At 39.6% G+C, this 90,910-nt stretch carries 59 protein-coding genes, 1 tRNA gene and 2 pseudogenes; 40 read left to right on the top strand and 22 right to left on the bottom strand.

Going from position 1 to position 90,910, the window contains the following annotated elements:
- Window positions 1-35 precede the first annotated feature (35 nt).
- The 4 genes from B3317_RS18205 to B3317_RS03285 all read right to left on the bottom strand — a co-directional run bounded on the left by B3317_RS18205 (window position 36) and on the right by B3317_RS03285 (window position 4,247).
- Entirely contained in the window at window positions 36-473 is a 438-nt protein-coding gene (locus B3317_RS18205; RefSeq protein ID WP_414647432.1) for a phage integrase SAM-like domain-containing protein, read from the bottom strand.
- 424 nt (window positions 474-897) lie between these two features.
- Entirely contained in the window at window positions 898-2,250 is a 1,353-nt protein-coding gene (locus B3317_RS03295) for a Fic family protein (protein WP_291108607.1), read from the bottom strand.
- 414 nt (window positions 2,251-2,664) lie between these two features.
- A complete protein-coding gene (locus B3317_RS03290) occupies window positions 2,665-3,681 on the bottom strand; it encodes a hypothetical protein (protein WP_291108606.1) in 1,017 nt (338 codons plus the stop codon).
- 188 nt (window positions 3,682-3,869) lie between these two features.
- Complete coding sequence (locus B3317_RS03285) at window positions 3,870-4,247, bottom strand: DUF5712 family protein (protein WP_291108604.1); 378 nt, start codon at window positions 4,245-4,247, stop codon at window positions 3,870-3,872.
- A gap of 225 nt (window positions 4,248-4,472) precedes the next feature.
- Here B3317_RS03285 and B3317_RS03280 point away from each other — a divergent pair, with 225 nt between their 5' ends.
- Window positions 4,473-8,909 (top strand): AAA domain-containing protein, encoded by a 4,437-nt coding sequence (locus tag B3317_RS03280; RefSeq protein ID WP_291108602.1) that lies wholly within the window; start codon window positions 4,473-4,475, stop codon window positions 8,907-8,909.
- Between the two features lie 25 nt (window positions 8,910-8,934).
- On the opposite strand, the gene B3317_RS18200 is transcribed toward B3317_RS03280, so the two are convergent.
- Genes B3317_RS18200 through B3317_RS03265 form a run of 4 tightly spaced genes read right to left on the bottom strand, consistent with a single transcriptional unit; the run spans window position 8,935 to window position 11,811 of the window.
- Window positions 8,935-9,576: an SEC-C domain-containing protein gene (locus B3317_RS18200; RefSeq protein WP_414647429.1), complete on the bottom strand. Its 642-nt coding sequence runs from the start codon at window positions 9,574-9,576 to the stop codon at window positions 8,935-8,937.
- Entirely contained in the window at window positions 9,569-10,510 is a 942-nt protein-coding gene (locus B3317_RS03275) for a cyclic GMP-AMP synthase DncV-like nucleotidyltransferase (protein WP_291108600.1), read from the bottom strand. The genes B3317_RS18200 and B3317_RS03275 overlap by 8 nt, the downstream gene beginning before the upstream one ends.
- Window positions 10,511-10,514: 4 nt before the next feature.
- The gene (locus B3317_RS03270) at window positions 10,515-11,531 is read right to left on the bottom strand and encodes a CBASS cGAMP-activated phospholipase (RefSeq protein WP_291108598.1); all 1,017 of its coding nucleotides are present in this window, start codon (window positions 11,529-11,531) and stop codon (window positions 10,515-10,517) included.
- A gap of 7 nt (window positions 11,532-11,538) precedes the next feature.
- Window positions 11,539-11,811, bottom strand: coding sequence for a hypothetical protein (locus B3317_RS03265; protein ID WP_291108596.1), 273 nt, complete (start codon window positions 11,809-11,811; stop codon window positions 11,539-11,541).
- 307 nt (window positions 11,812-12,118) lie between these two features.
- On the opposite strand from B3317_RS03265, the gene B3317_RS03260 reads away from it, so the two are divergent.
- Window positions 12,119-13,579, top strand: a complete 1,461-nt coding sequence (locus B3317_RS03260; RefSeq protein WP_291108594.1) for an RNA repair transcriptional activator RtcR family protein — start codon at window positions 12,119-12,121, stop codon at window positions 13,577-13,579.
- Window positions 13,580-13,895: 316 nt separating this feature from the next.
- Here B3317_RS03260 and B3317_RS03255 read toward each other — a convergent pair whose 3' ends face one another.
- The 5 genes from B3317_RS03255 to B3317_RS03235 form a co-directional block, all read right to left on the bottom strand.
- Window positions 13,896-14,738, bottom strand: coding sequence for a DUF5712 family protein (locus tag B3317_RS03255; protein WP_291108592.1), 843 nt, complete (start codon window positions 14,736-14,738; stop codon window positions 13,896-13,898).
- Between the two features lie 7 nt (window positions 14,739-14,745).
- Complete coding sequence (locus B3317_RS03250; protein ID WP_291108589.1) at window positions 14,746-15,333, bottom strand: BfmA/BtgA family mobilization protein; 588 nt, start codon at window positions 15,331-15,333, stop codon at window positions 14,746-14,748.
- A gap of 304 nt (window positions 15,334-15,637) precedes the next feature.
- On the bottom strand, window positions 15,638-15,973 hold the full coding sequence (locus B3317_RS03245) for a helix-turn-helix domain-containing protein (RefSeq protein ID WP_291108587.1): 336 nt from the start codon (window positions 15,971-15,973) through the stop codon (window positions 15,638-15,640).
- Window positions 15,974-16,131: 158 nt separating this feature from the next.
- Window positions 16,132-16,506, bottom strand: coding sequence for an RteC domain-containing protein (locus B3317_RS03240; RefSeq protein ID WP_291108585.1), 375 nt, complete (start codon window positions 16,504-16,506; stop codon window positions 16,132-16,134).
- On the bottom strand, window positions 16,481-16,750 hold the full coding sequence (locus B3317_RS03235; RefSeq protein WP_324354306.1) for a hypothetical protein: 270 nt from the start codon (window positions 16,748-16,750) through the stop codon (window positions 16,481-16,483). Before B3317_RS03235 ends, B3317_RS03240 begins: the two co-directional genes overlap by 26 nt.
- A 343-nt stretch (window positions 16,751-17,093) precedes the next feature.
- On the opposite strand from B3317_RS03235, the gene B3317_RS03230 reads away from it, so the two are divergent.
- A complete protein-coding gene (locus B3317_RS03230) occupies window positions 17,094-17,666 on the top strand; it encodes a Crp/Fnr family transcriptional regulator (protein WP_291108581.1) in 573 nt (190 codons plus the stop codon).
- Between the two features lie 50 nt (window positions 17,667-17,716).
- Here B3317_RS03230 and B3317_RS03225 read toward each other — a convergent pair whose 3' ends face one another.
- The 6 genes from B3317_RS03225 to B3317_RS03200 form a co-directional block, all read right to left on the bottom strand.
- Complete coding sequence (locus tag B3317_RS03225; protein ID WP_291108579.1) at window positions 17,717-18,448, bottom strand: SDR family oxidoreductase; 732 nt, start codon at window positions 18,446-18,448, stop codon at window positions 17,717-17,719.
- A 47-nt stretch (window positions 18,449-18,495) separates the two neighbouring features.
- On the bottom strand, window positions 18,496-18,879 hold the full coding sequence (locus tag B3317_RS03220) for a nuclear transport factor 2 family protein (RefSeq protein ID WP_291108577.1): 384 nt from the start codon (window positions 18,877-18,879) through the stop codon (window positions 18,496-18,498).
- A gap of 612 nt (window positions 18,880-19,491) precedes the next feature.
- The gene (locus B3317_RS03215) at window positions 19,492-20,406 is read right to left on the bottom strand and encodes a helix-turn-helix domain-containing protein (RefSeq protein WP_291108575.1); all 915 of its coding nucleotides are present in this window, start codon (window positions 20,404-20,406) and stop codon (window positions 19,492-19,494) included.
- A 62-nt stretch (window positions 20,407-20,468) separates the two neighbouring features.
- The gene (locus tag B3317_RS03210) at window positions 20,469-21,305 is read right to left on the bottom strand and encodes an SDR family NAD(P)-dependent oxidoreductase (RefSeq protein ID WP_291108573.1); all 837 of its coding nucleotides are present in this window, start codon (window positions 21,303-21,305) and stop codon (window positions 20,469-20,471) included.
- Between the two features lie 293 nt (window positions 21,306-21,598).
- Window positions 21,599-22,816 carry a site-specific integrase gene (locus B3317_RS03205; protein ID WP_291108571.1) on the bottom strand — a complete coding sequence of 406 codons (1,218 nt, stop codon included), beginning with the start codon at window positions 22,814-22,816 and terminating at the stop codon, window positions 21,599-21,601.
- 240 nt (window positions 22,817-23,056) lie between these two features.
- Window positions 23,057-23,129: transfer RNA gene (locus tag B3317_RS03200), tRNA-Lys, on the bottom strand.
- 600 nt (window positions 23,130-23,729) lie between these two features.
- Between B3317_RS03200 and B3317_RS03195 the strand changes: the two genes are divergently transcribed.
- The 11 genes from B3317_RS03195 to B3317_RS03145 all read left to right on the top strand — a co-directional run bounded on the left by B3317_RS03195 (window position 23,730) and on the right by B3317_RS03145 (window position 42,964).
- Window positions 23,730-25,277, top strand: a complete 1,548-nt coding sequence (locus B3317_RS03195) for a DUF6377 domain-containing protein (RefSeq protein ID WP_291108569.1) — start codon at window positions 23,730-23,732, stop codon at window positions 25,275-25,277.
- A gap of 220 nt (window positions 25,278-25,497) precedes the next feature.
- A complete protein-coding gene (locus B3317_RS03190) occupies window positions 25,498-28,524 on the top strand; it encodes a SusC/RagA family TonB-linked outer membrane protein (protein WP_291108567.1) in 3,027 nt (1,008 codons plus the stop codon).
- Between the two features lie 33 nt (window positions 28,525-28,557).
- Window positions 28,558-30,045 (top strand): RagB/SusD family nutrient uptake outer membrane protein, encoded by a 1,488-nt coding sequence (locus tag B3317_RS03185; RefSeq protein WP_291108566.1) that lies wholly within the window; start codon window positions 28,558-28,560, stop codon window positions 30,043-30,045.
- A gap of 19 nt (window positions 30,046-30,064) precedes the next feature.
- Window positions 30,065-31,501 (top strand): SusF/SusE family outer membrane protein, encoded by a 1,437-nt coding sequence (locus B3317_RS03180; protein WP_291108563.1) that lies wholly within the window; start codon window positions 30,065-30,067, stop codon window positions 31,499-31,501.
- A 53-nt stretch (window positions 31,502-31,554) separates the two neighbouring features.
- Window positions 31,555-33,312 carry a glycoside hydrolase family 66 protein gene (locus B3317_RS03175; RefSeq protein WP_291108561.1) on the top strand — a complete coding sequence of 586 codons (1,758 nt, stop codon included), beginning with the start codon at window positions 31,555-31,557 and terminating at the stop codon, window positions 33,310-33,312.
- A 25-nt stretch (window positions 33,313-33,337) separates the two neighbouring features.
- Entirely contained in the window at window positions 33,338-35,821 is a 2,484-nt protein-coding gene (locus tag B3317_RS03170) for a glycoside hydrolase family 31 protein (RefSeq protein ID WP_291108559.1), read from the top strand.
- A 10-nt stretch (window positions 35,822-35,831) separates the two neighbouring features.
- Window positions 35,832-38,033, top strand: a complete 2,202-nt coding sequence (locus B3317_RS03165) for a glycoside hydrolase family 97 protein (protein ID WP_291108557.1) — start codon at window positions 35,832-35,834, stop codon at window positions 38,031-38,033.
- A gap of 920 nt (window positions 38,034-38,953) precedes the next feature.
- Window positions 38,954-39,280, top strand: a complete 327-nt coding sequence (locus tag B3317_RS03160) for a cupin domain-containing protein (RefSeq protein WP_194225912.1) — start codon at window positions 38,954-38,956, stop codon at window positions 39,278-39,280.
- Window positions 39,281-39,282: 2 nt separating this feature from the next.
- On the top strand, window positions 39,283-40,515 hold the full coding sequence (locus tag B3317_RS03155) for a DUF438 domain-containing protein (RefSeq protein ID WP_291108555.1): 1,233 nt from the start codon (window positions 39,283-39,285) through the stop codon (window positions 40,513-40,515).
- Between the two features lie 2 nt (window positions 40,516-40,517).
- A complete protein-coding gene (locus tag B3317_RS03150) occupies window positions 40,518-41,021 on the top strand; it encodes a DUF1858 domain-containing protein (RefSeq protein ID WP_291108553.1) in 504 nt (167 codons plus the stop codon).
- A gap of 656 nt (window positions 41,022-41,677) precedes the next feature.
- Window positions 41,678-42,964 (top strand): UDP-N-acetylmuramoyl-tripeptide--D-alanyl-D-alanine ligase, encoded by a 1,287-nt coding sequence (locus B3317_RS03145; protein ID WP_291108551.1) that lies wholly within the window; start codon window positions 41,678-41,680, stop codon window positions 42,962-42,964.
- 89 nt (window positions 42,965-43,053) lie between these two features.
- Here B3317_RS03145 and B3317_RS03140 read toward each other — a convergent pair whose 3' ends face one another.
- Window positions 43,054-43,227, bottom strand: coding sequence for a histone H1 (locus B3317_RS03140; protein ID WP_006799072.1), 174 nt, complete (start codon window positions 43,225-43,227; stop codon window positions 43,054-43,056).
- A 380-nt stretch (window positions 43,228-43,607) separates the two neighbouring features.
- Window positions 43,608-47,732 (bottom strand): hybrid sensor histidine kinase/response regulator transcription factor, encoded by a 4,125-nt coding sequence (locus B3317_RS03135; protein WP_291108547.1) that lies wholly within the window; start codon window positions 47,730-47,732, stop codon window positions 43,608-43,610.
- 323 nt (window positions 47,733-48,055) lie between these two features.
- Between B3317_RS03135 and B3317_RS03130 the strand changes: the two genes are divergently transcribed.
- The 18 genes and pseudogenes from B3317_RS03130 (at window position 48,056) to rpiA (ending at window position 78,052) form a co-directional block, all read left to right on the top strand.
- Window positions 48,056-51,151 (top strand): SusC/RagA family TonB-linked outer membrane protein, encoded by a 3,096-nt coding sequence (locus B3317_RS03130; protein ID WP_291108545.1) that lies wholly within the window; start codon window positions 48,056-48,058, stop codon window positions 51,149-51,151.
- Between the two features lie 24 nt (window positions 51,152-51,175).
- Window positions 51,176-53,119: a RagB/SusD family nutrient uptake outer membrane protein gene (locus B3317_RS03125; RefSeq protein ID WP_291108543.1), complete on the top strand. Its 1,944-nt coding sequence runs from the start codon at window positions 51,176-51,178 to the stop codon at window positions 53,117-53,119.
- 70 nt (window positions 53,120-53,189) lie between these two features.
- Window positions 53,190-54,788, top strand: coding sequence for a glycoside hydrolase 43 family protein (locus B3317_RS03120; RefSeq protein WP_291108541.1), 1,599 nt, complete (start codon window positions 53,190-53,192; stop codon window positions 54,786-54,788).
- Window positions 54,789-54,854: 66 nt separating this feature from the next.
- Window positions 54,855-57,554, top strand: a complete 2,700-nt coding sequence (galB, locus tag B3317_RS03115; RefSeq protein WP_291108539.1) for a beta-galactosidase GalB — start codon at window positions 54,855-54,857, stop codon at window positions 57,552-57,554.
- Window positions 57,555-57,858: 304 nt separating this feature from the next.
- The gene (locus B3317_RS03110; RefSeq protein ID WP_291108537.1) at window positions 57,859-59,352 is read left to right on the top strand and encodes a C10 family peptidase; all 1,494 of its coding nucleotides are present in this window, start codon (window positions 57,859-57,861) and stop codon (window positions 59,350-59,352) included.
- Between the two features lie 11 nt (window positions 59,353-59,363).
- Window positions 59,364-59,981, top strand: a complete 618-nt coding sequence (locus B3317_RS03105) for a hypothetical protein (RefSeq protein ID WP_194225899.1) — start codon at window positions 59,364-59,366, stop codon at window positions 59,979-59,981.
- A 102-nt stretch (window positions 59,982-60,083) separates the two neighbouring features.
- A pseudogene (locus B3317_RS18195) lies at window positions 60,084-61,757 on the top strand (glycoside hydrolase family 43 protein); the annotation flags it as partial.
- 48 nt (window positions 61,758-61,805) lie between these two features.
- Window positions 61,806-64,241, top strand: a complete 2,436-nt coding sequence (locus tag B3317_RS18190) for a glycosyl hydrolase 115 family protein (protein ID WP_414647431.1) — start codon at window positions 61,806-61,808, stop codon at window positions 64,239-64,241.
- A 13-nt stretch (window positions 64,242-64,254) separates the two neighbouring features.
- Window positions 64,255-66,954 (top strand): glycoside hydrolase family 11 protein, encoded by a 2,700-nt coding sequence (locus B3317_RS03090; protein ID WP_291108534.1) that lies wholly within the window; start codon window positions 64,255-64,257, stop codon window positions 66,952-66,954.
- A gap of 31 nt (window positions 66,955-66,985) precedes the next feature.
- Window positions 66,986-68,395 (top strand): MFS transporter, encoded by a 1,410-nt coding sequence (locus tag B3317_RS03085; protein WP_291108532.1) that lies wholly within the window; start codon window positions 66,986-66,988, stop codon window positions 68,393-68,395.
- Window positions 68,396-68,429: 34 nt separating this feature from the next.
- Window positions 68,430-69,575, top strand: coding sequence for an endo-1,4-beta-xylanase (locus B3317_RS03080; RefSeq protein ID WP_291108530.1), 1,146 nt, complete (start codon window positions 68,430-68,432; stop codon window positions 69,573-69,575).
- A 52-nt stretch (window positions 69,576-69,627) separates the two neighbouring features.
- Window positions 69,628-70,596 carry a glycoside hydrolase family 43 protein gene (locus tag B3317_RS03075; protein ID WP_291108528.1) on the top strand — a complete coding sequence of 323 codons (969 nt, stop codon included), beginning with the start codon at window positions 69,628-69,630 and terminating at the stop codon, window positions 70,594-70,596.
- A gap of 315 nt (window positions 70,597-70,911) precedes the next feature.
- Window positions 70,912-73,047: an alpha-glucuronidase family glycosyl hydrolase gene (locus B3317_RS03070; RefSeq protein WP_291108526.1), complete on the top strand. Its 2,136-nt coding sequence runs from the start codon at window positions 70,912-70,914 to the stop codon at window positions 73,045-73,047.
- Between the two features lie 102 nt (window positions 73,048-73,149).
- Window positions 73,150-74,370 (top strand): mannonate dehydratase, encoded by a 1,221-nt coding sequence (gene uxuA / locus B3317_RS03065; RefSeq protein ID WP_291108524.1) that lies wholly within the window; start codon window positions 73,150-73,152, stop codon window positions 74,368-74,370.
- Complete coding sequence (locus tag B3317_RS03060) at window positions 74,354-75,169, top strand: SDR family oxidoreductase (protein ID WP_291108522.1); 816 nt, start codon at window positions 74,354-74,356, stop codon at window positions 75,167-75,169. Before uxuA ends, B3317_RS03060 begins: the two co-directional genes overlap by 17 nt.
- Before the next feature lie 178 nt (window positions 75,170-75,347).
- Window positions 75,348-76,472, top strand: a complete 1,125-nt coding sequence (gene dnaN, locus B3317_RS03055; protein WP_291108520.1) for a DNA polymerase III subunit beta — start codon at window positions 75,348-75,350, stop codon at window positions 76,470-76,472.
- A gap of 89 nt (window positions 76,473-76,561) precedes the next feature.
- Window positions 76,562-77,332 carry a 3'-5' exonuclease gene (locus B3317_RS03050; RefSeq protein ID WP_291108518.1) on the top strand — a complete coding sequence of 257 codons (771 nt, stop codon included), beginning with the start codon at window positions 76,562-76,564 and terminating at the stop codon, window positions 77,330-77,332.
- A 21-nt stretch (window positions 77,333-77,353) separates the two neighbouring features.
- Window positions 77,354-78,052 carry a ribose 5-phosphate isomerase A gene (rpiA, locus tag B3317_RS03045; protein ID WP_291108516.1) on the top strand — a complete coding sequence of 233 codons (699 nt, stop codon included), beginning with the start codon at window positions 77,354-77,356 and terminating at the stop codon, window positions 78,050-78,052.
- On the opposite strand, the gene B3317_RS03040 is transcribed toward rpiA, so the two are convergent.
- The gene (locus B3317_RS03040; protein WP_291108514.1) at window positions 78,049-78,921 is read right to left on the bottom strand and encodes an AraC family transcriptional regulator; all 873 of its coding nucleotides are present in this window, start codon (window positions 78,919-78,921) and stop codon (window positions 78,049-78,051) included. The genes rpiA and B3317_RS03040 overlap by 4 nt on opposite strands.
- A gap of 261 nt (window positions 78,922-79,182) precedes the next feature.
- On the opposite strand from B3317_RS03040, the gene B3317_RS03035 reads away from it, so the two are divergent.
- The 8 genes and pseudogenes from B3317_RS03035 to B3317_RS03000 form a co-directional block, all read left to right on the top strand.
- Window positions 79,183-82,209 carry a SusC/RagA family TonB-linked outer membrane protein gene (locus B3317_RS03035; RefSeq protein WP_291108512.1) on the top strand — a complete coding sequence of 1,009 codons (3,027 nt, stop codon included), beginning with the start codon at window positions 79,183-79,185 and terminating at the stop codon, window positions 82,207-82,209.
- A 12-nt stretch (window positions 82,210-82,221) separates the two neighbouring features.
- Entirely contained in the window at window positions 82,222-83,868 is a 1,647-nt protein-coding gene (locus B3317_RS03030; RefSeq protein ID WP_291108510.1) for a RagB/SusD family nutrient uptake outer membrane protein, read from the top strand.
- 12 nt (window positions 83,869-83,880) lie between these two features.
- Window positions 83,881-84,747, top strand: coding sequence for an alpha/beta hydrolase (locus tag B3317_RS03025; RefSeq protein WP_291108508.1), 867 nt, complete (start codon window positions 83,881-83,883; stop codon window positions 84,745-84,747).
- A 26-nt stretch (window positions 84,748-84,773) separates the two neighbouring features.
- Entirely contained in the window at window positions 84,774-85,691 is a 918-nt protein-coding gene (locus tag B3317_RS03020; protein ID WP_291108506.1) for an alpha/beta hydrolase, read from the top strand.
- 20 nt (window positions 85,692-85,711) lie between these two features.
- The gene (locus B3317_RS03015; protein ID WP_291108504.1) at window positions 85,712-87,772 is read left to right on the top strand and encodes a right-handed parallel beta-helix repeat-containing protein; all 2,061 of its coding nucleotides are present in this window, start codon (window positions 85,712-85,714) and stop codon (window positions 87,770-87,772) included.
- Between the two features lie 105 nt (window positions 87,773-87,877).
- Window positions 87,878-89,389: a right-handed parallel beta-helix repeat-containing protein gene (locus B3317_RS03010; protein WP_291108503.1), complete on the top strand. Its 1,512-nt coding sequence runs from the start codon at window positions 87,878-87,880 to the stop codon at window positions 89,387-89,389.
- An 11-nt stretch (window positions 89,390-89,400) separates the two neighbouring features.
- Entirely contained in the window at window positions 89,401-90,642 is a 1,242-nt protein-coding gene (locus B3317_RS03005) for a serine hydrolase domain-containing protein (RefSeq protein ID WP_291108501.1), read from the top strand.
- Between the two features lie 113 nt (window positions 90,643-90,755).
- Window positions 90,756-90,910, top strand: a pseudogene (locus B3317_RS03000) (glycosidase); the annotation flags it as partial.

Genomic DNA, 90,910 nt, shown 5'->3' with positions numbered 1-90,910 from the left:
TTAAGTTTTAATTACCGTCATTTTATCTCCCTTTTCTAAATGACTGCTGTTTCCTTCAGATATTCATTCATTTTCTGATTACTGTTTATAGGAAATATTGGTTCATCATTATATTGCCGTTTATATTTCTCTAAAATTTGAAGCGGGATCTTCAATAATGAGATATATGCTGGCTGGTGAGTCTTAGCAGCATAATTTACAACAGAACGAAACCTCTGGATAAATATTGTTGCAGTATTGTAACTACATAGATGCTTCTCTTTTAGGAAAGAGAAAAAAAGTTCAATGAATTCAAGAGTGACTTTACTTAGTTGAATGTCAGATATCCCATATTGGGATTGCATAAATTCTATTAATCTGCTTAGGGTTAGTTTATACCTGCTATAGGTCTTAACTGTAATTACACTAGGAACCAATTTACTGTAATGAGCATTGTGTCTTTCAAACTGATATACTAATTTAGTTACAACTATTTATAAAAGCAGAGATTTTAATTAAAATAACACGTTGATATACAGGCAAATATGTTTATTAAAGATCCAGGGTTCGGATCTAAAAAAAGCTTTGTAAATGATTTATTTACAAAGCTTTACATTCTCAGTGATCCCGCTGGGACGGGTCGTATATATTCAACTCGGCTATACAAGCGAGTTTGCATGATGTCTAAAAAGTAGTCCTTGAGTCAGGCTACGATTGTATTTCACTATTTTTCTGCTTACTTCACAACTTCTTGTGGCGGTAGTGTAAAGGTAGGAAATTGTTTTGAAAGTTCAATTTCTGTCTTTCTAATTTATACTTAACTATACCCTATATGGTACAACTTCAAGCTTAAAACATAACTTTATACCCTAATGGGTATAGATATGAAAAAGGATCATACTTTATTAGTTGGCAATATCAAAGCTTTCCTTTTAGTTGTTTCCCCAGTATTGTTAAGCGATATTTTTGTAAGCTGCTATTTGGCTTATCTGGTATAGTCATCTCAACAAAACCAAGATCTAATGCAGGTTTTAGATAATTAGATCTGAAATTTTCCCTATGAGAAAGGCCTAATTTGTTTTGTATTTCTTGCCTATCCATTTCTCTATCCAAAATTTTAACAAGTTCCTTGACTTGCTCGGTCACTTGCTCGGTCACTTGCTCGGTCACTTGCTCGGTCACTTGCTCGGTCACCTGCTCCGAAACAGGGAATGTCATTCGCAAGAAATTTTCAGTAAATTTAAAACACTCTTTACCATAAGTTCTCAAAATACGAGGAACTCCAGAGCCTAAATGTTCTACTAAATCTAAATCTCTAAACACTCGCATCAGCTCTTTGTTGCGAGGAACAGAATAGCCTTCAAAAAACTCTTTTTCAGTCATACCTTGGGGTAAACTTCCGAATGAAGTAATTTCGATTCTATCATCAAAAAATTCAAATTTGGGTGGAACTTCTGAGGTATAATCATTATGAACCATTGCATTAATTATTGCTTCACGCAATGCAACAGGATTCCACAACCTTTTTTCTTCACGTTCTTTAGGTGTAATTCTGGCTAAGGTTTTATTTTCTATATCAATCTTATCAAGAACTTGTTTTGTCGCTTTAACTAATGAACAATAACCATATTCGTTATTCTCTTTTAAATCAACCCTATCAAGTCCATCATATTTTGCAACCTTTATTGATGTTCCATTTGTATCAGCTAATAAATAAGCCACATAATTATATTTATCATCCTCTGTGAGTAATTCTAAATTGGATGCAAATTGCTGGTTCAGCGTTTTGTTCGCACTTTCATAGTAAATTTTTAGTTGTTCAAATGTAAGACTTTGATTAGGAGATTTGATTTTACCAATAGAATTGCGAGTGCGTTTAGAGAACAGAGATTCAATCATTCTGACAGGCATCGGTTCGGCAGCTGTTCCAATACGCATGAATGTACCTTTTTCTGACATTCCAAGCTTTTTGATATAATATGGTTTTTCTGTGCCACTAGCAAAAGTAATTTTTATTACATCTACTGAATCAATATTCTCAACTGTAACATCAAATAATCCCATACAAGAAGGCATGATATTATTCTTCAAGCGATCTTTGATTTTTAGCATATCGCCATCAGTATCATTAACACCGATGGCTTTACCTGCCTTGTCTATACCGATGTAAATAATCCCACCTTCCTGATAATTGAGAAAAGCAATCGCCTCTTTTTCTAAATCATCAGTGAGTTGCTGTTTGTATTCTATGCGGTTGGTTTCGGTAGCCATAATTATTTTATTTTTACTTCTTTAATATAGCGATTTGTCACAATAATAAGCATAATAAAAGTATAAATTAATGAAAGTATACATAGTAATGATAAAACTATATTGACTCCATTAAAGAACTCTGTAGATAAAAGGCAATTACCAGATGCCAGAAATGAGAAGAAACTGACAATGAAAGTATAAAAAACAAGAATTAACAAGTATATATTTATTTTCTTTGTACTTGATATATATTTTTCTGCAAATATTATCTTTTGATCTAATATAGTTTTACTAGATTTCTTCTGCTTTCTTTTTAATTCTGTATAGATTGATAGGTCACTTTTTTTATTCAAAACAAAAGTATACAAAACTGTAAAAACAGTGATGCCAATTCCAAACAGACTTAGTTCTATCGTTAATATAGTTTCAAAATCAAACATTATAACTTGCTATATAATTAATAATTATAGGCAGCATTCTTTCCAAAATAAAATCCTTGTCTTGCAATTTCTTGTTCTTTTCTTCAGTTTCAAGTAGTTCAAAACTATCTGTAAATGTTAGTTCTGCGGTTTCCTCAAAAAGAGTTTGGGCTTCCTTTTTTAATGTGTCAAATTCATCATATTCAGCCTCAGTCATCCCTTGATACCTTCTTACTAATTTAAATTTTTTCTTACCCTGAGTGAATTCGGCTTCACGAATCTGATACTCATCGTGATTGAAATCTTCTTCCAACAATTTTTCTACAGAGTTAAAAGGAATGTCTTTATATGTTTTCTTTTTATCCTTCTTTATCTTTGATTCTACTAAGTAAGTAATATATTTCTCATTAGCATCTGATATGTCTTTTTCAACACCAATATATCTCAATTGGAAAACGGGTATTGATACCTGTTGTACTTTATCTAAAAGATCTTTGGGTTTGATACTCGTAAAACTCCAATGTAGCACTCTATTTATGACCAACTTTGCAGTATTTACAATATCTGTGTCATTTTTATTTGTATCTCCACAAACAAATACTAACCAATTAACTTTTTGGTTTGGTTCATAACCAACAAAGTTGGGATAAAATAACATATAATTATGTTCACTAACTAATTTAGTTGTATCAGATAGAACTCGAATCGTACCATCTGAATCCTCTGTATATGCATCATGTATATTTGTATTGAATGTTGTTGTTTTCAATAACAAGGTCGGTATTTCGTTGGGATCTTCTCCATATGGGCAGTCAAAATAATCTACTTTTTGAATTACTTTACGCTGAGTCTTATTACTTCGATTAAATGCAACTCTACCAATATCTGCATTATTATTATAATTGTTTAATTCCTCTTTAAGTCTAGTAATTACACTTTCATATGTAAAACTTCCTTCTTTTACTTCTGTAGCATATACTGGTACTTTTACTACAAATGGTTTCTTTTCCTCAACTTTTCTTTTAGCCATAAGGTAACATGTTTTGAAGATTACTTATCTGATTCATATACAAATATACCGATTAAATATTAATTAACAGTGTCTAATAAAAGCTTAAATACATTGTTCGTATTGTATAAATGTTACCATGGTTGAAGATTATTCCTGGCTAAAAGATGGCCTTATGAATTTTTCGTCAAAACGATCTCCTCATTCCCCTATTCCGTTTCTTCCTCTTTATCTCTTCGACTTTTTTCAAGTCCTCTACATCCTCTCCCATGAATCTTGGGCGAAAAAATTTTCAAAACAGAAGTTAATCCTAAGTCTGTTGATGAACTTATATTCAGATCTGCATTTCTGGATCTATCCTTCCCTATCTGTACATCTGCATACAAGCCTATTTCCTTTTTCACGAGTAAGCTGATCTGCTCGGATATAGACCTATTCTTCATCGTATTACAATATTCAAAAGTTTCAGATAATTGTCTATCATAATTGAATAGCTTATCTAACCTTTTTTTTGCGTTGTGAAACAAAGTCTTTCTGTCAACCCCTCTCTTAATAACCCTTTTCTTCGTCTCCCGATGACTCGTCAATGGGTGTTAAAGCTTCTTCCTATTTGAAACGTTTGAAATGTATTTCTTCAATAAATTAAGGTCGCACGCTTTCCATGTGTTTTGCATATCATTGTTAATATTACCCATTTTGTCATAACTCAATCCCAACCCCTGTGTTATTTCTATTTTTACTTTCAACGAAGTTTTATTTCAATATATTTGTGTAGATTTAAACATTTATTATTTAACATAGTCCGATTGTTAATGACTAAAAAAATTATAGCCTTAGAGTTTCTAGAAGAGTTAGAAAGTATTCATAAGAATGAAGTTCTGTCTCTGTCAATAAAGTATCCTCAACTAAGAAGCTTGCTAGAAAAGGTTTGTAGAGATCTTACATCAATAACCCCCGTTCAATTCTCGAATTTTTTTTCTAGACTAAGTTTTGTTTGTCGTACATATAATATTAATGGATCTATTCACGGACTACGAATTACAGCAAACAAAGTGTTACATGAAAGTCTTGTCCCTTTGGAAGACGATTATAGATATCACGTTTCTCTTTTCGCTGAATTTCTTAAAGTCGCTTATTCTATCAATATTCCACAAAATTTATTATTGAACGAAAAGCGTGGAAAAGAATTTTCTGTCATTAAGAACATCCGATTAAGTGAAGCTAAAGTTTGTATAGTTGAAATGAGAGCGAATCATTTGATTTGCCATATTGATACTTTAAGTGTAAAAGAACCCGCTTATGAGTTTGCTCCAGAGAAGCTCGTAACAGTTCAGATATTGGAAACGGGTGTGAATGAAATCATTACCTCATGTAAAGATTTTTGGGAAGGAGCTGTTTTATATCTTATCGATATCGTCATTGATGCTAACGAAGTCTTTCATCCTAACATTATTGTACTAGAACCTGATTATCTTCTGGATGTTTCCTCTATTGCAGAATGTGTTCAAGATTATGGAGAAACGGAATTATTATTTTTCAAGTCTAAGTTTGAAACAGTGCCTAACTCTAAACATATACTGCTGGGTAATTTTGCAAACTTGGTAGTTGATGAGATTTTTTCAAATCCTTTAACTCCTGTGGAGTTTGGAAGTGCTTTTGTCAAGCATTTTAAAAAAAGTCCGTTTGAGTATACTACCTGTGTAGATATTTCAGATCAACAGGATTTTAGCAAGTATCATCAGGAAAGCCAGAAACAGTTTCTGAAAATTAAGCAAACTATTGAGAATGATTTTACACAATTAGGTATTGATCTGGAAAATATATCTTTGGAACCTTCTTTTTTGTCCGAAAGGTTTGGATTACAGGGAAGGATGGATATGCTTGATTGGAGAAAAACTGGGGGCGTCTCTAAAATTATAGAGTTAAAGTCGGGCAGCACACCATTTCCTGATGACGGCGTTAGTATAAAGAACAATCATCAGGCTCAGCTATTTATGTATTATCTTCTCTATTCTCAGGTAGGGAAACTGAGTATGGGGCAGATAAATAATAAAGTGCAGGGGTTTATTTTGTATTCGAAGCCTGATCACGGCAATCTGAGGAATATTGGGGCTTATCTGAATAGATTTCAAGTAGTGATTAATCTGAGAAATAAGATTATTACAAGAGAACATCTTCTAGCAAAAGATGATGAAAAATCTACTGAAACTCTTTTAGCAATGATCAATGCTCAAAATCTCATCAATAGGGATATTCATCCTAATTTCAGACGTATCATAGAGCCTCAATTGGATGATTTTCTTAAACCGATAGCTTCGGCCTCAGATCTAGAGAAGAGTTATTTTATTTCATTTGTGAATTATGTTTCTTACGAACATTTTCTAAGTAAGGTGGGCAGTGCTGAACGCGATAGAGAAAATGGTTCGAATGGTTTAGCTAGACTTTGGCTGGATAGTTTTGAGGAGAAGAAAGATAAATTTCAGATCTTATATGATTTAGAAATTGAGAGTAATAAAATCGATCAGGAAGAACAAATTATTGAGTTCAAGAGGACAAATACTGATAATAAACATGTGAATTTCAGAGCTGGGGATATTTGTGTGCTATATCCCCGCAATGGTGAATCGGAAACCGTTTCTCATAGTCAGATTTTTAAATGTACGATCAAGGAAATCACGGCTGATTCTGTTACCGTATATTTTAGATACAAACAACGTAATAAGGCATTTTTTACTTCTTTTGGTTCTAACGGAAAATGGGCTCTGGAAAGTGACTTTATGGAGATTTCCTTTAATTCTATGTATCGGAATCTTTATAATTTTCTGAAAGAAAGTTCCTCATTTAAAAAATTAATTTTAACGCAGGAATATTCCGGTAAAGGAAAGGATTATGGCTATAAGAACTCTTCTATCAGCTATGAGCAGCAAATGGTTATTAATAAGGCTTTATCTGCAGATCATTATTTTTTACTGAATGGCCCTCCTGGTACAGGGAAAACTTCGATTATTATTAAAAATATGGTTAAAGAGCTTATTGCTAATAAGAAAAGTATTCTTGTGCTGGCTTATACTAATCGTGCAGTTGATGAACTTTGCGAGGCAATTAACCATGCCTGCGAAGGGGGAAGTGAACGAAATTTTATTCGCTTTGGGTCTCGGTTATCTACTGGTATTGAATATCAGGGAAATCTGCTGGATGTAGTAATGGAAGAGAGAGAGAAAGAGTTGTTAGCATCAGGTAAAAGATTTGGACGTGCTGAGGTGGCCAGTATTCTCAAAGAAAATAATGTGTATGTTTCTACTGTAGCTTCAATAGGTAGCAAGGAGCATATTTTCCAAGTGAAAAACTTTGATTACATAATAGTTGATGAAGCTTCTCAGATTCTGGAACCCCAATTGGTGGGTATTTTGGGGAAAGCATCAACATTTGTACTTATTGGGGATCATAAGCAATTGCCTGCAATTTCTTTGCAGTCTGTTAAGAGGTCTAAAACTAATAATCGATTGCTAGAGTCTATCGGCTTGTATAACAGAAAGAATTCTCTATTTGAACGTCTTTACAAATTTTGTGAAGACAATAAACATGTGGATTCTTATGATACCTTAACATATCAAGGGCGTATGCATAAAGATATTTCTCTATTCCCTAATTTTGCATTTTATAAAGGGCTATTGCGTGAAGCTTATGATGCACCGGGTATTGATGTGGCAACTAGGACAGCATTATACCGACAGGTAACGGATTTGCAGTTTTCAGAATCTGGAGCACATAGTGTCAGAAAGTTGCTAAGCCAAAAGAGGTTGGTTTTTTTTAATAATAAAAAGGTCGATAATTTTTATGCAAAAAGTAATACTTCTGAGGCTGATTTTGTTGTTTATATCATTAAGGAAATCATAGCCTTGTATGATAGTAATAATAAAGAGTTCGATCCGCTTACAACAGTAGGTATTATTGCACCTTTTCGAAATCAGATAGCGCTTATCAAGCATAAACTGGAAGAGGAAGGCATCCCCAATTATGATAAGATTACTGTCGATTCCGTAGAGCGATTCCAGGGAAGCCAACGAGATATTATTATTTATTCTTTTTCTGTCAATAATCCCTTCCAATTAGAAGGAATGATTAGTTTAAATGATGAAGGAGATGTCGATCGCAAATTAAATGTGGCTCTTACACGGGCTCGTGAGCAGATGGTATTGATAGGCAATGATAATATATTATCTGACAACCTTATATATCTGAGTCTGATAGAGTATTGCAAATCAAAAGGAGGCTACATTAATACATCTTTGTCTGATATATTGGCAGGACAGCCGATCTATTTTCCTGACGGAATCAATACCGCTGAGATGATAGCACCATCCGTGATTAGCGAGCCTTTTAAAAGTGTGTTTGAGAATAAGGTAGAGGTGGTGATCAAAAATGATAGACGTACAAAATGGCCCAATGAAATATTAGGGTTAAACACGGATTTTATGCGTAATAACCTTACGCAGTATGGAATGGCTGATTTTGATAAACAAATTGATTTGAATTATCTGCAAAATGTAGGCGGGTATATGGATCGTCAACAAAGTTTGTTGGCTTATTATACACCCAAAGAAAATGTTTTGCTGTATTGTTATTGGAATATGAGAAAATATTTTATTTCAATGCAGCATATTTTTCTTAGCCATAAGACGTTCTTTTTGTCAAAATTTCAGAATACGGAAGAGCGAATAGTATTTATAGATTATGGCTGCGGACCACTAACTGCTTCTCTGGCTTTTAATAATGTTTTTAAAACAGAGACTAGTCGTAAGGTGCATTATTTAGCGGTAGACGTTTCAAAGTCGATGCTTGACAAGGCAAGGCAATTTAGCGAATCAGGGGCTTTTAAAGTTATAGATACATTTGATTTGTGTGAGGGGCTGGATAAAAGTAATCCTGCTTATTATAGAGATGAGTTTGCATTACCTCATACAGTTGTTTTGGCATGTGCTAATTCTTTGTCTAATTTGGATCTTGATGAAGTTAATAAATTAGCCTGTTTTCTGAATAATCTGATGAATCAATATCCTCTAAATAGTTATATTTTGGTATATCAGAACCCAATCAATCGCGACCAAAACCTAAGGAGATTATTGGAAAAAACTCCTAAATTTAATAAGATATTTATAGCTAAAGATGAGATAGTGTATTATGATAGCCAGTATCAGGATTGGTATGCGACACATGAATATTTTAGCTATGAGGTAATTACTAACTAAGCTGATCTTTATGTGTATGTGGTTATTAGTTATTTAGGATTGAGATTAGTGTAAGCAATTGATCTTGCCCTATGCTTTTTATCGAATGGTATGCTTCTCTATGACAGTGTCTGTACTTTTTGCCACTTCCGCAAAAACATTTTGAGGTGCGTGAGGGGGGATTACTTTTATAGATATACGTTAATAAAGAATAGATTTTGATTAAATCTTTGGTGTTTAGAATATCATATAGAGACTCTAAGATGCCCTTTAAGCCATGAGATCTTTCATGAAGAAAGTAGCCTTCTTTCTCTCTAAAACTCTGATTGTGTAAATAAGGGACAACCTGATTTTGAATAAAAGTTGTAAGAGTGACTCCTTTTGCACAGTGAATATACTCCTCTATGGGTGTACACAGACAGAAATGTCCATCGCTATACACATGCCAATCTATATTATGCGGCAATCTTCCTTGTGTTTCATATACAAGCGGGAAACTCTTAGGATAATTGGGAGCGCATTCTATGCGTATGGAGTAGGCGTCATACGCTACGCTGTTTTTATCGAACAGATTGATTGTGCCTTCCAGGAATGGAAGAGCATCTTCCCGACTATGTATGTGCAAGTCGGGAAAATGGCTTATAGCTTCTGCGGCTTCTTCTATAAATAGGATGTATGTGTTATTCATAGCCAAATGGATAGGATCCTGCCGCTCCTGCCGCTGCTGCCGCTGAACTGCGTGAATTATTTTCTTGTTTATCTTCTCCGAGAGGAAATCTGTCTCCGAAATGTTTACGCCACAGTTTGCTGGCTTCTTTTTGGTTCGTCTCCCGAATTGCGGAATCTGCATCTGTTATGAATTTTTCGAGTGTTTCTAAAAATTTTTCTTTGTTTGAATAGTTTTCCAGCAAATCATCATTTGGTACAGCAGGGACTATGCATTCAAATTTATTGTTAAGTACTTTTTTGATCTCCTTTAGAATGTCACGTGTCGTGATATCATCCCGTTCATTCAGTACAATTTTTTGTTTTGCATTAGTGGCCAGGATTGTCAATGCCAAACCACTTGGCATTTTAAAATTCTGCTTGTCTGCCCATCCTTTAAGATATTTGATGCTTCGTACTAACCGACCCTCTTTATCTTTTTTAGATACAAACCAGTCTACTACGGCTTTCGGGTCGCTGTTTTCAAAACCAACACCTTTGACAGCGATTTTGTATTCCTGCCCATCTATTTTGTAATAAACCGGATGGTCTATTTCATAATCATTGGCAAAAATGGAGCGTACACATTTTTTGCGATTTTCTGGTGCTGTAGCCGTGTAGCCATCGACGGCTTGTCTTACCCATTCCTTGAGGGTTGATGCGGATACATCAGGTTCCCGAAAAAAGTAGATACCATCATCGAGGTCACAGATGTCTTCTGCTGTGCGGATGCCGTTTTTCATTTTATAAGACCCTTGTATATAGAAGTAGGGTACATAATCCGGATGGTTTTCTTTGAACCAAGCGGTGATTCTTTTACGAAGTCCTTCTTTCGAATTCTTCATTCTCTCGTTCTTTTTTGAACCTATGGAGATATCGCCATGATATTCCTGAAATAAATTGTGACAGTTTGCCATTTTGTTATTGTTTTAAAAAGTTTAAAATTTCGGTTAATCTGTTTTTTGCTAATTCATCACCGATAGACTTCATACGGTCTATGTGTTTTTGTTTGGAGGAATTGAGTTCAATGTTGTCGCCTTTCATATCATGCTGGATGCGCAGATGACTGAATGTATTACCTATTTTGCCCAGTGCGCGCTGTAGAAAGAGTAAGTATTGCTCCGTGATCTGCGCTTGTGTGTCCAATACTAAGTCCACTAACTTAGGATTAGGAAATAGCCAGTCAAATACGTTTCTTGGACGCCAAGAACGTTTTATGATTTGTTTTCCCTGACCTGTACCCAACGATAAGAGTGCTATGTCTCCAATAGGCACACCAAGCTTATCGGTTGCTTCAAATACGCCAATTAAAGCTGGATTATTCGCGAATATTCCGCCGTCGATCATGTTGATATTAGTTCCTTCTCCAAGCTCGTTCTTAAATGAAAAAGTATGGGGTGGAAAATATACTGGCGCAGATGCACTGGACATTGCTACATGGTATGCTGGGAGTTTATAATCTCTTCTGTATTCTGAATGATGTTTGGTTTTCAGCACGTTTATTGCACCGTCGTTGCCGTTAAATGCAGGTATGCACACCTTGTTTTTAAGGTCGTTCATTAATGGATCCTGACCACCATTTGCTTCTGCATAGACTTCCTTTAGCTTTTTTAGCAATTGCTTGTTACTGTAGATCGCATTAAAGAAAGCTCTGCTCTTACGGGGCAGAAAGCGAAAGACAAATCTTGGGAAGATGATTTTTGCATGATCTTCATAGAATTTTGCCAGTTCTTTTGCTGGTATGCCTAATGCAAGGCCTATTGCAAGGATGGCTCCTGTTGAGGTGCCGCAGATAAGATCAAAATGTTCATGCAGTGGTTTGTCTGGTTCTTCCTTTTGCAATTCTTCTTCTAGCTCGGCCAGAACTTTGGCAGGGATAAGGCCTCTTATCCCGCCTCCGTCAATAGAGAGTATTTTGAATTTTTTATTTTTCTCCATATAGCTGTTATTTTAATGGTGTCCCATAAATAGCTGCCCAGTCTGGTCCAAATTGACTCGATATACATCTTTCAAGCGATATATTTAAGATTGAGCACATCCTTTTGGCATCATCTTTTCCTTGTACCGCCGTCTTAGTTTGATGTGTAAGAGTTGTGTTTGGTAAGTGCACATCAAGTCCTTTTTGGTCTTTGAGAACCTGTTTGTAACCCAATTCGAACATCTTTTCTTTGAATTCCCGATGTTTGGAGGGAATGTCGTAGGTAATTATTATTGCCATATTCTAAAAAATTTACTGTTAAAAAAATGGAACTATCTTCTGCGGATATTCCGGTTATTTATTTAGATTTTTTTACTGTTTCTTTGACAGTTATTTTGGGATACTTGCCTGCATAACGCTTCGCTATGAATTTCCCTGTTCTCTCGTCTCTTTGTACTGTTTTTTTCTTTATGATTTTTACACATCTCCTTTCTCGTTGATTTGTTTTTCTTAGTGCAAATTGTATGCCAAGTGAAATTTAATTGATTTTAGTTTGTTTTTTTTGATAATTATATCAATATTTGATTTATAATTATCAAAAAATGATATGAAAATATTGATTTCATGGATTGCTACAATGCATGATTTTACGAGAAATCCGGAAACAAGACAAATTAGCGGTATCAATGAAAATGGACCGACCTTTAATTTTCACAAAGACTTCTTTGATCATGACAAGCATGTTATTTTATCATCCGAGAAAGGTGATAAACCGGATCCTTATATTGAAAAGCTGCGAACTGTTTTAGGCAAAAAATATCCTGAGCGCACTATTGAAAACCAGTATCTGGATGTTACGGATGTTATAAATATACCGTTAATAAAAAGTAAAGTAGAAGGCTTGCTTATGAGGGAGTATAAGGATGACGAGATCAACATTTTCTTTTCTCCCGGCACTTCTGCTATGCAGATTTCGTGGTATCTGATTCATGAGTCAAATCTGTTTAATACAAGAATGTTTCAAGTACGCCCCAAAGAGCATTCTAAAACTGGCAAGGCAGAATTACTGGATATGCAGGTTGTAAAATCGACAATTCCGGGGGGGAGTATAATTAAGGAAGAGAGTGTTGTATATCATAAAGAAGATTACCTTATAACAGATTCCCTAAAACCAATTTACTGGAAAGCAGAGATGATTGCGAAAGCAGATCAGGTAACTACTTTGATTGGAGGTGAGAGTGGTTCTGGCAAAGAGCATTTGGCAAATTATATACATAGGAACTCAGCAAGAAATCACAAGCCATTTATTGCTATAAATTGTTCTGCTTTTACGGATGAGCTTCTTGAATCGAGATTATTTGGGCATATGAAAGGGGCTTTTACCGGTGCAGTTGCAGATCATAAAGGCTTATTGGAAGAAGCACAAGGTGGAACTGTTTTTTTAGATGAGATTGGGGATATTTCACCTTATATGCAACAGTTATTGTTACGGGTTATTCAAGAAAAAAGAATTCTCAGAATAGGAGATACCAAGGAAAAGAAAATTGATGTAAGGATTATAGCCGCTACAAATAGGGATCTCCCTTTGCGATGTGCAGAAGGGAATTTCCGCTGGGATTTATTTTATCGCCTTGCTGTAACGGAACTCACCTTACCTCCTTTACGGGATAGAGGGGTAAAAGAGAAAAAAGAATTGGTCGATTTTTTCATAGAGTCCAAAAGAAAATTGTTTAAAAGATCAAAAAAATTGTGCATGGAAAAGGATATCGAACAATTTATATTGAATTATCCATTCCCTGGAAATGTCCGTGAAGTTGAAAATTTAATTGAAAATCTTTATGTTTTTAATAATAATGTTGTTTCAATGGAGACATTACCTGTAAGGCTGCTAAATCCTGCGGATGAACTTAAGCTGGATTTAAAGACAGCTGAAAAGGTGCATATTATAAAGGTGCTGAAAATAGCTAAAAACAAACAACAGGCAGCAAAGTTGTTGGGCTGTGTAATAAATACTCTAGAGAAGAAGATTAAGGATTATGGAATAGAGGTGGATAGCTTACAGTCCTAAAAAACAATATTTTAACAGATAAGATGTTTTTTATCAGAGGATTTAATCCTGATATGTTTGTATCTGTATTTAACCGCTATTTGAGATAAGAATCAGACAAAATCTGTCCCAGGCTAGATATTTTCTTTGTAAACATAATATAATCAGATAAATATAAGATTGGCGCATAAATAAAGTACCTTCCAGCTGTACCTTCAGGTGGCTACGATTTCAGACGTAAGATGTGTAAGCAAACACCGGTATTTAAACCGCTCGGTACGGATCTATTTCATTGCGCATTCCTTTATTTGCATTTATAATACTGCTTTTTATGCAATTATCTACTGTGTTTTTGTCGCGATTTCTTCTTTTTTCTTTTCAAAGTAAGTTGTTCTTCCTCTTCTTTCTTTACATTAGGAGTAAATAAACTTAAGACAGAAGACAAGCCCAAATCTAGATTATTTATTATCTGTTTATTTTTTCTTTCATCAGAAATTTGTCTTTTCTGCATTATGAGTTGATCTGTAATATTTCCATTCTTCATCGTATTATAATACTCAAAGCTTTCATCTATCGGTCGGTCATAGCTGAATAGGCTATCAAAGCCTTGTTCTACTTGCCGAAATAGATTAGTTCTATCGAAACCGCCCTTGATTACTCCTTTCTTTGTATTTCGATGATTGGTTAATGGTGAGAGTTTGATTTTATTGGCTTGATCTTTACGACTGACAATAATATGGCAATGCATATTATTGTCATTGTTCTCCGATCTGTCTCTATTAAAGTGTATCTTCCCATAAAACTTAATGTCTTCTGCTGATAATCCTTTATTGAAATTTTTGGCGTACTCAGAAATAAAGACTTCTCTAATATATTTCCTCATCGATTTGGCTTGTTCCTGTTCGGTGTTACCCATTGCTTGTAATTCTTTAGCCGATGGGCTGATATGGATAGCATAAAACTTAGCATCTGTTTTCAGAAGTTGAGCTTTGTTGTTATCTATGTCCTTTACAACTTGTGATTTATATAGATTCTCTTCTGTCAGATTGAAGAAGCCTTCTGTATAAATACCTTTCTCCATGCGTTCTAAATCTTCATGTTCGAGATATGCTGCGAGTCGCCTACAACTACCTGCATTGTTATATACTCCATTTGACGGTGGCGGGAAATCTATATTCATTTGGGTATTATTGATCGTTAATAAGATTGGTTATTTCAGCCTTTAGGTTTTCTTTTCGTTTTCCATCCATCAATCCTGCTGTGGTTAATTCTGAATAGAGGCTGATAAGTTGTAGTAGTTTCTTATTATCCTTCTGCTGATTTTTATAGATTGCCGATAGCTGTTTTGCCTGATTATTAATAGCATCTGCATGCCCTGTAAACTTTTCGCTTAACATCCTTAGCAGATTGCTCTGTCCTTCCTGATTGGCTTTAAGATGTGAAAGGATAATATCTTCCATCGACTTGACAATCTGATCAAATCTTGTGGCGATTGAATTACTTGTGCGTATCATCGGATTGAGTTGCTCTTCTTCATAGTGCCGGATAAAACGAATAATATCATCCTGCCGTTTATTGATCTTCCTTAGTTCTGCTTTTGTCGATTCGGGAACTTCGCTTGGGTTGATATTTGCTTTATCCAAATACAGAAAGGCAAGCTTTGTAATTTCTCCTTTTTTCAGCGAATAGCGTTTACAGAGTTTTTCTATTATTTTGTCCGTTACCTTATCTATCGCTATGGTGGTGAAGATGGTTTTTCTATTCTGTTTTTCCATTGTTATAACTATTTTATAGTTATTTATATATCTAACTTGCTCAAATAGAATTGTCTATCAATTACAGTTATAGCAAGTGTTATAACAGTGCTTTTTTATAAAGCACTAAAGCCGAAGGCTTTGCCCCGAAGGGCAAGAGGAGAACAGGACGATAGTCCAGTTCCCTCTTGCTCAATTTAGCTAAACAATCCGAAGCGGTTGAGCGAGGGTGTTTCTGCTAAATGCGGAGCCTTTAGGGAGGGTGATGGACTAAACACAGCCCTCACCCTTTTGCTTCATTCTGCTTAGATTAATAGATGCAGAATCATTTCAAGGTATTACCATCTTCTATACCTTTGTTGAACATCACTATCTCTTTCTTCGAGGCATAGGATTGAATAAAATCTTTCACATCTGCCATACGATAGAAAGTTTTTCTTCTAACAAGGAAATATCGAAGTTGTCCGCTATCCCGATATCTTTGGAGTGTTCGATATGATACTTTGAGAAGAAAGGCGAGATCTTGATTATCTAGTAACTTATCTTCATTGTTAAATGTTTCTCCTGTAGCCATCATTGCTTTAAGATCACTGCCTATAATTGTAAGCTTCTTGAATAGTTTCTCCATCCATGATAGGAAGTCTTCATTGTCTAAATACATAATTCTTTGTTTTTGAAATTAATAATTGATTAATTCCAATCGATTGGTAAAGCAAAGAACTGACAATCGGAGACAGAAAAATAGAGGGATAGTTAACTACCCCTCTAACAACAAGCTGCAATACACTCGTATACATTTTGTTATAAATGCATTATTTTTCATCTTATTTCTTTGTCCTTGCGAATTATCATATTGCGAAGGAAATCAAGAGCTTTGGTTCGGTTGAATGGTTTTCGTTTGTATATTTCACTCGTCTTGTCTGAGATATCTCCAAAAGAAACATTGAAGATCAATTCGAATTTATTTCCAATCTGACTTTTACTTGCTGGCTTACCTTCATTGTTAAATACTTCCTGACTTAGATAGAGACTTTCAACAATCTCTGCCAATGCTACAATCCCTAAATCTTTTGACTTAGGGATTATATGCAGATCGGATTTAAATGTCTGCTCTTTTACAAATCGTTCAGGATGGGTGAATCTTGTCTCCAGTAATACAAGCTCAGAATCAATAACAGAAATAGCTTTCTGCAAATAGAGATTTTTCAAGGCATTTTTCCCCCTGCTCGTATTGTAGAGTTGAGTTTAAAAAGCCTAATTCAATGCGAGTAATATTCAGCATCCGAAAGACAGTAGAATAGTCTATTTCAGATTTACTGATCGTTGTTTTTATTTTTTCGGTAAAGTCTCTATAGGCATCTTGAATTTCATGGTTTCTTACTTGCTGCGAAGCTTCAGATAGTAGCTTGAACATCTTCATCCCTAATAAATTATTCATAAGCATACGTTTTAATAATTAATAAATCGAGTTATCTATCAAGGTATCAACCCTGTATGCTGAATGATATTTGATACTATATCAAATACCGTTTTTTATTATCAAAACAATAGGTTTACCAGAAGTCATAGTTTTTTTCGTAGAAAAATTCTACGAGAAAAATTCCAATAGAATTTGTATTAAAAAAGAAATTCTATCTTTGTGATAGAGTCATTTGAAACAATGAAAAACTGGGTAGTCCAAAGTCCTGATCTCAAATCTGAGATATTACCCATTCTATTTCTTTGGCTCGTTAAACTATTATCAAATAGTAATCTGGTATCTTCTTATCATAAATAAAACAATGTATAATAGTCTTTTTAAAAATTTAGCACGACATGTGAACCTTTCGCCAGAAGAATTAGATTTGGTTTCGGCTAAAGTGCAAAAGACAATAATCGCCAAGAATCATTTCCTTCTTCAGGAGAAAGGGTATTCTCGCATGCTTTATTTTGTGGAAAAAGGATGTTTAAGAGTTTTTTCAACCGATGACTCAGGTAAAGAAACAAATGTGCTGTTTGCCCCTGAAAATTGGTGGGCTTGTGATATTTATAGTTTTACGAATGGTAAAGCTTCCCGATTTTCCATAGAAGCATTAGAAGATAGTCTACTTTTAGGGATTCATCATCATGATTTGGAAGAATTATTCCATTCAGTCCCTAAGCTTGAGCGATTTTTTAGAATTCTGTTTCAGAATGCTTTCGGGTTATATCAACGTCGCTTGTCCTTAGTTCTTTCAGCACCTGCAAAAGATCGCTATAAGTTCTTTAAAAGACAATATCCGACTTTAGAGTTAAGAATCTCACAAAAACACATTGCTTCATATCTTGGTATAACGACCGTGTTTTTAAGTAATATAAGAAAGCAAAGAAGCTGAAATTTCAGTAAATCGTTTGGTCATAAAAAATCTGTATAGATTAATTGGCTTTACCATTTAACTTCTCCTTCCGCACTATAAAACTTTCCGGTTGCTCCTTTATCTGGGAGTATAGCACATTGAACTATTGGTTGAGCACCTTCTTCAACTGTTTTAAAGCCTTTGTAATTGTTGAAATCTGTAGCCGTATGCCCCGGAGTAACACTATTCACTTTAAAATTTGTATTTCTTAATTCATAAGCTAGTGCTATAGTATATGCATTGATAGCAGATTTGGATGCTCCGTAAACAGCAAAAAACGGTTTCACGGAATCGTACTTTATCCAATTAGGATCACTATTTTCCATTAAAGAACCGACTTCACTTGAAACATTGACTATTCTTGGGGATTCTGATTTTCTCAAAAGATCTAAAAATTGTTGTGTCACTTCAATAGTTCCAAATACATTGGTTTGAAAAACATCTTTATAATTTTCAATACTTGTCGTAGATGGTTCTTGTGGCATGGTACCAAGAATTCCTGCATTATTAATAAGTATATCCAACGATTCAACTTTCTTTTCCAATTCAGCTTTTGCTGCTTTTATTGATGTGCTATCTGCTATATCGATATGTAAAGGTGCAATATTAAAAAATCCCAGTTCATGTAAAGCTAACACAGCTTTCTCTCCCTTCTCTTTATTTCTACTTCCCAGATACACAAAATAACCTAAGGCTGCCATTTGCTTTGCCGTTTCAAAACCAATTCCTTTATTTGCACCTGTTATTAATACTGTTCTCATATTTCTTTATTTATATAGACGAAAAATATATTGGTATACAATCTAAATTAGTTTAATCCTAATTTCTCTACTGGATAATCTTCCGGAAGAGAAAAAAAACTAACCAGTTTGGTTATTTTAAAATTATCATCGTATTCAAAGAAGTCTACTCCAATATTTACACCTCCGCCAAAAGTAGCTTTCCATTCATACTTACCATAATTATGATGATGCTCGGCTTTTTTGTGTATTTCAAAAACCCGGTCAGGAATAATCTTGAGTGATTCATAGGCAAACGTAGCCAATTCTTCAACATTATTATAATGACCAAATTGATCTATATATTCAGCTTCTTCTGCCCAAATTTTAGAGAATTCTCTTTTGTAAGATGCTAAATCTTTTTGGTTCCAAGCGATAACATATTGCGTTATCATTTCTTCTACTGTATTCATTATTGTATGTATTTAATTATAACACAAAATTATTAAATGAAGAGGAGAATAAAATTAAACTACTTTAATAAATAAGTCTCTATCCCTATTTATTTGAAGAACTTAAGTTCGGTATAGATCGTACTTATAACGATAATTATTATTAATTTCGTTTAGCATCTTCTGATAGAGGTCAACAATTTCCTGATCTTGACTTTGGTCTAAATGATATATCGGTTTTCTTCCAGAAATAAACAAAGGAAGGTCATGGATCCCGTTTCTATAGCTATCTGTAAAGAAAGATTCTTTAAAAACACAAAAAAAGCCAGTAGGGCAGTCTTCTAGTCGTTCAAACTTATATGGAATGGTCGGATTTAAAAAAAAGTGTGCTGCCATTGATATTTATACTTTTATCTGCATAATGGCAGCGATGTGTTCCCCGAATCAGCATTATTTAAAAAAATCATAGCGAGAGTAAGCTGCTAGCAATGTGCCTCCAATACTATCTTCCAAACAGAAAACATTAAAATCTCCGGTTCCAATTGGCGACATTGGTGGGATGTTTTATTATGAATAGATATTTTTTTTAACATCATATTTTTGTAGATTATTATTGAAAAGAGATGACATTGTTCAGTTAAAACTTGCTCTAAACTCAAGTGGCGATTGCTGTGTTTTTGATTTAAAGAACCTGCTAAAAGATTGTGGTTGTTCAAATCCTAATTCATATGCAATTTCACTAACCGAAAGAGTTGAAGTGGATAGCTTTTCTTTAGCTTGAGCAATCAACTTTTCATGGATGTGTTGTTGTGTTGTCATACTTGTTAAAGATTTGAGCAAGGTCCCTAAGTAATTGGGAGAAATATTCAACTTCTCTGCTAAATAATGGGCGGTAGGTAACCCTTTATTCACCAAATTTTCAGAGAAATATTCATCCAAGATTATTTCTAATTTTTCCAGAATTTGATGATTTCCTTTTCTTCGTGTGATAAATTGTCTACGGTAAAAACGTTCAAAATAGTTGAGTAATAATTCTATTTGAGAAATAATAATACTCTGAGTGAAGTTATCAATATTGGAATGATATTCACGACGGATATTATGTATAAGGTCGGAAAGAATATTCTCTTCTTTCTCTGAAACGAATAATGCTTCATTGACTTTATAACCAAAGAAATCATATTTTTTGATATTCTTTGCCAAAGATGTATTCCATAAGAAATCCGGATGGATTAATAGAACCCATCCAGATGGCTTTATTTCAGATTCTTCAACAATAATATTTACTAACTGACCTGGAGCCACAAATGCAACCACTCCTTCATCAAAGTCGTATGGCAATTGTCCGTACCTGAACTTTCCTTGAATATCGCGTTTTAAACCAACAGAATAAAAATATTGTATCCAACTAATTTCATTTCCATCTGTCTGATATTCCACTAACCCATAATCAACCAGACTGATTAAAGGATGTTCGGGTTTCGGGAGATTACACATTTTGTGAAACTCAGTAATAGTGTTACAGATATGTATTTTCTTGTTCTCCATATTACTTGTAAAAGTATGAAAAAACCGTACTACCTATTACCTGTAATACGGCTTTTTTATAGTTAAAAATCTGTTGATCTGCTAAGAGTTTCATTGTCATTCAATGCCTTTTCTACTACTTCAATTTTGCCTTGAGCTTGTTTGAAAGCATCACTACCCAAGAAAAGGTGTAAAGGAGGATTAGCTGTTTCTGTTATTTTGATAAAAGCTACTGCTGCTTTTTCAGGATTTCCTTGCTGATTTCCATTCAGTTCATTAATATGAAAAGATTCAACTTTTCGTCCCTCTGTATATTCTACAATTGATTTTTTTGGTAAACTAATTGAATCTTGCTCCAAAAAATTAGTGCGAAATACACCCGGATAAACCACTGTTACCGAAATACCAAATTCTTTAGCTTCTGCTGATAAGGCTTCAGTTAATCCCGCAACAGCAAATTTGGTAGCACAATAGATTCCAACACCAGCATATGCACCAGTAAATCCACCAATAGAAGATATATTAATGATGTGTCCAGACTTCTTCATACGCATAAATGGCATTACATGTCGAATAACATTCAACGATCCGAAAACATTGATATCAAAATTCTTTCGGGTTTCTTCATCAGTTAACTCTTCAATCGTTCCCAATTGACCATATCCGGCATTATTAACAACTACATCAATCCTTCCGAAATGATCAATCGTTTTGTTTATAGCATCTTTAACACTAGTTTCATCTACTAGATTTACTTCCAATGGAAGAAAATTAGCTTTTTCGCCAACTTGTTCTTTTAAGGATTGAATAGTCCTGGAAGTGGCAGCAACAGCATAGTTTTGAGCCAATAATGCTTTCACTAACGACAATCCTATTCCTTTTGACGCTCCGGTTATAAACCATACCTTTTTATTATCCATTTTTTTGATTTTTAGTTATTACATGGCAAAGATATTTTGGATATATTTTGAATAAGTAGCTGAAACTCGGATTTACATACCCAAATCAAAGATTGGTTTCATTACATAGATTTTTATGAAACTTTTTTTTTAACTGATAAACACCCCATTTAAAAAGAGAATAATAAAAGCAAGGTTTTACCAAAGAATACGCTTTTGAAAAAAGGAAGATTCTTTGAGTGAACCCGAAGGGCTTGACCTTGATTAAATTATTCTCTTATAATACATTTGTGTTCAGATGAAAGAAAAGAGACTTAGAGAGAGAATTTCTTATCCACTTCTTGAATATCTCTCATAATAGAGCTATCCAACACTTTTGCATAATGCTGAGTCGTACGAACATTTGAATGCCCCAATATCTTAGCTACATTTTCCAACGATACTTTATTGGCTAAAAATACAATTGTAGCCGCTGTATGTCGGGCTACATGCGTGCTAAGCTTCTTCGTAATTCCGCATGAATCAGCAATCTCCTTCAAATAGGAATTCATCCGTTGATTGGTAGGTACAGGAAATAATACATTCTTCTCAATACACTCAGGATGATCTGCATATTTGTCTATTAACATTTTAGCTGCCGTTATCAGAGGAATATTGCACATATTGTTAGTCTTCTGCCTATTCTTGCGAATCCATAATGAGCCGTTATTATCCTTTACTAAATGCTCAGACTTTAATTGCTCAATATCCGAAAATGCCAATCCTGTAAAGCACTGGAAGAGAAAAATATCTTTGACCGTACTTAGTCTTTCAATAGAAAAATCCTTCTGGATAATGGAGTTCAATTCTTCCTGTGTCAGGAATTCGATATTAGTTTCCTCGAACTTGAATCGGTAAGTCATAAAAGGGTCTTTCTGAATCCAGTCATTAGAATAAGCAATACGCATAATTTTCTTTACCTGCTTCAATCGGGTGATAGCGGTGTTTTGGGCGCAGTTCTTCTCGGTCTTTAAAAAGGTATCGAATTTTTGAATGAAGGGTAGATCAATATCCTTCAGATTGATATCGGACTTCTTATACTCTTTCTTTAAGAACTCCTTCAAATATCGGACTGTACCCTCGAAGCGGATAATTGTCTTTTGTGCATAACCCTTACCTTCTAACAGTTTGATTTCTTTATTATGTTCCTCGAAAACGTCAAGTAAGGTTTTGTGTTTATCTTCAACACCACAAAAGCGGTTACAGATCTCTTTTGCAGATATTTCGAGGTTGTCGGCTTCGAGTTGCCTGTGGATATTCTGAATTTTAGTTCTGACCGTATCAATATACATATTGATCTCGGTTGATAGCTTGTCTTTGGTTTTTAGTTTCCCTTTGGTCTGATCCCAATTCTCGACAAGTGTACTTCTTCGGATAAACATTTCACAAAACTGTCTGTCTACCGTGATTCTCATTGAGATTGGGGCTTCTCCGTTTGCTTTGATTTTATTCTTTTTGAGAAAGAATAAAACATGGAAGGATTTTTGTTTCATTTTACTACTTTTTTTGTGGTTAAAATTACGTTTAAACCATCAAGTAGTCATAAGGTAAGTTGCTGACAAATAATGACTAATTCTCAAAATCGTGGACCATTTTTCGCACGCTTGCTTGTCCACGATTTAGGCATGTATATACTGTCGTAAATTGCCCTTTTTTGCCTATTTGGACAAAAGAAAAAGCCTTGACTTTCTACTGAAAATCAAGGCTTTACTTCTTTTTGCGTCATTTGCTAGTGATCCCGCTGGGGCTCGAACCCAGGACCCCATCATTAAAAGTGATGTGCTCTACCTGCTGAGCTACGGAATCTCCCTGTTGCTTTACTAAAGCGAGTGCAAAGGTAGTAGAAAATATTTATTATCCAAATTTATACTTCTAAAAAATGTATGTCATAAAAAGAGTTGCTACTCCTGTTTTCATATAAAATAATGATAAAAACATTATATACAAATACTTAGAACCAACCTTCCATATTAGCTAAAATATCTTTTTTTTTAATTTTATTTCATTTCACCTCATTATTATCCGTAATTCAACGTCAATATTACAATAATGGAAAAATACAATAAAGCGTTCCTGGACAAGAAACAATTGATTTTGTAAAAATCATTCGGAATATCCCGTCAAAAGAATCTGAATTATCCCTTCTCCTGTATAATCAAATTGGCCTCATTATATGAAGTGGAATACCCGATTTCTGAAATGAAAGATAAAAACTCATAAATCAATAATTCACTCTACTATACAAAGATATATTTTACTAACTTTGCTTAAAGTCCTATGCTATCGATGAAAAAAATACTTTCCCTCATTATACTATTATTTTTCATTAGTGATGTTTTTTCAAAAATATCACAAGATACAATACTTATTTCCCTTTATAAACTGGTAGAACATAAAGAGGTATACATGGCAGAAAAAGAAGATGGAATATCCGAAATAAAGAAAATGCTCAAAACGCCCAATATTACATCGGAACAGCGATATGACATTAATCTTAAACTCTATAATGAATACAAAACTTATATATCAGATTCTGCAATTTATTATGCAAGGGAAAATACCGCTATAGCAAAAAAACTAAATCGTCCGGTATGGACTTACGAATCTCAATTAGACCTAGTATCATTATATATCGTTGCAGGAATGTACATAGAAGCAATCGATATTCTTAAATCAATAAATAACAAGAATCTTCCCGACTGGTTATTAATTAAGTATTACGATTGTTATAAACAATTATATAACTATTATTCAAATAATAACCTCTATACTCGCATATATGTAGAGAAGAGTAAATTATATCGGGATTCATTACTCAATGTTCTGGATAAAAAATCCAATCACTATAAAATAGTATATGCTGAAAAACTGTATGATGAGAACAAGTTAACAGAAGCCCGACAAATACTACAGGAGCTTTTAAACCAGACGAAATCCGACACTCATGAAAAGGCTGTACTTGCGTATGCACTTGCAAACATTTACAAAAAAGAGGGAAGCATTGGTCTACAAAAACACTATTATGCTATATCCGCTATCTGTGATATAAAAAATGCAATCAAAGAGAACGCATCCATGCAGGCTTTAGCTTCTGTCTTATACGAAACAGGTGAAGTAGAAAGAGCTTATGATTGCATTAAATCGTCGATGGAAGATGCAATGTTCTGCAATGCACGATTGAGAACATATGAAGTTTCTCAGATATTCCCGATTATAGACTCTGCCTATCAGGAAAACGTGAACAAGCAAAAATCGGAACTGCAACTATTCCTCATTCTTGTCAGTATATTATCTATATTTCTGATTATGGCAATAATATATGTGTACAGGCAAATGAAGAGAGTTGCCCGTATACGCAAGGAACTCTACCACACTAACGTAAAACTGAATGAACTCAACATCGATCTACAATCCACGATTAATCAACTCAATGACGTAAACAAAGAACTCTCAGATGTAAATAATGAACTGTCAGAAGCAAACCAAATCAAGGAAGCATATATAGGACATTTCCTTGATTTATGCTCGACATACATTAATAAACTCGAAAAGTATCAAAATACACTCAATAAAAAAGCGGTGGAGAAGAAGCTGGATGAATTATACAAGATATTAAAATCCAGAGAGATGATTGATAATGAATTGAAAGAGCTTTATGAAAACTTTGACAATATATTTTTACATTTATACCCTAACTTTGTTGAGGAATTTAACTCCCTATTGGTGAGAGACGGACAATTTATATTAAAACCAAACGAACTATTGAACGTAGAACTTCGTATATTTGCATTAATAAGACTGGGAATAACCGACAGTTCTAAAATTGCAAGCTTTTTACACTATTCAGCAAATACCATTTATAGCTATCGCACCAGAGTTCGGAATAAAGCCGCCGTGCCTCGCGAAGAATTTGAATCTATGGTAATGAAAATAGGCATAATAAAGAAAAATTAAGACATACCACATCCATATTTTTCAACTCCTTTTAAATATTTAAATACCTACTATTCACATATTTAATAATTTATACTATCTATATTTTATCCATGTGAATTTTCTTTACTTAATAACTGCTTATATTTTTGCATGTAAGAGGTTAGGTCCATTTTCAGTCTCCAAAACTGAAGAAACTATGTTAACCATAAACAAGAAAAATTCATAAATCGTATAGACCATGAGAAAAGATCAAAAAAAGAAATGGGCATATGTTAGTAGAATAAGTTTACTTATTCTGACTTTATTTTTTACACTTCACCTATCTGCTCAAAACAAAAAAACAATTACAGGAACAATCCTCGATGAAAAAGGAGAAAGCATCATCGGGGCATCCGTTGCAGTAAAAGGTACCACCAATGGCACAATTACGGATATAGATGGTAAATTCTCTCTGAATGTAAATGAGAATGATATTCTGGCCATATCTTATGTGGGTTTTTTAGCGCAGGAAATCCCGGTAACAGGCAAATCCAACCTGCAAATTACCCTGAAAGAAAATACAGAAATGCTGGATGAAATTGTTGTAGTAGGTTATGGTGTAATGAGAAAAAGAGACTTAACCGGAGCAGTTTCTTCCATCGATTCAAAATCGATGCAGGATAAACCCGTCGCCAATATCGGAGAAGCCTTGCAGGGAAGGGCTTCCGGTGTTCAGATTATAAATTCAGGTGCACCGGGTAGTAATGTTTCTATCCGTATAAGGGGAATAAGTACCATTAATAACAGTGAACCGTTATTAGTAATAGATGGCGTACCGACAGACCTTTCTTTAAACGCCCTCAATATGGATGATGTGCAAACAGTCGACGTATTGAAAGATGCCTCGGCAACAGCTATTTACGGATCAAGAGGTGCAAATGGGGTCGTTATTATTACGACCAAAAAAGGGAAATCCGGTGATGGCGTTGTATCATTCAGCGCCAATTGGGGCATACAGGATGCAACCAGCATGCCTGATATGCTAAATGCAAGCCAATTTGCGTCCTACCACAATGACATGATAGCAAATTATAGCGGGACGGAGAACCTGATGCAAAGACCTGATTTTGCTGATCCGACAACATTGGGAAAAGGTACAGATTGGATAGACGAATTGTTTCGGACAAGTATGATCCAAAATTACTCCGTATCTTATTCCGGCGGCACAGATAAGAGTAACTATTATGTATCGGCAGGGATTCTGGATCAGGAGGGGATTGTTACTGATACCTCTTATAAGCGGTATACTGTACAATTCAATGGGGAGTCGAAAGTAAAACCCTGGCTTAAATTAGGTAATAATGTTACATTAAGTCATGATGCCAAGAAGCAGGGAAGCTACAGTATTCGCGATGCGATGGCCGCACAACCTACACAACCGGTTTACAATGAAGACGGAACTTATTCCGGCCCGGGCAATCCTGCATATTGGTATGGAGATATTAAGAATCCGTTAGGAAATGCAAAAGTCAATAGCCAGAGCACCAAAGGCTATAATTTGCTGGGAAATATTTTTGCCGAGATCAATTTCTTCGATAAAGTTACTTTCAAAACGCTGGGTGGTATAGATTTTAAGTTCTGGGACAAGGAAAACTTTAGTCCTAAATACGATTGGAAACCGATTTCCCAACCCGAATCATACCGCTACGAAGAGTCTAACAAAAGCCTCACTTACCTTTGGGATAATACCCTTACCTATATAGATACCTTCAATGAAAATCACCACCTGAACGTGATGATTGGCTCGAGTGCCCAAAATAATGTATACAATAAGATGAATGCCAGTGTACAAGGCTTTCTGAGCGACAAGAATAACCAGTTATCTAACGGTTTGAACCAACCGACAGTCGGTGGAACAAAGAATGACTGGGCACTACTTTCATTCATGGGCAGGGTAAACTATAACTATACTGATAAATATTTGCTGACATTAACTGTCCGTCGCGATGGCTCTTCTCGTTTCTCAAAAGATAATCGTTGGGGAACCTTTCCTTCCGTTGCAGCAGCATGGCGTCTGTCGGAAGAAGCTTTTTATCAGAAGAATAAATGGGTAAACGATATAAAGGTAAGAGCGGGTTACGGAGTTACGGGAAATCAATGGGGTATAAATGAGTATGCCTATTTTACTAAACTAAAAACAGGACAATATGTATTTAACGGAACGCCTGTATCGACACTATACCCGCTTGTAATGCCAAATCCGGATGTTAAATGGGAGACCGTAAAACAATGGAATGCAGGGATTGACCTTTCACTGATCGACCAGCGTATTAACCTGTCATTAGACGGATATATCAAAAACACGACCGATATGCTGGTGCCGATGGCAGTGCCTATCACAACAGGATATTCGGATATCTATGTACCAAGTATTAATGCCGGAAAAGTGCGGAATACAGGATGGGAATTAACCATATCTTCCCGCAACCTGACCGGAGAACTGGAATGGAACACAGATTTGAATGTCTCTTACAATAAAAACAAAGTCATCAGCATGAATGATGGTGTACCTTTATTTACCGGAGATGATATTAATATGACGAAAGTATTGGTAAATGCAGAAGGCAATCCAATCAATTCATTCTACGGCTATGTAACAAATGGTTTGTTTCAGAATTGGGATCAGGTTAACAACGCCTCCATACAAGTTCCGGGAGGAACAGCACCGGGGGACATCCGCTTCAGTGATCTGGACAATAATGGGGTCATAAATGATAATGACCGTACATACATAGGTAATCCGACTCCGGAATGGTCATTCTCGATGAATAACAGTTTTGCTTACAAAAACTTCGATTTGCAAATATTCCTGCAGGGAGTAGCCGGTAATGATATTTACAATGCAAACCGTATCTGGCAGGAAGGAATGGCTGTACCTCAAAATCAAACAGCTAAAGTATTGGACAGATGGACAGGGGAAGGGACCAGTAATTCAGTACCAAGGGCTGTATACAGCGACCCGAATAAGAATGCACGCCATTCCGACCGGTTTGTTGAAGACGGTTCTTATCTAAGAATTAAAAACCTGACATTAGGATATACATTGCCGCAAGCAATCTCAAAGAAAGCTTATTTACAAACAGTACGCATGTACATGTCATGCCAGAATCTCTATACTTTCACAAAATATTCAGGATTCGATCCGGAAGTTGGAGCTAATGGTATAGACCTAAGTACATATCCGCTCACACGTACGATCAGCTTTGGAGTAAATGTTAAATTCTAAGGTTATAATTTTAATATTAAAGAAAAGAAAATCATGAAAAAAATAATATATACAGGTCTTATTATGTTAGCATCTTTACTGGTTTCCTGTTCGGACTTCCTTGATAAAGAACCTTATGAAGACCCTAGCGCAGAAGTATTGAGCGACAAAGAATCTGCTATCGCTTTAGTAAACGGGGCATATCAACCCCTCCAACGTCCTAAGCTCTATAATATGCGTATCTGGACACTCGATATTATTGCAGGCAACAGTGAAGTAGGTGCAGGAGGCGGTACGGATGGAATAGAGACTGTCGACATAGCTAATTTCGTGACTACTACCGACAATGCTGCAGCTTTGGATATCTGGCGTGGCCCCAATCCCGGTATTTTGTATTGTAACACAGTTTTAGAAAGTGTTCCTTCTATGGATATCGATCAGGCTTTAAAAAACAGATGTATAGGGGAAGCCAAATTCCTGAGGGCACATTATTATTTCATTCTGGTTCAACTATTTGGTGATGTGCCTCTAACAACTACCACTCCTAAACCGGGTGATAATCTCAAGCCAACCCGTACAGACAAGATGAGCATTTACAACGAAGTAATCATTCCTGACCTGAAGGAAGCTATCGAACTTTTACCTCCACGCGAAGAGTATTCGGGTAGTGACATAGGCCGCGCGTCCAGAGGAGCTGCCGCAGGTATGCTGGCTAAAGTTTACCTTACATTGGGGATGTATGATGAAAGTCTCAAAATGTGTAATATGGTGGAAAGTCTTGGTTATACATTAAATCCGGATTATAGCGATTGTTTCGGCGGTGAAGCCAAAAATAAGAATACATCGGAGTCACTTTTCGAAGTTCAATATTACGGGTTGACAAAAGCCGATTTCTGGAGTGATGAAAATCAGGCAAACTGGCTCAGCACCTATATGGGGCCACGAAATTCAGGATGGGTAGGGGGAGCCTACGGATGGAACCAGCCTACACAGGAATTTGTAGACCAATATGAGAATGGTGATTTACGAAAAGACAAAACAATCCTGTATGAAGGATGCCCGTCTTTCGATAGTAAGACCTATAAGTCTAATATGTCTAATACAGGCTATAATGTCCGTAAATTCTTGGTTCCGCTATCAATTTCAGCTGATTATAATACAAACTCAGCAAGTATTATCGTTTTGCGTTACGCTGATGTATTACTGATGAAAGCCGAGGCCCTTAACGAATTAGGACAAACATCTGATGCCGAAGAGCCGCTTTATCAGGTGAGAAAAAGAGCAGGATTAACCAATCGTGGCGATGTGGAAGGGTTGACCCAGGACCAGATGCGCGATAAAATCAGACAGGAACGCCGCATAGAATTGGCCTTCGAGGGACATCGCTGGTTCGACATGATACGTTGGGATAATGGGCAATATGCGCTTAATTTTCTGCATTCCATCGGTAAAATAAATGCTTCACAAAAGCACTTGCTCTTTCCGATTCCACAAAAAGAAATAGACACAAATCCAAATCTGAAACAAAATACAGGATATTAATTTTTAAATACCGACTATCATGAAATTATATAAAATAGTATCATTACTTACACTATTATTTCTTTTCTGGTCGTGCACCGACGAGGATAATACGGAATATAATAAAGGAGACCAGTCATTGGAGATAAGCGCGTCAAAGGAAACTGTAGAACTGGATGCATTAAATCCTTCATCGGAAGCTATAAAATTCATCTGGACATCGGGGACAAACAACGGAACCGGACTGGCAATAGAATATGTTTTTCAGATGGACAAACAGGATGGTAATTTCGAGAACGGGATATCCATAGACATGGGACGCAACGTGTATGAGAAATCGTACAAGAATGAGGAGCTTAATGATCTGCTTATTGATAAATTCGGCATAACCCCAACTTCGGAAACAATATTTCAATACAGAATTATTGCCAAAGTGGCTTCTGAAAACATTGGATCTCAGACTTCTCCTGTTCAGACCATAAATATCAAGACTCATAAGCCTATTACAAAAACATTGTACCTTATAGGAGATGCGACACCGAATGGATGGAGTGCCGACGATGCTACCGCAATGAAGCCAATAACAAACACTCCGAAAGCATTTTCGTGGACAGGAGCGCTTTCTGCCGGAGAATTCAAACTCATCACAACACAAGGGGAATTCTTACCTTCTTATAATAAAGGAGAAAATGACACTAAACTTGTACTCCGTGAATCAGATTCTGATCCGGACGAAAAGTTTGTAATTACAGAAGGAGGCACTTATACGGTCAAAGTGAACCTGATATCAATGGCGATCAGTATTACAAAAGGAGAAGGGCCTGAATTTAGCGAACTATGGTTTGTAGGTAATCCTACCGGTTGGAATTTCAATCCGATGACTGTAGATCTGCTCGATCCGTTTGTATTCCATTACAATGACGATCTATCGGCAGGAGGAGAATTCAAAATAGGAACTGCCGCAGGAAACTGGGATGCTGTATTTTTCCGTCCTGCTATTAATGAACAACCGGAAGGAACTAATCTGGATGTAGATAAATGGGCCGGTGATCCTGACTATAAATGGAAAATCACAGGGGGTGTTTACAAGATTAAACTTGATACCCGGGATATGAAGATAGATATTGCGCCATTCACTCCTTTTGCCATGATTTATTTGGTAGGAGATGCTTCGCCTAACGGCTGGAATATTGGTAGTGCTACACCGATGACCGCGACAGGCAATCCATATGTATTCACTTGGACCGGGACATTAAATGCCGGAGAATTGAAATTCACACTGGATAAGCAGGACGACTGGAACGGTGCCTGGTTCATTGCCGGGGAAGCCGATAAAAATCCGACAGGAGATGCAGAGCAAATAATATATAGTTATCCGGGAGCAGGTGTGGACTATAAATGGAGAATCACACAATCAGGCACATATACAATTGAACTGAATCAATTGAAAGAAACTGTTATAATCAAGAAACAATAATCAAAATACAAGGAGTGTCTTCTCTGGGGACACTCCTGTTTAAAAATATTATCATGAAGAAAATATATGTATATCTAATATTCTGTCTGACAATCTCTTTGTGGAGTTGCGAAGATTATTACGATACGGATAATGATCCCGTAATATATGGCGTGACTTATTTCAAAGCAGATTTGCATACGGATAAAGCGTCTTACAAACCGGGTGAGACAGTCCGCTTTACCCTCAAAGAAAAGCCGTCAGGCAGTGTAAAAGTAAGATATTCCCACTTAGGCAAAGTGATTTCGGAAGAAACCCTGTCATCTGCTACGTGGGACTGGACTACACCCTCCGACGACTACAAAGGATATATGGTAGATATATATGAAGTAACCGATAATGCAGAAAAGATACACCAGAGTATTGCTGTCGATGTATCATCGGACTGGAAGAAGTTCCCTCGCTATGGTTTTCTTTCCTCATATGGCAAACTATCCGAAAATGAAATAGAAAATAACATCGAAGCCCTTAACCGTTATCACATCAACGGCATTCAATTCTACGACTGGATGTATGACCATCAACGTCCATTGGCCGGAACGGTTGACAATCCGTCCCCATCATGGGCAGACCTTATAGGCAGAACTAATTATCTGTCCACTGTCAAAGGATATATCAATGCTGCCCACAATAAAGGGATGAAAGCCATGTTTTACAATCTTGCTTTCGGAGCATTGAGCAATGCGGCGGCAGATGGGGTAAAAGAGGAATGGTATCTTTTCAAAGATCAGAATCATACCGAAAAAGACAATCATCACCTCGACGCTCCTTTCCGCAGTAGCATTTATCTGACAAATCCGGGGAATAAGGAATGGCAGGATTATATTGCAGGAAGGCATGGCGATGTCTATAAAGTTTTCGATTTTGACGGCTATCATATCGACCAATTGGGAAACAGGGGAACAGTCTATGACTATACAGGAAATGCTGTTAAGCTCGAGGAGACTTATAAACCTTTTATCTCGGTGATGAAACAAGCCAATCCGGACAAGCGACTGGTTATGAATGCAGTTTCTCAATACGGGCAGCAAAAGAGTATTGCAAAATCAGAAGTTGATTTCCTATACACAGAAGTCTGGGACGAATCTAAAACTTTTGACCAATTGGCTCAGGTTATACTCGATAATAATAGTTATAGCGGGAATGAAAAGGCGACTGTTCTGGCTGCATATATGAATTATGCACGGTCAAATAACTCCGGTTATATCAATACAGCCGGTATATTGCTTACCAACGCTGTGATATTCTCTTTTGGAGGCTCGCATCTCGAATTAGGAGAACACTATCTGTCGAATGAATATTTCCCGAACTCTAATTTGCAGATGAAATCCGGGACAAAGGAATCCCTTACTCATTATTACGATTTCCTTGTTGCATACCAGAATATCTTACGCGACGGAGGCACTTTTTCTCCAATAAACGTACAATCGGCCGGCGGAAATCTTTCATTCGAAAACTGGCCTGCATCACAAGGCAGTATAGCTGTGGTGGGAAAGAAATTCACAGATAAAGATGTGGTTCATCTGATAAACTTTTCACAGGCTAATTCTATGGAATGGAGGGATACGAACGGCACACAAAAAGAACCGTCGTTAGTCGCCGGTATACAGGTAAAAGTGACCGCATCCAAAGCTGTTTCGAAGGTATGGATTGCCTCTCCCGATATCAATGGAGGAGTTGCGATCAATACTGAATTTTCCCAATCGGGCAATGAGGTTTTGCTAACACTCCCTTCGCTTAAATACTGGGATATGCTGGTACTTGAATATTAATTAATAAGGAAAAGGTAAGAAGGTTATGATAAAGAAGGTTTGGTTATTTCTAATAGGTTTGATATTTTCTTCGGCAACACTATTTGCCGGAGAATGTATCTCCTATACTAAAAACGGGAATCAGGTTATTTTCAATTGTAAAGACGGGTCGAAGATGTCTCTGACAATAAACAGCAGCTCTGTCATTAAAGTCTGGTTCGACCAATCGGGGAAATTTCTAAGAAGCAATGAATCATTTGCTGTAATAAATGAAAATCTCGAGGATATCGGAGAAATTAATGTGAATGACGAACCCGCATGTTATGAAATATTTACGTCGAAGCTGCGTATCAGGGTAAATAAAAATCCGATGCAGTTACAGATATTCGATAAATGGCAGAAACTGGTTTTCAGCGATTTTAAAGAGAGAGGGCACGTTGCCGATTCTAAAGCCGTAAAAGCATACAAGGTTTTGCGTAACGATGAGCAGTTTTTCGGGCTGGGCGAAAAGACAGGCCCCCTGAACCGCCGCGGACGCTCTTATAAGATGTGGAATAGCGACCGTCCCTGCTACAGTGTCACGGAAGACCCTCTGGCAAAGAGCATTCCATTTTTTATGAGTAGTTACCGTTATGGTATATTTTTGGACAATACATACAAGACCGAGTTCAAATTTGGTACTGAATCAGATGAATACTACTCATTTGAAGCACCGGACGGGGCATTTGTTTATTATTTCATATTCGGAAAAGATTATAAAGATATCCAACAGCAATATATCGACCTGACAGGTAAACCCATTATGCCTCCTAAATGGGCTTTGGGTTTCGCTCAGAGCCGGGGGTTATATACCAAAGAGGCTCAGGCATTGGACATAGCCGCTGAATTCCGTAGACGTCAGATCCCTTGTGATATAATTTATCAGGATATAGGCTGGACACAATATTTACAGGATTTTGAGTGGCGCAAAGGAAACTATACAGACCCAAAGGGGATGCTGAAATCATTGAAAGAACAAGGCTTTAAGATGATCGTTTCACAAGACCCTGTTATATCACAGGCGAATGAAATACAATGGAAAGAAGCTGATAAATCAGGCTATTTCGTAAAAGATGTCCGTAATGGAAAATCGTATGATATGCCGTGGCCCTGGGGAGGAAACTGCGGTGTAGTAGATTTCACTATTCCCGGAGTTGCCGATTGGTGGGGCCAATATCAGCAAAAGCCAATAGATGACGGAATAAGCGGATTTTGGACTGATATGGGTGAGCCTGCATGGAGCAATGAAGAAGACATAGACCGCCTGAATATGAAACATCATATAGGCATGCACGATGAGATACATAATGTATATGGTCTGACATGGGATAAGGTTGTAAAAGAGCAGTTTGACAAACGCAATCCGGATAAACGAATCTTCCAGATGACACGTTCGGCCTATGCCGGTTTGCAACGTTACACATTCGGATGGACAAACGATAGCGGTAACGGAAATGATGTACTGGAAGGTTGGGGACAACTTGAGAATCAGGTAGCAGTAGGAATTTCTGCCGGACTGGGGGGAATTCCGTTCTGGACTACAGATATATCAGGTTATTGCGGAGATATTACCGACTATAACGCAATGGGTGAATTATATACGCGTTGGATGCAGTTCGGTATATTCTGCCCGTTGAGCCGCGCTCACCATGAGGGAGACAATGCTGTTGAACCATGGATGTTCGGCGATGTGGTGGAAAAGAATACTAAAGCGGCTATCGAGCTGAAATACCAGCTATTCCCCTATCTGTACACATATTCACGTATAGCTCACGATAGAGGCTTACCGATAACAAGAGGCTTATTTATGGAATATCCGAATGATGCAGAAGCTGTAAAAACAGATAACCAGTTCATCTTTGGAGAAGAAATATTAGTGGCTCCTGTGCTAAAAAAAGGAGAACGGGTAAGACGTGTTTACTTACCTGACGGGGAATGGATCGACTTCAATGATAAAAAGACTATCTATCTGGGTGGGCAAACCGTAGCCTATCGTGCACCGTTGAATACAATCCCTGTATTTGTGAAAAAGGGTTCGATTATCCCGATGATGCCTGTAATGCAGTATATACATGAGAAGAAAGACTACCCCCTGTTTATCCATATTTTCCCTAACTATGAGGATGAAAATGCCAGCTTTGAGCTTTATGAAGATGAGGGTGAAAATCTGGACTATCTGAAAGATATTTATTCAAAGACAGATTTTGTATGTACAACATTGAGTGATGGATATACAACTATTATAGAACCAAAAGATAAAGGTTTCCGGCAATCGGAGAGGCGAAATATCGTTCTCAAATACCATTTAGAGGCAAAACCGAATAGCATATCCGCAGATAACAAGGTTGTCAGAAATGTAGAGGAAGATATAATCCTGGATAAACAGGATACAGATTTTTCTTCAGTAGAATGGTCGTGGAATGAGACAACGAAAGAATGTTGGGTAAAAGTACCGGATAATAGAAAAACTGTAAATATATCAATCAAATAAAATAATAAGAATGAAGAAAATACTTTTGCTAATAAGCATCTGTTTATTAGGAGGATCGGCTTATGCCCAGGATTTAAAATCTCCTGATGGTAATTTCGTGATGAAATTCTATTTGCAGAATGGAGGGATTCCCTGCTATCAGCTTGACTACAAAGGAAAACAAATCATAAAGCCAAGTAAATTGGGTTTGGAACTAATGGGCAACACAACCAAAGTTGAATTTGGTGCGGAAATGGACATAAAGTCCGGGACTAATGACCCTCAGAGCTCGCTTTATGACAATTTCCGTATAGTAGATACAAAAAGCGCCTCTTTCGATGAAACATGGCAGCCTGTGTGGGGAGAAACTAAAGATATCCGGAATTACTATAACGAATTAGCTGTAATATTGAATCAGGAAGGAACAGACCGGCAAATGATTATCCGTTTCCGCTTGTTCGACGATGGTCTGGGATTTCGTTATGAGTTTCCTCAACAAAAGAATCTGATCTATTTTGTTATTAAAGAAGAACGTACCCAGTTTGCCATGACAGGCGACCATACGGCTTATTGGATACCGGGCGATTATGATACACAAGAGTATGATTATACTACTTCCCGTCTTTCAGAAGTCAGAGGCCTAATGAAAAGCGCCATTACACCGAATGCTTCGCAAACACCGTTTTCTCCGACAGGAGTACAGACTTCCCTGATGATGAAAACCGATGACGGCTTATATATCAATCTGCACGAGGCTGCGCTTATCAACTATGCATGTATGCACCTTAATCTGGATGATAAAAATTTTGTTTTCGAATCGTGGCTGACACCGGATGCGAATGGATCGAAAGGACATATGCAGGCTCCATGCAGTACACCTTGGCGCACTATTATAGCGAGTGATGATGCACGGGACATTCTGGCATCGAATATGACTCTGAACCTGAACGAACCGTGTAAGATTGAAGATACATCATGGATCAGACCTGTGAAGTATGTTGGCGTTTGGTGGGAAATGATAACCGGAAAAAGTGAATGGTCTTATACTTACGACCTGCCAAGTGTACAACTTGGGATTACAGATTATTCTAAAGTAAAACCTCATGGCCGTCATGGTGCGACAACCGGGAATGTGAAAAAATATATTGATTTTGCCGCAGAGCATGGCTTTGATGCTGTATTGGTCGAAGGATGGAATACCGGTTGGGAAGACTGGTTTGGAAATTCAAAAGATTATGTTTTTGACTTTCTTACTCCTTATCCCGACTTTGACCTTAAAGCGATTCGCGATTATGCAAAAAGTAAGGGAGTGAAAATGATGATGCATCATGAAACTTCCGGCTCTATCCGTAATTATGAACGCCACCTGGATGCAGCATATAAATTCATGAATGATAATGATTATACTTCAGTTAAATCAGGCTATGTAGGAAATATGATACCGCGTGGTGAGTTTCATTACAGCCAATGGCTAAACAACCATTATCAGCATGCCATAGAAAAAGCGGCAGAACATAAGATCATGGTAAATGCCCATGAAGCCACCCGTCCTACCGGAATTAGCCGTACATGGCCCAACCTTATAGGAAACGAGTCTGCACGGGGCACGGAATATCAGGCTTTTGGAGGCAGCAAACCGAATCATGTGACCGTACTTCCGTTTACCCGCCTGATTGGTGGCCCTATGGATTATACTCCGGGTATCTTCGAAATGGATATCGAAAAAATCAATCCGAACAATAAATCACATGTTAACAGTACATTAGCGAATCAACTGGCATTATATGTAACAATGTATAGTCCCTTGCAAATGGCTGCCGATTTTCCAGAGCACTATGAGAAGTTTATGGATGCTTTCCGGTTTATCAAAGATGTAGCTCTTGACTGGGACAACAGCAAATATCTGGAAGCCGAACCGGGAGAATATATAACGGTCGCCCGTAAAGCCAAAGGAAAAGATAACTGGTTTGTAGGGAATGTAGCCGGGGAAAAAGGATTTACATCTAATATAGGCTTTGATTTTCTGGATGCAAATAAACAATACATAGCTACTATATACTCAGATGCAAAGGATGCTCATTATAAAACTAATCCGCAGGCATACGAAATAAGAAAAGTTATCGTAAATAATAAATCCAGATTAAAGCAGCTTTCAGCTCCGGGCGGGGGATATGCGATTAGTATAATACCGGTTACAGATAAAAATGAGACTAAAGGATTGAAAAAATTATAGGAAATCGTCCTTTATAGATACGGGAAACTTTTTTAATATTCCCCTAATACCGTTTAAATAAATATTTATTAAGGTATTAGGGGGCTTTTGGGGGCTAAATTTTATTCTTCATGAAATAATTAATGAAATCAGGGTTATTCTTATTATTCATAATTAATCCCTTCTAAGGCAAACAGAAATCGAATCTTTTAGAAAAAGTTTATCTATATAGTAAGCTTTTAGCTTGTAGTTCTTTGAAAAAATTAATTAGCAAATGAGTGAAATAGTGTAACCTTTGTTACCTTTTAATAAGTAGTAAGTATTGAGTAATAAGTTGAAAGTTATATGAGATACGAGTAGACAAGACACAAGATACAAGTTGTTGACTGTTAACTGATATTTCTGTTACTTTTGTTACCTTTTAACAGTTACAGGTTGGCAGGCGCCCTATTTTGTTTCACGCAAAGGCGCAAAGTTTTTACATCTTACCAGTTGTTGACTGTAAATAGTGTTACCTTTTAACAAGTAGTGAGCAGTAAGTTTTAAGTAATAAGTGGTAAGTCAAGTTTTTTAAATTACGAACTGATGACTGTTAACTGATGGCTGCTAACTGTTCACTGATATTCCTGTTACTTCTGTTACTTTTTAACTATACATAGTTAACGAATGCAAAATAGACAAGATGAAAATAGTAAAAAAAGTGTCAGATATGTCAGATTTTAACTAAGCATAGTTAATAAACGTAAATACGGCGATGAGTAATAATTAGACTTTGCGCCTTAGCGTCTTTGGGTGAAATTCATTGTTAACTGATGGCTGTTCTCTGAAACGTTGTGAATTTTCATGCGTTTGCCCTAAATCTCTTTAGTGTAACAAATGTGACAGATTACTTGTTATTATCTTAATACCTTCACATTGTCAAATTAAAAACAATAAAGAAGATGAATAATATATTTGAAAAAGGAACGGTTTTAAACTTATCCCAACTCGTCGATTATTCTGACGGAGGAGTTATCAGTAAGCAAGTACTCAAAAGCAATGCAGGAAATATTACCCTGTTCTCTTTCGACAAAGGTCAGGGCTTGAGCGAACACACAGCGCCATTCGATGCAATGGTTCAGGTACTCGATGGTGAAGTAGAAATCAGAATCGGTGGCAATCCCGTATTGCTCAAACAGGGGGAGACCATCATTATGCCTGCCAATATCTCACATGCCTTATTTGCTGTAGAAAGGTTCAAAATGTTATTAACCATGATAAGAGGATAACCATGAGTGAAGTAATAAATAATTCGCAGAAAAGGAAAGAGTTGCTCAAGCATCTGATCCTTCAGTTACATAATAATGAAGCTCCCGAAATTGTCCGGAAACGGTTAATCGAACTATTGCGTTCTGTTCCCTATAATGAAGTAGTAGAAGTAGAACAGGAACTTATATCCGAAGGCTTACCCGAAGAAGAAGTCCTGCGCTTTTGTGATATACACACCGCTGTACTGGACGGGAGTATAGATACATCCGCTGCAAAAGTTGTTCAGCCGGGGCATCCGGTAGATACCTTCAAGCGGGAGAATCGGGCACTGGAAGAATATATCCAAAAGACAAAAGCTTTATTTGACAAAGGGAATAAGTTGAAAGATGAAGAAGTGAAAGAATATCTTTTACAACTCAAAGGTGTCTTCAATAACCTGTCGGATGTAGATAAACATTACAAACGAAAGGAATACCTCCTATTCCCATTCCTGGAAAAAGCGGGCATTACCGGACCTCCGAAAGTAATGTGGGGAAAACATGATGAAACCCGTGAATTGCTAAAGGCTGCCCATGAGGCTCTCCTGGCAAAAGATGTTTCCGCCGGAGAAGTCACTACCCTGATCCTGCTGATTCTTTTACCTGCTATCGACGCCCTCGAAGGTATGATAATGAAGGAAGAAGAAATATTGTTGCCAATGTGTCTCGATACGCTTACAGATAAAGACTGGTACCAGATATACAAGGAAACTCCACAATTCGGGTTCAGTCTGTACGATCCGCAAACGGAATGGGCTCCTGAATCAGTAGAAGTGGGGGAACTCACTTATAAAGAGGGAGATGCTATACACCTCTCTTCGGGCAACTTTACTACAAAAGAACTGGAAACAATATTCAAAACATTGCCTGTCGATGTCACTTTTGTGGATAAAGATGATAAAGTGAAATTCTTCTCACACGGTACAAAAAAAGTCTTTGAACGTAATCGCTCGATAATCGGCCGGGATGTACGCCTTTGTCATCCTCCGGGTAGTGTACATATTGTAGAGCAAATCATCAATGACTTCAAAAGCGGGAAAGAAAATGTAGCAGCATTCTGGATCTCTTCGTTTATGGGACGTTTCGTCTATATTGAATATACAGCACTCCGAGGAAATGACGGCGAATATCTGGGAGTGATGGAGGTTACACAGGATATAACGGATTTAAGGAAACTCGAAGGAGACCAGCGTCTGTTATCTTATGGAACAAAGTAACAATGAAAACGGATATCAACCTTCAGACCAAAGTTGCCAACCTATTGGAATCTTATCCTGAGTTGGAAGATATACTAATGGAATTATCTCCGGTTTTCTCTAAGTTGAAAAATCCTGTATTACGCCGTACCATTGCCAAAGTTACATCATTGCAACAGGCAGCAGGAGTCGCAGGGATTTCCCCGCCTCTGCTAATTCAAAAACTAAGGAAAGCCGCGGGATTATCGGAGATTGCAATGGATGCAGATACAGACAATATTGAAGATACAGCCGTACCTGTTTGGTTCGATGAAAGTAAAATAAGCTTCCGGTTCGATGCCCGCCCTGTAATAGAATCAGGCGAGAGTCCCATGCAGGAAATCCTGAAACTGTCGTCGAAGTTAGAAGGTGAGCAGATACTACAGATAATTACACCATTTAAGCCTATACCGATTATAGATATTCTAAAATCGAAAGGCTTTAAAGTCTGGAGCCGGGAGAATGATCATTTTTTCGTAAAGGAATAATAGTTATTAAATAAGAATTTGCAAGTAGCTTAAAGGCCCCCTTTCCATGATATTTTCCATAGCATATCCGGAATATGCTATGGAAAAACTATAAACCGGATGTAATCACTTCCGAACTCAACCCAAACTAAAAAACCGGAAAAAGAAGAAAATCAAGTCAATCGAAATTGTATTTTTTTCATGGAATTTTATCTATATATAGCAGTCAGCCATTAGTTGACAGCTATTAGTTCTTTGAATTAAAAATCGACCGGGCCAAATATCGGGTAATGAATAGAAAGTCGAAAAATGAATAATATATAGCGAAAACCATTCTTTGTTTTTGTGTTCTTTGCAAGCCTTTTGGCGCAATATTCTTAGATAAAAACAAAATGATACCGATCAGATAAAATGACATTAAAACTGCTATTTTCTCTTTGTGAAAATAGCAAATGAAACGTAATAAATATTCACTCAATTAAATAGCATTATTGGTGCAAAAACAGGAATGTAACCTGACTGTTTCATAAAGTAAAAAACGTTAAGAGACACTCGGGATATGAATAATTAACGTTATATTCGCATAGCCTTAAATTATCTTATAGACTTACACAAAGACCAAACAATAATAGAGAAATAAACGTTGTTATTAAAAAATAATATCATCTAAAAGTGCCATGGAGATATCTGAACTGTATAAAATTTACAAACAATATCCGGAAGTTTCAACAGATACACGCAACAGCCCAAAAGATTCTATTTTTTTTGCACTGAAAGGCGCCAATTTTAATGGAAATGAATATGCCGAAAAAGCAATAGATTCGGGATGTAGTTATGCCATTGTAGATGAACCCAAATATGCTACACGCCCGAATATTATATTAGTAGAAGATTGTCTCGACACATTGCAAAAACTGGCAAACCACCACCGCAAACAACTAAAGACCCCGGTGATAGGTATAACCGGAACAAATGGTAAAACAACCACCAAGGAACTGATTACCTCTGTCTTATCTCAGGAATACAATGTTCTTGCCACTCAGGGCAACCTGAATAATCATATCGGGGTACCTCTCACCCTGCTCCGCATAAAGAAGGAACATGAAATAGCCATTATAGAAATGGGAGCCAGCCATGTAGGAGAGATAAAAGTGCTTTCGGAAATGGCTATGCCCAATTATGGAGTCATTACCAATATCGGCCATGCTCATATAGAGGGCTTCGGTTCATATGAAAATGTAATCAAAGCCAAAGGAGAATTATACGAGTATATCAGAAGTACAAGGGATGGTAAAATCTTTATCGACTATGACAATTCCCTGCTACGGGAAATGTCGGAAGGTATTACGTCAATATATTACGGGTTGGAAGAGGACTTGTTTATATCCGGAAAAGTGTTATCTATAAGACCATTCCTCGAATTTGAATGGAAATTCGGCAGCAGACGCAATAAGGTTAAGACTAATCTTATCGGAGAGTACAATCTATCCAATGCATTAGCAGCGATCACAATAGGCAAATATCTGGGAGTAAAAGCCTCCTTAATATGTAAAGCGATTGAAGAATATCAACCTACGAACAACCGCTCGCAGCTAAAAGAAACGGATAAGAATATGCTCATCATAGATGCATATAATGCAAATCCGACAAGTATGCATGCAGCCCTTGAAAACTTCGATCACATGGACGTAAATCACAAAGTCCTGATTTTGGGTGACATGAAAGAACTAGGCCCGGACACGGATTTAGAACATCAGAAAGTAGCCGACTATGTATCCCACCACAATTTTGACAGGGTTATATTCGTAGGAGATAATTTTAGTCGTATTACAACCGATTATCCCCGTTTCAAGGATCTGGACAGTTTAAAGTATTATCTGAAAGAGAACCCTATCGAAGACAGCTATATACTGCTTAAAGGCTCACGGGGAGTGCAACTGGAAAGGTGTATCGACGTTCTTTAAATTGCAAATATACGTTTCGAAGGACCACTATAAAAAGACAGGATAATCCATTGAACTATCCTGTTTTTTAATAAATGCTATTGCTTTTATTATTTTGTTGCTTCAATAGATTTCTTGCGGAATTCTTTCAAAGCTTTTTCGATTTCAAGAGATACTTTTCTTGCTCTCTGTCCAGCTGCTTTGTTTCCACTCTCAACCTGCGCAGCTGCATCTTTAGCAAAGTCTGCAAAATCCTTGTGTAATTTTTCTACTAAATTTTTCATTTTACTTTTTTTTAAATTTGTACAAAGATAATTTCTTTAACTAAACAAACAAAAATGCCGGATAGTTTATTTAACCACGCATTAATAGTAAAGTTTTAGCGATTTTTCTTCCTTTATACGAAGACAGGACATTCATTATTTATTCAACTTGCTTATAAACACGTATATAATCTATGATCGTCTTCTGCGTAAAAACCGTATCATTTATACCTTCGATTTCTGCCTGATTGGCGATGTTAATAATATTTTATAATGGAACCTGTTTTAAGCTTATTAAAATCATTTCACAGGAATGATTTTTTCTTCTAAAAGGAGCTTTGAAACGAAAAAATCTGAAAGAATAAAATCAAAAACAGGGCTATTCCATACTTCATCTGAGTTTACTCCTCATTTGACGGGGGCGGGGAAAGATGTGCCGCCAGATACTCTTTTGGCGACATTCCATAGAATTCCCTGAATGAGTTAGAAAAATGAGAAAGATTAGAAAACCCTATTGCATAGGCTACTTCCGAAATCGTCAGTTTCTTTCCTGAGAGCAGCGCTGCCGCCTGCCGCAACCGGATACCCTTTATAAAATCGCGGGCCGACTGGTTTGTCAGTTCTTTCAGTTTGCGATGCATATGTACACGGCTCATTCCGACATTCACGGCTAACATCTCCACATTCAGTTCGGGGTTGGAAAGATTTTCATTTATAATCTTCATGATACGTTGCATAAGTATCTCATCCGAAGACTTCAGTTCTATTTTTTGTATTCTATCCTCGGGCTGTTGTTGTCCGCTGAATTTACTCTTCAGCCGCTCCCTGTTTTCAATCAGATTGGCTACTGTACTTTTCAGCAACTCTGTATTGAAAGGTTTGGAAACGTAAGCATCCGCCCCTATATCGAGACCTTCTATTTTATTTTCAGGAGTCGATTTTGCCGTGAGCAGGATGATGGGTATATGATTTATATTTATATTCTGTTTCACTTTACGTGAAAGTGTTATACCATCCATTTCCGGCATCATCACATCACTGATAATCAGATCGGGTTTTTCTGTCAGTATCAGATCAAGAGCTTCTTTTCCATTCTCACTCACTGTAACCCGGTATTCAGACGACAGTTCATCCTTGATATACTCCCGGATTTCATCTTCATCTTCAACCACCAGAATCCTGTATTTTGTCCGGGGTTTTATTCTTTTATCACCGCCTTCAAAGTCTATTTTATTCAGCAGTTCATTTGAAACATATGCAGGAGAAATCCTGTCGGGCGCAACTTTATACTCTTCTCCATTTTCCAGTTCCTTGGCTATCAGATGGTCGCTACCCAAAGGCAGCCGTATTATAAAACGGGTACCCGGCATGCCCGGCCTGTTTTCGGCGAAAATGGTTCCATGATGCAGCTCCACTAAGGACTTAGAGAGATGCAAACCTATACCTGTTCCGAAATTAGAATTTGTAAAATCGTTGCTGATCTGATAGAACCGCTCAAAAATCTGCTCTATTTTATCCTTATCGATACCTATACCATTATCCGTTACCGAGATTTCAAAATATTTACTCAACGCTCCCCTTACATTTTCATCCTGACCAGTAGATAAATCGATGGTTATATTTCCATTATCCGGTGTGTACTTAAAAGCATTCGAGATTATATTCAATAAGACTTTATCAAAGTTATTCAGGTCAATCCATACATTCAGCCTATCGACTTCATGTCTGAAATTGAAATTTATATTTTTTCTTTGGGCCGAATACTCAAACGTCATCATCAGATCGTCGATAAATCCTATAATATCAGTCTCCCTGAAATGCAACTGCATTTGTCCCTTATCCAGCTTACGGATATCCATCAGCTGGTTGATAAGGCGAAGAATCCGCAGGCCATTCCGGTATATCATCACATAGGTCTTTTGCAATTTCTGATCTTTATTCTCCGACAATAACTTTTCCAACGGGTTTATAATTAAGGTCATAGGAGTCCGTATTTCATGCGATATATTAATAAAGAACTGCAACTTAGCTTCATTTATCTGCTCCAGATGCTGCCGCCTCATTTCTTCCTGACGATGACGGATACGCGCATAGATATAATTCGCAATAAACAAAACCAACAAGACACTCAACACTGCATATGCGGCATATGCCCATGGAGACTGATACCACGGAGGTGTAATAATTATTCTTATTGTCTTTACATCCGAATAATTATCATGGTCTTTCGCCCTCAATTTAAAAGTATATGTACCCGGATTCAGGTTTGTATAGGTAACCCGCCCCATGCCGGGATAGGAATTAAGCCAGTCCTGACTGATTTCTTCAATCATATATTGATAAACAATACGCTCGGGATTTGAAAACTCCAGCGCAGAGAATTCTATACTGAATGTATTGTCGTTGTAAGCCAGAGTAAATTGATCCGCATCCATAACGGATGTAGAAACAATCTCGTTACCGCCCGATTTATCCCCCATCTTTACCGCCCGGTTGAATAGAAAGAAGTCTGTAACCAGCACTTTCAGTTCCTTCTTGGCTTCGGTTATGTCCTTAGGATAAAAGCTGGTTACACCATAAATACCTCCAAAATATATTTTGCCGGCAGCATCCTCAAATTTTGCTCCGCGTGTAAACTCATTGCCCTGCAACCCGTCGCCGGTGTAGTAATTGATGAACCGGTTTTCACTGACAATAAATTTACTGATACCAAAATAGGTACTTATCCAGATATTCCGTTCGTTGTCTTCCCGTATGCCGCATATAACATTATTTGGCAATCCGTCTCTGGTCGAATAGCTTTTAACCGATTGCTCTTTCTTATTAAAGATATTCAATCCGTCGGACGTCCCTATCCATATATTACCTGTCTTATCTTCAAAAAGGGTATATGCTACCGTATGCGGTAATATTGTATTTTGATTGAGATAATTCAAAAAGGTGTTCTTTTTCGGGTTATAGCAACTTACTCCTTTATAATGTGCAATCCAAATCAGCCCCTCACTGTCGAACAGGATATCGTTGATCCAGTCATTACTCAGTTCATCTATAGAAAAGTCATCATTCTCACTTTTCCGCGATTCATAATGAGTCATTTTCCCACTTGCCAGATTCAACCTGAAAAAGCCGGAACCATAGGTACCTATCAACAGGTTCTTCTCGCTGTCTTCGGCGATACAGTATATCTTTTCATTTAGTAATTCCGGAATATATTCACAGTTTCCCGTCTTCCGGTTGAGTTTTGCCAGTCCTTTAGTATATGAGCCCACCCACATATTATTATTGGAATCCTCAAAAATGCTCAGTATGATATTTGAAATGGATGAAAATAAAGAGGTCTGCATGAAATGAGCTACCCTTTCCCCTCTATTGTTGATACCGTAAATACCTTCATTATCTGTACCTACCCAGGTTATGCCTTCCTTGTCTTTATAGATAGACATCACCGAACTGGAACCAATCGGATTATTCTTTAACGATTTGAAACCGTAATAATCAAATTTCTTTTCTGTGCCCGGAATAAATATTATCCCTTTCTGAAAAATACCAAGCCAAAGGTTATTATCCCTGTCCTGAAGAATCGAATGAACTTTCCCTTTCGAGAAATCGAATGGGGCAGACGTGATTTTATAATCTTCTACGATGTTTCTTTCTCTGTTGTATAGTTTTAACCCCTGCCCGTCTGTACCTATATATAATATATTTTCTTTAGTCAGCAGCAGGTCTTTAATCAGTAGCTGGGTATTATTGTCCGCCCCAATTGCCTCAAATATCTTTGTCTGTTCATTATATTTGTTAAGCCCTCCGGTTAATGTTCCTACGTATATATTTCCTTGTTTATCTTCTGTTATGGATGAAATGTTATTACTACTTATATTAGCAGGGGCAGTAAATGCTTTTATCTGATTGGTAACAGGATTGTAGAGATTCAGCCCGTTATTTTCAGAACCTATCCAAAGATTCCCTTTCGAATCTTCAAAAATAGAGTTCAGATAATTACTTACCAGCAGATTGGTCAATTGTAAATTCGCATGGAATTCCCGTTCTCCTTTTTTGATGAAAAATATCCCTTGTCCGGAAGTTGCTACCCATATATCTCCATTACGTGCCTCTATCATGCGCGTGATATGGGGAGAAACCAGATTCCCGTCTTTGTACATTTTTATTTCCCTGAATGAATTGGTCGCCCAGTCATACTTCATCAGGCCATTGATACACCCAACCCAGAAATTACCTGAACTATCTTCGAATATAGTCCGTACATAATTATTTTTTAGAGAAGTGGAATCTTCGGACGAATGTTTATAGATATTGAATTTCATTCCGTCGAATTTATTCAATCCGTTTTCCGTTGCAATCCAGACAAATCCTTTTCTATCCTGATATACCTGGTTGATAAGGCTGTTTGACAGATCTTCGTCAGGGGAATAGAATCTACCTATTTGCGAAAATATATAGGAATTTGCGACAAGGGAAAAAATACATATCAGAACAAATGCTTTTATCCTCGTGTTCTTTGTTGTCATGGGTATCCAGATATTAGAAGCAGTATATATGCAAATATAAAAAAATAATAAGGAATATATACTTTTCAAAAGCGAATGTAACGTAGAGAAAAGTATATGTTATACACAAAAAATACATGTTACACACCGAAAACTATATGATACACCCGGTCTGTATTTTAAAAAGAGATATTTATAAGTTTGCATCATACAGAATCTGATCGAATTGAGTAATACAATATCATACCTTAATCTAAATTATTTTACTTATGAAAACTTAGAACTCCCACACTTGAATCAAAAGCAAATAACCTATTAATAATAGTAAATAATGAATCTTAATCATGAGAAATGCAAGAATTTTTAAGTCTTTGAGACTTTTATTTTTATTTTTTCTTATCCCGGCTTTAGCTTTTTCTCAAAACATTTCTGTAAATGGAGTAGTGAAAGATATTGCGGGAGAACCCATTATCGGGGTCAGTGTAGTAGAATCGGGTACTACCAATGGTACTATAACCGATACTGATGGTAAGTTTTCCATTTCAGTATCCCCTCAAGGTAAACTTACTTTTTCGTTTATCGGATTTGTTATGCAGACGATAAACGTTTCTGGCAGGAATCGTATAGATGTAATACTCGAAGAGGACAACAAGATGCTCGAAGAGGTAGTGGTAATAGGGTATGGTACTCAACGGAAAGAAGCTGTAACAGGTTCGGTGGCTTCCATGCAGGGAAATGTAATCCGTCAAATACAGACAGGAAACGTTACTTCTGCCCTTGCAGGACGTGTCGCAGGCGTACAATTGTCGCAGGCAAATTCCAAGCCCGGCGCCGACATGCAAATCCGCATTCGCGGTACTCGCTCACTTACCGGAGACAACGCACCGCTGGTGGTACTGGACGGAATACCCTTTGGCGGAACGATCGGGGACATTAACCCGAACGACATCAAAAGTATCGACATCCTCAAGGACGCTTCGGCTACTGCTATTTATGGTTCGCGCGGAGCGGGCGGTGTGATCATCGTTACCACCTATAAAGGAAATATGGGAACCAAACCCAAAGTAACCTACGATGCATATTATGGTGTGAAAACGCTTTATCACCGCTATCCAATGATGAACGGAGACGAACTGTACCAACTGCGCAAAGATGCAGGAATATACAGAGACACAGAAGGAAACCCGACCATGGGCAGCGATGAAGTGCTGGGAACAAATACTGACTGGCAGGATCTGATGTTCAAAAATGGTATAACCACAAATCACTATGTAAGCATTTCGGGGGGAAACGATTCCGGCAGTTATAATGTAGGTACCGGTTATTACGAAGATCAATCCTTGGTTCCGGGACAAGATTACAGCCGTATCAGCCTGCGCGCCACCATCGACCAGAATATTGGCAAATATCTGCGTTTCGGGCTGACTACCAACAACAACTACAACATTACCAACGGACAGAATCTCGGATTGTATAATACGCTGGCTACTTCGCCTTTGATTAATCCGTATAATACAGATGGAAGTTTGAAGCCTACAATACATTCTTTTATGGATGATTATTGGACTTATACGCGTAATACAATTGAGAATTTGGGCGATTCGTATGCGGACAATCAGCGCGGGTTCGGTTCCTATAACTCGCTATACGGCGAAGTGAAGATTCCGGGAGTAGAAGGCTTGAACTATCGACTTACTTTGGGCCTGGATTATCGCAGCAACCAAAGGGGACAATATAGAGGGGCAAATGTCTTCAGTGCTACGGCAGCGGCATCTAGCGCTTCTTTGGACAAAAATCAATACTACAAATGGGCTATCGAGCATCTGATTACCTATGAAAAAATGTTTGGAAAGAATCACCTGACATTGAACGGCTTATATGCCTCCGAACAAAGCCATTATGACCGCTCATTAATAAGCGCAACCGATCTTCCGTCCGACCAGTTCCAATATTGGAATATAGGGCGTGCTCCATCCGATAAAATTGTATATAACCCCGACAACCAAGACTTTTGGGAACGCGGATTGCAATCGTATATGGCGCGCGTAATGTACGACTACGATTCACGCTATATGTTGCTAGCCTCCATGCGCTGGGACGGTTCGTCCGTATTGGCGGCCGGACACAAATGGATCAGCTACCCGGCCTTCTCCGCTGGTTGGAACATCGCGAAAGAAAGCTTTATGGAAAGTACCTCCGGTTACTTGGATAACCTGAAACTGCGCATCGGTTGGGGGATAACTTCCAACCAATCAATCAACCCCTACACAACACTCGGAAGCCTGGGTACCCGTCCATACAACTTCGGTGACGACAAAACCACCGGTTTCTACGTAGCCACAACTCCTAACCCCGAGTTAGACTGGGAATATACAAGAACATGGAACTTTGGTTTAGATTTCAGCTTCCTGCAAAACCGCCTGTCGGGAACAATCGAATATTACGATGCCAGGACCGACGATATTCTTCAGAGCGTAAATCTGCCTTCTACAGCCGGCGTAGGCAGTTATCTGGCCAACATCGGAAAGATGAGCAACAAGGGCGTTGAAATAAGCCTGAACGGCGTCATTCTCGACAACAAAGACGGATGGTCGTGGGAAGCCGGCGTCAACTTCTATACCAACCGCAACAAAATTACCGAACTTGCCTCCGGACAGAAGAGAGATGAATCAAACTGCTGGTTTGAAGGATATCCGGTGAATTCTATTTTCGATTATAAAAAAATCGGATTGTGGCAAGAAGGCGATCCTTATCTGGATATTTTAGAAAATAACAGTGGGTCCGTAGGTATGATTAAAGTGGAATATACCGGCGACTACAATGCAGACGGAACACCGACTAGAGCTATTGGTGCCGCCGATCGTCAGGTAATCAGCGCGGATCCCGACTGGCAGGGCGGGTTCACAACACGGATCGCTTACAAAAACTGGGATTTGAATATCATTGGTACCTATCAGCACGGCGGTATTCTGGTGAGTACGCTTCACGCCACTAATGGTTATCTGAATATGCTGTCAGGACGCCGCGGAAACGTAAAAGTAGATTACTGGACACCGGAAAATACCGGTGCCAAATATCCGAAACCGGGTGTAGCCATGAGTGGAGACAATCAGAGATACGCCAGCACGCTGGGATATTTTGACGCTTCCTACTTTAAGGTAGGCCAAATTACGCTAGGCTACAATTTTGACCCGAACGCCAACTGGTTTAAAAAGGTCGGACTCAGCAGCGCCCGCTTGTACTTTACGTTGCAGAACGCATTTGTACTGTTCTCTCCGTATAATAAAGAAACAGGCTTGGACCCGGTGACCAATTCTTATGGAAACGAAAATGCAGCAGTAACCGGAAGTCTCCCTTACAGGGCAAACACGATGCTCACGGTAGGAACAAATACGCCGCAAACCCGTAACTTATTGTTTGGTTTGAATGTATCTTTCTAATTATTTAATATCAAATCTTAAGATATGAAAAATATAAATTTCAAAAACATTTTGGGGACTGTTGTCTTAGCTTTATTGACTTTTTCCTGTTCCAATAGTATTTTGGATGAAACACCACGTACCGACTATACCCCCGATTTCTTCAAAACCGAAGAGGGTATACAGGGCGGTCTGACTTCACTGTACGCGCATACGCGCTATTTTTACGGACAATATTATTATATGGTATGTGAATCCGGTACAGATGAATATACATTTGCGCAAAATTCCAATGGCAACAGTATAGACCCCGATCTGACTATCGGTTCTTCATCAAACCTGAATGCTTCTACCAGTCGCGGGGACGCACTTTGGAATGCAGTATATTCCAATATCAATACCGCCAGTGGCATAATCGAAAACGCCGCGGCTGCGGGCAAGTCGGAATCTCTGATTTCGGAAGCACGCTTCTGGCGGGCATTCGACTACTTTATGCTGGTGCAAACCTTTGGCGGAGTGCCATTGGATCTGGGTTCGGGTGTATTGAAATTCAATACTACTCCATCGCGGACATCGGTACGCAACACCGTACCTGAAGTATATACACAAGCCGTTTTCCCCGATCTGAAAACAGCTATTGACAATCTGCCCGATGCCGGCCGTGTTACCGGAGGCGTGACCAAAACAGCAGCTCGCCTGTATTTGGCGAAAGCTTATTTGACTTACGGCTGGTGGCTGCAAAACCCCGGCAATATTCCAACTTATCCTGATAGTCAGCGTACCGACCCGGACGGACACGATGCCGCTTGGTACTTCCAGCAGGCCTATAATATCGCGCTCGACGGGATCAACAACCCCGGTCGTTTCGGCTTGCAACCTACATACTACGATGTAAATCTGGCTCAAAACGACCGCAATAACGAAATTGTATTGTACAGCGACCACATTCAGGATGAATATTACAATGGATCAAGTTTATCGTATGCTACCGGTGGTGCACCGGATAATTTCGCAGGGTGGTTTACTACCTGCAATTATACCCTAGTAAGGAGCTCCGGCGTAACTTCTGTCGACCGTGAAGCAGTCCAGTGGGGAGGCCGTCCTTGGACCGCTTTAGCCCCGCCTTACAAAGTATTTACCAACACCTTTGCCGATAAAACCAACGACAGCCGATATGATGGAACTTTTGTGACTGTATACCCGTGCAACGTGGATAAAGTACCAGGTAGGCAAAATCCTGTCATCAATGCTAACGGTATGCCGGTAAAGAGCGGCGAACCAATTTTCACATTCCTGGATGAAGAAAATCCGAATGTGGTGTATCCAAACGGTGCTGGAAGCAGCAGCATAGGAGGCGGTACATTGCCGGGCCGGGCCGACTGGGTTATTAACCCAAGTGGTATTAGCCGTATTTTTTATCCAGGCCTTTGGAAGCTGGGCCCTTACCGTACCGATAACGCCGGAGGTCTGGGACAACCGAATGGTGGAAGCACTCGTCCGTGGAACATTGCCAAATTCTCTGAACTGTATCTGATCGCAGCCGAAGCCGCCGTGAAGGGAGCAACCGGTTCAATGAGTGCGCGCGACCTGGTTAATGTACTGCGTGCACGAGCCGGAAAATGGAGATACAGCAACAACGGACAATGGAGCATGGGTGGAGACGGTACAAAAATAGCAGACAACAGTGCGGCCATGACGGCAGCGACTCCTGCCAATATCGACATCGATTATATTCTAGCCGAACGCAGCCGCGAATACTACGGTGAAGGCTACCGCTGGTACGACTTGGTACGCACGCAAAAATGGACTGAATACGCCTCTTCATATACCATTTGTGGCTCGGCTGTAGGCGATCACACACAAGTGGAATACAAACGTAACATTCAACCATTCCATTATCTGCGTCCGATTCCGCAGGGACAACTCGATGCCATGACCATGAGCGATACCGAAAAAGCGGCTTACCAGAATCCGGGATATAATAAATAGAGCCACGGGTAAACTGAAACTGTGATAAATAAGGGGCTGTGAATAAAGCAGCCCCATTTTTAAGCGAACCATGAAAAAACTCGATCTAAGTATTCTCTTTTTATTTTTTGTATTGCTCGTCAATGCCCAGTCTGCAAAGAATCCGCTTATCTTTGCCGATGTTCCCGATATGTCGATGGTACGTGTCGGCGACACTTACTATATGAGCAGCACAACGATGCACATGGCACCGGGTGTTCCGATAATGAAATCGAATGATTTGATTAATTGGGAAATAGTAAATTACGCTTATGATACCTTAGCCAATATCAACGCTATGAATCTTACCAACGGCAAAAACGCTTACGGGCGCGGTTCATGGGCAAGCTGTATCCGTTATCACAACGGAAAATTTTATATTACCACTTTTTCACAGACTACCGACAAAACTTATATTTATATCACTGACGATATTGAAAACGGCCCGTGGGAAACACGGACGTTTACACCTTCCCTGCACGATCATACACTTTGGTTTGACGATGACGGTAAGGTTTATATGATTTACGGAAATGGGAAATTATCCATTACTGAACTCGAACCCGATTTTTCGGGAATGAAGCCCGGCACAAACCGTGTTTTGATCGAAAATGCGAGTGCACCGGCAGGCGACGATATCGCTTTGGGGGCAGAAGGTTCGCAACTTTTCAGGCACGGCGGGAAATACTATCTTTTCAATATAACATGGCCTCGCGGCGGGATGCGGACGGAAGTTGTTCACCGGGCAGACAGCCTGAATGGGAAATGGGAGGGCCGTCTGGCTTTTCAAAATTCAGGGATAGCGCAGGGAGGTATTATCGAAACGCCCGGCGGGGAATGGTTTGCTTACCTTTTCCGTGATTACGGAGCCGTAGGGCGAATCCCCTATCTTCTTCCGATGAATTGGGAAGACGGATTCCCCAAAATCAGCATTGGCGATAAGGACTCTGAAAAGTCCGGCTTATCCGGTAATAAAGGATTAATACCCGGGATTGTGAATTCGGACGAATTTGACAGAAAAGAAGGCGACCGGGCCTTACCACTTGTATGGCAGTGGAATCACAATCCGGACAATGCATTATGGAAAGTGGAAAACGGTTATTTGCGCCTAACGACAGGACGCCTCGATAATAACCTCGAATTAGCAAGAAACACACTGACACAGCGCACCATTGGCCCCGTTTGTTCAGGAACGACCAAAATGGATGTTTCAGGAATGAAAGACGGTGACTTTGCCGGTTTGTGCCTTCTGCAAAACCATTACGGGCAAATAGGAATAAAAGTGAACGGTAGCCGGAAATTTATATACATGAACAATGCCTCGTCGGGCAAACCGGTAGAGCAGGAAGAAATCCCCTTCGGGGAAAAAATAGTTTACTTTAAAGTAGATTGTGATTTCAGGGAGAAAGCCGATCTGGCATATTTTTATTACAGCCTTGACGGGGAAAAGTGGCTCTCGGCAGGCAAACCATTGAAGATGAGTTACACATTGGGCCATTTTATGGGCTATCGTTTTGGATTATATAATTACGCAGCAAAAAATACCGGAGGATATGCAGACTTTGATTATTTCAGGATCAGTGGGGAAATCACCGGAAACCGGACTAAAGAAGTGAATGACTCCCCACATTTGGTAAAATATGACAAATAGTGTATGATAAGACAAGATGCATTAATAAACGATAAATATCTGTAATCACTGACAATACAAAAGATAATGAGAAAAAAATTCGTATTCATTTTAATTTTATTTTGTTCTGTTTCTTTTTCTTTCGGGCAAAACAGGGAGAAGATCGACATTAATGATGGTTGGCGTTTCTTTCGTTATGAAAATAATCCCGACAGCTTGATTTATGATGAGCGACCGGCTGTTTTTGACAAAAACGACGTTAAGGATGCCGATACTCGCGCCACTTTGCAAAATCATGGAAACACTTCGAATAAATCATTGAAAATGTATATCTTGCCAACAGCAAACGAATTTATAAAAGACAAAAATAAACATTATGAGCGTCCCGACGGCAATCCGGGCAAAGATTTCGCATTCGTTAAAAACGATTTTAATGATAGTGACTGGCAATATATCGATTTGCCACACGATTGGGCAATTGACAAACCTTTTTACACCGAAGAAAATGCTATTGTCGGTGGTGGAATGGGAAGATTACCGGTTCAGGGTGTCGCTTGGTATCGACGGAAAATCGACATTCCGAAAAGTGATTCAGGCAAGGAGATTTACCTCGACATTGACGGAGCGATGTCTTACGCAATGGTTTGGCTCAATGGGAATCTGGTTGGAGGCTGGCCTTACGGTTACAATTCTTTTCGCCTTAATCTTACACCTTTTGTGAATTTTGAAGGAGATAATCAGTTGGCCATCCGGCTGGATAATCCTACAAATTCTTCACGCTGGTATCCGGGTGCAGGCATCTATCGCAATGTTTGGCTCGTAAAGATAAGCCCTGTTCATGTAGCACATTGGGGAACATTCATCAAGACCGAAAATATTTCGGAGAAATCCGCTACAATAACTATTTCCATTGATATAGACAATAACTCAACAAAAAATCAAGACGTCGAAATCCTGACCGACATTTATCGGTTGGACAATAACTTAAAAATATCAGGAAATAAAGTTGCAACTTTTCCGAAGCAAAATATCGTTATCGAGGCAAGAGAAAAATCGAAAATCAGAAATACCGTAAATATCAAGAATCCTTTGCTTTGGGGGGTATATCCACAACAGGAGCAAAATATGTATCTGGCTGTAAACCGATTATTCATAAACAATAAATTAATTGATACATACGAAACAAGATTCGGCATCCGGGATATTAAGTTCGATGCAAAAGAAGGGCTTTTGATAAATGGTGAAAAGATTCGCATTCAAGGTGTAAATCAGCACCACGATTTGGGTGCTTTAGGCGCAGCGTTCAATCTTCGGGCAGCTGAACGACAGTTGGAAATGTTACGCGAATTAGGATGTAATGCTATTCGTTTGGCCCATAATCCTCCTGCACCGGAATTACTTGAACTAACTGATAGAATGGGGTTTCTGGTAATTGATGAAATTTTCGATTGTTGGGAAAAAGGTAAAAATCCACTTGACTTCCACCTTATTTTCCCCGACTGGTATGAAGCGGACATCCGCGCTTTTATTCGCAGAGATAAAAATCACCCTTCCATTATTGCATGGAGTTTTGGCAATGAAGTGGGCGAACAGTACACAGACGAATCGGGTGCGGCTGTCGCATGGAAATTAGCGGCTCTTGTAAAAGACGAAGATAGTACACGACCAACAACCGCTTCGATGAATTTTGCCAAACCTGATATGCCTTTCCCGCAAACGATGGATATTATTTCCCTTAACTATCAAGGCGAAGGGATACGAGATGCGGCGGCATATTCTCATCTGAAGGGGATAAGAACACCACCGCTTTATCCTGCTTTTCATCAGAAATTTCCCGACAAAATGATTGTCAGTAGTGAAACAGCCTCGGCACTCAGTTCGCGCGGTACATATTTTTTCCCGGTATTCGCAGGAAATAGCGCGCCTGTAAGCGAAGGTTCGGGTGGAAATGATACACTAAGGCAAGTAAGTGCTTATGAACTTTATACCTCTCCTTTTGGTTCGTCAGCCGACAAGGTTTTTGCTATGCAAGACAATCATCCGTTTGTCGCAGGCGAGTTTGTCTGGACAGGTTGGGACCATTTAGGTGAACCAACACCTTATTATTCCTCACGTAGCTCCTATTGCGGAATAATTGATTTGGCAGGTTTTAAAAAAGATAGATTTTATCTCTATCAATCGCGTTGGCGTCCCGAGTTACCGACAGTTCACATTTTACCGCATTGGAATTGGGAAAGCAGGACAGGGCAGATAACGCCTGTTCATATTTTCACCTCGGGCGACGAAGCCGAACTTTTTCTGAACGGAAAATCGCTGGGAAAGAAGAAAAAAGATAAGTTTGAATACCGATTACGTTGGGATAGTGTTGTTTATGAGCCTGGCATATTGAAAGCTGTCGCTTACAAAGACGGTAAGCAATGGGCTATTCATGAAGTGAAAACCACAGGTATACCTGTAAAAATAGCGCTTTCTGCAGACAGAAATGTAATTGATGCCGATGGTAAAGATATTTCGTTTGTTACGGTAAGAATTTTAGACAGCGACGGAAATCTTGTTCCAAACGCTGACAATAAAATATGGTTTGAAATTTCGGGAACCGGAGAAATTGTTGCTACCGACAATGGAAATCCTGCCGATATGATTTCATTCGCGTCAAAAGAGCGTAGTGCTTTTGGGGGGCTTGCACTGGTAATTATACGAGGGAAAAAAGGGAAAGAAGGTGAGATGAAATTAACAGCAAGGAGCGAAAGGCTTGATAGTGGTTCTGTAATTATAAGCAGCCGGTAGGCCGGAAAATAAAACATGAAACAGCACCTTCAGAGTCAGGAAACCGGTATAAACAAAAGCGGCATATTCGCCCCGATGCTTGACAATTTTAGCGCCTTTCATGTAGAACTGTAAATTATAAGTAATGTAATTTAGATATGAGAACAAAAGACTTGTACACCTGTTTGGCAATGTTAATACTAATAATAGCCTTTCCCCGCACCGGAAATAGCCAGACAGCAGATTTTCACTATTTTCAATACAAGGGACAAGATGCCTGTTTCGCACAGGCTATAAACGACACTTTTAACTAAATTATTTACGCATGAAAACAACCTTTTCTTCAAAAGTAGTAGCCTTACTATGTACTGCGATTTTACTATTTGCATGTAGCGAAATAGATGACTTAAATTTAGATTATGAGTTTGCAAAAACGCAAGAGGTTTCAGACCAAGTTAATGAAGAAACATTTGTTTCTTTGGACAAGGCCACAGCGGTTGCTGATTTGTTTTTCAGTAAGCTAACCGAAGGTAATGTTTCAACAAGAAGTGGTTTGAAAGCTCAGAAAGGTAGTGCTTTGGTTGAAACATTAAGAGAAAGTAGCAACCCTTTAATGTATATTATAAATTATCCGGATGGGGGATTTGTTATCATGGGAACTACAAAAAATTATTATCCGGTTTTGGCCTATTCGGACAAAAATTCTTTTGAGATAACACCCGACATGGATGGTATATCCGACTGGTTGGAGGAAACAAAAGAAGCAATCAAAACAAGTGATGCATTAAATGACACGATTAAGACTGCAATGCAAAATCTCTGGAAAAGTTACGAAACAGCAGATATTTCTTCACCTCGGGAAGCACAGGATGCACGGCTCAAAAGTGCCAGCAATGGACAGATAGCTTGTTGGAATCGATGTGATGAGCTCCAAATGCAATATATGGGCGAAGGTTGGAATTTTTTACCATTATCTCAAACTAAACAGATATTTGAAGATGCCGGATTTTTTGGGGTATATGAAGATTTATGTTATGGCGCAGAATTTAATAAATCACCATTTAATTGTTCAGTTGTTGGTTGGAGAAATATATATAAGAACGAACAGGTTGGCCCTTTGTTGTCTACCCAATGGCATCAAAATCCGCCTTTTAATGATTTGTGTGACGGCCACTCCGCCGGTTGTGGCGCCATAGCGGTTGCTCAAGTCATGAAGTATTATCAATATCCTTCAACATTCACACTGAACGGTTATACCTTCAACTGGAACAATATTCCTGTATCTCCAAAATCAGGTTCAGACCAAGCTGCTTTGGTTAGACTTGTTGGTGGTTTTGTGAACGTGCATTATGATTCTTTCGGTTCTTGGGCGACTCCCGGCGATATGGAAAGTGGTATTAGACTTCTCGGCTATAACGTGACTCGCGCCAGTCATAACTACGAATCAGTAGAAAAACAACTTCTTACTTATAAAAGACCTGTTATTATGGGAGGTAATGCTACCAATCTTTCTTTTCTTCCCGGGTCTCTCGAATATATCGGCAATAGCCATTACTGGATTTGCGATGGCGCGCGTAGATTAACAACTAATCAGATAGAATATTTTACAGAGTGGCAACCTAATGGAAACGGAGTTTTCACCCCGGGTTGGAATTCAATCAATTCTCCGGGCTTATTAGGCGGAATAGTTTATCTGTATTTCCATATGAATTGGGGTTGGGGTGGAAAAAACGATGCCTGGTTTGCTTTCAACGATGTAAATTCAGGCAATGGCAATTACCAACATTCAAGGCAAAATTTCTATATTACTAAACCGTAAATATAAATGCTATGAAAACGTTAAAAATATCAGGCTTATTAGTATTTGTGATAATGAATTTTTCTTCCTGTTTTCTCTTTCCCGACCATGAACCAGAAACTGTTACCTATAATTTTGGCTTAAGTTTTCAGGATACTTCCGGAAATGATTTGGTAAAAGGGATTGGATTAGAGTGGTGGTTGGATTCGACTTTTATTTCTGAAGAGCAGGCTCAGTCAGGCATTGTAAAGAATGATTTATACGTACTGGATATTATTGTTTCCGAACCATGTAAAAATTGGGATAATAAAATTTATAATACTCCCGGTAGTGACGTTATCCGTCCCATATTAGGAATGGTGAGATATAATAACGGTTATCGTTATTTGGATAATGATTTTAGTTTATGGGTAAACGATTGTCCCGAAGCGAAAATGCTCACTTACAAGTTGAAATGCCCTTATGTATTTGGTGATGAAGCGGTACATGAATTTGTTACCTATTGGGATATTCCAAAGGTAAAATCATCAGGTCAAACATTTGCTAAATGTTACCGCATAGAGTTTAATGGTAATGAGATAATTCCCCAATTCTCTAAAGAGAGATATACAAGCGGATGTTATATAGCTACTATAATACTAAATGACTGATTTTACATACCTCCCAACTCTTTACGGCATGCATGTTTATACGTGTAGCCGCAGAGCCGGAATAAGAATAGTTGACGAAATCATAATAATCCGACTATATTTATGAGAACAAAAGACTTGTACACCTGTTTGGCAATGTTAATACTGATTATAGCCTTTCCCCGCACCGGAAATAGCCAGACAGCAGATTTTCACTATTTTCAATACAAGGGACAGGATGCCTGTTTCGCACAGGCTATAAACGACCGGAACCAGTATTTCAATCCGGTTCTCAGCGGTTTTTATCCCGATCCGAGTATCTGTCGCAAGGGTTCGGATTACTATCTGGTAACCTCAACGTTTTCATACTATCCGGGTATCCCGATATTTCACAGTACCGACCTGGTAAACTGGGTGCAGATCGGCAATGTGCTGAATCGTCCTTCGCAGTTGCAACTTAAAGCCGGAATCCGGCTCAGTGGAGGAATCTACGCTCCTACAATCCGCTACAATAAATATAATGATACTTTTTATCTCATTACTACCTGTACTGACGGGATCGGCAATTTTATCGTGAAAACCAAGAATCCGAAAGAAAATAACTGGAGTGAACCTGTTCCCCTGCATTTTGGCGGTATCGATCCCGATATTTTTTTCGATGAAGACGGAAAGGCTTATATCGTCCATAACGACGAACCGGACGGGAAACCCGAATGGGACGGGCACAGGTCTATTTGGCTGCGGCAGTTTAGTGTTGAGGGCGACTCTATTTTCGGTGAGAAGAAAATGATTGTAGACGGAGGTACGGATAAAGCCAAACATCCGGTGTGGATAGAAGCGCCGCATTTATACAAAATCAATGGTTATTATTATCTCCTATGTGCCGAAGGAGGTACCAGTGTTCAGCATTCAGAGGTCGTTTTCCGCTCCGAAAGTATTTTTGGTCCTTATATCCCTTGGAAAAACAATCCGATTCTCACCCAGCGCGACTTACCGGAAAACCGTAAGAATCCGGTGACTTCCGCCGGGCATGCCGACCTTATACAAACAGCAGAAGGCGACTGGTACGCTGTTTTTCTTGCCTGCCGCCCATACGAAGGTAATTATTACAATACAGGTAGAGAAACATTTATGCTGCCTGTGACATGGGTTGACGGATATCCGGTGATTTTGAAAGCGAACGAGGAAATTCCTTACATTGTAAACAAGGCGAATCTCCAGCCGAATGCAGAAAGTTATAAAGGTAATTTTACATGGAAAGACGATTTCGACGACGAAAAGCTCGATGACCGCTATTTGATGCTGCGTACTCCACCTGAAGATAAATGGTGGAAAATCGCTAACGGAATGCTTACACTCAGTTCTACCGGAAGCACGATCTATGAACCGAATCAACCGGCTTTTACAGGTATCCGCCAACAGCATTTAACTTTTTCGGCGCAGATAAAAATGGATTATTTACCGGATAATGAAGGAGATATTGCAGGACTGGTTTGTTATCAGCGGGAGAAACATAATTTTGTTTTCGGAAAAACCATTGACGGGAACGGCAAGTATTATCTTGTATTGAAACGTGCTGAAGGGGATGTGACAACCATAGTGCAAACTGAAATTCCAGGCGGTACAGACAAAAAAGCGGTTACCTTGAAGGTAGAAGGCAAAAAAGATAAATATTCGTTCCTCTATTCATTCGATGATGGAGAAAGCTGGAAAACGATAGCAGAAAATGTTGACGCAAAAAATCTCAGTACACAGTCGGCAGGCGGATTTACAGGTACAATAATCGGTTGTTATGTTTATAATGACACGACTCCTGCGCATGATAGAAAATTGCCGGCAAAGGATATTGCGAACCCTTTCGGTGTAGAAAGATTTGTGTTTCCTTCTGCCGGGCAAGAATATCTTTCTCTGGTCGAAAACGGCAAGCCTGTCCAGATAATTTCTGATGTTAACGACTATGCGGGTGTGATCCGCGCGGTCGGCGACCTGAAAGATGATTTCAGGAAAGTTTCCGGGAATCTCCCATCTGTTTCCGGCAAAACGGCGATTATTGTCGGAACGGCAGGAAAATCGGCCATCATCGACAAACTGCTCAGAGACGGCAAGATAGATAAGAACGAACTGGCCGGAAAAAATGAAAAGTATGTGATACAAACTATCGATAATCCGACCGGAGATATACAAAAAGCACTGATTATTGCCGGGAGTGATAAGCGGGGAACAATCTACGGTATTTATGAACTTTCAGCACAAATCGGCGTATCGCCCTGGTATTGGTGGGCGGACGTCCCTGTCGAACACCAGACAAATCTGTATATAAAGCCCGGAAAATATACCGACGGCGAACCGGCCGTAAAATACCGGGGTATTTTCATCAATGACGAAGCGCCCGCATTTCAGGGTTGGTGCATCGAGAAATTCGGCGGTGTCAACTCGAAGATGTATAAACACATGTTCGAATTAATTTTACGCCTTAAAGGGAACTTTCTCTGGCCGGCTATGTGGGGAAATGCGTTTTTCGATGATGACCCTCTCAACGGACAATTGGCGGACGAATATGGCATCGTGATAAGTACATCGCATCACGAACCGATGGGATGCGCCCACTCTGAATGGAAACGTTACGGGCAAGGTGCATGGAACTATAATAAGAACCCGAAGGCCCTACAGAACTTCTGGAAAGGAGGAATGGAACGCATGAAAAACTACGAAACGGTAGTAACCGTAGGCATGCGTGGCGATGGGGATGAACCGATGAGCGAGGAGAGCGATATCGCATTACTGCAAAAAATCGTAAAAGACCAGCGCAAGATAATATCAGAAGTTACAGGTAAAAAGGCAGAGGAAACCCCTCAGGTATGGGCTTTGTATAAAGAGGTTCAGGATTATTATGACAAGGGGATGCGTGTACCTGACGACATTACATTGCTACTTTGTGACGACAATTGGGGCAATGTCCGCAAACTTCCCGACCTTAACGCAAAACTACGCAAAGGAGGATACGGAATGTATTACCATTTCGACTATGTAGGAGGCCCGCGTAATTACAAATGGATAAATGTCAGTCAGGTACAACGCATTTGGGAACAGATGAACCTCACATACCAATACGGAGTGGATAAAATATGGGTGGTGAATGTCGGCGACCTGAAACCGATGGAGTATCCCATCTCTTTTTTCCTCGATATGGCTTGGAATCCCGATAGATTTAATGCGGACAACCTCCTGCTTCATACCGAAGAATGGTGCGCCCGGCAATTCGGGGAAAAATATGCAAAAGAGTCTGCCCGCCTGATAAATCTTTATACGAAATACAACCGCAGGGTTACACCCGAACTACTGAATGAGAATACATATAGTCTCGAAAATTACAATGAATTCGAAACTGTAATGAATGATTATCGCAATCTTACAATAGACGCCATGCTCCTCTATTATCTGATCCCGGACAAATATAAGGATGCCTTCGACCAGTTGGTTTTGTTCCCGGTAAACGCTTGCTCCAATCTGTACGAAATGTACTATGCAGTGGCCCGAAACAGACACTATGCCGCTAAAAGGGATATACGGGCAAACTATTGGGCTGATAAAGCAAAAGAGTGTTTCGCAAAGGATTCTATACTTACAATGCACTATAATAATGACATAGCCGGAGGAAAATGGCCGCATATGATGGACCAGATACGCATCGGTTATACCAGTTGGCAGCAACCTGAAAAGAGTGTGATGCCAAAAGTAGAATACATTGTACAAACAATGATACATAAAGAAAAGATATTCGCCGAAGCAGACGGCTATGTATCGATCGAAGCCGAAAACCACACAACGGCCAACAACGGGGCTAAAGTGTCATGGATTATTATTCCCGATTTAGGAAAAACCGTATCGGGTGTAACAACTACACCTGTTACCGAAAACCCCGATAAAGACGTTTATCTGGAATATAAAGCCGATCTGAAAACAAAAGGAAAAGCCAGATTGATAGTCCTTACATCCCCGACATTGAATTTCAATGCCAATAAAGGATTACGCTATGCAGTGTCCTTGAATGGCGGGGAGGAACAAATAGTAAATATCAACGGACATTATAAAGGCGAACTGGGACAATGGCAGGCCGAACAGATCATAGAAACTTCTACTATCCATAATATTGATAAAGAAGGTATTCACACGATCCGTATCCGCCCTCTTGAACCGGGTATCGTTTTTCAAAAAATAATGCTGGATACGGGCGGTCTGAAACCGAGTTATTTAGGCGCGCCACAAAGCGATTTAAAATAAAGATATTACAAAAATGAGATCTATTAATACATCATTATACAGGACGATATTCCTATTGATATTAGCAGTATCGGTATCAGCCGTCCAATCCGCAGTAAAACTGCCGCGTCTGATAAGCGACGGGATGATTTTGCAGCGGGATACTTCCCTGCAACTGTGGGGATGGGCCTCTCCGAAAGAATCTGTGACTATAAAATTCATGGATGAAACATACCGGACAAAAGCCGATAAAAAAGGTGACTGGAGAATTGTATTACCTGCACAAACTGCCGGAGGGCCATATACGATAAATATCAATGAAATCACAATAAAAGATGTTCTGATAGGTGATGTATGGCTCTGTTCGGGACAGTCGAACATGGAATTGCCTATACGCCGCACTCTCGATTTGTATGCAGATGAAGTAAAAGAAGCAAGTAACTCTCATATAAGACAATTCAGGGTACCGATGCGATATAATTTCCAGAAGGAAGAATCGGACTTACAGGGTGGAGAGTGGAAATCGGTAACTCCTTCAAATATACTTGATTTCTCCGCTGTCGCTTACTTTTTTGCAAAGGACTTATATGATAAGTACAAAGTCCCTGTAGGAATAATCAATACAGGTATCGGCGGCTCTCCCGCCGAAGCATGGATCAGTACAGCCGGATTGAAGAATTATCCGCATTATCTGCAAGCAGCCCGCATCTGTGCAGATCCGGCTTATATCGACAGCATACGCGAACTGGAATCAGAAAAAAACAGCGAATGGCATACAAGCCTCAGTCTGAAAGACATAGGGATAAACAGATGGAACAAAGACAATACTGATATTTCGGACTGGTCTTCTATATCCCTGCCGGGTTATTGGGCGGATAAAGGGGTGGGACAAATCAATGGTTCCCTATGGCTCCGCAAGGAGTTCGATCCTCCTGCGTCTATGGCCGGCAAAACAGGCATATTACGTTTAGGTTGTATTGTGGGCGCCGACTCAGCATTTGTCAACGGTACATTTGTCGGTACAATTTCCTATCAGTATCCTCCACGCATCTACACTATTCCGGCGGGAGTGCTGCGGGAAGGAAAGAATAACATTGCAGTGCGGGTGATAAGCAATGCCGGAAGAGGTGGCTTTGTGGAGGAAAAGCCTTATAAAATAATTGCGGGCAACACTGAAATAGACCTCACCGGAGACTGGAAATACCGGATAGGCGCGGAAATGCCGCCCGCGGGTTCACAAACTTTCTTCCAATACAAACCGATGGGATTATACAACGGAATGATAGCCCCGCTCACAAACTACAGGATAAAAGGTTTTGTCTGGTATCAGGGCGAAGCAAATACAAACCGGGCGGAAGAATATAAGACATTACTCCCCGATTTGATAAACGACTGGCGGAGCAAATGGGACAATCCTCAACTGCCGTTTATCTACGCACAGCTCCCTAACTTTATGAAAGCCCGCAAACAACCGTCCGAAAGCGGATGGGCAGAACTAAGGGAAGCTCAACGACAGACTTTAACCGTACCACATACAGGGATGGCGGTAACCATCGATGCCGGAGAATGGAACGACATTCACCCGCTAAACAAAAAAACGGTGGGTCACCGCCTCGCACTGGAAGCACAACGGGTAGCATATAGCGAAGATATAGTAAGTTCCGGGCCGGTATATGAAGGAATGACAGTGGAAGGAAACAGTATCGTACTTACTTTTTCGTCTGTCGGCTCAGGATTGTATACCAATCTGGATCTCCAGGGATTTGCAATAGCGGGAGAAGACCGCAAATATGTGTGGGCGAATGCAGTCGTATTGTCCGGCAACAAAGTAAAAGTATGGAGTAATCAGATACAAAATCCCGTATCGGTAAGATATGCATGGGCTGATAATCCCGAAGGAGCGAACCTCAGAAATAAGGAGGGGTTACCGGCATCTCCGTTTACAGCAGCACAGCCGGATATTATTTCCCGTACAGGGGAATTTAACGGAGATTTAAAGAAAACGGTGATAGTTCCTGACACCATTATGACAGATAATAAAGCCGGAATACACGATGGGTTCGATTACGAACTCTGGTATGACAAAGGCAACGTCAGCATGACTCTGAAGGAAGGCGGTACATTCGAGTGTAGCTGGAACAATATCAACAATGTCCTGTTCCGCACAGGCAAGAAGTTCGACTGCACAAAAACGCAGGGAAAATTTGACTGCACGAAAACTCACGATGAAATCGGCGATATTTCCCTGAACTATGGCTGCGATTATCAGCCGATCGGCAATTCATACCTATGCGTTTACGGTTGGTCAGTAGATCCGCTTGTGGAGTTTTATATTGTCGAAGCCTGGGGTAGCTGGCGTCCGCCCGGATCGCTATCGAAAGGGACTGTCGAAATCGACGGCGGCACGTATGATATTTACGAAACTACGCGCGTTGAGCAACCCTCCATCAATGGCGACACTACTTTCCAACAATACTGGAGTGTCCGTACCGATAAGAAAACCAGCGGTACTGTGTCCATCAGTGAGCACTTCAAAGCATGGGAAAAGATGGGTCTGAACCTTGGAAAGATATATGAGGTTGCACTATGTGTCGAAGGCTATCAGAGCAGCGGTACAGCCAATGTGTACAGGCATACGCTGACCGTTGGCGACACCACGATAGGTACCGGCCCGGAAAATAATGAAAAACTATCCGTATCGCCGCCGGATACGGCCAGGGATTTCGCAGAATAAATCTAACAATATCAATATAAAACAAATAATTATGAACGTGAATATAAGTGAGACTAAAGGTTTTTACAAGTTGTCGTGGCTGCAACGAATAGGTTTCGGTAGCGGAGATTTTGCACAAAATCTGGTATTCCAGACGGTGATGCAATATGTTTCCATTTTTTATACTACTGTTGTCGGATTACGTCCGGAAACCGTGGCGGTAATGGTGTTTATACCGCCTGTTATAAATATATTCGGATCTATGGCGTTGGGCGCATTTGTAGATAAACATAATCCCAAATGGGGAAAATACCGTTCTTATCTGATTATTGGCGGCGTTCCGCTCATGGCATTTGCCGTCCTCTGTTTTTGGAACGGTTTTCCCGGATCGACAGTGTATGCTTTTGTCACTTATATAGGGCTATGCCTGCTCTACACGGTGGTCAGCCTGCCTTACGGAGCACTGTTCGCTTCGCTTACCCGTGACGGGGATGAAATGACCAAGCTTACCTCTACCCGCATGGTGCTTGCCAACCTGGGCGGATTTACTGTGGCTTTCGGTATCCCGACAATCGTGCAATCGCTCTCTCCTACCCGGACATACAATACCTCAGGCGATGCCCATGCATGGTTTATCACCATGACTATTCTGGCGTTAATCGGTTTGGTTTTATTGATTTTCTGTTTCACCCAAAGCAAAGAACGTATAGTAATGGAAGCCGATAAAACATCGGAAGTAAAAATCTCCGATCTATGGATGGAATTTATTAGAAACAGCCAGTTGCGCATTGTGGCATTATTTGTTTTTACGGCTTTTGCCTTGATGTCAATCTACAATGCAGCAGGGGCTTATTACATGACATACAATGTACAGGCTTCTGACTACACGGGTTGGTTTCAGGGAATAGGCTTTTTGCCGGCATTCATCTTTATGCCATTGGTCCCAGCCATTAAAAAAGCGATTGGTAAAAAGCAAATGTTTTATGTATTTCTGTCTGTTGCTATTCTCGGAATGGCTTTGCTCTATGTTGTATCGATAGTTCCCGCGCTTCGCTCGCAAATTTGGATTATAATGGTAGCGCAATTTATTAAATCTACAGGTATCATTGTCGCTACAGGCTATATGTGGGCGCTGGTTCCCGAAGTAATCACTTATGGAGAATATACTACAGGCCGGCGTATTTCGGGTACGGTAAATGCTATTATCGGAATTGTTTTTCAACTAGGGATGGCTATCGGCCTCTTTATACCCAATATAGTACTGGGATTCGTCGGTTTTGACAAAGATAACGCCGTATCGCAATCTGCTCTTGCCCAACAGGGAATTTTATGGCTGGTTGCCGTAATACCTGCGATGCTGCTCATTCTGGCGATGTTTATTATTTCAAGATATAAACTGGAAGACAACGTGATTGACAAAATAAATATGGAAATTGAAGAAAAGCATTTAAATAAGAAATAAATAAAATATCGTTTAAATAAAAACAAAAGAAATCATGAAAGTACTGACACCCGTTCTCTCTCTTTGCATTGCGTTCGCTATTGTAAGCTGTTCGCCACACAGGAAAGAGAATGAAGTAAAAGAGCCCTCTCTAAGAGAGGCGGTCAAAGACAAATTCCTGATCGGGACCGCCCTTAATACAAACCAGATCTGGGGAAAAGACACTGCTGCCGTAAAGATTGTAAAGGAGCAGTTCAACTCCATCGTTGCCGAAAACTGTATGAAGAGTATGTACATACAGCCGGTAGAAGGGGAATTTAACTTCAAAGATGCCGATAAATTCGTTGAATTCGGCGAACAGAATAATATGTTTATCACCGGACACACACTAATATGGCATTCTCAGGCGCCGGGCTGGTTCTTTACGGACGATAAGGGAATAGATGTATCGAAAGAAGTGCTCATAGAACGGATGAGAAACCATATAACAACCGTTGTAAGCCGCTACAAAGGACGTATCAAAGGCTGGGATGTAGTGAACGAGGCGATCCTGGATGATGGTTCATGGCGCGACAGCAAATTCTATAAAATCATAGGTGAGGATTTTATACCTCTCGCCTTCGAATTTGCCCATGCAGCCGATCCCGAGGCCGAACTCTATTACAATGATTACAACGAATGGCATGCCGGAAAGCGTGACGCGATTGTCAAACTAGTAAACTCACTAAAAGAAAAAGGCCTTCGGATAGATGGTGTGGGGATGCAAGGACATTTGGGTATAAATCATCCTTCTCTGGATGAATACCGGGCAGCTATCGACGCTTACTCTTCGGCAGGGGTGGAAGTTCTCATTACGGAGCTGGATGTAAGCGCATTGCCTTCTCCCCGTCGGGACATAGGGGCCAATATAGCAGATACCGAAGCCTACCGCCAGGAGATGAATCCCTATACCACCGGCTTACCTGACTCTATATCCTCTGCCTGGAATAAACGGGTGGAAGACCTTTTCACTCTGTTTATAGATAATAGTGATAAAATCGGACGTGTCACATTGTGGGGCGTTACAGATGGAGATTCATGGAAGAACGATTTCCCAATGCCGGGACGAACAGATTATCCATTACTATTCGACCGCCGATACAAGGCAAAACCGATTGTGAAAGAAATAATTAATAAACTAAAAGTGAAAAGTGAAAAGTGAAAAATGGTATAACTTGTAATTCGTCTACTAATAATTTAAAAAATCAACAACAATGAAAAAAGCAAAATATTTATTTCCGCAGGACTATATGGCAGACCCGTCTGCACATGTATTCGAAGGTAAAATCTATATATACCCCTCCCATGACTGGGAAAGCGGCATTCCCGAAAATGATAACGGCGACCATTTCAATATGAAAGATTATCATGTATTCTCACTCGACGAAGTGGACGGGCCTATAACAGATCATGGCGTGGTACTGGCGGCAGAAAATATACCGTGGTCGGGACGCCAGTTGTGGGACAGCGATGTCGCATTCAAAGACGGTAAATATTATCTGTACTTTTCACTGAAAGACCAAAATGATATTTTCCGTCTGGGAGTAGCGATCAGCGACAAGCCATATGGGCCGTTCATTCCTCAGGAAAATCCGATTAAAGGAAGCTATAGCATCGACCCGTGTGTATTTGAAGAGAACGGGGAATATTACATCTACTTCGGCGGCATCTGGGGCGGACAGCTTCAACGATATCGTAATAATAAAGCGTTGGAATCCGCTGCTTTCCCGGCAGATAATGAACCAGCCCTTTGTGGAAAAGTAGCCCGGCTGAGAGATGATATGCTCGAGTTTGCAGAAGAACCCCGCGATGTGGTTATTCTGGACGAAAACGGACGGCCAATAACACAGGGGAATACAGACCGTCGCTTCTTTGAGGCTTCGTGGATGCATAAATACAATGGAAAGTATTATTTCTCATATTCTACAGGCGACACTCATTTCCTTTGCTATGCCATCGGTGACAACCCTTACGGGCCGTTCACTTACAAAGGGGTAATCCTCACTCCCGTTATCGGGTGGACTACTCACCATAGTATCGTAGAATACAAGGGTAAGTGGTATTTATTCCATCACGATTCTGTACCATCGGGAGGTAAGACATGGCTCCGCAGTATGAAAGTCATAGAGCTGGAATATAATCCGGACGGAACCATAAAAACAATTGAAGGATTGAAGAAATGATTTATCTATAGAGTATGGCTAATAGCTTTTGGCCTATAGCCAGCTCTTTGATATTTTGTATTCATATTTAATAATTCAATGTTTAAAAATTAAAAGATTGATAGAAAAAGTAACAGATGAAAAGTAACAAATATGTGTAACCTTTGTTACCTTTTAACAAGTAGTAAGTATTGAGTAATAAGTTGAAAGTTATATGAGATACGAGTAGACAAGACACGAGATACAAGNNTTAACTGATAACTGTTGACTGTTAACTGAAAAAGCTGTTACATGTGTTACTTTTTAACAAATATATAACCTAGCGACTATATAGACATGAAATATACCGTTTATCTATTTTTATTTTTAGTGTTACCTTTGTTACTTTTTGCAGAAGACGGCAGCCGGCTATGGCTGAGATACAAACCTCTTACAGGGATGCAAAAAGAAAAAGGTAACACGTTCAGCTCTATTGTCAAAGATGAAAAATCAGCCACGCTCGATATTGCGTCCCGTGAATTATCTTCAGCCTGGAAAGAGATTGCAGGAAAGGATATATCTTCGGCAACATTACAGGATGGCTCTATTGTCCTAGGAACTACTAACAGTAAAAACGTCAGGTCATTGTTAACGGGAAAAGAATTGAAAGACCTCACCGACGACGGTTTTATAATACGTTCCGTAAAAAAAGGTAACAGGAATTATACTGTAATTACTTCTGCAGAAGAAAGAGGAATATTGTACGGAGTCTTTCATTTTTTACGCCTTGTTCAGACCGATAGCTTCAGTGACAACCTGAATATTGTAGAAAACCCGAAATATAAAGTACGCATATTGAATCATTGGGACAATCTCGACCGTACCATAGAACGTGGCTATGCAGGGTATTCACTATGGAAGTGGGACGAACTGCCCAATACGCTGTCGCCACGATACGACGCTTATGCACGGGCGAATGCTTCGATAGGTATTAACGCCACTGTCTTAAATAACGTGAATGCTACGCCGGAAATACTGACGGGTGCTTATCTGGCAAAAGTAAAAGCATTAGCCGATGTATTCCGTCCCTACGGGCTTAAAGTGTATCTTGCCGTGAATTTTTCATCTCCAAAAGAACTCGGAGGCTTATCTGATTCCGATCCGCTTAATCCGGCAGTAAATAAATGGTGGAACAATAAAGTAAAGGATATTTACAAACTGATACCTGACTTTGGCGGTTTCCTCGTCAAAGCCAATTCCGAAGGGCTTCCCGGCCCGCAGGATTACGGCCGCACCCACGCCGACGGGGCGAATATGCTGGCTGACGCCCTGAAGCCTTATGGCGGTATTGTCATGTGGCGAGCGTTCGTCTACAATCCCAGCAATGAAGATAGAGCAAAACAGGCATATTCGGAGTTTACACCACTGGACGGACAATTCCGGGATAATGTAATAATACAGATCAAAAACGGGCCTGTCGATTTTCAGCCACGCGAACCGTTCAGTCCTCTGTTCGGAGCATTACGCGACACACAGGAAATGGTTGAGTTCCAGATAACACAGGAGTACCTCGGATTCTCCAATCATCTGGTATATCTTTCGCCAATGTTTAAAGAAACGCTCGACAGCGATACCTATTCAGATGGGGAAGGCTCTACCATTGCAAAGATAACAGACGGAACATTACGTTCCGGTAAAGTAACAGCGATATCTGCCGTAGCAAATATAGGAGAAGATACAAACTGGTGCGGGCATCATTTTGCACAGGCCAACTGGTATGCCTTCGGACGTCTGGCATGGAATCACCGATTGACTTCGGAACAAATAGCAGACGAATGGATAAAAATGACCTTTTCAAATAATAAGGACTTTATGAATCCGGTGAAAGACATGATGCTGTCATCGAGAGAAACTACCGTAGACTACATGATGCCGCTGGGGCTGCACCATATATTTGCGTTCGGCCACCACTATGGGCCTGAACCTTGGGGAGATGTACCCGGCGCCCGTCCCGACTGGATGCCTTGGTATTATCATAATGCAGATAGTACAGGACTAGGTTTTGACCGTACAACAAGCGGAAGCAATGCCGTATCACAATACTTCCCGCCATTGAATAATATCTATAATGATATCGCGCTTTGCCCCGAAAATCTCCTGCTATGGTTCCACCATGTGCCATGGGATTACAGGATGAAGAACGGGAAAACGTTGTGGGACGAGCTTTGTTATAAATACGATTCGGGAGTACAGCAGGTAAGAGCTTATCAGAAGTTATGGGACAAGATGGAAGAATATGTTGATGAGCAACGTTTCAGGGAAATACAATCGAAATTGAGGATACAAGCCCGGGATGCTGTATGGTGGAAAGATGCCTGCCTGCTTTATTTCCAGACCTTCTCTAAACGGCAGATACCTTACGATATCGAACGGCCGGTACACGAACTGGAAGACCTGAAGAAGATTAAACTGGATATGAAGCATCATAATTAAAATGAAGAGTGAAGAGTGAAGAGTGAAAAGTAAAGAATTAATCTTGAAACATGAATTAAAAATCGACGGAGTCAAATTTTGAAATCTTGAAATTCAAATTATATGGAAAAGACCTGGAGATGGTTTGGTAAAAAAGATAAGATAACCCTGTCTATGCTCAGACAGATAGGAGTTGAAGGTATTGTAACAGCCCTGCACGATATTCCAAACGGAGAGGTGTGGCAATTGGAAGCAATAAACGATTTGAAGAATTACATTAAGGACGCAGGCCTCCGCTGGTCGGTAGTGGAAAGCCTGCCTGTAAGCGAAGCCATAAAGTACGGAGGAAGTGAATCCGACCAATTGATCGCCAATTATATAGAAAGTCTGGCTAATCTGGGAGAAGCAGGTATAAATACGGTATGCTACAATTTCATGCCCGTTATCGACTGGATACGCACCGATCTTCAATACCCATGGGCGGACGGTACTTCTTCACTGTATTTCAATAAAATACACTTTGCTTACTTCGACTGTTTCATCCTTAACCGGGAGGGAGCTGTAAAAGACTATTCTGCCGGGGAGATGGAGAAAGTATATGCATTGGATAAGACAATTACCAAAGCAGAAAAGGAACAATTGATAGATACCATAATTGTAAAGACACAAGGCTTCATAAACGGGAATATCAAAGAAGGAGACAGAGATCCTGTCGCGATATTTAAGAAGCTGCTATCGCTCTATAAAAACATAGACAGAAATGCATTGAGAGAAAATCTGAAGTATTTTCTTTCACAGTTGATGCCTGTTTGCGAAGAGTATAATATAAACATGTGCGTTCATCCTGACGACCCTCCTTTCCAAATGTTGGGGCTTCCCCGCATTGTAACAGGCATGGAGGATATAGAATGGATTCTCAATGCAGTAGACAATCCCTATAACGGACTTACATTCTGTGCGGGTTCGCTTAGTGCAGGTATACATAACAATGTTCCTGAGTTGGCGCGTAAATTTGCATCACGTACACGTTTCATCCATCTGCGCAGTACAGATGTTTTCCAGAACGGAGACTTTATAGAAGCCCCGCATCTTGAAGGCCGTGGCCATTTGATAGAACTGGTGCGTATCTTCGAAAAAGAAAACCCTGCTCTGCCTATGCGTGTAGATCACGGACGACTGATGCTCGGCGACGGAAATAAAGGCTACAATCCCGGCTATTCATTCTATGGACGTATGTACGCCCTTGCCCAGATGGACGGAGTGATAGCTACAATACAGGATGAGATAAGAAGAGGAATAAACAATGACGATAAATATACGCTGGAATATGAACGAACTTTTTAGTGTTAAAGATAAGATAACAATCGTAACGGGCGGATACGGAGTACTGGGTTCAAGTATTGCAAAATACATGGCTTCGCAAGGAGCTGTCATAATCATATTAGGCCGCTCAGAAGAAAAAGGGAATGCTTTGGCTGACGAAATAAAAGCCACCGGAGGTGAGGCTGTATTTTTGGTTTCGGATGTACTCGACCTTGCCATACTCGAAAGAAGCAGGGAAAGTATTTTATCCATGTATGGAAAAATCGACGTTCTGATAAACGTTGCAGGAGGAAATGTACCCGGTGCTACCCTGACCCCCGAACAACCTTTCTTCGATATGAAAATAGCCGACTGGGAAAAGGTTACCAACCTGAATCTGAATGGGACGGTTTACCCGTCTTATGTATTCGGAGAAGCTATGGCCGGACAGAAAAGCGGGAATATTATCAACATCACATCAATGGCTGCCTATTCTGCCATCACACGCGTACCGGGCTACTCTGTGGCAAAAACAGGCATCAGTAATTTCACACAGTGGCTTGCAACAGAAATGGCTCTAAAATATGGAGATAAGGTGAGAGTCAATGCTATTGCCCCCGGCTTTTTCATTGGAAATCAAAATCGTGCAGTACTCATCAACCCCGATGGTTCACTGACCGAAAGAAGCGAAAAAGTACTGGCTAAAACCCCGATGAAACGCTTTGGAGATATAACGGAACTTAACGGGGCTGTACAGTTTCTGTGTAGTGATGCTGCCAGTTTCATTACCGGAGCAATATTGCCTGTAGACGGGGGCTTCAGTGCATTTAGCGGAGTGTAAACAGCTTTATATTATAAAAAGCATGTTTTATAGGCAATTGCCTCTTTTTGCAGAGAATAAGTATTTGACGGATAAAATATCAGTTATATCGAAAAAGCTATTGTTATAACTGGAAAAAATTCCTACATTTGCTCTATTGATAATATGCGAAATTTAAAATCTAAAACATACTGATAATATGAAATTTGTTGTTTCCAGCACTGCTTTATTAAGTCACTTGCAAGCGATAAGCAAGGTCATCAACTCAAAAAACACGTTGCCTATTCTCGATTGTTTCTTGTTGGAACTGGAAGGTTCTACTCTTACTCTTACTGCAGCCGATGCCGAAACCCGTCTGGTTACTTCCCTCGAAGTAAACGAAGCCGATGGTAACGGAAAGTTTGCCGTAAATGCGAAGAACCTGTTGGACCCGCTGAAAGAACTACCTGAGCAACCTCTTACATTTGAGATAAACAATGACAATCTGGAAACATTCATTTTCTTCCACAACGGTAAGTACAATTTCATTGGACAAAGCGGAGATGATTATCCGCAACCTAAAGAGCTGAAAGACACTGCGGTTAGCCTGACTATTGAGCCACAGGTACTGTTTGCCGGGATCAACCGTACACTGTTTGCCAGTGCCGACGATGAACTTCGCCCTGTGATGAACGGTGTGTTCTTCGATATTACTCCTGAAGATCTGACTTTCGTAGCATCTGACGGTCACAAACTGGTTCGGTGCAAAACATTATCAGCAAAGGGGGCCGAAAGAGCATCTTTCATTCTGCCAAAGAAACCGGCCAACTTACTGAAGGCCATCCTACCGAAAGAAGCTGAAACAGTAGAGATCAAGTTTGACGAAAATAATGCATATATAAAGATGTCGAGCTATACAATGACTTGCCGCTTTATAGAAGGACGTTATCCAAACTATAATTCTGTTATCCCGCAGAATAATACAAACAAGGTTATACTGGACCGGCAGGCTTTCCTGAATGCACTGAAACGCGTATCTGTATTCTCTAATCAGGCAAGTAATCTTATTAAACTTCAGCTGACTGATAGAAATATCATAGTAACAGCTCAGGACATCGACTTCTCTACAGCTGCCGAAGAGACTATCGCCTGCGAATATACAGGTTCTCCTATGAACATCGGATTCAAATCGAGCTTCCTGATTGAAATATTGAATAATATCCCGTCAACTGATATATCACTCGAATTATCCGACCCTTCACGCGCAGGATTGATTATTCCTACCGAGAATGAGGAGAATGAAGACCTTCTGATGTTGCTCATGCCAATGATGCTAAACGACTAAAGACAGAATTTTAAATACAAAATATATAGACTTTATCATTCTTCTGATTCTAAAAAATGGGGAATGATAAAGTTTTTTCTTGAAAGCTTATGGAACTAAACCTCAAAAACCCGCTTGTATTCTTTGACCTCGAAACCACAGGTACCGATACAGTAAAAGACCGGATAGTGGAGATATCGTATCTGAAAGTATACCCTAACGGAAAGCAGGAAGTAAAGACCAAAAGACTCAACCCCGAAATGCCTATACCTCCGGGGGCAACTGCTGTACACGGCATATCGGATGAAGATGTAAAAGACTGTCCGACTTTCAAACAGATTGCAAAATCACTTGCCGACCAAATGGAAGGATGTGACTTGGCAGGATTCAACTCGAGCCGTTTCGATATCCCGCTTTTAGCAGAAGAATTCTTACGCGCCGGAGTGGATATAGACTTCAGCAAACGGAAAATGATAGATGTACAAATCATCTTCCATAAGAAAGAACAACGCACCCTTGAAGCCGCTTACAAATTCTATTGTGACAAGGAACTTACTGATGCGCATTCTGCTGAAGCCGATACATTAGCCACATTCGAAGTACTGAAAGCTCAACTGGACAAATATCCGGATCTGGCAAACGATATGGAAAAACTGGCCGAGGAGTTTTCATTCTTCAACAACAATGTTGACCTGGCGGGACGAATCATTAAAGACGAGAACGGGATAGAAGTCTTCAACTTTGGTAAACATAAAGGAAAACCGGTAGCCGAAGTTTTGAAAAAAGAGCCGAGTTTCTATGCATGGATGATGGACGCAGACTTCCCTCTAAATACCAAACAGGTTCTGACCAAAATAAAGTTGAGAGAGATGCAGAGATAAACACTGCAAAGACAGACAGCGATGGAATGGGGAAAGAATATCGTCAATTCGTTGAAATGGTCGGATACCATTATCAATAAAGAAGGAAAAGAGAAGGTTGCAAAGGAAATCGCAGCTAAAATGAAAGATGGACAGATAATCGGAGTGGGCTCAGGTTCTACCGTTTATCTGGCTCTGATCGCCATTGCCGAAAGAATAAGAAAAGACAACTTACACATCCAGGTCATTCCCTCTTCTCTGGAGATATCCATGACCTGCATCCAATTGGGAATTCCTCAAACTACACTTTTAGACAAAAAGCCTGACTGGACTTTCGACGGGGCAGATGAAGTCGACCCTGAGCGAAACCTCATAAAAGGGCGAGGGGGAGCCATGTTTAAGGAAAAACTATTAATCCGTAACAGCACCGAAACTTATATTATTGTAGATGAATCTAAATTTGTCACACAATTAGGTTCGAAATTCCCGGTTCCTGTCGAAGTATTTCCAACCTCCCTGTTATATGCGGAAAAAGAACTTAGAGCATTAGGCGCCCGCGATATATCACTAAGGATGGCAAAAGGGAAAGACGGGCCTGTTATTACAGAAAACGGAAACTTTATCCTCGATGCATGGTTCGACTCAATAGAAAGTTCTTTGGAACGTGATATTAAGTCAATAACGGGAGTTATTGAGAGCGGATTGTTCATAGGATATGATGTGGAGATAATAAGTATCTAGAATTTTGTCATTATCTTCTGAATATTCATTCTATATTCAGACGGGGTTTGCCCTTTTTTCCTTTTGAATATACGGTTGAAATTAGAGATGTTATTGAAGCCTGACGAATAGCATACTTCTGCTATCGTATGAGTCGTTTCGTATAAGACCTTTGCTGCATGACCTATCCTGATATCATTCAGGTAGTCGATAAAACTCCGGTTGGTCCTTTTCCTGAAAAAGTGGCTGAATGCCGATTCCGACATGCCCACACTTTCCGCAACAGCCGAAAGCGTAATATCCTCCTGAAAATGCTCCTGAATATATGTTATCACTTTATTGATCCTTCGGCTTTTCGATTCCCTGATGGCAAAGTCCATCTTACTACTACCTTCTAACAGGAATTTCTGGTTGGAAGAAACAGATAAAAGATAGAGTATCCTGAAGAATTCCAGAGCGGACTCTACACCCTGCTTATGTGACAGGTTGAGCAAAGTGTCTTTCATTGCCACTTTGGTCTCATCAGAGAATTCAATTCCGTAAAATGAATTGGTGAACAACTCTTTTACCGGGTGAAATATCTTCTTGTTTATAATGGGATATTCCAGCGTCTCCTTATGGAACTGGATAGTCACCACATGAGCATTCCCGTTATCGTCTTCACTTACCCAGCGATGGGGAATATTCGGACCTACCATTACCAGGTCAAGATCCCGGTACTCGGCTACACAATCGCCCACAATTCTCTTCCCCCTGCTGTTCAGCACAAGGTTAATTTCATAATCGGAATGAAAATGAGCTGCATAATCGAACCTTGCATGAGGATGATTCAAGACAATAAATAAGTCCTCATCATTGATTGGCGTAATCTCTCTTTGTATGTATTCCATGGTAGTAGTTTTTTACAAATATAGAGATATAATTCAAAAAAGTATAATCAATTATAAAAATAATATACACATATAAACGATTGATAATCAGAACAAATATTTCATTTTAAGAATTTTCTTTCAAAAAAGTACAATGGTTTGACAGTATTATATTACAATTTATATAAATACTATTCTATGTTTGCGGTAGCTAAGTTTCAAATGTCCTAGGTATATTTAAAAATTACAAAAGCTAACCGATTTAATAAATCTGATTATTTTATGAAAAAGAACAAAATCTTATTAATCTTGTTTTTATTGGTCTTTCCGGTTGCACAAATACTTGCCCAAGAAATAGGGCTAAAAGGTAATGTAACCTCATCGGACGGTGAGAGCCTTATAGGCGTGACAATCACGGTAAAAGGCCAAAATAGAGGAATCACAACCGATATAAATGGTAATTATACCATAACGGTGAAGAAAGGCGATATTCTCGTTTTTTCTTATATTAGTTTCACTACTATCGAACGCACCGTAACAACGAACATCCTCGACGTAGTGATGGAACCTTCTTCCGAAATGCTGGCAGAGGTGGTAACTGTAGGTTACGGAGTACAGAAAAAAGTGGATATGACAGGTTCGGTCTCCACTGTAAAGGGTGATGTATTGCTCAAAGCCCCGACCCCGAACCTGGCAAACGCTTTGACAGGGAAAATGACAGGGGTAATAACTACCCAGCAAACAGGAAAACCCGGCTTGGATGATCCTGCTTTCTTTATCAGGGGAAAAAGTACATTCGGAGACAATGGCACATTATTGCTTGTTGACGGAATAGAGCGCTCTATCAGTAAGCTCGATCCCAATGAAATAGAAAGTATTACAGTACTCAAAGACGCAGCCTCGGCAGCCGTATATGGGGCACGGGCAGCAAACGGAGTTATAATCGTCACTACCAAGCGCGGTAGCGAAGGTAAGACCAAGATTAATTATTCGGGAACATTCGGATTTCAAACCCCTACTGTCATCCCCGAGATGATGAATGCCTACGAATATGCGAAATATCTGAATCTGGCATTGGATAACTTCAACAACAATGCTCCGCGTTTTACCGAATCTGAGATTCAGGCGTACAAAAACGGTACAATGCCTTCAACAGACTGGTGGGAAGAAACGCTGAAAAAAAGGACAGGAATCCAACAGCACAGCCTGACTGTAAACGGAGGTAGTAAAACAACTAAGTTTTTCACATCGTTGGGTTATCTCGATCAGGACGGGCTTTATGATCTGTCAGGATTCAAGAGATATACGGTCCGTTCTAACATAGACACTCAAATAACGAACGATTTCAGTATATCACTCGATTTAGCCGGCCGATATGAAAAAATAAGCCAGTCCGCAGTGGGAGACGGCCTATTCTCAACCATAATCAATTCTAAACCGACAGAAAGCCCTTATGTGCCCGACAGTGTGGAAAAAGGAGGACTCAACTCGAATGGGCAAAATGTTTCTCCAATAGGCCAGGCCGAGAATTCGGGATATAGTAAAACTGAAAATTCCGTATTCCAAAGTACATTACAGGGTGTATATAATGTACCTTTTGTGAAAGGATTGAAAGCAAGAGCCAGTTTTTCTTATGACCGTTGGTTTTCGAAAGCCAAAACATTCACTATGCCATACGAATTTTACCAACATGACAGGATAATAGATACATATACCAAAAGAAAAACCGGTGGAGGCACAAGCCTTTACGAAGGTACAGCTGAAGACGAAAGACTTACGGTACAAGCTGCTCTGACATATGATGCAACATTCAATAAGGCACATAACATTTCTGCACTCTTCCTGTTTGAAGAATCATCATATAAATACAGCGATTTACAGGCATCACGCGTTAACTATATATCAACAGCCATAGATCAGCTATTTGCCGGCCCTGATAAGGACAAAGATAATGGAGGACTTGCCAGAGAGACTGTAAGACAGGGATATGTAGGGCGTCTGAACTACAACTATTTAGGTAAATACCTGTTTCAGTTCAACTTCCGTTACGACGGATCATACAATTTCCCGAAAAGTAAACGCTGGGGTTTCTTCCCTGCTGTTTCAGCCGGATGGAGAATTAGCGAAGAACCTTTTCTGAAAGACAATGCGATATTGCATAATCTGAAACTACGGGCATCATACGGAGAATTCGGTAATGACAGGGTGGCTGCTTATCAATTTATGTCAGGATACAGATTCAACTCTGGTTCTGTAATCGGAGGTTCTTTCCAGTCCGGAATAAATGATACAGGTATCGCCAATCCCAATATTACATGGGAAACAGCAAGCAATACGGATGTTGGTTTGGATTTCAGCTTGTTGAATGGAAAAATATCAGGAGAATTTACCTATTTCTATAAAAAGACCAGAGATATTTTATTACCAAGAAGCGCATCCGTTCCTCAATCGTTTGGGGCAACACTGCCTGACGAAAATATAGGTAAAGTGGACAACTATGGTATCGAATCCATTCTTCGCTATACAGACAAAATCGGTGATTTCAACTTCATGGTGGAAGGTAATATAACATATGCGAAAAGCAAAGTTGTATTTATGGATGAAGCCATAAACAAACTTGAGCATCAGCGACTGACAGGACGTCCGTTCGATCAGAATTACGGATATAAAGCATTGGGGCTGTTCCATAGCCAGGAAGAGATAGACAATTGGGCAATACAGGACGGACGCGGCAACACCTCTCTCAAAGTGGGAGATATAAAATATGAAGACTTCTATAATGACGGTGTGATTGATGGAAAAGACGCGCAGTTTATTGGAAAAAGTGAGATACCGGAAATAATCTTTGGATTGAATATCGGATTATCATATAAGAATTTCGATCTGACAATGAATTTCCAGGGTGCAACAGGATTTGACCAATATCTAAGGTGGGATCCGTTCAATCTTGAATCTAATGCGTTAGCTATATTCAAAGACTCCTGGTCGGAAGATAACCCGAATGCAAAATATCCACGCCTGTATGCAGGAACAGTACAAAATAATCGCGAAAAATCATCATTCTGGTTATACGATGGTACATATTTGAGGCTGAAGAATTTTGAACTGGCTTATACTTTCGACAAAAAAGACTTCCTTAAGAAAATAGGTATACAGAATCTCAGGGTATTTGTTTCCGGAAACAATCTGCTCACATTCTCCAAGATGAAAGATTTCGATCCGGAAGCACCAAATATCGATCCCGACAGGAATGCATATTACTATCCTCAGATGAAAACATACAATTTTGGTTTTAACGTCGAATTTTAATCGAATATGAATATGAAATATATAATATTATCAGTTTTTACAGTGTTTTCTTTATTCTTGGCCAATGCTTGTATGGACTTGGACAAGGAACCTCTCGATATAATTTCGGATGATGCTGTATTCAAAGATGAAGCACTTACAAAGGCATATCTATATAAAATATACGGTTATATGCCGTGTGGCTACGGGCTGTTCGTAGAAGGCGGAGCAAATGTCCTTTCAGGAATGGGAATTACCGATCTGCTCGACGGCAGCACCGACCTCCTGCGTTCACCTGCCGGATGGAACGAAAGCAATGGTGTAATGATTCCGGGAACTATCTCTGCATCTTATAATCCTCTGGAAACATGGGGCAGAAGCTATGAGGTTATTCGAAAAGTCAATAATCTGATCGCCGGATTGACAAATGACAGCCCTCTACCGGAAGATTTCAAGACAAGAATAATGGCAGAAGCCCGCTTCGTAAGGGCATTTATGTACTTCGACCTGGTACGCCGCTATGGGGATGTCCCACTTATCAAGGAATTGCAGCATTTCGATAATCTACAGGAATTGATGGTTCCGCGTACTCCAAAATCGGACATCTATGATTTTATCGACAGTGAACTGGAACAAATAGGAGATATATTGCCTTATGCTAAAGATATCACTGTAGCCGAACAAGGCCGGGCTTCACGTGAAGCTGCATGGGCGCTTAATGGCCGGGTAATGCTCTTTGCTGAAAGATATGCGAGATCTGCATTGTTTTCCAATAAAGTAATAGAAGAAAATCAATTTGTACTCGATCCCGATTATAATGCATTATTTCAATCTCATGGAGGGAACAAGGAAGTTATCTTCGAAGTAATGTTCGACGGGGTTAACAAAGGGCATGCATGTGACAACCTTTACATGCCTCCGAGCATCGACAACGGATGGGGTTCACAAACGAATCCTACTCAGGAACTTGTAGATTCTTATGAAATGCTCGACGGCACACCGTTCGACTGGAATAATCCCGCACATGCGGCCAATCCTTACGAGGGAAGAGACAAACGCTTACAGGCAAGTATCATTGTGGATGGGTCTGTTTTCAAAAACAAAGTAATAAGAACAGGATACCTGATGCCTGATGATGGGCTTGGACTCGTAGAGCGTACTTACTCGGGATACTATATTCGTAAATTCCTGGACGAAACGTTACCATTCGAAAAGTTGAATTTTATAGGAAGTATTACCAGTTGGAAAGAAATCAGGCTGGCAGAGGTGTTGCTCAACTATGCCGAGGCTCAGAATGAAACGAACAATGGCCCTGACGCATCTGTATATGAAGTCATGAGACTCGTTCGCGAACGTGCAGGTCTGCCGGCATTACCATCCGGGCTGAATCAGGCACAAATGAAAGAACGGATAGTGCAAGAACGGAAAGTGGAACTGGCTTTTGAAGGACATCGCTTCTGGGATCTAAGACGTTGGAAATTGGCTGAATCAGTATTGAATAACAAATATTTCCACGGGATGAAAATTACAGAAGACAATAACGGAGTGAAGACGTATGAGAGATTCGAATTGAATATGCTTCCAAAACAAGTATTCCTTTCAAAACATTATTTGATGCCTATTAATCAGGGAGAACTGGAAAAGAACCCTAATTTGGGCAGCAATAATCCCGGATACTAAAAACCGATGAAGATGAGACTGAAAACCATATTTTATATTTTACCTATCCTGCTGACACTTATTATAGTGTCGGCATGGTGCAGGAAACCCGTGACTCAGTTGATCTTACAGGACGTCCATTATGGCAGTGACTCCTTGCAGACAATGGATATTTATCTGACAGAAAACAGGACTGTAGAAACTCCGCTTGTTGTTCTGGTACATGGTGGAGGCTGGATGGCCGGCGATAAGAAAGATGCCGGTTTTATGAAAGATGCTTGTTTTGCCAATGGGATAAATGTAGTGAATATAAATTATCGTCTTGGCACACCGGGTATTCCCGGGATTCACTACAAAGAGATGATGGCAGATATAGACAGTGCCATGTCATATGTTCTGGATCATGCCGGTGAATGGAATATACGCAAGTCGAAGTATATATTTTGGGGAGGTAGTGCCGGAGCTCATCTATCGCTGTTATATGCCTATAATTACGATACCCGGGACATTATTTCCCTCGTGATAACTTTGGGGGCTCCTACCCGCTTCGATGCTGAAAGCATGAAAGGAGCCAAACCCGGCGATATACAGGGGTTACTTCCTCTGATTACAGGAAAACCGTGGAATAACGACCCTGAATTGTTGGACGAAGCGTACAAGGATGCAAGCCCATATTTTGGTAAGAATCTGAAACCATCTTTCCTCATTCATGGAGAAAAAGACGACATTGTACCTAAACAACAATCTATAATGATGAGTGAATTACTCAAACAAAAAAATATTGTGGATACCCTTGTCATTTTGCCCAATGGCGGACATGGCGGAGAGAATACACCACAGGAAGTTTCTGAAAGACTAAACCTGGCAATGTACCAGTGGATTATAAGATATAGTAGATAAGTGTTTTACTTCTAAATATAATAGCTATGAATACAATATTCACCAAAAGTGTAATAATAATTGTTTGCCTGCCCCTTATATTTTTATTTTATTCCTGTTCAGGGGATATGGAAGAATCGTTCGACAATAATGTATTGAATACGAAAACAGCAGTAGTTGCCAACAACTCTGCAGTGGAAATGCTGAATGTGGCTTATGGAGAACATCCTCAACAGGTAATGGATATATATCTTTTAGAAAACAGGACTGTAGAAACCCCGTTAGTGGTTCTGATACATGGTGGAGCATGGGTTGCCGGAGACAAAGCTGATGCCGGTTTTATGAAAGACGCCTGCTATGGCAATGGAATGAACGTTGTCAATATAAATTATCGCCTGGCGGACAGCACAATCAACTACACCCATATAATGGAGGATATAAGCAGCGCTATGGCAATGATACTTAACCATGCAGCAGAATACAATATTCGCACATCCAAAATTGTATTCTGGGGCGGAAGTGCCGGTGGACACCTGGCTTTGCTATATGCTTATAATTACGATATACAAAATGCTGTATCTCTGGTAATGACATTAGGTGCTCCGACAAAACTGGACGACAAACTGAGCCTTATAGGACCAAACCCGGCAGAGATGATAGGACTATTAGCCACCATTACCGGCAAGCCTTATGATTTATTCTGGCCACTAGATCCGGCATATGCTGATGCAAGCCCGTATTATGGAAAAAACTTCAAACCCACACTTCTTATACATGGAGAAAAAGATCCTATAGTCCCTGTAAGACAAGCCAATCTAATGAGAGACAGATTAGTGCAAGCGAATGTAGACAATGTCCTATTTATTCTTCCTAATGGTGGCCATACAGGAGAAAATACAACCCCGGAAGCTTCCGAACAAGCTAACCAGCTAATGTATCAGGCTGTGTTGCATTACAGTAACTAGAAAACATAAAAACTTTGAATATGAATACTATAATAATACAAAGAATAAAGACGAACCTTCATTCAATCCTCTTTTTCATCCTGGGTATATTCTTCCTTGCTTCCTGCACAAATGATATAGCCGACAGGCTTGTGAATTACCCGACGGCATCGGAACCGAATGCAACTTATTATATAGATTCGGAAGGAGGTAATGACTACAATGAAGGTACATCCGAAACTTCGGCATGGAAAACATTCAACAATCTGAACCGCATGTCGTTACAATCGGGTAACAAAGTTCTACTGAAAAGAGGAAGTCTATGGACCGGACAACTATCACCAAAAGGCAGTGGTACATCAGCCAATCCTATTGTCTTGGGATCATATGGTGAAGGAAACAGACCTGTCATCGACGGACAGGGAGAAGTACTTGCTGCAGTTTACCTGAGCAATCAGTCAAACTGGGTGATACAAGGTTTAGAACTGAAAAATTTTGCTTCCGAGCGTGGAGATACTTATCGTTGCGGAATACTTGTCGAAAATAATGGAGGAGGTACTATCAGTAATATTAAAATCCTGAATAACTATGTGCATGAGGTTTCCGGTTCTTTCCGTTATGTAGGCGCATCCCATCCGCATCAGTATGGGGGAATCGCGGTCAATGTAATCGGACAGGCAGGCACAGATAAGTATGATAATGTCCTGATAGAAGGCAACGAAGTGGAAAAAGCCGGACGTACCGGAATTGTAGTATGGGACAATATTTTTGCCGGAGATACTGAAGCCTCTACCAATGTTGTGATACGCAACAATAAGGTAAAAGACATAGACTCCGATGGTATTCTTACATTCGGATGCAATGGCTCCCTTATAGAGTACAATGTGGCTAATGGCTGCGGTTCGTACCGCGAAGACAATCAGTTTAACGGTTCGGCTGCTATCTGGGCTACACGCGGGCGGGATTGCATCATACAATACAACGAGGCTTATAATACAAAAGCCCTCCCGGGCAATGACGACGGAACAGGATTTGACATAGATATGGATGCCATCAATTGTATCGTACAATATAATTACAGCCATGACAATGAAGGCGGGTTCATGCTCTTCGTCGATGCGTCCAATTCGTCGGGTAGCATTGTCCGCTACAATATCAGCCAAAACGATAAGACTCGTATATTTATGATTGCGGGCGGGGTTACGCCTAATACACAGATATACAACAATACAATATACCTGCCTGGCGGCTCCACTACCAAAATAATTGAACACACATGGGACGATGGCGGAGATATAAATGCACCGTGGTTATTCAAAAACAATATCATTTACAATCTGGGATCGGGAGGCTATCAGATTCCGGGAACAGGCGGCGTATTCGAAGGAAACCTGTATTACGGAAACCATCCTGAGAATGAGCCAAACGATGCGGATAAGCTGACAGTCGACCCTCAGTTTGTAAATGTAGGTAGCGGAACTTTAGGTATAGCCTCTCTGGACGGTTATAGATTGCAGGAAACATCTCCTATAATCAATACAGGGGTTAAGATACCAAAGAACGGAGGACAAGACTTCTGGGGTAATGTCGTTTCTTCAGGAGGAAAACCTACTCGTGGCGCTCATGAACCGAATGGTATGGCATCGGGAGAATCCGAATTTACCGATATGCTAAATGACTGGAATTATGCATTCTATTATACAGGAAACTGGAATCTGGATACCAGCAATCCTCATTTCTTCGGGGGAGATGCTTCAAGGGCAGTAAGGACAACATTGGATGATGGTATAATCATATATAATTATCCGAATATCAAAGCTATTACCGTAACTATGTATCTTTGTGTATGGTACCCTACGCTGACTCCGGAAAAGATAGAAATATACGGCTCGTTCACAGGCGGAGATTTAAGTAACTACTCAAAGCTACCTGTATCTTACGACACCGATCCTGCCGTGACCGAAGGCTGGCAAAAAACGATGATTAATCTGAATGGCGCTCTACCTGAAGGTGTGAACTTTATAGGTATCCGTGTAGCGGATAATACGGCTGAAAGCTGGGCAACTCAGATAGGAGAGGTATCGATTACATATGTGGAATAGATTGTGAATATTATTGTCATTCTGAACGAAGTGGAGAATCCCTTCTGAAAATTGAGATATTTCACTTCGTTCAATATAAGAGAATCAAATACAACAAAATAACTTATGCGCAGATTATCAGGAATATTATTATTTGTACTTTTTTCCGTATGTTGCTTTGCACAAGGGGACAATATATATTATATCGATAGCCGGTCGGGAAGTGACAGCCATGACGGATTATCACCCGATAGAGCATGGAAGACATTCAGCATTGCCAATAATAAAGAGTTCAAACCGGGCGACCGTATTCTATTGAAATGCGGGTCCAAATGGTCAGGCTCGCTTGCTCCCAAAGGTTCAGGCTCGGACGAGGCGCCCATCACAATAGCTTCATACGGAGAAGGGGAACGCCCCGTAATAGATGGCGGTGGAATAGTAAAAGCTCCGGTATATCTGCGTAATCAGTCTAATTGGACTATTCAGGGACTTGAAGTGACAAATCCCGCACCCGAAAGAGGTTTTGTGTATAGAGGCGGGATACTTGTAGAAAATGATAATGGCGGTGTACTGCGGAATATAAATATCCTCGACAACTATGTCCACCATGTCACCAGCTCGTTTCGTTATGCCTACGATTTTCATCCGCACCAGTTCGGAGGAATAGCCGTAAACGTCACCGGCTCGAAAGGAACGGATAAATTCCGTAATGTATTAATCGAAGGAAACAAGGTAGAGAATACAGGGCGTACGGGCATTGTAGTGTGGGACCACATATTTGCCAAATACGATGAGGCTAGCACAGGAGTAAGAATTAAGAACAACTCTGTGAAGGATATAGATTCGGACGGGATACTCACTTATGGCTGTGACGGAGCAATTATAGAATACAATGTAGCCGACGGATGTGGCTCTTTCCGCGAAGACGGAGGGTTCAACGGCTCGGCTGCTATCTGGTGTACACGAGGCAGTAATTGCATTATTCAATACAACGAAGCATTTAATACGCATATGCTGGAAGGCAATGCCGATGGTACAGCATTCGATATCGACATAGATGCTATCGACTGTATCGTACAATACAACTATAGTCATGACAATGAGGGGGGATTCATGTTATTTATCGATGCATCCAATTCATCGGGTAGCATTGTCCGCTACAATATCAGTCAGAACGATAAGACGCGTATATTCATGGTTGCAGGCGGAGTACCGCCTAACATGCAGATATATAACAATACGATCTATATTTCCGAAGGACTGGATACCAAGATCATAGAACATACATGGGATGAAGCAGGCAACATAAATGCACCATGGATATTTAAAAATAATATCATTTACAACTACGGTTCGGGTGAATACATGGTTCCGGGTACAGGTGGCATCTTTTCCAATAATATCTATTGGGGCAATCATCCTGCCAGTGAACCTAAGGAACTAAATAAAATCACAAAAGACCCGATGCTGGAAAGTCCGGGGAGTGGCAAACGAGGGCTGGATTCCCTGTCAGGATATAAACCGAAGAAGAAATCACCTGCCATAAACGCAGGTGCCGTGATAGACCATAATGGAGGGCTGGACTTCTTCGGAAACAAAATATCTGTACACGACCGCCCTAATATCGGAGCTAATTAATGATTACAACTATGAAAAGACTTGTAGGAACATTGCTTTTTATCATATTATTCTATAATACTTCTATCAGCCAGACAGTACAGGAATTTGTGAAGGCAGGTAACCCCGATGCTATAGGCTTCGATACAGAACGCCTAAGAAAAATAGATACTTTATTATCGGGATATGTAAACGACGGAATAATGCCGAATGCCTTATCTCTGGTGATTAAAGATGGGGAAATAATACACTTCTCGGCATACGGTTATAATGATGCCGAAAAGAAAGTCACTGTAAAGAAAGACGATATCTTCAGAAATGCATCACAAACAAAGGCTATTACAACCACTGTATTGATGACGCTATTCGAAGAGAACAGGTTTATGCTGGACGATCCTATCGAAAAATACCTGTCTATGTTTGCACATCCCCGTGTTTATGTATCGGGAAGCGCTAAAGAAGGGAATCTGGTTACCCGCCCTGCCAGTCGTAGCATTACCATCCGTCACTTACTTACACATACATCAGGTTACGGATATGATGCTTTCGGAGAAAATATACGCGGAATAAATTATATTGAACCTACTACATCGAAAGAAGTAATGGAACGGTTGGCACGTGTACCGCTCATGCACGATCCGGGAGAAAGATTTACTTATGGTTTCAGTACCGATATAGCTGGATATCTGGCAGAGGTACTCACGGGTAAAAGCCTCGGTACACTAATGAAGGAACGGATATTCGATCCTCTGGGAATGAAGGATACTTATTTTCATCTGCCCAAGGAAAAATACAGCCGTCTGGTAAAATGCTACATGCGCACGAATGACTCTACCCGCTATGTACTGAACCCCGACCCGTTTGAACAAACATTTCCATTTGCCTCAGACCAGCCTTACAATGGTGGCGGCGGCGGACTATGCGGAACTATAGAAGATTATGCAAGATTCTGTCAGATGATATTGAATGGCGGGGTGTTTAACAACCGACGCATACTCGGACGCAGAACGGTAGAATTGATGTGTACAGACCAGTTGGCAGGTATACCTCAAAATCACCCGTTCAGTCTGGGATTCGAAGTGACCGACTTCAACAGGTTCAAACGTTCGATGGTATCGGAAGGTTCGGTCAAATGGGGTGGCGCTTATGGAACGGATTACATAATCGACAGAAAAGAAAATATGATATTACTTCTCTATACCAATATCGTTCCCTGGGTTAACCCCAATGTACAAGACAGATTCCATATAACTGTTTACCAAAGTCTTAAATAGAAACTCAGAGGAAATTTTAAAACAAAATATTAATATATACAATCATGGTATTTTATACTGTGCTCACCCTATACATGTAAAATAATCGACTAAAAATATAAAAAGCTACGACTATGATGTTGAAAAAGTATGATAAAAATCCTGTCCTTATGCCTAATCCGGCAAATGATTGGGAGAGTCTTGTAGTTTGTAATCCCGGAGTATGGTACGAAAACGGAACTTTCTACATGCTCTACAGAGCAGCTGGAAATGACGCCGAACATGTTAT

Origin of the sequence: Dysgonomonas sp. UBA7710 (assembly GCF_002482385.1) — a bacterium.
Classification (GTDB): Bacteria; Bacteroidota; Bacteroidia; order Bacteroidales; family Dysgonomonadaceae; genus Dysgonomonas.
The sequence above is the reverse complement of the archived record's forward strand: the minus strand, read 5'-3'. Positions and strand labels throughout refer to the sequence as shown.

Coding starts and splice junctions, on each gene's coding strand:
- B3317_RS03295 (WP_291108607.1), bottom strand. CDS start 2,250: ATGGCTACCGAAACCAACCGCATAGAATACAAACAGCAACTCACTGAT.
- B3317_RS03290 (WP_291108606.1), bottom strand. CDS start 3,681: ATGGCTAAAAGAAAAGTTGAGGAAAAGAAACCATTTGTAGTAAAAGTA.
- B3317_RS03280 (WP_291108602.1), top strand. CDS start 4,473: ATGACTAAAAAAATTATAGCCTTAGAGTTTCTAGAAGAGTTAGAAAGT.
- B3317_RS18200 (WP_414647429.1), bottom strand. CDS start 9,576: ATGAATAACACATACATCCTATTTATAGAAGAAGCCGCAGAAGCTATA.
- B3317_RS03275 (WP_291108600.1), bottom strand. CDS start 10,510: ATGGCAAACTGTCACAATTTATTTCAGGAATATCATGGCGATATCTCC.
- B3317_RS03270 (WP_291108598.1), bottom strand. CDS start 11,531: ATGGAGAAAAATAAAAAATTCAAAATACTCTCTATTGACGGAGGCGGG.
- B3317_RS03265 (WP_291108596.1), bottom strand. CDS start 11,811: ATGGCAATAATAATTACCTACGACATTCCCTCCAAACATCGGGAATTC.
- B3317_RS03260 (WP_291108594.1), top strand. CDS start 12,119: ATGAAAATATTGATTTCATGGATTGCTACAATGCATGATTTTACGAGA.
- B3317_RS03255 (WP_291108592.1), bottom strand. CDS start 14,738: ATGAATATAGATTTCCCGCCACCGTCAAATGGAGTATATAACAATGCA.
- B3317_RS03250 (WP_291108589.1), bottom strand. CDS start 15,333: ATGGAAAAACAGAATAGAAAAACCATCTTCACCACCATAGCGATAGAT.
- B3317_RS03245 (WP_291108587.1), bottom strand. CDS start 15,973: ATGTATTTAGACAATGAAGACTTCCTATCATGGATGGAGAAACTATTC.
- B3317_RS03235 (WP_324354306.1), bottom strand. CDS start 16,750: ATGAATAATTTATTAGGGATGAAGATGTTCAAGCTACTATCTGAAGCT.
- B3317_RS03230 (WP_291108581.1), top strand. CDS start 17,094: ATGTATAATAGTCTTTTTAAAAATTTAGCACGACATGTGAACCTTTCG.
- B3317_RS03225 (WP_291108579.1), bottom strand. CDS start 18,448: ATGAGAACAGTATTAATAACAGGTGCAAATAAAGGAATTGGTTTTGAA.
- B3317_RS03220 (WP_291108577.1), bottom strand. CDS start 18,879: ATGAATACAGTAGAAGAAATGATAACGCAATATGTTATCGCTTGGAAC.
- B3317_RS03215 (WP_291108575.1), bottom strand. CDS start 20,406: ATGGAGAACAAGAAAATACATATCTGTAACACTATTACTGAGTTTCAC.
- B3317_RS03210 (WP_291108573.1), bottom strand. CDS start 21,305: ATGGATAATAAAAAGGTATGGTTTATAACCGGAGCGTCAAAAGGAATA.
- B3317_RS03205 (WP_291108571.1), bottom strand. CDS start 22,816: ATGAAACAAAAATCCTTCCATGTTTTATTCTTTCTCAAAAAGAATAAA.
- B3317_RS03195 (WP_291108569.1), top strand. CDS start 23,730: ATGGCAGAAAAAGAAGATGGAATATCCGAAATAAAGAAAATGCTCAAA.
- B3317_RS03190 (WP_291108567.1), top strand. CDS start 25,498: ATGAGAAAAGATCAAAAAAAGAAATGGGCATATGTTAGTAGAATAAGT.
- B3317_RS03185 (WP_291108566.1), top strand. CDS start 28,558: ATGAAAAAAATAATATATACAGGTCTTATTATGTTAGCATCTTTACTG.
- B3317_RS03180 (WP_291108563.1), top strand. CDS start 30,065: ATGAAATTATATAAAATAGTATCATTACTTACACTATTATTTCTTTTC.
- B3317_RS03175 (WP_291108561.1), top strand. CDS start 31,555: ATGAAGAAAATATATGTATATCTAATATTCTGTCTGACAATCTCTTTG.
- B3317_RS03170 (WP_291108559.1), top strand. CDS start 33,338: ATGATAAAGAAGGTTTGGTTATTTCTAATAGGTTTGATATTTTCTTCG.
- B3317_RS03165 (WP_291108557.1), top strand. CDS start 35,832: ATGAAGAAAATACTTTTGCTAATAAGCATCTGTTTATTAGGAGGATCG.
- B3317_RS03160 (WP_194225912.1), top strand. CDS start 38,954: ATGAATAATATATTTGAAAAAGGAACGGTTTTAAACTTATCCCAACTC.
- B3317_RS03155 (WP_291108555.1), top strand. CDS start 39,283: ATGAGTGAAGTAATAAATAATTCGCAGAAAAGGAAAGAGTTGCTCAAG.
- B3317_RS03150 (WP_291108553.1), top strand. CDS start 40,518: ATGAAAACGGATATCAACCTTCAGACCAAAGTTGCCAACCTATTGGAA.
- B3317_RS03145 (WP_291108551.1), top strand. CDS start 41,678: ATGGAGATATCTGAACTGTATAAAATTTACAAACAATATCCGGAAGTT.
- B3317_RS03140 (WP_006799072.1), bottom strand. CDS start 43,227: ATGAAAAATTTAGTAGAAAAATTACACAAGGATTTTGCAGACTTTGCT.
- B3317_RS03135 (WP_291108547.1), bottom strand. CDS start 47,732: ATGACAACAAAGAACACGAGGATAAAAGCATTTGTTCTGATATGTATT.
- B3317_RS03130 (WP_291108545.1), top strand. CDS start 48,056: ATGAGAAATGCAAGAATTTTTAAGTCTTTGAGACTTTTATTTTTATTT.
- B3317_RS03125 (WP_291108543.1), top strand. CDS start 51,176: ATGAAAAATATAAATTTCAAAAACATTTTGGGGACTGTTGTCTTAGCT.
- B3317_RS03120 (WP_291108541.1), top strand. CDS start 53,190: ATGAAAAAACTCGATCTAAGTATTCTCTTTTTATTTTTTGTATTGCTC.
- galB (WP_291108539.1), top strand. CDS start 54,855: ATGAGAAAAAAATTCGTATTCATTTTAATTTTATTTTGTTCTGTTTCT.
- B3317_RS03110 (WP_291108537.1), top strand. CDS start 57,859: ATGAAAACAACCTTTTCTTCAAAAGTAGTAGCCTTACTATGTACTGCG.
- B3317_RS03105 (WP_194225899.1), top strand. CDS start 59,364: ATGAAAACGTTAAAAATATCAGGCTTATTAGTATTTGTGATAATGAAT.
- B3317_RS03090 (WP_291108534.1), top strand. CDS start 64,255: ATGAGATCTATTAATACATCATTATACAGGACGATATTCCTATTGATA.
- B3317_RS03085 (WP_291108532.1), top strand. CDS start 66,986: ATGAACGTGAATATAAGTGAGACTAAAGGTTTTTACAAGTTGTCGTGG.
- B3317_RS03080 (WP_291108530.1), top strand. CDS start 68,430: ATGAAAGTACTGACACCCGTTCTCTCTCTTTGCATTGCGTTCGCTATT.
- B3317_RS03075 (WP_291108528.1), top strand. CDS start 69,628: ATGAAAAAAGCAAAATATTTATTTCCGCAGGACTATATGGCAGACCCG.
- B3317_RS03070 (WP_291108526.1), top strand. CDS start 70,912: ATGAAATATACCGTTTATCTATTTTTATTTTTAGTGTTACCTTTGTTA.
- uxuA (WP_291108524.1), top strand. CDS start 73,150: ATGGAAAAGACCTGGAGATGGTTTGGTAAAAAAGATAAGATAACCCTG.
- B3317_RS03060 (WP_291108522.1), top strand. CDS start 74,354: ATGAACGAACTTTTTAGTGTTAAAGATAAGATAACAATCGTAACGGGC.
- dnaN (WP_291108520.1), top strand. CDS start 75,348: ATGAAATTTGTTGTTTCCAGCACTGCTTTATTAAGTCACTTGCAAGCG.
- B3317_RS03050 (WP_291108518.1), top strand. CDS start 76,562: ATGGAACTAAACCTCAAAAACCCGCTTGTATTCTTTGACCTCGAAACC.
- rpiA (WP_291108516.1), top strand. CDS start 77,354: ATGGAATGGGGAAAGAATATCGTCAATTCGTTGAAATGGTCGGATACC.
- B3317_RS03040 (WP_291108514.1), bottom strand. CDS start 78,921: ATGGAATACATACAAAGAGAGATTACGCCAATCAATGATGAGGACTTA.
- B3317_RS03035 (WP_291108512.1), top strand. CDS start 79,183: ATGAAAAAGAACAAAATCTTATTAATCTTGTTTTTATTGGTCTTTCCG.
- B3317_RS03030 (WP_291108510.1), top strand. CDS start 82,222: ATGAAATATATAATATTATCAGTTTTTACAGTGTTTTCTTTATTCTTG.
- B3317_RS03025 (WP_291108508.1), top strand. CDS start 83,881: ATGAGACTGAAAACCATATTTTATATTTTACCTATCCTGCTGACACTT.
- B3317_RS03020 (WP_291108506.1), top strand. CDS start 84,774: ATGAATACAATATTCACCAAAAGTGTAATAATAATTGTTTGCCTGCCC.
- B3317_RS03015 (WP_291108504.1), top strand. CDS start 85,712: ATGAATACTATAATAATACAAAGAATAAAGACGAACCTTCATTCAATC.
- B3317_RS03010 (WP_291108503.1), top strand. CDS start 87,878: ATGCGCAGATTATCAGGAATATTATTATTTGTACTTTTTTCCGTATGT.
- B3317_RS03005 (WP_291108501.1), top strand. CDS start 89,401: ATGAAAAGACTTGTAGGAACATTGCTTTTTATCATATTATTCTATAAT.